Source organism: Streptomyces sp. cmx-18-6 (assembly GCF_046548915.1).
Lineage (GTDB): Bacteria > Actinomycetota > Actinomycetes > Streptomycetales > Streptomycetaceae > Streptomyces.
Genome location: NZ_JAEBEP010000002.1, coordinates 569384 through 679598 on the forward strand (window position 1 = coordinate 569384; position 110215 = coordinate 679598).

110 protein-coding genes and 4 pseudogenes (2 of these 114 cut by a window edge) are annotated in these 110215 nt (G+C 71.9%); 64 read left to right on the top strand and 50 right to left on the bottom strand.

Annotation, left to right across the window (positions count from 1 at the left end; genetic code table 11):
- Together ACLJPL_RS07540 and ACLJPL_RS07545 are read left to right on the top strand one after the other, a co-directional pair.
- Positions 1-1285: the 3' portion of a sensor histidine kinase gene (locus ACLJPL_RS07540; protein ID WP_411079903.1), read on the top strand. 41 nt of this gene lie to the left of the window's left edge; the window shows 1285 of its 1326 coding nt (coding positions 42-1326); its start codon lies off the left edge, out of view; it ends in the stop codon at positions 1283-1285.
- Between the two features lie 232 nt (positions 1286-1517).
- Positions 1518-2156: pseudogene (locus tag ACLJPL_RS07545) on the top strand (response regulator transcription factor); the annotation flags it as partial.
- Positions 2157-2356: 200 nt separating this feature from the next.
- Here ACLJPL_RS07545 and ACLJPL_RS07550 read toward each other — a convergent pair.
- Entirely contained in the window at positions 2357-3553 is a 1197-nt protein-coding gene (locus ACLJPL_RS07550) for a flavin-containing monooxygenase (RefSeq protein ID WP_411079904.1), read from the bottom strand.
- A gap of 266 nt (positions 3554-3819) precedes the next feature.
- Here ACLJPL_RS07550 and fepB point away from each other — a divergent pair, with 266 nt between their 5' ends.
- From fepB to ACLJPL_RS07590, 8 genes are all read left to right on the top strand, one after another.
- A complete protein-coding gene (fepB, locus tag ACLJPL_RS07555) occupies positions 3820-4875 on the top strand; it encodes a Fe2+-enterobactin ABC transporter substrate-binding protein (RefSeq protein WP_411079905.1) in 1056 nt (351 codons plus the stop codon).
- A gap of 2 nt (positions 4876-4877) precedes the next feature.
- On the top strand, positions 4878-5927 hold the full coding sequence (locus ACLJPL_RS07560; protein ID WP_411079906.1) for a FecCD family ABC transporter permease: 1050 nt from the start codon (positions 4878-4880) through the stop codon (positions 5925-5927).
- Positions 5924-7141 (top strand): FecCD family ABC transporter permease, encoded by a 1218-nt coding sequence (locus ACLJPL_RS07565; protein ID WP_411079907.1) that lies wholly within the window; start codon positions 5924-5926, stop codon positions 7139-7141. The genes ACLJPL_RS07560 and ACLJPL_RS07565 overlap by 4 nt, the downstream gene beginning before the upstream one ends.
- 295 nt (positions 7142-7436) lie before the next feature.
- The gene (locus ACLJPL_RS07570; protein ID WP_411079908.1) at positions 7437-7727 is read left to right on the top strand and encodes a hypothetical protein; all 291 of its coding nucleotides are present in this window, start codon (positions 7437-7439) and stop codon (positions 7725-7727) included.
- Positions 7727-8767 carry a zeta toxin family protein gene (locus ACLJPL_RS07575; protein ID WP_411079909.1) on the top strand — a complete coding sequence of 347 codons (1041 nt, stop codon included), beginning with the start codon at positions 7727-7729 and terminating at the stop codon, positions 8765-8767. Before ACLJPL_RS07570 ends, ACLJPL_RS07575 begins: the two co-directional genes overlap by 1 nt.
- An 85-nt stretch (positions 8768-8852) precedes the next feature.
- Entirely contained in the window at positions 8853-9314 is a 462-nt protein-coding gene (locus ACLJPL_RS07580) for a hypothetical protein (protein WP_411079910.1), read from the top strand.
- Between the two features lie 152 nt (positions 9315-9466).
- On the top strand, positions 9467-9919 hold the full coding sequence (locus ACLJPL_RS07585) for a DoxX family protein (RefSeq protein WP_411079911.1): 453 nt from the start codon (positions 9467-9469) through the stop codon (positions 9917-9919).
- Positions 9916-10359 (top strand): Zn-ribbon domain-containing OB-fold protein, encoded by a 444-nt coding sequence (locus ACLJPL_RS07590; protein WP_411079912.1) that lies wholly within the window; start codon positions 9916-9918, stop codon positions 10357-10359. The genes ACLJPL_RS07585 and ACLJPL_RS07590 overlap by 4 nt, the downstream gene beginning before the upstream one ends.
- Before the next feature lie 57 nt (positions 10360-10416).
- Here ACLJPL_RS07590 and ACLJPL_RS07595 read toward each other — a convergent pair whose 3' ends face one another.
- From ACLJPL_RS07595 to ACLJPL_RS07610, 4 genes are all read right to left on the bottom strand, one after another.
- On the bottom strand, positions 10417-10959 hold the full coding sequence (locus ACLJPL_RS07595) for a hypothetical protein (RefSeq protein ID WP_411079913.1): 543 nt from the start codon (positions 10957-10959) through the stop codon (positions 10417-10419).
- A 100-nt stretch (positions 10960-11059) separates the two neighbouring features.
- Positions 11060-11653 carry a PspA-associated protein PspAB gene (pspAB, locus tag ACLJPL_RS07600; RefSeq protein ID WP_411079914.1) on the bottom strand — a complete coding sequence of 198 codons (594 nt, stop codon included), beginning with the start codon at positions 11651-11653 and terminating at the stop codon, positions 11060-11062.
- Positions 11654-11684: 31 nt separating this feature from the next.
- A complete protein-coding gene (gene htpX, locus ACLJPL_RS07605) occupies positions 11685-12593 on the bottom strand; it encodes a zinc metalloprotease HtpX (RefSeq protein ID WP_411079915.1) in 909 nt (302 codons plus the stop codon).
- Between the two features lie 79 nt (positions 12594-12672).
- Complete coding sequence (locus tag ACLJPL_RS07610) at positions 12673-13368, bottom strand: pyridoxal 5'-phosphate synthase (protein ID WP_411079916.1); 696 nt, start codon at positions 13366-13368, stop codon at positions 12673-12675.
- A 69-nt stretch (positions 13369-13437) separates the two neighbouring features.
- On the opposite strand from ACLJPL_RS07610, the gene ACLJPL_RS07615 reads away from it, so the two are divergent.
- Positions 13438-13686: a PhdYeFM domain-containing protein gene (locus ACLJPL_RS07615; protein ID WP_411079917.1), complete on the top strand. Its 249-nt coding sequence runs from the start codon at positions 13438-13440 to the stop codon at positions 13684-13686.
- A 7-nt stretch (positions 13687-13693) separates the two neighbouring features.
- On the opposite strand, the gene ACLJPL_RS07620 is transcribed toward ACLJPL_RS07615, so the two are convergent.
- A complete protein-coding gene (locus ACLJPL_RS07620) occupies positions 13694-14869 on the bottom strand; it encodes a thiolase C-terminal domain-containing protein (protein ID WP_411079918.1) in 1176 nt (391 codons plus the stop codon).
- Positions 14870-15033: 164 nt separating this feature from the next.
- Between ACLJPL_RS07620 and ACLJPL_RS07625 the strand changes: the two genes are divergently transcribed.
- Positions 15034-16245, top strand: a complete 1212-nt coding sequence (locus ACLJPL_RS07625) for an acyl-CoA dehydrogenase family protein (protein ID WP_411079919.1) — start codon at positions 15034-15036, stop codon at positions 16243-16245.
- Positions 16245-16763, top strand: a complete 519-nt coding sequence (locus tag ACLJPL_RS07630) for a nitroreductase family deazaflavin-dependent oxidoreductase (protein WP_411079920.1) — start codon at positions 16245-16247, stop codon at positions 16761-16763. Before ACLJPL_RS07625 ends, ACLJPL_RS07630 begins: the two co-directional genes overlap by 1 nt.
- A 212-nt stretch (positions 16764-16975) precedes the next feature.
- On the opposite strand, the gene ACLJPL_RS07635 is transcribed toward ACLJPL_RS07630, so the two are convergent.
- Positions 16976-17623, bottom strand: a complete 648-nt coding sequence (locus ACLJPL_RS07635; RefSeq protein ID WP_411079921.1) for a TetR family transcriptional regulator — start codon at positions 17621-17623, stop codon at positions 16976-16978.
- 422 nt (positions 17624-18045) lie between these two features.
- Here ACLJPL_RS07635 and ACLJPL_RS07640 point away from each other — a divergent pair, with 422 nt between their 5' ends.
- The gene (locus tag ACLJPL_RS07640) at positions 18046-18855 is read left to right on the top strand and encodes a VOC family protein (protein WP_411079922.1); all 810 of its coding nucleotides are present in this window, start codon (positions 18046-18048) and stop codon (positions 18853-18855) included.
- A 241-nt stretch (positions 18856-19096) separates the two neighbouring features.
- Positions 19097-21508, top strand: coding sequence for a PQQ-binding-like beta-propeller repeat protein (locus ACLJPL_RS07645; RefSeq protein WP_411079923.1), 2412 nt, complete (start codon positions 19097-19099; stop codon positions 21506-21508).
- A 330-nt stretch (positions 21509-21838) separates the two neighbouring features.
- On the opposite strand, the gene ACLJPL_RS07650 is transcribed toward ACLJPL_RS07645, so the two are convergent.
- A complete protein-coding gene (locus ACLJPL_RS07650; RefSeq protein WP_411079924.1) occupies positions 21839-22534 on the bottom strand; it encodes a hypothetical protein in 696 nt (231 codons plus the stop codon).
- 241 nt (positions 22535-22775) lie between these two features.
- On the opposite strand from ACLJPL_RS07650, the gene ACLJPL_RS07655 reads away from it, so the two are divergent.
- Positions 22776-23303, top strand: a complete 528-nt coding sequence (locus tag ACLJPL_RS07655; RefSeq protein WP_411079925.1) for a hypothetical protein — start codon at positions 22776-22778, stop codon at positions 23301-23303.
- Positions 23304-23511: 208 nt separating this feature from the next.
- Here ACLJPL_RS07655 and ACLJPL_RS07660 read toward each other — a convergent pair whose 3' ends face one another.
- The 3 genes from ACLJPL_RS07660 to ACLJPL_RS07670 are packed head-to-tail and all read right to left on the bottom strand — an operon-like array spanning position 23512 to position 25906.
- The gene (locus tag ACLJPL_RS07660; RefSeq protein ID WP_411079926.1) at positions 23512-24291 is read right to left on the bottom strand and encodes an enoyl-CoA hydratase/isomerase family protein; all 780 of its coding nucleotides are present in this window, start codon (positions 24289-24291) and stop codon (positions 23512-23514) included.
- Positions 24292-24294: 3 nt separating this feature from the next.
- Positions 24295-24750 (bottom strand): Zn-ribbon domain-containing OB-fold protein, encoded by a 456-nt coding sequence (locus tag ACLJPL_RS07665; RefSeq protein WP_411079927.1) that lies wholly within the window; start codon positions 24748-24750, stop codon positions 24295-24297.
- A gap of 7 nt (positions 24751-24757) precedes the next feature.
- Complete coding sequence (locus ACLJPL_RS07670) at positions 24758-25906, bottom strand: lipid-transfer protein (RefSeq protein WP_411079928.1); 1149 nt, start codon at positions 25904-25906, stop codon at positions 24758-24760.
- Positions 25907-26085: 179 nt separating this feature from the next.
- Between ACLJPL_RS07670 and ACLJPL_RS07675 the strand changes: the two genes are divergently transcribed.
- From ACLJPL_RS07675 to ACLJPL_RS07685, 3 genes are all read left to right on the top strand, one after another.
- Positions 26086-27642, top strand: coding sequence for a FadD3 family acyl-CoA ligase (locus ACLJPL_RS07675; RefSeq protein WP_411079929.1), 1557 nt, complete (start codon positions 26086-26088; stop codon positions 27640-27642).
- 77 nt (positions 27643-27719) lie between these two features.
- Positions 27720-28013: a hypothetical protein gene (locus ACLJPL_RS07680; protein WP_411079930.1), complete on the top strand. Its 294-nt coding sequence runs from the start codon at positions 27720-27722 to the stop codon at positions 28011-28013.
- Positions 28013-28408 carry a PIN domain-containing protein gene (locus ACLJPL_RS07685; protein ID WP_411079931.1) on the top strand — a complete coding sequence of 132 codons (396 nt, stop codon included), beginning with the start codon at positions 28013-28015 and terminating at the stop codon, positions 28406-28408. The genes ACLJPL_RS07680 and ACLJPL_RS07685 overlap by 1 nt, the downstream gene beginning before the upstream one ends.
- Positions 28409-28582: 174 nt before the next feature.
- Here the strand turns inward: ACLJPL_RS07685 and ACLJPL_RS07690 are convergent, their stop codons facing one another.
- Positions 28583-28759, bottom strand: coding sequence for a hypothetical protein (locus ACLJPL_RS07690; RefSeq protein WP_411079932.1), 177 nt, complete (start codon positions 28757-28759; stop codon positions 28583-28585).
- Between the two features lie 205 nt (positions 28760-28964).
- A complete protein-coding gene (locus ACLJPL_RS07695; protein WP_411079933.1) occupies positions 28965-31922 on the bottom strand; it encodes a BTAD domain-containing putative transcriptional regulator in 2958 nt (985 codons plus the stop codon).
- A gap of 423 nt (positions 31923-32345) precedes the next feature.
- On the opposite strand from ACLJPL_RS07695, the gene ACLJPL_RS07700 reads away from it, so the two are divergent.
- Positions 32346-33566 (top strand): amidohydrolase family protein, encoded by a 1221-nt coding sequence (locus ACLJPL_RS07700; protein WP_411079934.1) that lies wholly within the window; start codon positions 32346-32348, stop codon positions 33564-33566.
- Between the two features lie 235 nt (positions 33567-33801).
- On the opposite strand, the gene ACLJPL_RS07705 is transcribed toward ACLJPL_RS07700, so the two are convergent.
- Together ACLJPL_RS07705 and ACLJPL_RS07710 are read right to left on the bottom strand one after the other, a co-directional pair.
- Entirely contained in the window at positions 33802-34629 is an 828-nt protein-coding gene (locus tag ACLJPL_RS07705) for a MerR family transcriptional regulator (RefSeq protein WP_411079935.1), read from the bottom strand.
- A gap of 159 nt (positions 34630-34788) precedes the next feature.
- Entirely contained in the window at positions 34789-34992 is a 204-nt protein-coding gene (locus ACLJPL_RS07710) for a cold-shock protein (RefSeq protein ID WP_015610594.1), read from the bottom strand.
- Between the two features lie 416 nt (positions 34993-35408).
- On the opposite strand from ACLJPL_RS07710, the gene ACLJPL_RS07715 reads away from it, so the two are divergent.
- The 4 genes from ACLJPL_RS07715 (at position 35409) to ACLJPL_RS07730 (ending at position 40460) form a co-directional block, all read left to right on the top strand.
- Positions 35409-36314 (top strand): menaquinone biosynthetic enzyme MqnA/MqnD family protein, encoded by a 906-nt coding sequence (locus ACLJPL_RS07715; RefSeq protein ID WP_411080045.1) that lies wholly within the window; start codon positions 35409-35411, stop codon positions 36312-36314.
- A 249-nt stretch (positions 36315-36563) separates the two neighbouring features.
- Entirely contained in the window at positions 36564-38528 is a 1965-nt protein-coding gene (locus tag ACLJPL_RS07720; protein ID WP_411079936.1) for a protein kinase domain-containing protein, read from the top strand.
- Between the two features lie 71 nt (positions 38529-38599).
- The gene (gene mqnC / locus ACLJPL_RS07725; protein WP_411079937.1) at positions 38600-39799 is read left to right on the top strand and encodes a cyclic dehypoxanthinyl futalosine synthase; all 1200 of its coding nucleotides are present in this window, start codon (positions 38600-38602) and stop codon (positions 39797-39799) included.
- A gap of 7 nt (positions 39800-39806) precedes the next feature.
- The gene (locus ACLJPL_RS07730) at positions 39807-40460 is read left to right on the top strand and encodes an imidazolonepropionase-like domain-containing protein (protein ID WP_411079938.1); all 654 of its coding nucleotides are present in this window, start codon (positions 39807-39809) and stop codon (positions 40458-40460) included.
- Between the two features lie 270 nt (positions 40461-40730).
- On the opposite strand, the gene ACLJPL_RS07735 is transcribed toward ACLJPL_RS07730, so the two are convergent.
- Positions 40731-40853 (bottom strand): hypothetical protein, encoded by a 123-nt coding sequence (locus tag ACLJPL_RS07735; RefSeq protein ID WP_411079939.1) that lies wholly within the window; start codon positions 40851-40853, stop codon positions 40731-40733.
- A 624-nt stretch (positions 40854-41477) separates the two neighbouring features.
- Between ACLJPL_RS07735 and ACLJPL_RS07740 the strand changes: the two genes are divergently transcribed.
- The 5 genes from ACLJPL_RS07740 (at position 41478) to ACLJPL_RS07760 (ending at position 46068) form a co-directional block, all read left to right on the top strand.
- Positions 41478-42365, top strand: a complete 888-nt coding sequence (locus ACLJPL_RS07740; protein ID WP_411079940.1) for an ABC transporter permease — start codon at positions 41478-41480, stop codon at positions 42363-42365.
- 96 nt (positions 42366-42461) lie between these two features.
- On the top strand, positions 42462-43511 hold the full coding sequence (locus ACLJPL_RS07745) for an ABC transporter substrate-binding protein (protein ID WP_411079941.1): 1050 nt from the start codon (positions 42462-42464) through the stop codon (positions 43509-43511).
- Positions 43495-44322 (top strand): ABC transporter ATP-binding protein, encoded by an 828-nt coding sequence (locus ACLJPL_RS07750; protein WP_411079942.1) that lies wholly within the window; start codon positions 43495-43497, stop codon positions 44320-44322. The genes ACLJPL_RS07745 and ACLJPL_RS07750 overlap by 17 nt, the downstream gene beginning before the upstream one ends.
- Before the next feature lie 36 nt (positions 44323-44358).
- A complete protein-coding gene (locus ACLJPL_RS07755; protein WP_411079943.1) occupies positions 44359-45294 on the top strand; it encodes a TauD/TfdA dioxygenase family protein in 936 nt (311 codons plus the stop codon).
- A 72-nt stretch (positions 45295-45366) separates the two neighbouring features.
- Positions 45367-46068 carry a demethylmenaquinone methyltransferase gene (locus tag ACLJPL_RS07760; protein ID WP_411079944.1) on the top strand — a complete coding sequence of 234 codons (702 nt, stop codon included), beginning with the start codon at positions 45367-45369 and terminating at the stop codon, positions 46066-46068.
- A 64-nt stretch (positions 46069-46132) separates the two neighbouring features.
- On the opposite strand, the gene ACLJPL_RS07765 is transcribed toward ACLJPL_RS07760, so the two are convergent.
- A complete protein-coding gene (locus ACLJPL_RS07765) occupies positions 46133-46663 on the bottom strand; it encodes a GNAT family N-acetyltransferase (RefSeq protein ID WP_411079945.1) in 531 nt (176 codons plus the stop codon).
- A gap of 96 nt (positions 46664-46759) precedes the next feature.
- On the opposite strand from ACLJPL_RS07765, the gene ACLJPL_RS07770 reads away from it, so the two are divergent.
- Positions 46760-48043, top strand: coding sequence for a geranylgeranyl reductase family protein (locus ACLJPL_RS07770; protein WP_411079946.1), 1284 nt, complete (start codon positions 46760-46762; stop codon positions 48041-48043).
- On the opposite strand, the gene ACLJPL_RS07775 is transcribed toward ACLJPL_RS07770, so the two are convergent.
- A complete protein-coding gene (locus ACLJPL_RS07775; RefSeq protein ID WP_411079947.1) occupies positions 48009-49289 on the bottom strand; it encodes an MFS transporter in 1281 nt (426 codons plus the stop codon). The two genes, ACLJPL_RS07770 and ACLJPL_RS07775, sit on opposite strands and share 35 nt — an antisense overlap.
- Before the next feature lie 263 nt (positions 49290-49552).
- Here ACLJPL_RS07775 and ACLJPL_RS07780 point away from each other — a divergent pair, with 263 nt between their 5' ends.
- Entirely contained in the window at positions 49553-50443 is an 891-nt protein-coding gene (locus tag ACLJPL_RS07780) for a GNAT family N-acetyltransferase (RefSeq protein WP_411079948.1), read from the top strand.
- Between the two features lie 17 nt (positions 50444-50460).
- On the opposite strand, the gene ACLJPL_RS07785 is transcribed toward ACLJPL_RS07780, so the two are convergent.
- Positions 50461-51084 carry a CGNR zinc finger domain-containing protein gene (locus ACLJPL_RS07785; RefSeq protein WP_411079949.1) on the bottom strand — a complete coding sequence of 208 codons (624 nt, stop codon included), beginning with the start codon at positions 51082-51084 and terminating at the stop codon, positions 50461-50463.
- A gap of 124 nt (positions 51085-51208) precedes the next feature.
- Between ACLJPL_RS07785 and ACLJPL_RS07790 the strand changes: the two genes are divergently transcribed.
- The 3 genes from ACLJPL_RS07790 (at position 51209) to ACLJPL_RS07800 (ending at position 54239) form a co-directional block, all read left to right on the top strand.
- Positions 51209-52036: a metallophosphoesterase gene (locus tag ACLJPL_RS07790; RefSeq protein WP_411079950.1), complete on the top strand. Its 828-nt coding sequence runs from the start codon at positions 51209-51211 to the stop codon at positions 52034-52036.
- Positions 52037-52286: 250 nt separating this feature from the next.
- Positions 52287-52511, top strand: a complete 225-nt coding sequence (locus ACLJPL_RS07795; protein WP_411079951.1) for a hypothetical protein — start codon at positions 52287-52289, stop codon at positions 52509-52511.
- Positions 52512-52973: 462 nt separating this feature from the next.
- A complete protein-coding gene (locus tag ACLJPL_RS07800; RefSeq protein ID WP_411079952.1) occupies positions 52974-54239 on the top strand; it encodes an MFS transporter in 1266 nt (421 codons plus the stop codon).
- Here ACLJPL_RS07800 and ACLJPL_RS07805 read toward each other — a convergent pair.
- From ACLJPL_RS07805 to ACLJPL_RS07815, 3 genes are all read right to left on the bottom strand, one after another.
- The gene (locus ACLJPL_RS07805; RefSeq protein ID WP_411079953.1) at positions 54172-54588 is read right to left on the bottom strand and encodes a hypothetical protein; all 417 of its coding nucleotides are present in this window, start codon (positions 54586-54588) and stop codon (positions 54172-54174) included. The two genes, ACLJPL_RS07800 and ACLJPL_RS07805, sit on opposite strands and share 68 nt — an antisense overlap.
- A gap of 212 nt (positions 54589-54800) precedes the next feature.
- Positions 54801-55001 carry a DUF397 domain-containing protein gene (locus tag ACLJPL_RS07810; RefSeq protein ID WP_411079954.1) on the bottom strand — a complete coding sequence of 67 codons (201 nt, stop codon included), beginning with the start codon at positions 54999-55001 and terminating at the stop codon, positions 54801-54803.
- A gap of 10 nt (positions 55002-55011) precedes the next feature.
- A complete protein-coding gene (locus ACLJPL_RS07815) occupies positions 55012-55860 on the bottom strand; it encodes a helix-turn-helix domain-containing protein (protein ID WP_411079955.1) in 849 nt (282 codons plus the stop codon).
- A 245-nt stretch (positions 55861-56105) separates the two neighbouring features.
- Here ACLJPL_RS07815 and ACLJPL_RS07820 point away from each other — a divergent pair, with 245 nt between their 5' ends.
- Both ACLJPL_RS07820 and ACLJPL_RS07825 read left to right on the top strand, forming a co-directional pair.
- On the top strand, positions 56106-56585 hold the full coding sequence (locus tag ACLJPL_RS07820) for an ATP-binding protein (RefSeq protein WP_411079956.1): 480 nt from the start codon (positions 56106-56108) through the stop codon (positions 56583-56585).
- Between the two features lie 55 nt (positions 56586-56640).
- Positions 56641-56973, top strand: coding sequence for a hypothetical protein (locus ACLJPL_RS07825; RefSeq protein ID WP_411079957.1), 333 nt, complete (start codon positions 56641-56643; stop codon positions 56971-56973).
- 114 nt (positions 56974-57087) lie between these two features.
- Here the strand turns inward: ACLJPL_RS07825 and ACLJPL_RS07830 are convergent, their stop codons facing one another.
- Positions 57088-57510 (bottom strand): hypothetical protein, encoded by a 423-nt coding sequence (locus ACLJPL_RS07830; protein WP_411079958.1) that lies wholly within the window; start codon positions 57508-57510, stop codon positions 57088-57090.
- Positions 57511-57752: 242 nt separating this feature from the next.
- Entirely contained in the window at positions 57753-58640 is an 888-nt protein-coding gene (locus tag ACLJPL_RS07835) for a C40 family peptidase (protein WP_411079959.1), read from the bottom strand.
- 859 nt (positions 58641-59499) lie between these two features.
- Here ACLJPL_RS07835 and ACLJPL_RS07840 point away from each other — a divergent pair.
- The 15 genes from ACLJPL_RS07840 to recQ all read left to right on the top strand — a co-directional run bounded on the left by ACLJPL_RS07840 (position 59500) and on the right by recQ (position 77913).
- Positions 59500-59859, top strand: coding sequence for an NADH-quinone oxidoreductase subunit A (locus tag ACLJPL_RS07840; RefSeq protein ID WP_003967084.1), 360 nt, complete (start codon positions 59500-59502; stop codon positions 59857-59859).
- Between the two features lie 17 nt (positions 59860-59876).
- The gene (locus ACLJPL_RS07845; RefSeq protein ID WP_018490715.1) at positions 59877-60431 is read left to right on the top strand and encodes a NuoB/complex I 20 kDa subunit family protein; all 555 of its coding nucleotides are present in this window, start codon (positions 59877-59879) and stop codon (positions 60429-60431) included.
- Positions 60428-61165, top strand: coding sequence for an NADH-quinone oxidoreductase subunit C (locus ACLJPL_RS07850; RefSeq protein WP_411079960.1), 738 nt, complete (start codon positions 60428-60430; stop codon positions 61163-61165). The genes ACLJPL_RS07845 and ACLJPL_RS07850 overlap by 4 nt, the downstream gene beginning before the upstream one ends.
- Positions 61165-62487 carry an NADH-quinone oxidoreductase subunit D gene (locus ACLJPL_RS07855; RefSeq protein ID WP_411079961.1) on the top strand — a complete coding sequence of 441 codons (1323 nt, stop codon included), beginning with the start codon at positions 61165-61167 and terminating at the stop codon, positions 62485-62487. Before ACLJPL_RS07850 ends, ACLJPL_RS07855 begins: the two co-directional genes overlap by 1 nt.
- A gap of 29 nt (positions 62488-62516) precedes the next feature.
- Entirely contained in the window at positions 62517-63371 is an 855-nt protein-coding gene (gene nuoE, locus ACLJPL_RS07860; protein ID WP_411080046.1) for an NADH-quinone oxidoreductase subunit NuoE, read from the top strand.
- Complete coding sequence (nuoF, locus tag ACLJPL_RS07865; protein ID WP_326704139.1) at positions 63368-64750, top strand: NADH-quinone oxidoreductase subunit NuoF; 1383 nt, start codon at positions 63368-63370, stop codon at positions 64748-64750. The genes nuoE and nuoF overlap by 4 nt, the downstream gene beginning before the upstream one ends.
- Entirely contained in the window at positions 64747-67257 is a 2511-nt protein-coding gene (locus ACLJPL_RS07870; RefSeq protein ID WP_411079962.1) for an NADH-quinone oxidoreductase subunit G, read from the top strand. Before nuoF ends, ACLJPL_RS07870 begins: the two co-directional genes overlap by 4 nt.
- Positions 67254-68657, top strand: coding sequence for an NADH-quinone oxidoreductase subunit NuoH (gene nuoH, locus ACLJPL_RS07875; protein ID WP_411079963.1), 1404 nt, complete (start codon positions 67254-67256; stop codon positions 68655-68657). The genes ACLJPL_RS07870 and nuoH overlap by 4 nt, the downstream gene beginning before the upstream one ends.
- A complete protein-coding gene (nuoI, locus tag ACLJPL_RS07880; protein WP_411079964.1) occupies positions 68650-69333 on the top strand; it encodes an NADH-quinone oxidoreductase subunit NuoI in 684 nt (227 codons plus the stop codon). Before nuoH ends, nuoI begins: the two co-directional genes overlap by 8 nt.
- Positions 69330-70199, top strand: coding sequence for an NADH-quinone oxidoreductase subunit J (locus ACLJPL_RS07885; protein WP_411079965.1), 870 nt, complete (start codon positions 69330-69332; stop codon positions 70197-70199). Before nuoI ends, ACLJPL_RS07885 begins: the two co-directional genes overlap by 4 nt.
- Positions 70196-70495: an NADH-quinone oxidoreductase subunit NuoK gene (gene nuoK, locus ACLJPL_RS07890; protein WP_015610624.1), complete on the top strand. Its 300-nt coding sequence runs from the start codon at positions 70196-70198 to the stop codon at positions 70493-70495. Before ACLJPL_RS07885 ends, nuoK begins: the two co-directional genes overlap by 4 nt.
- 13 nt (positions 70496-70508) lie before the next feature.
- On the top strand, positions 70509-72404 hold the full coding sequence (gene nuoL / locus ACLJPL_RS07895; protein WP_411079966.1) for an NADH-quinone oxidoreductase subunit L: 1896 nt from the start codon (positions 70509-70511) through the stop codon (positions 72402-72404).
- A gap of 4 nt (positions 72405-72408) precedes the next feature.
- On the top strand, positions 72409-73980 hold the full coding sequence (locus ACLJPL_RS07900; RefSeq protein ID WP_411079967.1) for an NADH-quinone oxidoreductase subunit M: 1572 nt from the start codon (positions 72409-72411) through the stop codon (positions 73978-73980).
- Entirely contained in the window at positions 73977-75641 is a 1665-nt protein-coding gene (gene nuoN, locus ACLJPL_RS07905) for an NADH-quinone oxidoreductase subunit NuoN (RefSeq protein ID WP_411079968.1), read from the top strand. Before ACLJPL_RS07900 ends, nuoN begins: the two co-directional genes overlap by 4 nt.
- Positions 75642-75849: 208 nt before the next feature.
- Positions 75850-77913 carry a DNA helicase RecQ gene (gene recQ, locus ACLJPL_RS07910; RefSeq protein WP_411080047.1) on the top strand — a complete coding sequence of 688 codons (2064 nt, stop codon included), beginning with the start codon at positions 75850-75852 and terminating at the stop codon, positions 77911-77913.
- 175 nt (positions 77914-78088) lie between these two features.
- Here recQ and ACLJPL_RS07915 read toward each other — a convergent pair whose 3' ends face one another.
- From ACLJPL_RS07915 to ACLJPL_RS07930, 4 genes are all read right to left on the bottom strand, one after another.
- Positions 78089-78787 (bottom strand): GOLPH3/VPS74 family protein, encoded by a 699-nt coding sequence (locus tag ACLJPL_RS07915; protein ID WP_411079969.1) that lies wholly within the window; start codon positions 78785-78787, stop codon positions 78089-78091.
- A complete protein-coding gene (gene fahA, locus ACLJPL_RS07920) occupies positions 78784-80013 on the bottom strand; it encodes a fumarylacetoacetase (RefSeq protein WP_411079970.1) in 1230 nt (409 codons plus the stop codon). Before fahA ends, ACLJPL_RS07915 begins: the two co-directional genes overlap by 4 nt.
- Before the next feature lie 216 nt (positions 80014-80229).
- Positions 80230-82224: a CocE/NonD family hydrolase gene (locus tag ACLJPL_RS07925; RefSeq protein WP_411079971.1), complete on the bottom strand. Its 1995-nt coding sequence runs from the start codon at positions 82222-82224 to the stop codon at positions 80230-80232.
- Positions 82225-82265: 41 nt separating this feature from the next.
- Complete coding sequence (locus ACLJPL_RS07930) at positions 82266-83765, bottom strand: peptide MFS transporter (protein ID WP_411079972.1); 1500 nt, start codon at positions 83763-83765, stop codon at positions 82266-82268.
- Between the two features lie 156 nt (positions 83766-83921).
- Between ACLJPL_RS07930 and ACLJPL_RS07935 the strand changes: the two genes are divergently transcribed.
- The 4 genes from ACLJPL_RS07935 (at position 83922) to ACLJPL_RS07950 (ending at position 90365) form a co-directional block, all read left to right on the top strand.
- On the top strand, positions 83922-84932 hold the full coding sequence (locus tag ACLJPL_RS07935; protein ID WP_411079973.1) for a polyprenyl synthetase family protein: 1011 nt from the start codon (positions 83922-83924) through the stop codon (positions 84930-84932).
- Between the two features lie 276 nt (positions 84933-85208).
- Positions 85209-86480 (top strand): LolA family protein, encoded by a 1272-nt coding sequence (locus ACLJPL_RS07940; protein WP_411079974.1) that lies wholly within the window; start codon positions 85209-85211, stop codon positions 86478-86480.
- A gap of 490 nt (positions 86481-86970) precedes the next feature.
- Entirely contained in the window at positions 86971-87561 is a 591-nt protein-coding gene (locus tag ACLJPL_RS07945; RefSeq protein WP_411079975.1) for a TetR/AcrR family transcriptional regulator, read from the top strand.
- A 509-nt stretch (positions 87562-88070) separates the two neighbouring features.
- The gene (locus ACLJPL_RS07950; protein WP_411080048.1) at positions 88071-90365 is read left to right on the top strand and encodes a SpoIIE family protein phosphatase; all 2295 of its coding nucleotides are present in this window, start codon (positions 88071-88073) and stop codon (positions 90363-90365) included.
- Positions 90366-90369: 4 nt separating this feature from the next.
- Here ACLJPL_RS07950 and ACLJPL_RS07955 read toward each other — a convergent pair whose 3' ends face one another.
- From ACLJPL_RS07955 to ACLJPL_RS07995, 9 genes are all read right to left on the bottom strand, one after another.
- Positions 90370-91176: an HAD family hydrolase gene (locus ACLJPL_RS07955; RefSeq protein ID WP_411079976.1), complete on the bottom strand. Its 807-nt coding sequence runs from the start codon at positions 91174-91176 to the stop codon at positions 90370-90372.
- Between the two features lie 72 nt (positions 91177-91248).
- The gene (locus ACLJPL_RS07960; protein ID WP_411079977.1) at positions 91249-91725 is read right to left on the bottom strand and encodes a hypothetical protein; all 477 of its coding nucleotides are present in this window, start codon (positions 91723-91725) and stop codon (positions 91249-91251) included.
- 89 nt (positions 91726-91814) lie between these two features.
- Positions 91815-92039, bottom strand: coding sequence for a DUF397 domain-containing protein (locus ACLJPL_RS07965; RefSeq protein WP_411079978.1), 225 nt, complete (start codon positions 92037-92039; stop codon positions 91815-91817).
- A gap of 73 nt (positions 92040-92112) precedes the next feature.
- The gene (locus ACLJPL_RS07970; RefSeq protein ID WP_411079979.1) at positions 92113-92946 is read right to left on the bottom strand and encodes a helix-turn-helix domain-containing protein; all 834 of its coding nucleotides are present in this window, start codon (positions 92944-92946) and stop codon (positions 92113-92115) included.
- A complete protein-coding gene (locus ACLJPL_RS07975) occupies positions 92943-93437 on the bottom strand; it encodes a DUF6879 family protein (protein WP_411079980.1) in 495 nt (164 codons plus the stop codon). The genes ACLJPL_RS07970 and ACLJPL_RS07975 overlap by 4 nt, the downstream gene beginning before the upstream one ends.
- Positions 93438-93450: 13 nt before the next feature.
- A complete protein-coding gene (locus tag ACLJPL_RS07980) occupies positions 93451-93645 on the bottom strand; it encodes a hypothetical protein (RefSeq protein ID WP_411079981.1) in 195 nt (64 codons plus the stop codon).
- Between the two features lie 224 nt (positions 93646-93869).
- The gene (locus tag ACLJPL_RS07985; RefSeq protein WP_411079982.1) at positions 93870-94109 is read right to left on the bottom strand and encodes a DUF397 domain-containing protein; all 240 of its coding nucleotides are present in this window, start codon (positions 94107-94109) and stop codon (positions 93870-93872) included.
- A gap of 120 nt (positions 94110-94229) precedes the next feature.
- Entirely contained in the window at positions 94230-94757 is a 528-nt protein-coding gene (locus ACLJPL_RS07990) for a DUF6879 family protein (RefSeq protein ID WP_411079983.1), read from the bottom strand.
- Positions 94758-95053: 296 nt separating this feature from the next.
- Positions 95054-96373 carry an MFS transporter gene (locus ACLJPL_RS07995; protein ID WP_411079984.1) on the bottom strand — a complete coding sequence of 440 codons (1320 nt, stop codon included), beginning with the start codon at positions 96371-96373 and terminating at the stop codon, positions 95054-95056.
- Between the two features lie 56 nt (positions 96374-96429).
- Between ACLJPL_RS07995 and ACLJPL_RS08000 the strand changes: the two genes are divergently transcribed.
- Entirely contained in the window at positions 96430-97008 is a 579-nt protein-coding gene (locus ACLJPL_RS08000; protein WP_411079985.1) for a CGNR zinc finger domain-containing protein, read from the top strand.
- A 191-nt stretch (positions 97009-97199) separates the two neighbouring features.
- Here ACLJPL_RS08000 and ACLJPL_RS08005 read toward each other — a convergent pair.
- Positions 97200-97532: pseudogene (locus tag ACLJPL_RS08005) on the bottom strand (IS5 family transposase); the annotation flags it as partial.
- A gap of 189 nt (positions 97533-97721) precedes the next feature.
- Between ACLJPL_RS08005 and ACLJPL_RS08010 the strand changes: the two are divergent.
- Positions 97722-98036 (top strand): DUF1330 domain-containing protein, encoded by a 315-nt coding sequence (locus ACLJPL_RS08010; protein WP_411079986.1) that lies wholly within the window; start codon positions 97722-97724, stop codon positions 98034-98036.
- A 464-nt stretch (positions 98037-98500) separates the two neighbouring features.
- Here the strand turns inward: ACLJPL_RS08010 and ACLJPL_RS08015 are convergent, their stop codons facing one another.
- The 3 genes from ACLJPL_RS08015 to ACLJPL_RS08025 are packed head-to-tail and all read right to left on the bottom strand — an operon-like array spanning position 98501 to position 99796.
- Positions 98501-98722, bottom strand: coding sequence for a DUF397 domain-containing protein (locus tag ACLJPL_RS08015; protein ID WP_411079987.1), 222 nt, complete (start codon positions 98720-98722; stop codon positions 98501-98503).
- Between the two features lie 40 nt (positions 98723-98762).
- Complete coding sequence (locus tag ACLJPL_RS08020) at positions 98763-98963, bottom strand: DUF397 domain-containing protein (RefSeq protein WP_411079988.1); 201 nt, start codon at positions 98961-98963, stop codon at positions 98763-98765.
- Positions 98960-99796 carry a helix-turn-helix domain-containing protein gene (locus ACLJPL_RS08025; RefSeq protein ID WP_411079989.1) on the bottom strand — a complete coding sequence of 279 codons (837 nt, stop codon included), beginning with the start codon at positions 99794-99796 and terminating at the stop codon, positions 98960-98962. The genes ACLJPL_RS08020 and ACLJPL_RS08025 overlap by 4 nt, the downstream gene beginning before the upstream one ends.
- A 106-nt stretch (positions 99797-99902) precedes the next feature.
- On the opposite strand from ACLJPL_RS08025, the gene ACLJPL_RS08030 reads away from it, so the two are divergent.
- From ACLJPL_RS08030 to ACLJPL_RS08045, 4 genes and pseudogenes are all read left to right on the top strand, one after another.
- Positions 99903-100178, top strand: coding sequence for a hypothetical protein (locus ACLJPL_RS08030; protein WP_411079990.1), 276 nt, complete (start codon positions 99903-99905; stop codon positions 100176-100178).
- A complete protein-coding gene (locus ACLJPL_RS08035) occupies positions 100175-100513 on the top strand; it encodes a hypothetical protein (protein ID WP_411079991.1) in 339 nt (112 codons plus the stop codon). The genes ACLJPL_RS08030 and ACLJPL_RS08035 overlap by 4 nt, the downstream gene beginning before the upstream one ends.
- Before the next feature lie 8 nt (positions 100514-100521).
- Positions 100522-100902, top strand: a pseudogene (locus tag ACLJPL_RS08040) (hypothetical protein); the annotation flags it as partial.
- A gap of 126 nt (positions 100903-101028) precedes the next feature.
- On the top strand, positions 101029-101562 hold the full coding sequence (locus ACLJPL_RS08045; RefSeq protein ID WP_411079992.1) for a hypothetical protein: 534 nt from the start codon (positions 101029-101031) through the stop codon (positions 101560-101562).
- An 89-nt stretch (positions 101563-101651) separates the two neighbouring features.
- Here ACLJPL_RS08045 and ACLJPL_RS08050 read toward each other — a convergent pair whose 3' ends face one another.
- The 3 genes from ACLJPL_RS08050 to ACLJPL_RS08060 all read right to left on the bottom strand — a co-directional run bounded on the left by ACLJPL_RS08050 (position 101652) and on the right by ACLJPL_RS08060 (position 103815).
- Positions 101652-102197 carry a hypothetical protein gene (locus ACLJPL_RS08050; protein WP_411079993.1) on the bottom strand — a complete coding sequence of 182 codons (546 nt, stop codon included), beginning with the start codon at positions 102195-102197 and terminating at the stop codon, positions 101652-101654.
- Between the two features lie 170 nt (positions 102198-102367).
- Positions 102368-102715: a VOC family protein gene (locus ACLJPL_RS08055; protein ID WP_411079994.1), complete on the bottom strand. Its 348-nt coding sequence runs from the start codon at positions 102713-102715 to the stop codon at positions 102368-102370.
- A 302-nt stretch (positions 102716-103017) separates the two neighbouring features.
- Entirely contained in the window at positions 103018-103815 is a 798-nt protein-coding gene (locus tag ACLJPL_RS08060; RefSeq protein WP_411079995.1) for an SDR family oxidoreductase, read from the bottom strand.
- A gap of 59 nt (positions 103816-103874) precedes the next feature.
- On the opposite strand from ACLJPL_RS08060, the gene ACLJPL_RS08065 reads away from it, so the two are divergent.
- Entirely contained in the window at positions 103875-104255 is a 381-nt protein-coding gene (locus ACLJPL_RS08065; protein ID WP_411079996.1) for a MerR family transcriptional regulator, read from the top strand.
- 56 nt (positions 104256-104311) lie between these two features.
- On the opposite strand, the gene ACLJPL_RS08070 is transcribed toward ACLJPL_RS08065, so the two are convergent.
- The 5 genes and pseudogenes from ACLJPL_RS08070 to ACLJPL_RS08090 all read right to left on the bottom strand — a co-directional run.
- Positions 104312-105091 carry a class I SAM-dependent methyltransferase gene (locus tag ACLJPL_RS08070; protein ID WP_411079997.1) on the bottom strand — a complete coding sequence of 260 codons (780 nt, stop codon included), beginning with the start codon at positions 105089-105091 and terminating at the stop codon, positions 104312-104314.
- Positions 105092-105156: 65 nt separating this feature from the next.
- Positions 105157-105807: a M15 family metallopeptidase gene (locus tag ACLJPL_RS08075; protein WP_411079998.1), complete on the bottom strand. Its 651-nt coding sequence runs from the start codon at positions 105805-105807 to the stop codon at positions 105157-105159.
- 152 nt (positions 105808-105959) lie between these two features.
- Positions 105960-106679: an SGNH/GDSL hydrolase family protein gene (locus ACLJPL_RS08080; RefSeq protein ID WP_411079999.1), complete on the bottom strand. Its 720-nt coding sequence runs from the start codon at positions 106677-106679 to the stop codon at positions 105960-105962.
- On the bottom strand, positions 106676-107197 hold the full coding sequence (locus ACLJPL_RS08085; RefSeq protein ID WP_411080000.1) for a cupin domain-containing protein: 522 nt from the start codon (positions 107195-107197) through the stop codon (positions 106676-106678). Before ACLJPL_RS08085 ends, ACLJPL_RS08080 begins: the two co-directional genes overlap by 4 nt.
- 185 nt (positions 107198-107382) lie before the next feature.
- Positions 107383-108216, bottom strand: a pseudogene (locus ACLJPL_RS08090) (helix-turn-helix domain-containing protein); the annotation flags it as partial.
- A 192-nt stretch (positions 108217-108408) separates the two neighbouring features.
- On the opposite strand from ACLJPL_RS08090, the gene ACLJPL_RS08095 reads away from it, so the two are divergent.
- Positions 108409-109407, top strand: a complete 999-nt coding sequence (locus ACLJPL_RS08095; RefSeq protein WP_411080001.1) for a hypothetical protein — start codon at positions 108409-108411, stop codon at positions 109405-109407.
- Positions 109408-109424: 17 nt separating this feature from the next.
- Here the strand turns inward: ACLJPL_RS08095 and ACLJPL_RS08100 are convergent, their stop codons facing one another.
- Entirely contained in the window at positions 109425-109880 is a 456-nt protein-coding gene (locus ACLJPL_RS08100) for a VOC family protein (protein ID WP_411080002.1), read from the bottom strand.
- 121 nt (positions 109881-110001) lie between these two features.
- On the opposite strand from ACLJPL_RS08100, the gene ACLJPL_RS08105 reads away from it, so the two are divergent.
- Positions 110002-110215, top strand: partial view of a CGNR zinc finger domain-containing protein gene (locus tag ACLJPL_RS08105; protein WP_411080049.1) — the 5' end (the start) only. Its footprint extends 365 nt past the window's final position; the window shows 214 of its 579 coding nt (coding positions 1-214); its start codon is at positions 110002-110004; its stop codon lies beyond the right edge, outside the window.

Sequence of the window (110215 nt, forward strand, 5' to 3'; positions counted from 1 at the left end):
GTCCGACAGGTCCGACAGGACTGATAGGCCCGACACGGCCGACAGGCCCCCCGAACCCGCCGCGTCCCCCGACCCCGCTGAGGCCCTCGCCCCCGCCCCCACCCCCGCGCTCCCGCCCACCCCCCGAATCGCCCGTGTCCTCGACGCCTTCGGCCTCCCCGCCTCACGCCAGGCCCGCCGCTCCCTGGCGTACGCCGTACTCGACCTGGTACCGGCCGTGCTGGGCCTCCTGGTCGTCCCGCTCCTGGCCGTCGCCCTCCTCCTCTCCGCCAGCTTCATCGGGCTGCGCGGCGTCTCCGCGATGCTCGTCGTCCCCCGGGGCCTGGCCGCCGTACACCGGTTCCTGCTCCGGACGCTGCTCGGCGAGGACATCCCCGCGCCGCACCCGGGAGACGGCTCGCGAGGCGGCTCGCGGCGCGGCTCGCTCGGCGGATCACGCGGCGGTCCGCGCGGCGCGTCCGACCCCGGCGGATGGCGCGCCGCCGCGCACGCCGTACTGGTCGCGCCCCTGGCCGTCGTGTCGGTCGTCGTGCAGCTCGCCCTGCGCTCCTACGGTCTCGTCGGCGTCTGTTACGTGCTGTGGTACCGGGAGTTGGAGGAGCGGGGCGACGGCCGCAGGGGGCTCGTGCTCCCGGGCTCGGACGCCCCGCTGGACACCTGGCCCGGGATTCTCGCCGTCACCGTCGCCGGGCTCCTGCTGCTCGCCGTGTCGGGCTGGCTCGGGCGTCGCCTCGACGGCCTGACCCGGTTCGCGGGCCGCGCGCTGCTCGGGCCGAGCGCCCTGGCCGAACGGGTCAGCACCCTGGAGGAGACCAGGGCCCTGGCGCTGCGGGACTCGGCGGCGACGCTGCGCCGTATCGAACGCGATCTGCACGACGGGGCCCAGGCCCGTCTGGTCGCCGTCGCCATGACGCTCACCCGGGCCCACGCGGCGCTGTCCCGCACCCACCGCACCGAGGCCGACGCCGATAGGGCGCGCGACCTCGTCGGCCAGGCCCTCGGCAACTCCCGCAGTGCCATAGAGGAGTTGCGCGACCTGGTACGGGGCATCCACCCGCCGGTCCTCGACACCGGCCTCGACGCGGCCCTCGCATCGCTCGCGGGCGACGTGGAGGCGTCCGGGACCCCGGTACGCGTCCACGCCGACCTCCCGGCCCGGCTGCCCGAGAGCGTCGAGACCATCGCCTACTTCTGCGCCGCCGAACTGCTCGCCAACGTCACGCGGCACGCCGCGGCCGCCTCCGCCGAGGTCCGCGCCGAGGTACGGGGCGGCGCCCTGGTCTGACGGTCCGGGACGACGGCCGGGGCGGCGCGCGGCTCACCCCGTCCGTACGCGCCGGATCCGGCACCGGTCTGGCCGGCCTCGCCGCACGCGTCAGCACCGTCGACGGCACACTGGACCTGGTCAGTCCGCCCGGCGGCCCCACCCTCGCCACGGTCCGGCTGCCCCTGACCGAAGCCCACATCCCCGCCGCCGAAACCGAACCCGCCCCCGCCCGATCCCGTGAGGTTCCCCCATGCGCATCGTGATCGCCGAGGACGCCGCCATCGTCCGTGAGGGGCTCGTCCAACTCCTCGGCGACCGCGACGATCGCGGCCTCGAAGTCGTCGCCGCCGTGGCCGACGCGACGGCTCTCGTCGAGGCCGTGGACGAGCACCGCCCCGACGTCGTCATCACCGACGTCCGGATGCCGCCCACCCACCGTGACGAGGGCCTGCGCGCCGCCGTCGAGCTGCGCCGACGCCACCCCGGGCTCGGGGTGCTGCTCTTCTCCCAGTACGTCGAGACGCGGTACACCGACGCCCTGCTCGCCCAGGGGCCCGCGGGCATCGGCTATCTGCTCAAGGAACGCGTGCTGGACGTCGACGAGTTCGTGGACGCCCTCGAACGCGTCGCCTCCGGCGGCACCGCGCTCGACCCGGCCGTCGTCGCCCGGCTGCTCGGCGCACGCGGCGGACTGGACGCCCTCAGCCCCCGCGAGCGGCTGACCCTGGAGCACATGGCCGAGGGGCTGACCAACGCCGCCGTCGCCCGACGTATGACGATCACGACCCGGGCGGTCGAGAAACACGTCGCCGCCATCTTCGACAAACTGGGCCTGGAGCGCGGCGAGGACGAACACCGGCGCGTCCTCGCGGTCCTGCGCTACCTGGACCGCACGGACGGCCACGAGCACGGCCGCGACCGCGAGCACGGACAAGGCCGCGACCACCGTCCCGACCACGGCTGCGACCACCGTCCCGACCACGGCCGCGAGTACGGACACAACCGCGACCACGGCCGACGCTGAACTCCCTCCAGCCCGCCAGCCCGCCCGCCCGTCCGCCCACCGCCGACGACGCGAGCGCCCCGCCCTCAGCGCACCCGCGCCACCCGCTTGGCGATCTTCCCGGCGTCCCGGGCCAGTTCGCGGAGCATCCCGCTGATCGGGTTGGTGAAGCCGGTGAAGTAGAGCCCCGGGGCCTGTCGCGGGGTGCGGCGGCCGTGGACGACCGGACGGCCCCGCGCGTCCAGCACGTCCAGGTGCCCGAGCAGCGGCTCCAGGGCGCGGTCGTAGCCGGTGGCCGCGATGACGGCGTCCGGGGTGAGGCGGGTGCCGTCGACCAGGACCACCGCGTCCTGGTCGAAGGAGGCGACGGCCGCCACCGGGGTCACCCTGCCGGTCTTCACCGCGTCGATCAGGCCCACGTCCTGCACCGGGATCGCGCCCTGCCGGACCCGCGAGTACAGGCCCGTGTCCGGACGCGGCAACCCGTGCGCGGCCAGGTCCGGTACGGCGATCCGGGCCATGACGGCCCCCGCCCGGTCGACGAGCCACACCGGCAGACGGCGTACCAGGATGCCGGTCGCCTGCGCGGGCCAGCCCGCCGTGGACCGGCGCACGATGTGCGGGGCGGTGCGCACCGCGATCCGCACCCGCGAGGCCCCGCCCTCCGCCAGGTCCGCCGCGATCTCCGCCCCCGTGTTGCCGATGCCCACCACCAGGACGTCCTTGCCCGCGTACGGGGCCGGGTCGCGGTACTCCGCCGCGTGCAGCAGCTCGCCCGTGAACGTGTCGCGGCCCGGCCAGTCGGGGACGCGCGGGGTGTGGTTGAAGCCGGTGGCGACGACGACCGCGCGGCCCCGCAGGATCCGGCCGCCGGTGGCCGTGAGCTGCCAGTCGCCGGAACCGTCCGGGGCCCGGTCGACGCGGTTCACCTCGACGCCCGTCACCACTTCCAGCTCATGGTGCTCGGTGTACGCCTCCAGATACCGGACGAGGTCGTCCCGGCCCACCCACCGCCCGAACGCGCGCGGAATCCTCAGCCCCGGCAGCGCCGACCAACGGCGCGTGGTGTGCAGGTGCAGCCGGTCGTAGTGGCCGCGCCAGGACGAGCCGACCGAGCCCGACTTCTCCAGGACCACCGCCCGTACGCCCCGGGCGCGGAGGGCCGCGGCGGCGGCGAGCCCTCCGGGGCCGCCGCCGATGACGTAGACGGGCCGGTCGTCCGTACGGTCGGTGAGGGCGACGGCGTCAGGGGTACTGCCGTTGGGGGACGGGCTGTTGGGCATGGTTCGGAGCGTAATCGCCCGCTCTGTTGATGGGTCTCGGTCAAGGGGGGAATCGATTGCGAATTGATCACGGCGGGCGTGATGCGGTGGTTGCGTGTCATTCGCGCCGCTCCTCGCATCTAAGGTGAGGCTAACCTTGCTTCGCTGCGGCGGTACGTGACGTGCAAGCGCGGCGACAGGTGAGATGCGAGTTGCGTAATGGCCATCGGGGGCAGCCGCGCGGTGCAGTGCCGCGCCCACTCGGGGGCCGAAGGGGTGGGACGCACATGAACGGCAGACAGTCGGCTTCGGCGGCCGGCACGGCGACCGGTCGCGGCGAATCCGTGAGCCTGCGGGCCCGGTTCAGGGGTGTGGCGGTCCTCGCCGCCGGACTCCTCGCGCTCACCGCGTGCGGCGGTGGCGGCGGGAGTGACGCGAGCGACAAGGGCGACAAGGGCGGCGACAAGACGGCTGCCGCCACCCGCTCCGTGAAGCACGACGCCGGGACCGCCGAGAAGGTGCCCGCCAAGCCGAAGCGGATCGTCTCCGTCAGCGTCACCATGACGGGCCACCTCCTGGCCCTCGACGCCCCGGTCATCGCCTCCCAGGCCACCCCGCCCTCGGTCATCACCGACAAGCAGGGCTTCTTCACCCAGTGGTCCGACGCGGCGGCCGAGAACAGCGTCAAGGTCGCCTACCAGGGCTTCGAGCCCGACGTGGAGAAGGTCCTCGCGCTGAAGCCCGACCTGATCGTGGGCGCTTCCTCCGGCGCGGAGAACGCCGAGAAGTTCTACGACAAGCTCTCCGTCGTCGCCCCGACCCTCCTCTACCGCCACGACGACGTCTCCTGGCAGGACCTGACCGCCCGTCTCGGCAAGGACCTCGGCCTGGAGAAGCGCGCCACCGAGGTCGTCGCCGCCCACGACAAGCGGGTCGGCGAGGTCAAGGCCGCCATCACCGCGCCGAAGCAGTCCGCCGCCCTGGTCCGCGACAACCAGTCCGCGATGACCGTCTTCACGCCCGAGTCCGCCCAGGGCCGGCTGCTGACCTCGCTCGGCTTCACCGTCCTGGAGCCGCCGGCCGGCAAGGGCCAGACGCAGGGCGGGCGTTCGGACTTCGCGGAGTTCAGCCAGGAGAAGGTCGCGGACACCGCGAAGGACAGCTCGCTCCTCTTCGTCAGCCACACCCCCGAGGAGATCACCGCCGCCACCGCGCGCCCGGTCTGGAAGGACCTGCCCGCCGTCAAGGACAAGCGGGTGTACGACCTCGGCCTGGACACCTTCCGGCTGGACTACTACAGCGCGGGCAACCTGATCGACAAGATCGAGAAGGCTTTCGGCTGACGGTGAGCCGCAGCGACACGACGCGCGGCGCCTCCGCGCGGTACGCCGCCGGGTTCACGGCGGGGCTGGTCCTCCTGGCCCTCGCCGTGGCCGGCGGCCTCGCCGTGGGCGCGCAGCCGGTGCCCCCGGCCGAGGTGCTGGCCGCGCTGTTCGACCCCGACGCCCCGCACGCCTCCCTGGTGCGCGAGGTCCGGGTGCCGCGCACGCTCCTCGCCGTCACCGCCGGGGCGGCCCTCGGCCTCGCGGGGGCGGTGATGCAGGGGATGAGCCGCAACCCCCTGGCCGACCCCGGCATCCTCGGCGTCAACACCGGGGCCGCGTGCGCGGTGGTCGCCGCGACCGTGCTGCTCGGTACGCGCTCGCTCCAGGCCGTCGTCTGGTGGGCGCTGCTCGGGGCGGCCGTCGCGGTGGTGGTCGTGTACCTGCTGGGCGGCCGGGGCGCGGGGCGCGGCACCCCCGAAGGGCTCGTGCTGGCGGGGGTGGCCGTCACCGCCGTGCTGGGCGCGGTGGTCAGCGGGCTCGGGGTGCTGGACGCGGACGCGTACGGGACCCTGCGCATCTGGTCGGTCGGCACCTTGTCCGGACGCGAACTCCCCGTCCTCTTCAACGTGTTGCCGTTCCTCCTGGTCGGTGCGGTGCTGGCGCTCACCGTCGCGCCCGCCCTCAACGCGTTCGCCCTCGGCGACGAGGCGGGCCGGGCGCTGGGCGTCGCCCCCGGGCGCGTACGCCTGCTCGGAACGCTCGCCACGGTGCTGCTGAGCGGAGCCGCCACCGCCGCCATCGGCCCGGTCGGCTTCATCGGCCTGGTCGCCCCGCACGTGGCCCGCCTGCTCACCGGCCCCGACCACCGCCGCCTGATGCCGTACGCGATCCTCATCGGCGCGGGCCTGCTGCTCGTCGCGGACATCGTGGGCCGGGTGGTCGCGCGCCCCGCCGAGATCCAGGTGGGCATCGTCACGGCGTTCGTGGGCGCGCCCGTACTGATCTGGCTCATCGGCCGCACCCGCAGGAACCGCCGCACCGCCTCCCGGAAGGCGGCGGCGACGGCATGAGCACGGTGAGCAGGCTCCCGGAAGGCGGCGACGGCATGGGCGCTGCGGACAAGCTCCCGGAAGGCGGCGGCGACGGCATGAGCACGGTGAGCAGGCTCCCCGAGGGCGGCGACGGCACGAGCGCTGCGAGCAAGCCCGTGGCCCGTACGCCGGTGGCCAAGCACCCCGGCCACCGCACCCTCCGCCTCGCCCCCGGCCCCCGCACCCTCCGCCTCACCCCCGGCCGCCTCTCCTTCCGCGTACGCCCCCGCCCCCTCGCCGTAACGCTTCTCCTGGCCCTCCTCGCGGCGGGCAGCGGGGCGCTCGCGCTGACCCGGGACGGTCTCGTACCGCCCGCCGAGGTGCTGGGCGCGCTGTTCGGCGCGGGCTCGGAGCAGGCCGCGTTCGTGGTCCTGGAGCTACGGCTGCCCCGGGTGGCCCTCGGGCTCGTCGTCGGCGCGGCGCTCGGCGCGGCCGGGGCGCTGTTCCAACAGCTCTCCCGCAACCCGCTCGGCAGCCCCGACATCGTGGGCTTCAACTCCGGTGCGGCGACAGGTGCGTTGCTGGTCCTGCTGCACGGCGACCCGGCATATGTGGCGGCCGGAGCGGCGGGTGGCGGCCTGGCCACGGCGGTGATCGTCCAACTCCTGGCCCGGCGCGGCTCGTTCCGGGGCAACCGGCTGATCCTCGCCGGGATCGCGGTGGGCTCGCTGCTGGCCTCGGTCAACGCGTACCTGCTCACCCGGGCCGCCCTCGACCACGCCCAGTCGGCCCAGCTCTGGCTGATCGGCAGCCTCGGCTCCACCGAACGCCACCAGATCCTCCCCGCCGCCCTCGCCCTGGCGGCCCTGCTGCTGGCCGCCCTGCCCACGGTCCGCCGCCTGGACCTGCTGGAGATGGGCGACGAGGCGGCCGGGGGCCTCGGCGTCGCGGCCGGCCGCACCCGCGTCCTCGTCCTCCTGATCGCGGTCGGGCTGAGCGCGGTGGCGGTGTCGGTGGCCGGACCGATCGTGTTCGTGGCGCTGTGCGCGCCCCAACTGGCCCGCCGCCTCAGCCGAGGTACGGGAACGGGGCTGCTGCCCGCCGCCGCCATGGGTGCCCTGCTGCTCTCCGCCTCCGACCTGGTGGCCGTCACCCTGCCCACGGCGGGCCCGCTCCCCGTGGGCGTGGTGACGGGCGCGCTCGGCGGGGTGTACCTGGCGTGGCTGCTGGGCCGCAGGCAGCGTCGCCGGTAAGTGCCTCTGTCCAAAGTCCTGGTTGGTGTTCGCCCGGTCCAGAATTCCCATGCGTCTGAGGAACGGCTCCGGGTGGAGATCGGCGGACTCGACCTCGAAGAGCGTGCGCGATGCCCATCCGGCTCATCGGATACGGCCCCGTGTCCGAGGTGGGACGCACCGGCCCATCGGATCCCCCGGCTGTGTAGAGAATTCTGGCCGGATTCTGCGGGATCTATACGGTCAAGGATCCACTCCGGCACACTTGCTATGGAGAGCGAGAAGAATCAGGCAAGAAGTCGCCGGAGGGAACAAGATGACCGACCCTGTGATCGGCAGTCTTCGTCCGTACACCTGGGACTCGGAGCAGTCCGTCGCCTACGAGGCGGCGATCGAGGCGATCGGCGCCGTGGTCGGCGCCTACAGCGCCCTGATCGCCGAGGCCGGGAACCTCCCGGCCTCGCAGGACGAGATCGCCGAGTACCGGCGGCTGCGCACCGCGTGCCAGGAGGAGCGCAAGGCGCTGCGGGCCGAGGACACCGAGAACGTCGCCCGCGTGCGGGCCGCCTACGCCGCCCGGCTGCGCGAGCTGACGCAGACCGGCTGATGAGCGAGGGGGACGCCACCCGCTATCAGCTGCCGGTGGAGGAGAACCGACGCATCTTCGTCTCCGACATCGTGCGAGACCATTTGACCGGCCCCATCCCCCAGGACCCGGCCACCGCCGTCTTCCTGCTCGGCCAGCCGGGGGCGGGCAAGACGCGCGTGGCCCAGCTCATCGCTGAGCAGCTGAACACCCGGGGCGGGTTCGTGGACGTCGACAGTGACCTCTACAAGCCCTACCACCCGCTCTACGCCCGCCTCATGGCCGAGGACGACCGGCTCATGGCGCTCTACACCGGACCCGACGGACGGGCCTGGATGAAGCAGGCACAGCAGTTCGTGCGCGGCGAAGACCCGCTCTCCGGCGGCCAGAAGCTCAACGCCCTGGTCCAGGAGATCGCCATGGACCCGCAGTTCCTGGCCGAGACCATGCGCAGCTACCGGGACGTGGGCATCCGCATCGACACCTTCGTCCTGGCTGTCTCCCAGGCACTGAGCGAGCAGGGCGTCCTCAACCGCTACCACGAGCAGGTGCTCGACCGAGGGCAAGGCCGCCTGACCGTCCCGGAGAAGGCGCTGGCCTCATACACCGGCATCGCCGACTCGTGCGAGGTCATCGTGCGCGAGAGGCTCTCGGACTTCGCCGCCGTCTACCGCCGCGGTGAGTTCACGCCCCGGTTCGCGGCCGACGCCGCCGAGCTCTCCCGCGATCCGCTGGCGCTGCGCCGGAGCGTGGAGCGGGAGCGCAACCGGCCCTGGACGCCGGAGGAGTCCCAGGACTTCCTCGCGGTCCAACGCAAGCTGCGTGAGGGCCTCCCTGCGGACTTCGGCCCTCAGCTCGACCGCATCGACCAACTGGCCGCCCCGCTTCTGGCAAGGATGAGTCCCGGCACCCCCCGTATGACGAGCGCGGCCGCCCGCTCGCGCAGCACCACCACCCCCAAACGCCCGCCGGTTCCCGGGAAGGGCCCGGCGCAGACGGGCCGGACCGCACCGCCGCCCGGCCCCGAGGGGCCCGAGCAGCGTAGGGGACGCGGCAAGTAGCCATCCCGTGGGGAGCGGAGCCGGGCGTCTGCTCCCCACCACCACCCGGGGGCCCGTACGGACGAGATCGCATCCGGAGAGGTTCATGAAGATCACCATTGAGGGCGTCACCGAGGCATTCGCCGAGAAGGTGCTCGCCCTCGCCGCGCAGCAGGGCGGGGAGTTGACCGTCACCGCCATCCACACCGGTTGGACCCCCGAACGCGCGCAGCAGTATCTCTCCTCCCTGCCGGCCAATGCCCTGCGCTTCGCCCAGCTCGTCGTGGACGCGGACGGCGACAAGCCCGCCGAGGAGCTGCGCGGGGCCTTCCACGGCGAACTGCGCGGCCCGACCATCGCCCTGTCCCGTGCGGTGCCGCGCGGCGTGCGCCGCAAGTGGTGGCCTTCCGGCACCGAGGCGCCCATCACGCCCCGCTACGACCCCGATCACCCCAGCTGGCAGAAGGCCATCGCCTACACGATGACCAGGAAGAACGTCACAGCCTTCCGCGCCGCCTTCGCCCGGATGGGCATGGATTCGGCGGCCGCGGTGGACAGCGGCGAGTGACCGGACCGAAGCAGGCGGCGGAGACTGGGGCCGCTCATAAGGGCGCTGGGCCCCGCACGCCCTTGCGGGCCCCGTGCACGCCCCTTGCGCGGGGCGGTCCGCATCCGGTGAACTGACGTACCGTCAGATGCGAGGTGACCGGAGGCTGCCCGATGCGGACGATCTGGCTCAGCGGTGCGGAATGGCTCGCCGTCCTGCGTATAGGTCTTGGCCTGTGGTGGCTGGAGAGCTGGCGGCACAAGGACAGGAAGGGCTGGTTCGAGCGCGGCACGGGCATCGCCTGGGCGGCCGACGTGGCGAGCAAGCACCGCTGGGGCGTGGTCCGCACCGGCTTCCGGCGGATCGTCGAACCGCGCCCGAAGCTGATGGCGTACGTCATCGTCTACGCCGAACTGGCCCTGGGGCTCGGACTGGTGACGGGCTTCCTCACCCCTATTGCCCTGCTCGCCGGCCTCCTCCTCAACCTCCTCTACCTCACCCTGATGGTCCACGACTGGGCCGAGCAGGGGCAGAACGCGATGATGGCCCTGATCTCGCTGGTGGCCCTGTTCGCGATGGCCTGGCAGACGTGGTCGCTGGACGCGGCGTTCGGGCTGTTCCTGTGAACGCGGGCCCGGGGGCGGCCCCGCGCTTCGACCGTCCCGAGCCGGACGCCTTCACCCGCCCGTACTGGGACGCGGCCGGGGAGGGGCGGCTGCTGATCCGGCGGTGCGCCGGGTGCGGCCGGGCGCATCACTACCCGCGCGAGTTCTGCCCGTACTGCTGGAGCGAGGACGTCGGGTGGGAGCGCGCGAGCGGGCACGCGACCCTCTACACCTGGTCCGTCGTCCACCGCAACGACCTGCCGCCCTTCGGCGGGCGCGTCCCGTACGTCGCCGCCGTCGTCGACCTGGCCGAGGGGCCCCGGATGATGACGGAGGTCGTGGAGTGCGCGCACGCCGACCTGCGCGTCGGGATGCGGCTGACGGTCACGTTCAAAGTCGGGGAGGGCGAGGAGGACGGGGAGGGCGAGGAGGCTCTACCGGTCTTCCGGCCTCGGGGGTGAGCCCCCTGCCGCCCGCGCGTTCTCCAGCGCGAGCCCGGGGCCCGAGGCCCCAGGACCTCAGCCCGCGGACAGCCAGGCGTCCAGCAGGATCTCCCGCTTCCGCGAGCCCAGCACCTCCGTGGGCTGCGCCTCCTCCAGCCAATCGGACAGGACGGCGGGCGAGGAAGAGCCCTGGACGAAGCGGGTGAGCAGCGCGTGCGACAGGTCGACCTCCCGACGCGTGTACGCGGACGAGGCCGCCGAGAAGACCGGTGTCCTGATCTCGTCGCTCCCGGCCGCGACCACCACGGTCATCTCCGTCGGGCTGCCGGGAGTCCAGACGTTCAGGGCCGCTGCCGCGAAGGCCGCCGCCCGGGACGCCCACCGGGTGGCGGTCGAGCGCACGGGCGCTTCGCTCACGCGCACGTCCGAGAGGTCGGACCACGTCCACCGCAGAGGGGCGGGCCCGGTGATGCGCAGGCCCTCCGGAGTGATGATCACCCCCGGGGCCGGTGCGAGGGGCGGCATGCCCAGGTGCACCGCCTCCGCCCCGATCCAGAAGAGGCCGACCATGGCGCCCGCCCGCTGCTGCGGGTGGACCTGGGGGGATATCGGTTCCAACGTCTCTCTCCTCGGCTCCGCGCCGCCCCTGACGTGGGCCGACGTTGCCGAAGATAGACGGGCGCCGGGACCGCCCTGCCGTTTTGAGCCACGCCGGGGCTCACAGCCCGGGCGCGCCCCAGACCGGGAACCACCGCGACAGGTCCTTCTCCACCCGGAGGTCGTCGCCGAGCGCGCCCCGCACCTGGAGCTCCAGTTGGTTGTCCCGCTTCTCCGCGTCGCCGGGGAGCGGGGCGAAGGGGTAGAACGTGCCGCGCTTGTAGAGGTACACGAGCGCCAGCGACCGGGTCTCGGGGCCCTCACCGGACCGGAAGCCGATCAGCGAGCAGAGCAGATGCGGGCCGAAGCCGCCGTCCTGGAGCAGGGTGTTCACCGCGTGCAGGTCGTTGACCAGGGAGGCCGTGTCGTCGGCCGGGTGGCTGGCCAGGAGCCAGGTGTAGCCGTACGCGTCCCGGCTGAACTCCACCGGGACGCCCCCGCGCCCGGTGTCCGCGTCCAGCAGCTCCCGTACGTCCTCCTGGAGGCGGGCGAAGCCGCCGCCCTCCACCCCCGCGAAGCACACCGACCCCAGGCCGGTCGGGGTCAGGCCGGTGGCGGCCTGGAGGGTGAGGGCTGCCGAGGGGACGGCGAAGAGCTGGTCGAGGTCGGGGCGGACCGGTTTGCTGCGGCCGAGGATGACGTCGAGCAGGCCCACGTACGTAACTCCTTAGAACGCCTGAGAACACTCAGCGGGACAGATCGGTGGAGATGCGGGACAGCTGGTCCAGGCGCTGTTCCAGCGTCGGGTGCGAGGAGAACAGCCGGCCCAGGCTCTCCTTGGAGGAGAACGCAGGCATGAAGTAGAACGCGTTGTACGGCTCCGCCTTGCGCAGGTCCTCGGTCGGGATGCGGGCCATCTGCCCGCTGACCTTCGTCAGGGCCGAGGCGAGGGCGGAGGGCCTGCCGGTGAGCAGGGCGGCGGCGCGGTCGGCGGAGAGCTCGCGGTAGCGGGAGAGCAGCCGGGTCAGCAGGAAGCTGATCGCGTACACGACGGCGCTGATCAGCGGGATCAGCAGGAGCAGGATGCCCGCCGGGTCGTTGCCCGGCCGGCTGCGGGCGAAACCGCCCCACAGGGCGATCCGGGTGATGATGCCCGCCAGCACGCCGAGGAACGAGGCGATCGTCATGACGGCGACGTCCTTGTGCGCGACGTGCGACATCTCGTGCGCGAGGACGCCCTCCAGCTCCTCCGGTTCCAGCCGGCGCAGCAGGCCCGTCGTCGCGCAGACCAGGGCCGTCTTCTGGCTCCGGCCGGTGGCGAACGCGTTCGGTACGTCGCTCTCGGCGATGGCCACCTTCGGCTTCGGCATGTCCGCCAGCGCGCAGATCCGGTCGATGGCGCCGTGCAGCTCGGGGGCCTGCTCGGGGGTGACCTCCCGGGCTCCCATGCCGTACGCCGCGATGCGGTCGCTGAACCAGAACTGGGTGATGAACAGGCCGCCCGTGATGATCAGGATGATCGGCCAGGAGCCGCGCAGGGCCGCGAGGAGCACGCCCACGAAGACGACGTACAGCAGCCCGATCAGGAACATGGTGGTGACCATGCGACCGGTCAGGCCCCGGTCGGGGGCGTAACGGGAACGGGCTCGTGGCATCGGTGCCTCCCAGCGGTCGGCTCTTCTCCCATAGTGCCCCCTTCCCGTTGAAACCGGGTTGAGGTGCTGTGCGAGCGCTTCAGGGCCAGAGCAGCTCCCGGGTCCAGGCCCCCGCCCCCGCCTCCGCCCTCTCCGCACGGCGGTAGCGCAGCCGGATGTGCCGTCGCCGGGCGTCGCCCTGGAAGAACTCGACCTCGGCCGGCTCGACCACGTACCGGGTCCAGGTCGGAGCCTCGGCGTCCGGTTCCGCCTCGGCCCGCTCCCAGGCCGCGTCCGCCGCCCGGTGCAGCGCGGCCACGGAGTCCAAGACCTCGCTCTGCGACCCGGTCAGGGCGGCGGCCAGGGCCCCGGTGGAGCGGGCGTGCAGGTCGGCGCTGCTCTCGGCCGGGGTGCAGCGCAGGACGGGCCCCCGGACCCGCACCTGGCGTCCTTGCGCGGGCCAGTAGAAGCCGAGGGCCGCGTGCGGGCGGGCGGCGAGCTGGTGGCCCTTGGCGCTGGTGGCGTGGGTGGCGAAGTGGAAGCCGCGCTCGTCGGCGTCGTGCAGCATCAGCGTGCGTACGTCGGGGAAGCCCTCGGCGTCCGCGGTGGCCAGCGTCATCGCGTGCGGCTCCGGCTGCCCGGCGGCCACGGCTGCGGCGAACCAGCCGTGGAAGAGGGGGACGGGGGCGGGCGGGGCGGTCGCCGGGTCGAAGGACGGCAGCTCGGTGTCCCAGACGCGCTGGGTGTGCAGGAGGTCGCGGAAGGGGTGCGGGGTGGGGATGCTCATGGCAGCCATTGGACCGTACGGGCCGGCCGGGCTCCCCGTAGCCGCGTACCGCGCGGCTACGTCGAGTGCGTGAAGAGCATGACGGAGCACGAGTCGCCCGACAGGTCCGCCGAAGTCATGGACGCGGTGGCGGCCGGCGAGTCCTCCCCCATCACCCGGCACGGCGTCGAGATCGCGGAGCTGCGTCCCCTCGGTCGCCGGGGTCGGCTGAGCGCCGAGGAGCCGGTGACCCGGCACGGGCGGCCGCCCCGGGTGGACGGAGCCCTGCCGCGCAGCGAGGCGGACGAGTTCTTCGGGACGGAGGACCGAGTGGGCGACGCCCCGTGAGGCCCCCTCACCCCCGCCCCAGCACCACCGTCCCCGACGAGCAGAACCAGCCGCCCGTCCCTGACGCCACCGCCAGCTCCGGGAGGCGGCCGCCCGCCTTGCGGACCTGGCGCTCGCCGGCTTCCCCGCGCAACTGCCGGACCGCCTCGACCAGCAGGAACAGGCCGCGCATCCCGGGGTGGCAGGCGGACAGGCCGCCGCCGTCCGTGTTCACCGGGAGCTCGCCGCGCAGGCCCGTGCGGCCCTTCTCCACGAACGCGCCGCCCTCCCCCTTCGCGCAGAACCCCAGGTCCTCCAGCGTCACCAGCGTCATGTACGTGAACGCGTCATAGATCTCCGCCAGGTCGATGTCGGCGGGGCGCACCCCGGCGCGTTCGAAGGCCAGGCGGCCCGAGACGGCGGCGGGGGAGACCGTGAAGTCCTCCCACTCGGACATCGCGGAGTGCGACACGTGCTCGCCGGTCCCCAGGATCCACACCGGGGCCTTCGCCGTGTCCGGTACGCACTCCTCGGCGGCCAGCAGCACCGCGCATCCCCCGTCGCTCCGGACGCAGCAGTGCAGCTTGGTGAACGGGTCCGCGATCATCGGGCCGGAGAGGACCTCGTCGACCGTGATCGGGGTGCGGAACATCGCCTCCGGGTTCGCCGCCGCGTTCGCCCGGGCCGTCACCGCCACCTCGGCGAGCTGCTCCAGGGTCGTGCCGTACTCGTGCATGTGGCGGCGCGCGGCCATCGCGTACTTGGCGATCAGCGTGTGCCCGTACGGCGCCTCGAACTGCGAGGGCCCCCGCGCCCCGAACGACAGGTTCGACGTCCGGCGGCCCGCCTTGACGTCGGCGCGGGCCGTCGACCCGTACACCAGGAGCACGGCCCGGGCGCGGCCCGCCGCGATGGCGTCCGCCGCGTGGGCGGCCATCACCTCCCAGGTCGCGCCGCCCACCGCCGTGGAGTCGACCCAGGTGGGCCGCAGCCCCAGATACTCCGCGACCTCCACCGGGGCCAGGGTCCCGAGCCCGGCGGAGGCGAAGCCGTCGACCAGCGAGCGGTCCAGGCCGCAGTCCGCGAGCGCCCGCCGGGCCGCCTGGGCGTGGAGGGCGTACGGCGTCGCGTCGTCGACCCGCCCGCAGTCCGCGAGGGAGACGCCGACGACAGCGACCTTGCGGGGGCGGCGGGAGGCGGGCATGAATCTGACGGTACATCAGATAAGGGAGCGCGCAACCGTGCGTGCGCGCGGCTTCCGCGTTCCCGGGTGGGTGCGGGACTCTGGGAATCGGCGTACTCCACGCCTAATATGACGGCCCGTCAGCTAGGGAGCCGCTCCGGTTCCTGAGGGGAAGGAGCCTGACGATGGACGCCGCCTTCACCGCGGAACAGGACGAGATCCGCCGCACCCTGCGCGAACTGCTCGCCCGGCACAGCGGACCCGGCGAGGTCCGCGCCGCCGTACGGACCGCCGAGGGGTACGACCCGGCCCTGTGGCGCCGGCTCGCCCGGGAGCTCGGGCTGCCGGGCCTCGCGCTGGCGGAGGAGTACGGCGGGGCCGGCTGCACCCCCACCGAGCTGGCCCTCGCCTGCGAGGAGAGCGGCCGCGCCCTGCTGCCCTCCCCGCTGCTCGCCACCGCCGTGCTCGCCGCCCCCCTGATCACCGCCCTGGGCGCCCCGGCCCAGCGCGCCGAGCTGCTGCCCCGGATCGCGGACGGCGCCCTGACCGCCGCCCTCGCCGTACCCGGAGGGTCGATGGCCGCCGCCCTCGGCCTCACCGCCGACAACCGGGCCGTCGCCTGGGCGGGCGGGGGCCGGGCCGGGGGCGTCCAGGCCCGCCGGGACGCCGCCCGAGGCGGGTGGCGGCTGTACGGGGAGGCCGACCGGGTGCTCGACGGGCACAGCGCCGGGCTCCTCCTGGTCGCCGCCCACACCGGCGGCTACCCGCGCAGCCGCACGCTCCTCTTCCTGGTGTCCGCCGACGCCGAAGGGCTGGCGCGCACCCGGCTGACCTCGATGGACGAGACCCGGACCCTCGCCCGCGTGGAGCTGCGCGACACCGCGGCCGAACTCCTCGGCCCCGATGAGGCCGCCGATGTGTGCGGCGCGCTCGCCGCCACCGGGCGCACCGCCGCCGCCGTACTGGCCGCCGAGGCGGTCGGGGCGGCGGCGGGCGCGCTGGAAAGGACCGTGGCGTACGTGAAGGAGCGCGAGCAGTTCGGCCGGGCCATCGGGTCGTTCCAGGCCGTCAAACACCGCCTCGCCGACCTGTACGTACGGGTGGAGGCGGCCCGGTCCGCCGCGTACTACGCCGCCTGGGACCCGGCGGCGGGCCCGCTCGCCCTGGCCCAGGCGCTGGAGGCGGCCCGGATCGTCGCCGGCGAGGCCGTACAGCTGCACGGCGGCATCGGCTTCACCTGGGAGCACGAGGCGCACCTCTACGTGAAGCGGGCGGCGGCGGACGAGCTGCTCTTCGGGCCCGTCCACCGGCTGCGCGACCACGCGGCGGGGCTCGCCGGGCTGTTCGCAGGCGTGCCGGCGTACGGGACCGGTGTCGCGGACGGGGCGGCCGTCTGATGGCCGGCGGCGGCGACCGCGGCGACCGCGCCCGGGCCGGATCCCGTGGGGCCCGGCTGATCCAGAAGGTCTCCTCGACCCGTGCCTTCGCGCGGATCGCCCCGCATGTGGTCCCCCTCCTGGACCGGACCGTGCACCGGCTCACCCGGGGCAAGGTGCTGCCCAGCGCCCGGATGCTGCCGGGGCTCGTCCTGCGGGTGCCGGGGGCGCGCAGCGGGCGGCCGAGGGTGACCCCGCTGGCCTGCATGCCGGAGGGGGAGTCGGAGAGCACCTGGATCCTCGTCGGCAGCAACTTCGGCCGTACGGGGCATCCGGCGTGGACCGCGAACCTGCTGGCCCGCCCGGAGGAGGCCGTCATCAGCTGGCGGGGCCGGGACATCCGGGTGCGGGCGCGACTGCTGGAGGGTGCGGAGCGGGAGGAGGTGTGGCGGGCGGCGCTGAGGTTCTGGCCGCCGTACGCGGCGTACCAGGCGCGGGTGGAGCGGCAGATCCGGCTGTTCCGGCTGGAGCGGCGGTAGTCGCCGCGCCCTGGATCCGTACGGGAAGTCCCCCGGCGTCCCGGGGTCCCGAAGCGGTCCAGGAACACCGGCGGCGGACCACTGGGCAGGGGTGCGTGGTGGTCCGCCGCCGGTGAGACAGGACGTGCCGGTGGGGCGTGTGGCTGGGACGTACGGGTGGGGCGTGCGGGTCGGGGTGTGGGAGGGGCGTGCGGGCGGGGCGTGCCGGCGGGCTACTTCGTGGGCTTCTTGCCGGTGATGCCGAGGTGGACCAACAGCGCCAGGTTCGGGCGCAGTTCGGCCTGCTTCACACCCCAGGTGGTGAAGCCCTTCTGGTGCGAGGCGACCGCGGCCAGCATCGCGACCAGGGAGCCCGCCATCGCCGCGGGGCTGACGTCCTTGTCGACCTTGCCCTTGGCCTGGAGCTCCTTCACCGAATCGGTGAGGGAGTTGGTGACCGAGTTGAGGATCTTCATACGGATCTTGTAGAACCGTTTGTCCCCCTCGGCGGCCCCGAGGTCGATCACGCGGAGGATCGCGTCGTTGCGCCGCCAGAAGTCGAGGAAGCCTTCGACGAGTTCCTCGGCCGTGTGCCAGCCGGCCTTGCCGATCCAGGGGCGTCCGGCGACCAGTTCGGTCAGTTGGGCCCCCTCCTTGGCGACTTCCTCGGCGATTTCGAGGACGGCGCCCTCCACGTCGGGGAAGTACTGGTAGAAAGTCGCGGGTGAAGTCCCGGCCTTCCGGGCGACGTCGATGACTTTGACGTCCCGGTACGGCGAGGAGCTGAGCATCTCGCTGAGGCAGTCGAGCAGCTTCTGCCGCGTCGCCTGACCGCGTCGCCCGGCCACGCGGCCGTCGACGGTACGTACTTGTCCTGTCATGCCGTCAGCTTACCGAGGGGCGATGGGAGCGCGATTCGGCCGACTGCAAATGGGGAATGCCGCAGGACCGGAGGGGTGTGAGGGCGCAAGCGCCGAATGTTTCCGGCCATTGCCTTCGAGGTGCTCACGGAGCACGCCGACCGAAGCGGCGAGCGATTCCAGCCACCCGCGGGGTGGTCGGCGCTCGGGAATCCACCCGGACGATGATGTTATCAACAGTCTGTGGATAACTTCGGTGGACAACTTTCGTCCAAGCGGTGCCCACGCCTTCACCATCCGGGCGAATGTTCCCTGGAGGGGGCGTTCGGTGTGCGTCGCGGCAGGCGTTCGGCGTGCGTCGGGGCGCGCGCGGCCGGGTGCGACGTTACGTTGACTGTGACGGGCGTCACTGAGACGGAACCGCGACGGAAGGACCGGGCCCCATGGCCGCATTCGCGCACTCGGCGCCGTGCTGGGCGGACGTGCAGCTCTCCGACCTCGAAGCGGGCAAGCGCTTCTACGGCGGGCTCTTCGGCTGGACCTTCCGCGCGGGCGACGGCATGCCCTTCGCGGACGCCCTGAGCGGGGGCAGGCTCGTCGCGGGGCTTGCCGCCAAGAAGGACGGGCGGATGCCGACCGCGTGGGGCGTCTACTTCGCCACCGACGACATCCGGGCCACCGTCGCCGCGATCCGCGAGCACGGCGGCCAGATCATCACCGACCCGGTACGGGCCGGGCGGGCCGGGGTCGTGGCGCAGGCGGCCGACCCCGGGGGCGCGGTCTTCGGCCTCTGGCAGCCCGGCGAGCGCGAGGGCTTCGAGAAGCAGAACGACCCCGGCTCCTTCTGCTGGACCGAGGTCCACACCCGGCAGCCGGAGAGGGTGGATCCCTTCTACGAGAAGGTCTTCGGCTTCCGGGGCACCGACCTGGACGAGGCGGGCGACGACGTCTCCGGCGACGCCGAGGCGCTGGTCGACTTCCGCATGTGGTCGCCCGAGGACAGCGAACCGGGCCCCGACTCCGCCGTGGGCGGCCGCAGCGTCATCACGGACGCGTTCCCCGCCGAGATGCCGAGCTACTTCCTCACCTACTTCGCCGTCGCCGACTGCGAGGCCGCCGCCGAACTCGCCGTACAGCTCGGTGGCCGGATCTCCGCGCCGCCCTTCGACATCCCGTACGGGCGGATGGCGGTCCTCCACGACGACCAGGGCGCGCTCTTCGCCGTGCTCCAGCCGAGCGAGCTGCTTCCGTAACCCGCCGCACCCTCCCCGTGGCGTACCGGTGTGGGCGGATACCGGCCGAAGTGACATGAGACACCCCCATCCGCCCCCGGGTTCGCAACCGACGCCCGGGCCAGGAAGAATCAGGGTGCGCACCGCCAGGTGGTGCCCAGTGGTGAGACGCTGCGCAGGCCGGAAATCGCACCGGGCGGTGACGGGCGGTAATTCGCGGGCTTCGTTCCTGAGGCCCGTACGGGGAGGTGGCAGGCACGTGATGGAGCAGCTGACGCAGCACGACCCGAGACGGATCGGCCCGTTCGAGGTGCTGGGACGGCTCGGGGCCGGCGGCATGGGGCTGGTCTATCTCGCCCGGTCGGCGTCCGGCCGGCGAGTGGCGATCAAGACGGTGCGGACCGAGCTCGCCGAGGACCAGCTCTTCCGGGTCCGCTTCACGCGCGAGGTGGAGGCCGCCCGCGCGGTCAGCGGGTTCTACACCGCCGCCGTGGTCGACGCCGACCCGCGCGCCGCCGTGCCGTGGCTGGCCACCGCCTACGTGCCCGCGCCCTCGCTCGAGGAAATAGTGAACGAGTGCGGCCCCATGCCCACCCAGGCCGTGCGCTGGCTGGCCGCAGGGATCGCCGAGGCCCTCCAGTCCATCCACGGCGCGGGGCTCGTCCACCGCGACCTGAAGCCCTCCAACGTGCTCGTCGTCGAGGACGGCCCCCGGGTCATCGACTTCGGCATCGCCTCCGGCGTCTCCAACACCCGCCTGACCATGACGAACGTCGCCGTGGGCACCCCCGCCTACATGTCGCCCGAGCAGGCCCGCGACTCGCGCAGCGTCACCGGGGCCAGCGACATCTTCTCGCTGGGCTCCACCCTCGTCTTCGCCGCCACCGGGCACGCCCCCTTCCACGGGGCCAACCCGGTCGAGACGGTGTTCATGCTGCTGCGGGAGGGGCCCGACCTGGAGGGGCTGCCGGACGACCTGCGGCCGCTGATCGACTCGTGCATGCAGACGGACGCCACCCAGCGGCCCAGCCCCGCCGACCTCCAGGCCCAGCTGGCCCCGCACCTCTTCGCCTCCGGCAGCGACGACAGCGGTACGGCGTCGGCCTGGCTGCCGACCTCGGCCACCGCGATGATCGAACGGCGCAGAGGCGGCGGCCGGACCGCCCCGCCCGCCCCCGCCGCGCTCCCGCCGCGCCCCCCGCAGCCGCCGCGCGCCCCGGAGCGGGACACCGGCTGGCGCGGCGGCGACGACCTGCGCTCGCCCGCTCCGCTCTCCTCGCCCGCGCCCGTCTCGGCCCCGCCGTCCGCCCCGGCCCCCGACAGCGGCCCCGTCCTCCTGCCCGGCGCGAAGGCCCCGATCGGCCCCGGGCCGCGCGCGGGGGAGGGGCGGGGGGCCGCCGCCGCGCACCCGGCCGCCGCGACCGGCTGGGTCCGCCCGCCCGCCGGGCTGAACGGCTCGGGCCCGGCGTCCACCGCGCCCACCGCCCCCGTACCGGCTCCGGGCCCCGCCCCCGACGCCGCGCCGCCCGCCGCCCCCGACCGCTGGCGGCCCTGGCGCTTCCGCATGTCCAACGACGTGTGGGGGACGCCCGTCGTCTCCGGCGATCTGCTGTACGTGACGTCCTTCGAGGTCCACGCCCTGGACGTGGGCAACGGGCGACGCCAGTTCAAGACCCGGGACGTGGCCTGGGCGATGGCCGTCGAGGGCGGCCGCATCCACGCCTCGGACGGCCCGTCCCTGTACGCCCTGGACGCGACGACCGGGGCCGAGCGGTGGCGGCTCCAGACCGACGCCTGGGTGTACGCGCTCAAGGCCGACCGGGGCACGGTGCTGACCGCGACCCGGGGCGGCGGCGTCCAGGGGTGGGAGGCGGCCAACGGCGACAAGCTGTGGGAGATCACCGGGGCCCAGAGCGACTTCGAGACGGCGGAGGCCGCGCCGGTCATCCACGACGGCACGGTCTACGTCTGGCAGGACGCCCGGCTCCGCGCGCTCGACGCCCGTACGGGACTGGAGCGCTGGTCGTACCCGATCGGCGACGCGGCCTCCTGCGGCGGCGTCCCGGTCCGGGTGACCCCGGCCCCCGACGGCTATGTGTACGTCGCGGCGGGCACCCGGGTGCTGGCCGTGGACACGGTCTCGGGCCGGGTGCGCTGGCACTTCGAGTCCCCTGCGGTCTTCCTCTCCCCGCCCGCGTTCGCACCGGGCCCGGCGGTGACCGGGGGCGGGGTCTACCTCGCGGACTACCTCGGCACGGTGTACGCGCTGGACGCGACGACCGGCAAGGACCGCTGGCGCATCGCCACGGAGGCCCGGGCCTCCATCGAACCGGTGCTGGTCGCGATGGGCAACGTCCACGTGGGCAGCGGCAGCGCGCTCTACACCCTGGACGCGGTCACCGGCACCCCGAAGTGGCGCTTCGCGGCGGGCGGCGACGTGGTGGGCTCCCCGGTGGTGGCGGACGGCCGCGTCCACTTCGGCTCGGCCGACCACGTGCTCTACACCCTGGACGCGGCGGGCGGCCAACTCCGCTGGAAGCTGGCGACGGGCGGCGAGATCACGGGCTCCCCGGTGGCAAGGGCAGGCGTGGTCTACGCATGCAGCAAGGACCGCTGCGTCTACGCACTGGACGCCCTGAAGGGCACAGGAACAGGCAACAGATCCCGAACCTGACCCCCGCCCCCGTCCTCAATCACCGCACCCCCCCCAGCCCGTCCGGCGACCCCCCAGCCCGTCCGGCGTTTGAGGACGGAACCGTCGATGGGGTGGCCGATCAGCCCGATGGGGCTCGCACCCCGAACCCCGAGCCCGTCCGGCGTTTGAGGACGGAACCCTCGACCGGGCAGCCGATCAGCCCGATGGGGCTCGCACCCCGAACCCCGAGCCCGTCCGGCGTTTGAGGACGGAACCCTCGACCGGGCAGCCGGTCAGCCCGGGTGGGGCCGCGCCCCGAACCCCCAGCCCGTCCGGCGCTTGAGGACGGAACCCTCGACGAGGAGACCGTCACCCCCACGGCGGAGACGACGGCGGCGAAGGCGGCTGCACCGGATCCCGAGGATCCCCCGACTCCCCAGGACCCCTGTCCGGACGAGACGCCCGAGGATACGACCGCGTACGGGGATCACGGGGATCCGGCCCCGTGTACGGATCCACCTCCGGCTCCGGCCAAGGCGACGTATGCGTGGACATCCCCGGCTCCTGCGTCGGCGGCCACGTATCCACCTGATCCGGCCCAGGCGCAGCATACGGCTCCGGCGCATACGGCTCCCGCCCCGCCCGCCCCCTCCGCACCCGCCCCGCCATCAGCAACGCCCCGATCAGCATCAACAGCCCGCCCCCCAGCGCATAGGCCACCCCCGCCTGCAACCCCACCCCGTCCCCGCCCACCGCGAGCGACCCCGCCGCCTGCCCCTGCCGGACCATCCACAGGATCGTGAAGCCGAGCACCACGAGACCCGCGACGGCGACCACGAGCCGCGACCGGAGCACCACTCCCAGCACCACCAGCACCGCCGCGACCAGGAACGGCAGCAGGATCGAGAGCAGCACCCCCGACCCCGTGCCGGTGATGCCGGTGAAGAGGTCCCGCAACCGGTAGTCGCGCCCGGCGCGGCCGTCGTACCAGTCGCGGAAGGGGCTCAGCACGGCGGCGGCCGCCCCGGCGAGGGCGACGAGGGAGCCGAGGATGTTGCGGATCATCGTCAGCCTCCAACGGCGTACGGCGAACACCCCCACACCGCCCGACGCTACGCCGCCACCCGCGCCCCCGCCATGCGGACGCCGTCGCCCGCCGCCCGGATGCCCCGGTCCGCAGACCATGACCGGACCGTGACAGGGTCATGACCTACACCCCGCCCGCGCCCGGCATGCTGAGGAACGACAGCACAGGGAACGACGGCAAGACCGACGACAAGACCGACAACCAAGGGGGGCTGCGTCCATGATGCGGCGACAGATGAAACTAGCGGCGGTCCTGGTCGTGGTGGTGCTCGCGCTCACCGGATTCACGACCTCCACCAGCGGCGGCAAGGGCAGCAAGAGCAAGGGCGGCAGTTCGGGCGGCGGCTGCTCCAACTCCAAGAAGAGCAACAGCGGTTACCGCCACACCGACTATGACGACGACGACTACGGCGACACCTCCACCGGCTCGTCCGGCTCCTCCTACGGAACCCCGACGCCCACCGCGTCCGACGCCCCCGCCGTCCGGGTGATCCGCTGCGCCCAGCCCCGCAAGGGCAAGCGCAAGGCGGTCACCGCGTCCGTGATCGAGCTGCGGTCCAAGGAGTCCGGCCCGCAGACGTACGAGGTCGACGTGACGTTCCTCGACGCCCGAGGGAACACCGTCGACACCGCCGAGACCACGACGACGCTCGACTACGGCGACGTACGCAACCTCACCGTGCGGATGGACCGCCCCGGCAAGGTCTCCAAGGTCAAGCGGTGCGAGGTCACGGCCCAACTGCTCTGACCCGAGCCCAGCTGCTCCGCCCCGAGCCCGACGGCCCCGCCCCGAGCCCGACGGCCCCGCCCCGAGCCCGACGGCCCCGCCCCGAGCCCGACGGCCCCGCCCCGAGCCCGACGGCCCCGCCCCGAGCCCGACGGCCCCGCCCCGAGCCTGACGGCTCCGACGACCCGGTCCCGGCCGTACGGGGCAGGGGGCACGCCCCGCCGAGTCCTCACCGCACCCTCGGCGACCCGCCCCCGCCCCGCCGCCCCGCGAACAGCTCCGCCTGCCGCTCCGGGGGCAGGTTCCCGAGCGCGATCAGCGCGGGCGCCTGGGCCATCGCCTGCGTACGGACGGCCTCCTTCGCCGCCCACACCGCCCGTACCGTGCCCTGCACCGCCCCGGTCGGGTACCCGGCGATCACGGCCGCCGCCCGCAGCGCGGCCGCCACCGCGTCCCCGGGCTCCGTCACCTCGCTGACCAGCCCGACCGCGTACGCCCGCTCGGCGCCGATCCGCTCCGCGGTGCCCATCAGGGCCATCCGGGCCACCTCCCCGAACGGCATCCGCTGGGCCATCGCGATCGACTCGTACGCCGAGACCATCCCGTACGACGTGTGCGGGTCGAAGAAGGTGGCCTCGCGCGAGGCGACGACGAACTCCGCCTCCCCCAGCAGGTAGAACGCCCCGCCGCACGCCATCCCCTCCACGGCGGCGACGACCGGCTTCCACAGGTCGTTGGCCTTGGGCCCGATCCGGAGCAGCGGGTCGTCGACGGCGTACGGGGACGGGGGCTGCGGGACCACCACGTCCCGGTCGATCCCGGTGCAGAACGCCCGTGTGCCGGCCCCGGTGAGGACGACGGCCCGCACGGACTCGTCGAACCGCAACTCACCCCACAAGGAAGCCAGTTCGCCCGCCGTCTCCAGGCCGATCGCGTTGAGCTTCTCCGGCCGGTCCAGCGTGACGAGCGCGACCCCGGCAGCCGCCTCCCGCTCGATGCGCAGGGCCACCGCTCACCGCTCCAGCAGCCAACGCACCAGCGTGGCACCGCCACGTGGCCCCGCCGGGCAGAACACGGCCCGCACCGGAGCCCCGATCCGCAGCCACGCCGGGTCCACCGAGTTCAGCGGCGCGTCGGGACAGGCGACGACGTTCCCGGCCAGCCGGATGTGCGGGGCCTCCACCAGCTCCACCAACACCGCGTTGTACGGGGCCTGTTCGGCGTACGCGGGAAGCAGTGGCGGATGCGGGATCACATACGACCAGAGCCGCCCCCGCCCGCTCATCGCCCGCCACTCGCTGTCGAAGGAGCCGCAGTGCGGGCAGCAGGGCCGGGGCGGGAAGCGGAGCTCCCCGCAGGCGGGGGAGGCGCAGGACTGGACGCGCAGTTCGCCCCGGGCGGCGTACTCCCAGAAGGGCGCACCGTCCTCGTCCGCGACGGGCGGCAGCAGGGAATCGTTCACACCCATCTTCTTCTCAACTCCTCAGTAGTACGGCCGATGTCGGTACGCCCTCACCGGCGGTGACCAGGCAGGTCGCCGCGTCCGGCACCTGGGCGGTGGAGGTGCCGCGCAGTTGCTTCACGCCCTCGGTGATGAGGTTGAAGCCATGGACGTACGCCTCGCTCAGCCCGCCGCCCCCGGTGTTGAGCGGCAGCCGCCCGCCGCTCTCCAGCGCCCCGCCCTCGGTGAACGCGCCGCCCTCGCCGCGCCCGCAGAAGCCGTACCCCTCCAGGGAGAGCGGGACGAGCGGGGTGAACGCGTCGTATATCTGGGCCACATCCACGTCGTCCGGCCCGAAGTCGGCCTGTTTCCAGAGCTGTCGGGCGGCCGTCCAGGCGGGCCCGGTGAGCGGGTCGTCGTTCCAGTAGTTGACCATCCCGTGATGCTGGGCGGGCAGCCCCTGGGCGACGGAGTGCAGGTAGACGGGTCGCTGCCGGCAGTCGCGGGCGCGCTCGGCGGAGACGACGACACAGGCCAACGCCCCGTCCGTCTCCAGGCAGTTGTCGAAGAGGCAGAGCGGTTCGCTGATCCAGCGGGAGGTCATGTACATCTCGCGGGTCAGCGGGCGGTCGTACATGATCGCGGCCGGATTCTGGTTGGCCCGGTTGCGGCAGGCGAGGGCGACGTTGAAGAGGTGGTCGCGGGTGGCCCCGTACTCGTGCATGTACCGCCGGGCCAGCATCCCGATCTCGTCGGCGGGGCGCAGCAGGCCGTAGGGGCGGGTCCACTGGGCGGGGGTGGGGAGTTGGACGGCGGTGTTCTTCCACGGCCGGGGGCCCGAGCCGCGCTTGCGCGAGCGCCAGGCGACGCCCACGCTCGCCTGGCCGGTGGCGACGGCGGCGGCCAGGTGGGCCAGCGTGGCGCACGAACCCCCGCCCCCGTAGCCGACCTTGGAGAAGAAGGTGACGTCCCCGGCCCCGATCGCCTTGGCGACCTCGACCTCGTCGGTCTCCTCCATGGTGTACGAGGCGAAGGCGTCGACCTCCGCCGGTGCGATGCCCGCGTCGTCGAGGGCGGCCAGGATCGCCCGGCAGGCGAGGGTCTTCTCCGATTCGGGGAGCCGTTTCGCGAAGGCCGTCTGCCCGATCCCGGCTATCGCTGTCGCGTCCTTGAGCGTCGCCATCCGCTGACCTCCCGCACTGTCGCGCCTGCTGACAGCGGCAGAGGCTACCGCTAATCTGACGGATAGTCAGCTAGTGCGACGACAGGCGGCGGAGAGCACCTGGCAGCCGCCGCACGGCGGGCCACGGGGGACAGGCGACAGAGGACGGGCGGCAGGCGGCGGCGACGGGAGGGGCGCACATGCGGGGCGACGAGGAGTGGGGCAGCATCCCGGGGCTGGTACGGGAGGCGGCGCGGCGGTACGGACCGGCGGAGGCGGTGGTCGAGGGCCGCACCCGCCTCACGTACGCCGAACTCGGCGACCGGGTGGAGCGCGCCGCCGCCGGGTGCATGGCCGCCGGGGTGGAGCCGGGCGACCGGGTCGCGATCTGGGCCCCGAACACCCTGGACTGGATCGTCTCCGCGCTCGGGGCGGTGACGGCCGGCGCGGTGCTGGTGCCCCTCAACACCCGCTTCAAGGGCACGGAGGCGGCGCACATCCTGCGCAGGAGCCGGGCCAGGCTGCTCTTCGTCACCGGCACGTTCCTGGGTACGTCGTACGTGGCGTCCCTGCGCCGGGCGGAGGTCGAACTGCCGGACCTGGAAAGGGTGGTGGTGCTGGCGGAGACCGCGCCCGAGGACTACGCGAGCCGGGCGGACTTCCTGGCGGCGGGCGAGGGCGTGACGGCCGCCGCCGTACGGGAGCGGGCCGACGCCATCCGCCCCTCGGACCCCTCCGACATCATCTACACCTCGGGCACCACGGGCAGCCCCAAGGGTGCGGTCATCACCCACGCGCAGACGCTGCGCGCGTACGGGATCTGGAGCGACCTGGCGGGCCTGCGCGAGGGCGACCGCTACCTCATCGTGAACCCCTTCTTTCACACCTTCGGCTACAAGGCGGGGATCATCGCCTGCCTGATGCGGGGCGCGACGATGGTGCCGCAGCCGGTGTTCAGCGTGGACACGGTCCTGGCGAACATCGCGGCCGAACGCATCTCCGTCCTGCCCGGCCCGCCCACCCTCCACCAGTCCCTCCTGGACCACCCGGCCCGCGACGCCCACGACCTGTCCGCCCTGCGCCTGGTGGTCACCGGGGCGGCAGTGGTCCCCCTGCGCCTGGTGGAACGCCTGCGCGGCGAACTCCGCATCGCCACCGTCCTGACGGCGTACGGCCTCTCCGAGGCGAGCGGCATCGTCACGATGTGCCGCCGGGGCGACGCGGCGGACACGGTCGCCACCACCTCGGGCCGCGCGATCCCCGGCACCGAGGTCCGCGTGCTGGCCGCCCCCGGCAGCCCCGGTGAGATCCAGGTCCGCGGCTTCAACGTGATGACCGGCTACTTCGAGGACCCGGACACCACCGCCGCCGCCATCACCCCGGACGGCTGGCTGCGCACCGGCGACGTGGGCGTCCTGGACGAGGCGGGCAACCTGAGGATCACGGACCGGATCAAGGACATGTTCATCGTGGGCGGCTTCAACGCCTACCCGGCCGAGATCGAGCAGCTCATCGGCCTCCACCCGGACATCGCCGACGTGGCGGTCGTCGGCGTCCCGGACCCGCGCCTCGGCGAGGTCGGCAAGGCGTACGCGGTCCGCCGCCGGGGAGCCACGGTCACGGCGGACGACCTGATCGCGTGGTCCCGCCGCGAGATGGCGAACTTCAAGGTCCCGAGGGCGGTGGAGTTCGTCCCGGAGCTCCCGCGCAACGCGAGCGGGAAGGTGGTGAAGGGGGAGCTGCGGGGGCGGAGGTAGGGCACGTCTGTTCGGTTTCACCGGATGGAGTGAAACGGGCGGGGCCGTCGCCGCGACCCGGCGGTATGGTCGTAAGTATGGCAACCAAGAAATACACGGTCACCCTGCCGGAGGAGCTGGCGGAGGAGATCCGGGCGGAGGTCGGCCCGGGCGCCTTCAGCGCGTATGTCACGCGGGCCATAGAGCGCCAGCGCGAGCACGACCGGCTGGGGGAGCTCGTGGAGCGGCTTGAGGGGGAGTACGGGCCCGTCACCGACGCGGACCTGGCCGCCGCCGAGGCCGAGCGCCGGGAGATCGAGCAGTGGTTCGCCGACCGGGCGGCGGACGAGGGGCCGGCCGGGCCGGAGCGCCAGAACGCGGCGGCCGCCTGATGCCGGACATTACGTACGTACTGGACTGCGAGGCCGTCTCTCGGGCGGCCCTCGGCAACGCGGAGATGAAGCGCCGCCTGAAGGACGCCCACCGGGCGAGCGTCCGCGTGGTGACCAGCTCGATGACCCTGATCGAGGCTTACCACAGCAAGATCCGGCGTCCGGTGTGGGATTGGGCCATGTCCGGCATCGTCGTCGAGCCCGTCACCAAGGAGATCGCGGACGACGCGATCCGGCTGCTGCGGAACGCCGGCCTGCACGGCCACAAGTACGCCATCGACGCCGCCCTCGCGGCGGTCGCGAACCGGCAGCGCGGTCCCGCCGTCGTCTTCACCTCCGACGTCGACGACCTGAGCAAACTGTGCGCGGCACGGGTCCAGGTCCGGCCCCTGTAGTCCCGCCCGCACCGCACCTGTAGTCCCGCACCGCACCGCCCGCACCGCGCACGCGCGAGGGGCCCGAGCCCATCCCCAGGCTCGGGCCCCTCGCACATTCCCCCGTACCGCGACCGCGACGGCTCCCCCTCGGCGTCGCCGCGGACGCTTCCCCCCGTCTTCCCTGCGGAAGAGCTAGGCGGGCTCGCCGGTGGCGTGGTTGTCCAGCGGCTTGGCCGCGCCGCCCGTGGCGTGGTTGTCCAGGGGCTTCAGCCCGCCACCGGTCGCGTGGTTGTCCTGCGGCTTGGCCTCCCCGCCGGTGGCGTGGTTGTCGAGCGGCTTGACGACCGGCTTGTTCTTCGCATCGCTCATGGTGTTCTCCAGCTTCCTGAATCGCTGTACTCGGATTCGACGGGCCCGCCCGGCGACTCCCCCGTTGGGTCGCCGGACGGGTGTCATCTGGCCGTTCAACGTACCTCCACGGCCAGGGCCGGCCCGTCTGCCCCCCGACGCGACGGAACGACTGGGATCACAGTGTCGGAGCGCGATAAACGAATGATGAACGCTCACCACAGCCTCACGCGGGCAGAGTCGGCGCCAGCATCTTCCGTACGGCCTCGGTCTCCGCCGAGCCGAGCGTCTCGTATATGTCGAGCGCCTCGCGCCAGCACGCCTGGGCCCGGCCCGGCTGCCCGATCTCGTTCAGCGCCCGGCCCAGGACGGTGAGGACGTTCCCGCGACGCCACTCCCCGCCGATGCCGCGCAGGATGGCGAGCGCCTGCTCGGCCTTCGTGGCCGCCTGGGCCGGAAGGCCGGCGGCCAGGTCCACCTCTGCCAGCCGGAACGTCGCCATGCCCTCCCAGAGGCGCTGGCGGCTGTCGCGGAACACCGCCAGCGCCTCGTGCAGCTGCTCCGTCGCGTCGGTGAGCCGCCCGCTCTGGGTGAGGGCCAGCCCCAGGGCGTACCGGCCGTTGGCGCCGCGCAGTGCGTGACCCAGCTCGTCGTAGATGTCGATGCCCTGCTGGGCGAGGGCCACCGCGCTCGTGGTGTTCCCCATCGCGAGATGGATGCGGGAGAGGTTGCACAGGGCGCTCGCCTCACCCGGACGGTTGCCGTCGGCCTGGAAGTTGGCGATGGCCTGTTCGAGGTACGCCTCGCCCTCCGCGTGGCGGTTCTGGTACAGCGCGATGATGCCGAGGTCGTTGGGGGCCCAGCAGCTCGGCAGCGGGTCGTTCACCGCGCGGGCGAGCCGCATGGCGTCCTGCGCGTCCCGCTTTGCCTGGTCGAACCGGCCCGCGACGAGACGGGCGTTGGTGAGGGTGATCAGCGCCCGCCCCTCGGCCCGTGCGTCGCCGCTCGACCGGGCCAGGTCGCGCATGGTGATCGCCACCGCCTCGTACTGCTTGGAGTTCGCCCCCGACTCCGCGAGGTCCTTGGTGGCCCACAGCAGATCGACCGCGCGGCGCACCGCCTTCGCCCCTGACGTCTGACGTACGCAGGCGAGAAGGGAGTTGGCCTCCGTGTAGAGCCAGTCCTGCGCACTGTGCCGGTCGGCGAACGTCAGGCCGCTGTACTGCGTGGGCTCCCGGTGATCGGCCAGCCGGTCCCCCGGCCGCTCCAGCGCGTACACCCCCGCCGCCGTGGCCAGGTAGAAGTCCAGCAGCCGCGACAGCGCCGACTCCCGCTCCAGCGGCGCCTGTTCGTCGCGCTCCGCGCAGGAGCGCGCGTACAGCCGCACCAGGTCGTGGAAGCGGTAGCGGCCCGGGGCCGCCGACTCCAGGAGCGAGGTGTCGACCAGGGCTTCGAGGAGGTCCTCCGCCGTGTGCGGCTCCAGGTCCAGCAGGGCCGCCGCGGCCGCCAGGGAGATGTCCGGGCCGTCCGCGAGGCCCAGCAGCCGGAAGGCGCGGGCCTGGGCCGGTTCCAGCTGGCCGTAGCCGAGTTCGAAGGTGGCCTTCACCGCGAGGTCGCCCGCCTGGAGCTCGTCCAGGCGGCGGCGCTCGTCGGCGAGCTTGGCGGCGAGGACGGAGACCGTCCAGGTGCGGCGGGCGGCCAGCCGGGACGCGGCGATGCGGATGGCCAGGGGGAGGAAGCCGCACGCGGCCACCACGTCCAGCGCGGCTTCCCGTTCCGCGCCGACCCGTTCCGCGCCCACGATCTTCGTGAAGAGCTGGAGCGCCTCCTCCGGCGACATCACGTCCAGGTCCACCAGATGCGCCCCGGCCAGGTCGACCATCCGCACCCGGCTCGTCACCAGGGCCGCGCACCCCGGCGTACCGGGCAGCAGCGGGCGGATCTGGGCCGCGTCGTGGGCGTTGTCCAGCAGCACCAGGATGCGGCGGCCGTCCAGCGTGGAGCGGTAGAGCGCGGCCCGCTCGTCCAGGGTGTCGGGGATCGCCGAGTCCGCGGTGCCCAGCGCCCGCAGGAACGCGCCGAGGACCGTCTCCGGCTCGGCCGCCCGGGCCCCCGCGCCCTGGAGGTCGACATAGAGCTGGCCGTCCGGGAAGTGCGGGCGGGCCTGGTGGGCGACATGGACGGCCAGGGTCGTCTTGCCGACGCCGCCGATCCCGGCCAGCGCGGAGACCGCCATCACCGAGCCCTCGGGGGCGACCAGTTGGGCGCTCAGGTCCCGGACGAAGGAGGCCCGGCCGGTGAAGTCGGGCACGGTCGCGGGAAGTTGCGCCGGGCGCAGCGGGGTCGGAGCGGACGCGGGCTCGTCCGCCGGGCGGGCCAGCTCCTCGTCGGCCCGCAGGATGCGCTGCTGGAGCTGGGCCAGTTCGGGCCGCGGGTCCACGCCCAGCTCCTCGGCGAGGAGCCGCCGGGTGTCCGCGTACACGGCCAGCGCCTCCGCCTGCCGGCCGCTGCGGTACAGCGCCACCATCAGCAGCTCGCGCAGCCTCTCGCGCAACGGGTGCGCGGCGGTCAGCGCGGTCAGCTCGGAGACCGCCTCCGCGTGGCAGCCGACCTCCAGATCCAGGTCGAGCCGGTTCTCGGTCAGGCCGAGCCGCCACTCCTCCAGCCGGGTGCGCTGGTACTCCGCGTACGGCCCCGGCACCGACGCCAGCGCCTCGCCGTCCCACAGGTCCAGCACCTCGTTGATCAGGGCACGCGCCTGGCGGCGGTCGCCGTCCGCCCGGATCTTCTCCGCCTGGGCCGTCAGGTCCTGCGCCCGGGTCAGGTCGAGCGCGCCGCGGCTGATCCGGATCGCGTACCCGCCCGCCTCGCTCACCAGGGTGTCCTGCCCCACCGCCTTGCGCAGCCGGGAGGCGTACGTACGGATCGTGGCCAGCGCCTGCGAGGGCGGCTCCTCGCCCCAGAAGGCGTCGATCAGCTCGCCCGCCGTGGCCGTCCGGCCCTCGCGCAGGAGCAGCGCGGCCAGCAGCGCGCGCTGCTGGGGAGAGCCGGAGGGGAGCGGCTCCGCGCCGCGCCACGCCCGTACGGGACCCAGCACGGTGAACCTGAGGGAGTCGTCGGCCCCCGGTTCGGCCGGGGCGCGCTGCTCCGGTACGCGCACGCGAGGCCCGCGATCACGGTCCATTGATGCCCCCCTGTCCTGCTCGCCTGCCGGCCCCGCTCGATAGCGGGTCCTGCCGGTGGTCCGGTCCTGCCGGTGGTGCGGGTGGTGCCGACCCTGCCGGTGGTGACGGCAATGCCGGTGTGCTGCCGGTATCCGAACGTTCGCCCGGGTGCCCGGATGCCCCTCCGCTCCTTCGGCCCGCCCGTGCGTCATGCCCGGCCGTGCGTCGAAGCGCGGTGTGCGTCCGGATTGCTCGGTACCGCTGGTATCGCGCTCAACAGTCTGCCTTGTCGCGGGCGGACTCGTCAGCAGTGGGTGACGCTCTGCACAAGCCCTCGACAACGATCGGGGAACCGTGCGGAGAGCAGCGCGCGGACCCGTACCCCCGTCCCGATGCGCGCACGCTAGCTGACGGTTCGTCAGATCGACGCTACCGTGGAGGACATGGAGACCTTCCCGAAGATCATCTCGGTGGACGACCACACGGTGGAGCCCGCTCATGTCTGGCGGGACCGGCTCCCGTCCCGATACGCGGACTCCGGGCCGCGCGTCGTCCGCGCACCGCTGAAGGAAATGACCTTCCTGGGCGGCAAGTTCGCGCCCGTGATGGGCGCGCCGGGCGACGAGGGCCCGGTGGGCGACTGGTGGGTGTACGAGGACCTGCACCGGCCGCTCACCCGCCTGGACACCGCGGTCGGCTACGACAGGGACGAGATCAAGCTGGAGATCATCACCTACGAGCAGATGCGGCCGGGCTCCTTCTCGGTCCCCGACCGGCTCGCCGACATGGACGTCAACCACGTGCAGTCCGCCCTCTGCTTCCCCACCTTCCCGCGCTTCTGCGGCCAGACGTTCACCGAGGCGAAGGACCGCGAGCTGGGGCTCCTCGGGGTGCGCGCCTACAACGACTGGATGGTGGAGGAATGGTGCGGCCCCGAGGCGCACGGCCGCCTCATCCCGCTCACCCTCGTCCCGCTCTGGGACGCGGAGCTCGCCGCGGCGGAGGTCCGGCGCAACGCCGCGCGGGGCGTGCGCGCGGTCGCGTTCTCCGAGATACCTCCCCATCTCGGGCTTCCGTCCATACATGCGGACGACTGGGATCCGTTCCTCGCCGCCTGCGACGAGACCGGCACCGTCATCGCCATGCACATCGGCTCCTCGTCGAGGATGCCGTCCACCTCCGCCGACGCCCCGCCGGCGGTCGGCTCCACCATCACCTTCGCCAACTGCTGCTTCTCGATGGTCGACTGGCTGATGAGCGGCAAGTTCGAGCGCTTCCCGGGGCTGAGGATCATGTACGCGGAGGGCCAGATCGGCTGGATCCCGTACATCCTGGAACGCGCCGACGTCGTCTGGGAGGAGAACCGGGCCTGGGGCGGGGTCGCGGACAAGGTCCACCGCCCGCCCTCCGAGCTGTTCGCGGACCACGTCTACGGCTGCTTCTTCGACGACGCCTTCGGGCTGAGGAACCTGGACGCGATCGGCGTCGGGAACGTCCTGTACGAGACGGACTACCCGCACTCCGACTCCACCTGGCCCAAGTCCCGCGAGGTCGGCGAGCAGCAGATGGGCCACCTCGCCCCGGACGTCGTGGACCGGATCGTGCGCGGCAACGCGATCGAGCTGCTGGGGCTGACGGAGGACGGGCTCTGGGCGGGGGCGTAGGGGAGGGGCACGCCTGTACGGGGAGGGGGCCGCCGCCCCCTCCCCGTACGCCTTCGTGCGTCAGGCGTAGGTCAGGCCCGCCCGTACGTCACGTGCACGTCAGGCCGGTCCCGTACGCCTTCGTGCGTCAGGCCGCCCGTACGTCAGGCCCGTCGTCCCGGACGTCTCCGTGCGTCAGGCCGCCCGTACGTCAGGCCGTCAGGCCGGTCCCGTACGGCCTTCGTGCGTCAGGCCGTCAGACCTTCGCCACCGGCTCCTGGAGCTCCGTCACCCACGCGGACCGGTCCGGCGGGCACTCCAGGTTGACCTCCCGGGTGTACCCCGTGGAGCGGTAGCCGCCGGCGTCCAGCCCGCGGGCCAGGCTCTGCACGGTCGGCAATACGTCGTCCATCGCGCCCCGGTGCACGATCGTCGCCGCCTCGAACGCCGGCAGCTCCACCACGCTCACCCCGGTGTCGCCGACCGGCCCCACCGGGGCCGACACCGTCACCCCCGCGTGCACGACGATCGCGCCGCCGCCCTCGGGAGCGTCCTCGTACCGGGCGATCCCGGGACCGGCGGGCCGCACGCCCGCGCCGTCGAGCAGCGGGAAGAGCCGGTCGTACAGGGGGCCGATCACCGGCCCGATGTCCTGCGGCCGGTAGCTCGCGGCCGTCCCGGTCAGCTCGGCCACCCGGACCGCGGGAACGGTCTTGATCACAACGTCGTCAGCGGGCATGTGCCCCTCGCTCTCGATGGACCGGAGCCTCGCCTCGACCTGGGCCAGCCGCAGCGTCGCGGCCGACACCGCCTCGGCCAGCTCCGCCCGGCGCAGCCGCAGCATCCCGCGCAGCTCATCCGGGCCCACCTGCTCGTCCAGGACGGCCCGCACCTGCTGGAGCGTGAAGCCGAGGTCCTTGAGCGCGATGATCCGGTTGAGGCGGGCGAGCTGGGCGGCGCGGTAGAAGCGGTAGCCGGTGGCGGGGTCGGTGCGGTCGGGGTGCAGCAGCCCGATGGCGTCGTAATGGCGCAGCATCCGGCGCGACACCCGCCCGTACCTGGCGAAGTCTCCGATGGTGAACATGATGGCTCCCACTGCACGGCTTCACACGGGGTGAAGGTCAAGCGCCGGGCACGGACTGCGGACCGGACGACAGGCAGGAGCCCCGTTCCCCCGCCGAGGCGGGGGAACGGGGCTCCTTGGGTACTGCTCTGTGCGGCCGCGATCGGCCGACCCGGGCAACTAGGCCGGGATGACGTTCTCAGCCTGCGGACCCTTGGGTCCCTGAGTGACGTCGAAGGTCACCTGCTGGTTCTCCTCGAGGGAGCGGAACCCGGAGGCGTTGATCGCGGAGTAGTGAACGAAGACATCCGGGCCGCCGCCGTCCTGGGCGATGAAGCCGAAGCCCTTTTCAGCGTTGAACCACTTGACGGTTCCGGTAGCCATAAAGCCCTCCTTGGGCCAAAGGGTTGCCCTGCTCCAGAACCTGCAAACAAGTCTGAAAACTACAAAAGCCTGCGGGTTACATGCTCCGCAGGCTCTGTACTGCAAGGGAAACCAAACTGCAACTTGCGGGCGAGCCTAGCACGCGGTCTCTGGAGAGCGGTAGAGGGAAAGATCACTTCACTCGAAGGTTTGATCGCCCCGCCAGGGGGAGCCCGGGGGAGCTTCGAGGGGGGTGCGGGGAGGCACGGGAAGAGCGCCCCGGTGGTGCTCGCGGCCGTACGCGGGTCTAGCCTCGCGATGTGGACAATTCAACCGTCTCAGTCAGTGAGTCAGTCAGTGAGTCAGCCGGCGAACCAACCCGTGAGCCGACCAGTGAGCCGACCCATGAGCCGATCAGCGAGCCGGCCCATGAGCCGATCAGTGAGTCGGCCCGCGAGTCCGCCGGTGACCCGGCCCGCGAGTCCGCCGGTGAGGGCGACCACCGTCGCAGCCGCCCGCGCGTCGGCCACATCCAGTTCCTGAACTGCCTCCCCCTCTACTGGGGTCTGGCGCGGACCGGGACCCTGCTCGACCTGGAGCTCTCGAAGGACACCCCGGAGAGGCTCAGCGAGCAGCTGATCAGGGGCGATCTGGACATCGGCCCCGTCACGCTCGTGGAGTACCTGCGCAACGCCGACGACCTGGTGGCCTTCCCGGACATCGCGGTCGGCTGCGACGGGCCCGTGATGTCCTGCGTGATCGTCTCCCAGCTGCCGCTGGAGCAGCTCGACCGGGCCCGGGTGGCGCTCGGCTCCACCTCGCGCACCTCCGTACGCCTGGCGCAGCTGCTCCTCTCCGAGCGCTACGGGGTCCGGCCCGACTACTACACCTGCCCGCCCGACCTCGGGCTGATGATGCAGGAGGCGGACGCGGCCGTGCTGATCGGCGACGCCGCGCTCCGGGCCAACCTGCACGACGCCCCCCGCCTCGGGCTCCAGGTCCACGACCTGGGCCAGATGTGGAAGGAGTGGACGGGGCTGCCGTTCGTCTTCGCCGTCTGGGCGGCCCGCAAGGACTTCCTGGCCGCGCACCCCGAGACGGCGGCCAAGGTGCACGAGGCGTTCCTCGCCTCCCGGGACCTCTCCCTGGAGGAGGTCGCCAAGGTCGCGGAGCAGGCGGCCCGCTGGGAGGCGTTCGACGCGACGGTGCTGGAGCAGTACTTCACGACCCTGGACTTCCGCTTCGGCCCGGAGCAGCTGGCCGGCGTCCGCGAGTTCGCCCGCAGGACCGGGCCGGACACCGGATACCCGGCGGATGTGAACGTGGAGTTGCTCGGCGGCTGAGCCGGGAAGGAATGGAGCGAATTCGCTTTCCTGTTCCCGGACGGGGAATTGGCGGCGGGCAGAACAGCGCATTCGCGCCTTTCCCCAGGGGGAAAACATCCCCTCCCGCCCCGAGAAGGGGGAATGGTCCGGCCGTTTCCCGGTGACCGCGCCGGTGGCGCCCCCTAGGCTTCGGTCCGAGTCCGGACCGACCACAGGGTTCGCCGTCCGCGAGGCGCACCGTCCACAGGGTTCACAGGGGGAGTCCATATGCAGCCGCTGGAAGCGGGCGAACCGCGCACCATCGGTGCCTACCGGCTGCTCGGCAGGCTCGGAGCGGGCGGCATGGGCCGGGTCTATCTGGGCCGCAGCGCCGGCGGCCGTACGGTCGCGGTCAAGGTCGTCCACCCGCACTTCGCCCTCGACGAGCAGTTCCGCGCCCGGTTCCGGCGCGAGGTGGAGTCCGCGCGGCGCATCGGCGCGCAGTGGACCGCCCCGGTGCTGGACGCCGACCCGGACGCGCCGGTGCCGTGGGTCGCCACCGGTTACGTCGCCGGGCCGCCGCTCTCCCAGGCGATCACCGAGCACGGCCCGCTGCCCGAGCACGCGGTACGCACCCTGGGCGCCGGGCTCGCCGAGGCCCTCCACGTCGTCCACGAACAGGGCATCGTCCACCGCGACGTGAAGCCCTCCAATGTGCTGCTCGCCCTCGACGGCCCCCGGCTCATCGACTTCGGCATCGCCCGGGCCCTCGGGGCGACCGTCTCCCTCACCTCCACCGGCGTCTCGGTCGGCTCGCCCGGCTACATGGCGCCCGAGCAGATCCGGGGCCGGGACGTCTCCGGCGCGGCCGACGTCTTCTCGCTGGGCGCGGTCCTGGCGTACGCGGCGACCGGCGCGGCCCCCTTCTCCGGCGACTCCTCCGCCGTACTCCTCTACAAGGTGGTGCACGAGGAACCCGAACTGGGCGACCTGGAGGGCGAGCTGCGCGAGGTGGTCGCCGGGTGCCTGGCCAAGGACCCGGACGCGCGGCCCGCCCCGGCCGACCTCGCCCGCACGCTGGCTCCGGGCGGGGCGGCGGCGATGGTGGCGGCGGGGTGGCTGCCGGGCCGGCTGGTGGGCGAGGTCAGCCGGTCGGCGGTGGCGCTGCTGGACCTGGAACCGCAGGACGCGCCGACCGGGTCGGGCCCGGTGCCGTTCAGCAGCGCGTCCCTGGGCGCGGGTTCCGGGACGCGGACGGGGGCCGACCCGCACGAGGACACGGCCCGCGACTCCGGTTCGGGCTCCGACTCCCGCACCGGTCGCGACGCGTCCGCCGGCTCCTCCTCCGATTCCCGTACGGGCTCCGACTCCCGCACCGGCTCCGATTCCCGTATGGGCTCCGCCGCGTCCACCGGCGCCGATGCCGACGCGGCCACCGGGGCCGGCCTGCTCGGAGTCTTCGGCCCGCCCCTCATCCACGTACCGGACGCCCCTCCCGGCACCCCGCCCCCGCCCACCGCGCCCCCGGCCCACGGCGGGTTCCCCGAGCAGCGGGCTCGCGACCCCCGGTTCTCCGTCACCGTCAGCGCCGATTCGCAGCCGGGCGCGGGCGCGGACACGGACGGGGGCGCGAGCGCCCGGGCGCGCCGGAGCCGCCGGGTGAGCTGCACGGTCGCGCTGGCCGTGGCGGGCTCGTTCGCGGTCGTCGCCATCGGCTCGGGCCTGCTCGACGGCATCCTCCCGGGCGGCGACGCCGACCGGCGCAAGGGGAACGACACGGCGGCCACTCCGCCGTCCGCCACGCCCACCGCGTCCGGGGAACCGTCCCCCGGCCCGTCCGGCTCCGGGTCCACGGGCGCGGACGGGAGCCAGGTGAGCGAGCTGCCGAAGGCGTTCGTCGGCACCTGGGAGGGCCCGCTCACCGAGAAGACGAACGGGCGGGCGCACGGCACCCTCACCGCCGTCTTCACCGAGGGGCGGAAGGGCGCCCAGGTGGTCAGGATGTCCAACACCATCTCCCAGCTCGGGATCACCGTCACCTGCAACAGCGTCGGGGCCCTCACCTCCGGCACCGCCAAGGAGATCGAGGTCCGCGAGCGCACCGACCCGGACCGCCCCAGCACCCCGGGCCTCTGCACCACCACCGAGGCCGACCTCGTCTTCCGCCTCGCCGACGACGGCACGCTCGACTACCGGTCCGAGGAGCGCGGCGCGGGCCTCCCGTACGGGAACCTCACCCGGTCCGGCGGCTGACGGCGCACGGGGCTGGCGTACGCTGGATCGGTCCGAGGATCCTCAAAAAACCGCCGAAAGGTGACAGCCCGGTGACCGAGAAGGCCGACCTTCAGCCCGTCCTCGACCGAGCCGCCGAGGGCGGTCGGATCACCCCTGAGGAGGCGCTCGACCTCTACCGCTCGGCGCCGCTGCACGCGCTGGGGGCGGCCGCCGACGCCGTACGCCGCCGCCGTTACGCCGGTACGGAGCACATCGCGACGTACATCATCGAGCGCAACATCAACTACACCAACGTGTGCGTGACGGCCTGCAAGTTCTGCGCCTTCTACGCGCCCCCCAAGGACAAGGCCAAGGGCTGGACCCGGGACATCGAGGACATCCTCCGCCGCTGCGCGGAGACCGTCGAGCTCGGCGGCACCCAGATCATGTTCCAGGGCGGCCACCACCCGGACTTCGGCGTCGAGTACTACGAAGAGCACTTCTCCGCGATCAAGAAGGCGTTCCCGCAGCTGGTCATCCACTCGCTGGGCGCGTCCGAGATCGAGCACATGGCCCGGATCTCCAAGGTCTCCGCCGAGGAGGCCATCAGCCGCATCCACACCGCCGGCCTCGACTCCTTCGCCGGTGCGGGCGCCGAGCTGCTGCCCGCCCGGCCGCGCACCGCCATCGCGCCGCTCAAGGAGTCCGGTGAGCGGTGGCTGGAGATCATGGAGATCGCGCACGGCCTGGGGGTGGAGTCCACCTCCACCATGCTGATGGGCACCGGCGAGACCAACGCCGAGCGCATCGAACACCTGCGGATGATCCGGGACGTCCAGGACCGCACGGGCGGCTTCCGCGCCTTCATCCCGTACACCTACCAGCCGGAGAACAACAAGCTGAAGGGCCGTACGCAGGCCACGCTCTTCGAGTACCTGCGGATGATCTCCATCGCCCGGCTCTTCCTCGACAACGTGGCCCACATCCAGGGCTCCTGGCTGACCACCGGCAAGGAGGTCGGCCAGCTGTCGCTGCACTACGGCGCGGACGACCTCGGCTCGATCATGCTGGAGGAGAACGTGGTCTCCTCGGCCGGGGCCAAGCACCGCTCCAACCGGCTGGAGATCATCGACCTGATCCGCAAGGCCGACCGGGTCCCGGCGCAGCGCGCCACGACGTACGAGCACCTCGTCGTGCACGACGACCCGGCGATGGACCCGGTCGACGAGCGCGTGGTCTCGCACATCTCGTCCACCGCGATCGCGGGCGGCACGGCCCACCCGGAGCTCAAGCTCCTCAACGCCAACTAGTGCGCCTGTGCTGACGATTCACGCCGCGCCGCTGGTCCTGCCGGTCGGCGCGGCGGCCGTGGCCGAGGGTGCGGTGGCCGTGGACGGCGACCGGATCGCCGCCATCGGGCCGTACGAGGAGGTCGTCGCCGCGCACCCTTGTGCCCGGGTCCGCCGCTGGCCCGGCCTCCTCACGCCCGGACTGCGCCAGGACCGGGCCCGGGAACTGCTCACCCGCTGCTACCACCCCGACCCGCGCGAGGCGGGCGAGCTGGGTGAACTGCCGCTGTGGGGCGAGGAGTTCGAGCGACTCGCGGTGGTCATGGGCCCGGCCCGGCGGGCGGGCAGCGTACGCCGGGGGCTCCAGCGGATGCTGCGGCACGGGACCACGCAGGTGGTGGGCCCCTTCGACGCGGGCGATCCGGCGCTGCGGACGGCCGTGTCCCGGTCCGGGCTGACGGAAGTGTCGTCCCCGCATCCGCCGGGGCCCGGCCCCGCCGACCTGGACCCCTTCGCGGCGGGCGGCGATCTGGCCGCCACCGTGCACGGGCCGCTGACCGTGGGCGGCCGTGCGGACCTCGCCGTCTTCGACGTGCCCGGCGAGGACGCCTTGCGCGCGGGCGGGGCGAGGCACTGCGTGGCGACGGTGCTCGCGGGACGGCTCGTGCACCGCGCCCGCTGAGGCCGTTGCCCGTCCGGCCCGTCCGGCCCATCCGGCCCGCCCGGCAGTTCGCGGGATCACGGCACCGAAGGCCCTTTCGCCGCTCCTGGGCACGGGAGCGCCTCCGGGACCGGGAACGCGACCGGCTCGCGGACCGTCCCCGCGACGCGCGCCCGCCGGCCGCCGGAGCACCGGTTCCCGCGCGGGAACCCGGGTGGGCGCGCGGCCGGAACGTCCCGGTGTCGCAGGCGGGTTCGTCGCGCGGCAGCGTACCCGGGCCGCGGCGGCCCGTCATGGCGTCGCCCCGGGGTACGGCACCGCTTCGGTGTACGGCACCGGGTTCGCGTCGGCGTACTCGATCAGCCGCCGGAACTGCTCGCCGCGGACGACGCGCGCCAGCTCGTTTGCGGTCACGGGGGCGGTGGCGGGGCCGTCCGCCGGAGAGGAGACGGAGAGCTCCACGGAGCTGTCGCCGAACCGGTGGACGAGGCGGACCGCGGTCCCCTCCGTGCCCCCCCCGCGGGCTCCCGGAGTTCGCGTGCGTCGAAAAGGTTGAAAGCGCGTGGCGATCAGTTCGCGCGCCCGACCAGCGGGACGATCCGTCTCACTCCTCGGTACGAATCTGGTGCCCCGCGAAGCGCCTGTGCTAGAACAACTGCCGTGACAGTCGATCGTTTTCTGGTGGAGTGCCTCCACATCGATCTCTGCCGTGTTTCCAGCGCTTCCTGTTGTTGAAGCCCTGCCGCGGCACCCTCGGTGCTGCCCTGATGCCCACGCGTCGACGCCGGTCCTGATGGCCTCTTGATGCTTCCGCGCGCAGTCGGTAGCTGACTCCCGCAGTCGGCAGCTGACTCCCGCACGTCATCCGCACCGTCATGCGTACGTCGTCGGGTTCCGGTTCGTCGTGGGCGACGGCGTTCTCGCGGCGGTCCGCGGTCCCTCTCTTCTCCCTCTCGCTTCCTCTGCCTCTTTCCTCGCGGTTGTCCGCTCCCGGCTTGTCCGTAAGCCCGGTGGCCTGCCCCGTCCCCGGAGCCCTTCATGACCACGCCCCCTTCAGTGCAGGAGCGGCCCGCCGACGTGCCCGCGTCCGGCGGACGTCCCCCGGCCGAGCGCCCCGCCGCCGGACGCCGGCCGGAACGCACCGCCCGTTGGCGTCGCGTCGGGCTCCGGCTCGTCGCCCTCGCCACCCTCCTCGCCGTCTGGCAACTGGTGGTCGTGCTCCAGCTCTGGTCACCGGTGCTGGTCCCCTCGCCCGCCGCCGTGTGGCGTGCGCTGCTGGAGACCTCCGGTACGCACGACGGGGTGCGGGGCTACCAGGGCCACACCCTCATCGAGCACCTCGGCATCAGCCTGCGCCGCATCTTCATCGGCGCCGGTGCGGGCGTCGTCGCGGGGCTGGTCGTCGGCGTCCTGATGGGGACGCTGCCGTGGGTCCGGGTGGTGCTGGAGCCCGCGGTCGCGTTCCTGCGCACCCTGCCGCCGCTCGCCTACTTCAGCCTGCTGATCATCTGGTTCGGCATCGACGAGGCCCCCAAGCTCTGGCTGCTCGCCATCGCCGCGATGCCTCCGGTCGCCGTGGCCACCGCATCGGCCGTGGCGTCCGCGCCGACCGCCCTGGTCGAGGCGGCCCGCGCGATCGGGGCGCGGCGCGGGCAGGTCGTGACCTCGGTCGTGCTGCCGTCCGCGCTGCCCGAGATCCTCGTCGGCGTCCGCCTCGCCTTCGGCATCGCGTACTCCTCCGTGGTCGCCGCCGAGACGGTCAACGGACTGCCGGGCATCGGCGGCCTGATCCGGGACGCCCAGCGCTACAACCAGTCGGACACCGTCATCCTCGGCCTCTTCGCCATCGGCGTCTCCGGTCTGCTCATCGACGCCGGTCTGCGACTGCTGGCGGACCGCCTGGCCCCGTGGCGAAGCCACGCGTAACCCCCGTCTCCCGTCCCCTCCCCCCCGTTCCCTCTGTTCCCTCTGTTCTCACCCCTCTCCATTCACCCCATTCACCCCTGTACGAAGGACACGCACATGGCCGGAACACGCGGTTGGCTCCGCCTCTCCTCGATCGCCGCGACCCTCGGAGCCCTGCTGGCGGTGACGGCCTGCGGTCAGGGCGGTTCCGGCGACGGCAAGGACGGCGACAAGACGATACGCATCGCCTACCAGGCGTTTCCCAGCGGCGATCTGATCGTCAAGGAGAAGGGCTGGCTGGAGAAAGCGCTCCCCGGCTACAAGGTGAAGTGGACCAAGTTCGACTCGGGGGCCAGCATCAACACCGCCTTCGTGGCCGGTTCCGTGGACCTCGCGGCCATCGGCTCCAGCCCGGTCGCCCGGGGTCTGTCGAAGCCGCTGAACATTCCGTACCAGGTCACCTGGGTGCTCGACGTGGCCGGCGAGAACGAGGCGCTGGTCGCCCGCAACGGCTCGAAGATCTCCTCCGTCAAGGACCTGGAGGGCAAGAAGGTCGCGACCCCGTTCAGCTCCACCTCCCACTACAGCCTGCTCGCGGCGCTGGACCAGGCCGGGGTGGACGCCTCGAAGGTGCAGCTGCTCGACCTGGAGCCGCAGGACATCCTGGCCGCCTGGACGCGGGGCGACATCGACGCCACGTACGTCTGGCTGCCCACCCTGGAGGAGCTGAAGAAGACCGGCAAGGTCCTCGTCTCCAGCCGCGAACTCGCCGCCGCCGGCAAGCCGACCCTCGACCTGGGCGTCGCCTCCACCAGCTTCATCAAGGCCCACCCCGACGTGCTGCCCGCCTGGCGCAAGGCGCAGGCCCAGGCGCTCGACCTGATCCACGACGACCCCGACGCGGCCTCCGCCGCCGTGGGCAAGCAGCTCGGCATCAGCCCGGCCGAGGCCGGCGCCCAGATCAAGCAGGGCATCTTCCTCAAGCCGGCCGACCAGGCCGACGCGAAGTGGCTGGGGACGCCCGGCAAGGTCGGCGGTCTGGCCGACAACCTGCACAGCGCGGCGCAGTTCCTGGTGGACCAGAAGCAGATCGACGCCGCGCCCGAGCTCGACGCGCTGCGGAAGTCCATCTACGTGGAAGGGCTCACCGATGCCGTCTCTCCCTGACACGGACACCGAGAAGACCGCGGTTCCAGCGCCACGCGAAGCCGGGCCCGTCGTCTCCGTGCGCGACGTCCGGCACACCTACGGCGGCCGGGGCGCGGAGAGCGTGACCGCACTCGGCCCGGTGTCCCTGGAGATCCCGGCCGGGGAGTTCCTGGTGCTTGTCGGTCCCTCCGGCTGCGGCAAGAGCACCCTGCTCCGCCTCATCGCGGGCTTCGAGCGGGCGACGGAGGGCCAGGTCGAGGTGTTCGGGGAGCGCCCCGACCCCGGCAGCCAGGCGGGCATCGTCTTCCAGCAGCCCCGCCTCTTCCCGTGGCGCACGGTCGGCGACAACATCGGCCTCGCGCTGAGGTACGCGGGCGTCCCCCGGGCCGAACGGGCGGAGCGGACGGCCGAGTTGCTGGAGCGTGTCGGCCTCGCGGACACGGCGGGCCGCCGCATCTGGCAGATCTCGGGCGGCCAGCAGCAGCGGGTGGCCATCGCCCGCGCCCTGGCGGGCGGCAAGCGGCTGCTCCTGCTGGACGAACCGTTCGCCGCGCTCGACGCGCTCACCCGGGAACGGCTCCAGGAGGACCTGCGGACGGTCAGCGCCGAGACCGGGACCACCTCGGTCTTCGTCACGCACAGCGTGGACGAGGCGGTCTTCCTCGGCACCCGCACGGTGGTCCTCACCAACCGGCCCGGCACCGTCGCCCTGGACATCCCGATCGACCTGCCCCGCACCGGCGTCGACCCCGACGAGCTGCGCGGACTGCCCGAGTACGCCGCCCTGCGCGCCGAGATCGGCACGGCGGTGCGCAACGCGGCCCGCTGACGCCCGACGTACGCCCACGACCGACCGAGGAGAACCATGACCCTCACGACCACCCCCGTCCCCGCACCCGTCCTGCGCGACCACCGCATCCCCGCAGACGGTCTGTACGAGGGCCCGCGCACGCTGCACCGGGTGCCTCAGGGGTGGGCCGAGCGACCCTACGAGCTGTTCGAGCTGGTGCCGCGCGGCCCGGTGATCGGCGCGGAGATCCACGGCGTCGACCTCTCCCGCCCGCTCGCCCCGGCCCTGCGCGCGGAGCTGGACCGGGCGCTGCTGGAGTGGAAGGTGCTGTTCTTCCGGGAGCAGCACCTCACCTCGCACCAGCAGCGGGCGTTCGCCGGGCACTGGGGCGAGCTGGAGACCAACCCGCTGCTGGCGACCGGCGACGACCCGGAGGTGGCCCGGCTCGACCGCACCGCCGTGCCCACCTTCGAGAACGTCTGGCACGCGGACGTCACCTTCCGCGAGCGCCCGGCCCTCGGCGCGGTCCTCCAGCTGCGGGAGGTCCCGCCGGTGGGCGGGGACACGCTGTGGGCGGACATGGCGGCCGCGTACGACAACCTCCCCCAGGAGGTGAAAGAGCGCATCGAGGGGGCGCGGGCGGTGCACGACTTCATCCCCGGGTTCTCCCGCTTCTACCCGGCCGAGCGGCTGGCCCCGCACCAGGAGCGGTTCCCGCCCGTCGAGCACCCGGTCGTGCGGCGGCACCCGGTGACCGGCCGCCGCACGATCTTCGTCAACGCCTCCTTCACGACGCGGATCGTGGGGTTCGCGCGGGAGGAGAGCGACCGGCTGCTGCGGCTGCTGTTCCAGCAGGCGCACGCGCCGGAGTTCCAGGTGCGGTACACCTGGCGCGCGGGCGACGTCGCGTTCTGGGACAACCGGGCCACCCAGCACTACGCCGTCAACGACTACGCCCCGCACCGCCGGGTCGCCGAACGCGTCGCCATCGCGGGGGACCGCCCCCACTGAGCCGGAGGCCGTCCCACCGAGCCGGGGGACCGCCCCCACTGACGTACAGGGGTGGGCTGCTTGAATGGAAGGGTGACCCGAGCCTCCCTGGAAAAGCAGCCGCACGAAGTCGCCTCGATGTTCGACGGTGTGGCGGCCAACTACGACCTGACCAACGACGTGATCTCGCTGGGCCAGGCCCGGCTGTGGCGCAAGGCGGTCGCGGCGGCGGTCGACGCCCGCCCCGCGCAGAGGATCCTGGACCTGGCCGCGGGCACCGCGACCTCCTCGCAGCCCTTCGCGCGGGCCGGGGCCTACGTCGTACCGTGCGACTTCTCGCTCGGCATGCTCAAGGTCGGCAAGGGCCGCCACCCGTGGATGCCGTTCACGGCGGGCGACGGGATGAAGCTCCCGTTCAAGGACGAGGTCTTCGACACCGTCACGATCTCCTTCGGGCTGCGCAACATCCAGGACACCGAGACCGCGCTCCGCGAGCTGTACCGGGTGACGAAGCCGGGCGGACAGGTCGTGATCTGCGAGTTCTCGCAGCCGACCTGGGCCCCGTTCCGCACGGTCTACACCGAGTACCTGATGCGCGCGCTCCCGCCCACGGCCCGCGCGGTCTCCTCCAACCCGGAGGCGTACGTGTACCTCGCCGAGTCCATCCGCGCCTGGCCCGACCAGCCCGGCCTCGCCGCACTCCTCCAGAAGGCGGGCTGGTCGAAGGTGGCGTGGCGCAACCTCACCGGCGGCGTGGTGGCCTTGCACCGGGCCACCCGCGCTCAGCTTCCGTAAGGCTCCGGCCCGGGTGAGCCCAGCACCGGGCCACCCGCGCCCGAGGTCCCGCGAAAGTCCCGGCTCAGAGCTCCAGCCGGAAGCAGTACGCCTCCTGCCCCGGGCGCGGGGTGGTGAACGACTCGCCCCGCAGCATCCCGAGCCGCTCCGCCACCGCGATCGACCGCGCGTTGCGCGAGTCGACCATCGCGACGACCTCCGGCACCCCCGCCGCCCGCAGCCGCTCCAGCGTGGTGCGGGCGGCGGCGGTGGCGTAGCCGCGCCCCCAGGCGGAGCGCCCGAGCCGCCAGCCGATCTCGATCGCGCCGACCGGGCCGAAGTGCGTGTGCGGCCAGGGCTGCGCACCGGTGAAGCCGAGCACGGTGTCGTCCGCGTCGGTGAGGGTCCACAGGCAGTAGCCGAGCTCGGCGTCATGCCGCCGTTGCCGTGCGGTCAACTCCTCGTAGACGGAGAACTCGGCGCTCCGGCCGCCGTGGAACTCCATCACCTCGGGGTCGTCGAAGACCCGGTGCCAGGTCAGGGCGTCCTCATCGGTCGGGACGCGCAGTCTCACTGCGGGGGCCGGGGCGGTGGGCGGTACGGACGCTATCGACATGGGGAGCCCTTCGGAGGGTTGTTTCGCAGGCCCCCATAGACTGCACGGGACATGTGCCGCGCGGCACGCGAATTCGAGTCTTCGGGAGATCCGACCGTGACCGAGCCCCTCTCCGAGCACAGCGCGGACGTGATCGTCGTCGGAGCGGGCCCAGCCGGCTCCACGACCGCGTACTACCTCGCCAAGGCCGGACTCGACGTCCTGCTCCTGGAAAAGACGGCCTTCCCCCGGGAGAAGGTCTGCGGCGACGGGCTCACGCCCCGCGCCACGAAACAGCTCGTCTCCATGGGGATCGACATCTCCGAGGAAGCCGGCTGGCTGCGCAACAAGGGCCTGCGCATCATCGGCGGCGGCGTCCGGCTCCAGCTGGACTGGCCGGATCTCGCCTCCTACCCGGACTACGGGCTGGTCCGCAAGCGCGACGACTTCGACGAGCAGCTGGCCCGGCAGGCGCAGAAGGCCGGCGCCCGGCTGTACGAGCGCTGCAACGTGGGCGCGCCCATCCGCGACGAGCGCACCGGCCGCATCACCGGCGTCGAGGCGAGGATCGGCGAGGAGAAGACCCCGGTCACCTTCCACGCCCCGCTCGTCGTCGCGGCGGACGGCAACTCCACCCGGCTGTCCCTCGCGATGGGCCTGCACCGCCGCGAGGACCGCCCGATGGGCGTCGCCGTGCGTACGTACTTCACCTCGCCCCGCCACGACGACGACTACCTGGAATCCTGGCTGGAGCTGTGGGACAAACGCGGCTCCGAGGACCGGCTCCTGCCCGGCTACGGCTGGATCTTCGGCATGGGCGACGGCACCTCGAACGTGGGCCTCGGCATCCTCAACTCCTCCTCCGCCTTCAAGGAGCTGGACTGGCGCGAGGTGCTGAAGGCGTGGTGCGCCTCGATGCCCGAGGAGTGGGGCTACACCCCGGAGAACATGACGATCCCGATCCGGGGCGCGGCCCTCCCGATGGCCTTCAACCGCCAGCCGCACTACACCAAGGGCCTCCTGCTCGTCGGCGACGCGGGCGGCATGGTCAACCCGTTCAACGGCGAGGGCATCGCGTACGCCATGGAGTCGGGCCAGATCGCGGCCGACGTCATCGTCCAGGCCCACGCCCGCGCTACCCCCGCCCAGGGCGAACTGGCCCTGAACAACTACCCGAAGGTGCTCAAGGAGACCTACGGCGGCTACTACACGATGGGCCGCGCCTTCGTGAAGCTGATCGGCAACCCGAAGGTCATGAAGGTCGCCACCCAGCGCGGCCTGACCCACCCGCTGCTGATGAAGTTCACGCTGAAGATGCTGGCCAACCTGACCGACCCCACGGGCGGCGACGCGATGGACCGCATCATCAACGGGCTCTCGAAGGTGGCCCCGAAGGCTTGACGGACGCCACGGCCGGTGCGGTCGGGCGGCTGCGCCCCGCCCACCGCACCGCCGGTCCCATGGCGACCCCCGCGACGAGGAACAGCGCACCGAGCACCAGCCAGCCGGGCGGCCCCCAGGTCACGATCAGCGCGGTCAGCAGCAGCGGCCCCAGCATCCTGGCCACCGGGACCCCGGTCCCGAAGAACCCCTGGTACTGGCCCTGACGCCCGTCCGGGGCCAGATCGAAGCTGATCTGCCAGGCCCCCGCCGACTGCCGCATCTCGCCCCACACCTGGAGCCCGGCGGCGAGCAGCAGCACCCCCAACAGCGCCCACAGCGGTGCGTCGAGCGCGGTACCGGCGAAGACCGCGCAGGAGACCAGCATCAGGACCCCGCCGCCCCGGACCGTGCGCACGGCACTGGGCAAATCCCTCACGGCGGAGGCCGTACGGACCTGGAAGAGCATCACGGCCCCGGTGTTGAGCACCAGGAGCGCCGAGACGGTCCAGCCCGGTGCGTCGGTGTGCTCGACGATCCAGAGCGGCACGGCCACGCTGATGAGGGGCATCCGGAGCAGCATGACCATGTTGAGCAGGGTGACGAGGGCGTAGGGCGCGTCCCGCAGCACGGACGGGGCCGGGGGAGCGACCGGGTCCGGGAGTACGGCGCGGCCCGGCTTCGCGTCCAGCCCCGGTTCCGGCAGCCGCGCGAGCAGCAGCGCGCACCCCGCGAACGCGACGGCGTCCAGCACCAGGACCGCCAGATAGGCGCGTCCCGTACCCACGTGCAGGGCCAGGCCCCCGAGCGCGGCCCCCAGCGCCAGGCCCGCGTTGAGGGCCGACTGAAGGTGCGCGAGTACGTGGGTCCGCCCGCCCCGGTCCACCAGCCCGGCCAGCAGCGACTGCCGGGCGGCGGCCAGCCCGCACTGCGCGGTCGCGTAGGCGCAGGCGGCGAGGACGAACGGGAGGAACGACCGTACGGCCAGGAAGGCCGCCACACTGGCGGCCGTGGCGAGGGCCAGGACGACGGCGGTCGTACGCGGCCCCCGGCGGTCGGCGAGCCGGCCGAGCGGCACCCCGGCGACCGCCCCCACCCCCCAGGCGACCGTCAGCCCGAGCCCGATCTGCGTGGCGGAGAGGCCGACGACCTGCGAGAAGTACAGCGCGGAGCAGACGTAATAGGCCCCGTCGCCCAAGGAGTTGACCAGCTGGGCCACGGCGAGACCTCGCGCCGGACCGGCGGCGGGAATCCATCGTGCGGACATGACCGTCCCGGACGCGTGGCATGGACAGCCACCTGCGCCGTCACCGAATCTAGGGGAGCGAGTGGCCCGGAACACGGGCCACTTGGCGGCGGTGCGGGTGGGCCACTGACGGCATCCGGGCCCGACCCTCGCCGGGGGCCGGGCGTTCAGGGGCGGAGAACGGGCTGTGCTGGAATGGACAGAGCGGAGGATCATTGACCACGCTGGAGCCGTGCCCGCCTCCAGACTGGACAGCGCAGAGGATCCTTGACCAGGCTGGAGCCGTGCCCGCCTCCACCTCACACCCCACGCACCCCGCCCGCCCCACCCTCCGCCCCTGCGGCCCCGCCGACCTCCCGGAGGTCCTGGCCCTGGTCGACGCGGACCGCCTCCCCGGTCAGCCCCGGGCCACGCCGGAACTGCTCGCGGAGGCGTCGAGGGGCCGCACGGAGGCGGACGGCCACTGGTGGGGCGCGTACGACGAACCGGAGGTCCAGGTGGCGGTGGACTCCGGCGGCGCGATCGTCGGGGCCGTCGCCTGTGCCCGGCGTACGAAGGACGGGACGGGGCTGATCCCGTGGCTGCACTGCGGAGAGGAGCCGGTGGTCGCGGACGCACTGCTCGCCCGCGCCGCGGCGCTCCTGCCGGCCGTCCCGGTCGACGCGTTCCCGTTCGCCACCGCGCTCACCCAGGGCCTCGAAGGGCTGCCGGCCGGCCACCGGCCCGCGACCCACGCCGCGTTGGAGCGTGCGGGCTACACCGGGGAACGCCTCTGGCGCTATATGCGCGCCGACCTGCCCCGCCCCCGACTGCCCCGCGCGGAGGGCGTACGGGTCGGCCCCGCGCGGGACCGAGGGGCCTCGCAGCGGCTGGAGGTCGTGCGGGACGGGCGGACCGTGGCCGAGGCCGTGATCGGGCACCCGGTGCAGGGGATCGGCGTCCTGTGGTGGATCGAGGTCGACGCGGCGGCCCGGGGGCGCGGGACCGGCCGCGCCCTGCTCGGCTCGGCCCTCCACGCGCTCGGCGGACTCGGCGCCACCCAGGCGGTCCTGTACGTGGACGACGACGAGCCCCCGGGCGGTGAGCGCGACCGGACCGCGGCCAACCGGCTGTACGAGTCGGCCGGGTTCGCGGAGATCGACCGCCTGTGGTCCTATGCGCTGCCGGGGGCCTGACCCTCCGAGCGCGGGCGTCACCGTACGGCGGGCCCCTCGCCCGTCGCCGCGCCCCGCGTGCGCTCGTAGTGGCGGGCCACCCGCGCCCGGTTGCCGCAGGACGGCTTGCACCACTCCTGCCGCCCGTGGTTCTTGATGAAGTACCGCACACAGCGCGGCGCTTGGCAGGCCCGCAACTGCTCGCGCTCCGGCCCGCCGAGGAAGTCCACGGCGTCGCGCGCCAGGGCCGCGATCAGCCGGACGTACGGGTCGTCCTCGGCCGACAACAGCCGTACCGCCGGGGCTTCTTCGGCCGGCCAGTCCAGTTGCGGGGCGACCAACTCCCGGGCGACGGCGGCATTGAGGCAGGCCAGCGCCTGATCGGCGGGCATCAGCCGGTGGGCGTCGGCCGGACTGGGCGGGTCCGGGCTGACGACCCGCGCGAACAGCGCCCGCACCGCTCGCCGGACGCCGACGATCCCCTCCCTCAACTCCGCATCCGCGACGAGGGGCCCGGAGGCCGGGCCCAGGGCGGCCAGCAGCTCCCCTTGCCCCTGGAGCCACCGCACCGTCCCCCCGACCGTGTCCAGGTCGTCGGCGACACCGCCGTCCCCGTCGTGGCGGATGGTGCTCGCCAGTTCCAGTACCAGCCGTTGCGCCACCTCGTTCGCTCCCCTCGCGGCCCAAGTCCGTCCACGGGCCACCCCCTTGCTCCATGCGTGCGCCCCATTCTAGGGTGCCTAATGGAAGAAGGATAATTAACATTAGCCAGAGAGCAGGGCCGACATGTTGCTTGCCCAGATCAGTGACCTGCACCTGGACGGCAGTGAGCGCGCGACGCGCAGGGCGACCCGCGTCATGGAGTACCTGCGGGCCCTGCCCCGTCCGGTCGACGCGCTGCTGGTCACCGGAGACATCGCGGATCACGCGGCGGAGGCCGAGTACGAGGAGGCGGCCCGCATCCTGGACGCCCCCTTCCCCGTACTGCCGTGCCCCGGCAACCACGACGCGCGCCCCGCCTACCGCAAGGCGTTCCTCGGCGAGGAGCCCGGGAGCGGCGAGGCGTACGGGAGCGGGGACGAGCCCGGGACCGGCGTAGCTCCCGAGGACGGCGAGGCGTACGGAAGCGGGGACGAGCCCGCGGACAGCCCCATCAACCGGGTCCACCGCATCGCCGGAACCGCCATCCTGATGTGCGACTCCACCATCCCCGGCCATGACGAGGGGCGTCTCGACGCTCGGACGCTCGCCTGGATCGACGCCACGATCGCCGCGCTGCCGGACGGCGTCCCCACGCTGATCGCCTTCCACCAGCCGCCCGTCGAGCTCCACCACCCGTTGCCGGACGCCGGGATGCTCCAGGAGCCGGAACACCTCGCGCGCCTCTTGGCGGCGCACCCGCAGGTCGTCGCCGTACTGACCGGGCACGCCCACACGGCGGCCGCGTCGACCTTCGCGGGCCGCCCGCTCATCGTCGGACCCGCCGTCACCTGGACCCTGCGGATGCCCTGGGAGGGGGACCGGCCGGCCGACCGCGACCAGCCCCCGGGTCTCGCGTTCCACGTCCTGGGCGAGGACCGGCGTCTGACCACGCACTTCCGCGTCGTCCTCTGACTCACCCGCCAGGCCCCGGCACGGCCTTCACCGGGCCGTAATCCCCAGCCGCCCACGTCATCGTGTGCGATGATTTGCGCGCCACCCCCGGTCGTCGGCAGTCCCGGACCGGCTGGTGCCCGCCCTCGACCCGAGCTGCGGCACGCGGCGCGTACGACGCTCTTCTCCGCCCCACCGCATACATCGAACGCAGATCAGCGGGGTACGGGACAAGCCGATACAGCGCTGCTCGACCCAAGGACAGACAGCCATGACGACCGCCTCCCTGCCCCGGAAGTCCTCACGCCCGGAACCGGGCGCCGAAGACACCGCGCCGCTCCAGCACCACGGCCTCTTCCTGGAGCCCCGCTTCGCCGCCGGGCTGACCTCCCCGGACGACGACGAGGACTTCGACGGCCCGTACGACGAGCCGCCCGCGCCCACCACGTCCGCGCGCGAGCCGGACCGCGCGAACCGCCGCCAGCGCCGCCGCTGACCGGCCGTTCCGGGGCCCTCCGCCCCGGAAACCGGTGGAGGCGTCACCGCCCCACCCGCTAGCCTCACTGCCATGTCCAGCCCCGAGTCCGACAGACTCCGGCCACCGGTGCGCCGGTGGCCAAGTTCCTGCTGAGCGCAGCCGATCGCCCTCGGGCCACCGGCTTCTCTCCGTACGGTTCCGACGCCGCCGGATCACCGCGGGTACGGGCCGTTCCCACCCCGCGTACGCGCTGAGGCGCCGCCGCCGACATCGCGGTGGACACCGCCGTACGCCGGGTTCGTGCCCCGGTCCGTCGCCGCATGCCGGGTTCGTGCCCGGTCCGCCGACGACGTGCCGGCCGGGCACTTCTTCCGCGCAGCCCTTTGCCCCCTCGTGGGCGGGGCTGTCGCGCGGCCCCCATCCCCGCACCTCGGTCTGTCTGTCCATCCACGACGGTTCCGTCCAAGGGGCTTCTCACCCATGCCATTCGCTGTCTACGTCCTCGGGCTCGCGGTCTTCGCCCAGGGCACCTCGGAGTTCATGCTGTCCGGGCTCGTCTCGGGCATCGCCGCCGACCTGAACGTCTCCCTCTCCGCCGCCGGCCTCCTCACCTCCGCCTTCGCTGTCGGCATGGTCGTCGGCGCACCCCTGATGGCCCTCTTCAGCCGCGGGTGGCCCCGCCGCCGGGCGCTGTCGCTGTTCCTGGCGGTCTTCGTCGCCGTCCATGTGATCGGCGCTCTCACCCCGAGTTACGGAGTCCTCCTCGCCACCCGCTTCGTCGGGGCCCTCGCCAACGCGGGCTTCTGGGCGGTGGCGTTGACGGCCGCGGTGTCGATGGTCCCGGACCGGCTGAAGGGCCGGGCCACGGCCGTGGTGGTCGGCGGGGTGACGATCGCCTGCGTGGTGGGCGTACCGGCCGGAGCGGTGCTGGGGGAGCGGTGGGGATGGCGGTCGGCGTTCTGGGCGGTCGCGGTGGTGTCGCTGCCCGCGTTCCTGGCGATCCTGCGCACGATTCCGGCGAGGCTTCCGGCGGGTCGGGGCCCGGGCGGGGTCCGGGCGGGTCGGGGTCCGGGCGGGGCCCCGGCGGGCCGAGAGCGGGTCGCGGCCCCCTCCGCCGCCGCGCCCTCCTCCCCCGTACGGGAGGAACTGCGCACCCTCACCGGCCCCCGGCTCCGCCCGACCCTGCTCACGATGGCGCTGGTCCAGGGGGCCACCTTCTGCACCTTCTCCTACCTGGAACCGCTCCTCACCCGCGAGTCGGGCCTCGGCGCGGCCTGGGTGCCGGCGGCTCTCGCGCTGTTCGGGGCGGGCGCGTTCCTCGGCGTCACCGTGGCGGGGCGGTGGGCGGACCGGCGGCCCACGGCCTTCATCGCGTACGGCATGACCGCCCTGGCCCTCGGCTGGGGCGCCCTGGCCCTGACGGCGGGCGGCGGCCCGGTGGCGGCCCTCGCCCTGATCCCGCTCCTGGGCATGCTCGCCTTCGGTACGGGCACGGCCCTGATCACCCGGGTCCTCGCCCTCGCCCCGGACGCCCCGACGCTCAGCGGGGCCTTCACCACGAGCGCGTTCAACCTGGGTGCGACGGTGGGCCCGTGGGCGGGCGGCCTGGCCCTGGACGCGGGGTTCGGCTACCGGGCCCCGGTCTGGGTGAGCGCCCTGCTGATGGGCCTGGCGCTGCTCACTGCGGGGGCGCGCCGGACGCGGCGGGCACGACAGGCGCGTGCGGGTGCGGGGACGGGACGCTGAGGGCCAGGTACGTGAGGGGGCGCACGCTCCACTCGATGTGCCGCCCCTTGCGGAGCATCAGGGTGAACCCACAGGGCTCCCCCCGGTGGAGGGCCCCGAGCGCCTGCACCCACCCGCCCTGCTCGGCCCAGTAGAGGGCCCGCCCCGCCTCGCGCGGGGCGAGCCCGAGGACATGGCTCGCGCGGAGCTGGACGCGGATGACGCGGATGGCGTCGCGGGGGTTGGGGAGCACACGGAGGTCGACCGGCTCGGGAACGAAGCCGGTGGCCGGCCCGTACCGCAGCACTTCGAACCGGAAGCCGCGCTCCCGTTGGGCCTGTACGGGGGTGGGGCGGGGAGAGGTGCGCATGGTCGACCGTCCGATCGCAGCGTCTGTGTACCGGGAGCCTCGGTGGGCAGGGGAGTGATGCCTCAAAGTAGAGGCATCAGCAACACAACGTGACCGTAGCCTCATGGTGACCATAGGCGCAATGGTGGTACGTCCCAAGAGTGTGCCGAACATGCGAACGCCCTTCACCGCCCGCTGGAATGTCGGGCAGCGAAGGACGTTGCGGAGCGGCCTCAGATGAGGTGGTCGAACTCTCCTGCCTTCACGCCCAGAAGGAAGGCCCGTAGTTTCGTCGTGCTGGTCGTGACGATCACGTGGGGGTCGTCGCTCTCGCGCAGTTTGATCAGGCCGTCGACTGGGGCCAGTTCGATGCAGCTCTGATTGTCGTCCGGCCCCGAGAAGGACGACTTCTGCCAGTTGATTGCCTCGGTCATGCCGGTTGACTCACATTTCCTGTGCGATGCGCTGGATGAAATCGTTCGACTCCGCCTCATCGAGTGAGATCGAGTCGACGGAGCCGAGTAGCTCCCGGTACTTGGCGAGTTGTGCCTCCGCATCGAGGAACCCCGAATCGAAGGCGCTGTCGATCTGGACCGTGTCAAGCGCCGGGATCGTGGCCCCGGCGTACGCCATCGAGTGCACAGAGCTGGTGATCTGGGCGGCAAACGGAATGACCCGGATGGTGACGGAAGGCCACTCGGAGAGATCGCGCAGGTAGTCCAGCTGCTGGCTCATCGTCTTGGCGTCGCAGTACCTCATGCGCAGGGCGGCTTCGTGGATGAACGCCTCGTACGGAGTGGGCTGGGGCCGGTCGAAGATCTCGCGACGCCTCATTCGGTGCTCGACGCGGGCATCCAGTTCCGTGGTCGGCGGGTCGGTGACGCCGCCACGCAGGAGCGACTTGGCGTATGCCTCGGTCTGGAAGATGCCCGGGATGTACAGCATTTCGATGGCTCGGATGGAGAGCGCCCAGTGCTCCAGTTCCGCCAGATCGAGGAAGCCGGGCGAAAGAACTCCCCGGTACTCGTCCCACCAGCCCTTGGTGCGCTCCTCGGCCATGGCCGCTAGGGCGTCCACCAAGTGTTTGTCGTTGGCCGAGTAGTGGGCGGCCAGTCGGCGCACCCGCTGATCACTCACCCCGTACCGGCCGGACTCGATGTGGCTGATCTGCGCGCGCTCGCCACCGAGAAACGCGGCTGCCTCGCCGCCGGACATGCCCGCCCGTTCGCGCAGCTTGCGCAGCTCCGCGCCCAACCGCTTCTGCCTCGCGGTCGGATAGCTCCTTGGCGGCATCGGTTCCTCTCTTTCATGCGGGTATGAGTGTGCCGCTCCATCCTGCCTCAGGTCCACTCGAATGGGTGCTACAGCCGTCCCACTGTTGTGCCGTACCATTGTTGTGCCCTACCTTCGGGGGTGTCGCGCAGTGCGTCGGACAATGCCGAAGTGCAGTTGCTTCGGGGCCAGTTGGTGACCTCGAAGGTGACCGAAGTCACGGCGGACGGCCGCGCATCAGACACCGGCCCATGTAGGGAGACCCCATGCCCCCCGTCATCGCCCCGCCCACCCCGTTTCCGTACTTCCCCCAACGCGGCGAGGGCTACCGGCTCGCCATGCCCAACTCCGCCGCCGCTTCGAAGATCGTGCGGGACTTCGTCGGGGCGCTGCTCCGGACCGGCGCGCACCCCGGACTCGCGGACGACGCCCGGCTCTGTGTGAGCGAGTTGGTGTCCAACGTGTACTGCCATACGAGTTCGGAGCTGGTCCGGGTCGAGGTCATGGTGGACCGGGACCAGGTCGCGGTCCACGTGACCGACGACGGCCCCGGCCCGCTGCCGAATCCGGCGGCTCGCCCCGCCGGTGAAGGCGGACGCGGATTCCTTGTCGTCGACGGCCTGGCCACCAGTTGGGGGAGCAGCACGCGACAGGAGGACGCCCGGCGGACCAGGACGGTCTGGTTCGTCCTCACCGAGCCCGGCCGCGACGCAACATCGCCGCCTTCCGGGTCACGGGCCACCTAGGCTGGAAGGGCCGCGACGACGAGAGGCTCGACCGACCCGAAGAGGGGGGCAGGTCGTGGGACGGGACAAGGGCTGGAAGCCGCGCTGGAAGGCGGGGGACATCGTCACGCCGACCGGTGAGAACGACCACCCGGAAGACCCTGTCGGCGAAGTCCTCGAAGAAAGCCGCGATTCGGGCGTCCTGGTCCTGTTCCCCCGGGCCGGGCACGAGTTCCACCACCCGGACGAACTCGCCCCGGCAGCCCCGGCAGACCTGTCCGCTCAGCACGGGGCAAAGGAGCCCGGCGACGACGGGGCGGACACCGAGCCGTCCAGCGGCGATTCACGGCGCACACGGAGCGCGCGAGCCCATGCGCGCCGCCGAGCGGCACGACGCGGACGGCGCTAGCTCAGGTCAGTTGATCGCCTCGGTCCTCTCCCCTCGGGACGCCGCTCAATCCTTGTCGCTGCTGTCGACGAGCAGTCGCGATGCACGGCGTCAACAGTGGCGGCGTCATCGCCATCAGGCGAGAGTGCTGCGCGCGACGGCGAGGAAGTCCGCCTTGAACGGTTCCAGGCGCTCGGCCACACTCGTCTCGGCGTGCTCCTCCCAGACCGCCTGGTTCAGGGCGCGGGCGTAGGCCGTCGTCGGCGTGTGCAGGTCGGGAGCGCACAGCAACTGGACGCCGTTCTCGGCTATGCGCAGGCCGTCCACCGCCGGCCTGGCCGTCCGGTACCACTCATCGCCCACCTCCCACCGGGCCGGCCGTGCGTGAGCCACGCCCTCCGCCTCCAGCGCGAACCGGACGTACTCCAGCACGGTCCTGATCCGCTCGGCGCGACGCTCCTCCGCCAGTGTCGCGGCCCTTCTTCGCTCCTCGGCCCGCTCGGCTGCCCGCTGGGTCGTGCGTTGAGTCAGATACGTCAACGCGCCTCCCACCGTCACACCGACCATCGAAAGCACGGATGTCCACAGAGCACTTGTCATGCCTGACTACTACCAACGTCTGATCACCGCCACTGGCGGTTCCTGGCGGCTGCCCCCAGGGCCCTAAGCAGTTCCACGAACGCCGAGGGCCGCCACCCCGAGCAGGGGGTGGCGGCCCTCAGCCGTGTTCCGGTGCGCCCGGAGGCGCTGCGGTTGCCCGGGCCCGCCCCCGAGGCGCGCCCAGCCAACCCGCTTGTGAATCAGAGAACGCGGACCGCGCCGGTCGGCCGGTCGTAGTCCATGGAGCGCTGAACCGTACCGGTGCTGGAGTTCTGCGCACCGACGAACTCGCCGCCGCCCACATAGATCGCGACGTGGTACGCGCTGCCCGCGCCGCCCCAGTACAGGATGTCGCCGGGCTGGAGGGCGTCCAGGGAGACCTGGGTGCCGGCGGTCGACTGGGCCTGCGAGACGCGGGGGAGGTCGATGCCCACCGAGCGGTACGCGGCCTGGACCAGGCCGGAGCAGTCCCACGCGTTGGGGCCGGTGCCGCCGGCCACGTACGCGTCGCCGACCTGGGCCTTGGCGAACGCGACGATGGAGGCGGCGGAGCCCGTGGCGTTCGACGAGGAGGACGGGGCGGACGAGGGGGCGGACGCGGAGGCCGAGTTGCCCGAGGAGGAGCCCGAGGAGCTGGAGGGGGCGCTGAGCGTGGTGCGCTCGGAGGTGCGGGAGGCGCGCTCGGCGGCCCGCGCCTTCGCCTCGGCCTCGGCCTTCGCGGCGGCTTCGGCCTTCTTCTTGGCCTCGGCCTCGCGGACGGCCTCGTCCTTGGCCTTCTTGGCCTTCTTCGCAGCGCTCTTGGCTGCGGCGTCCTCGTCGGCCTGCGTCTCCAGCTCGTGGGCCTGCGCCTCCAGGTGGAGGGCGACCTGCTGCGTGGCCTGCGCGGATGCGGCGACGGTGGTGGAGAGCCCGGACGTGATGGTGGGCATCTCGATCGTCTGGGTCACCGGTTCGGCCTGGGCGGGGCCGGCGGCACTCGCGACCGCGATGGTGCTGAGGACGCCACCGGCAACTCCGGCCCGCAGCGCCGACTTCGTGGCGCGCTGGCGGGGCTTCCGGTGGCTGGGTATGTGAGCGGTGTGGGACATGGGTACTAGCGCTATCAGGGCTGTAGGGGTCCCATCAAGAAACGTGTGTTGCGACACAGTTACGTTCGGAATCTGTGAATCCGCTTTCTGTGGGCCTTTATTGACGCCGTAACGGGCAAAACGGGCACAGTCGATCAGGGCCGTGATCTCTGCCTTTCGGCAATACGCCCGAATTGCCCGCCGCTTACCATCCGTTCACACCGATGGCCAAGCCCGGTTTCCTGGTGACGCGTCACCGGTGACGCAGGTCACAGCGCGGGTCTGCGGCGGCAGGCAACCTTCGCGCCCGCGAGCGGCGTGGACCGGGACGCCATCGACCGCGTGGACCGGGACGCCATCGACCGCGCGGTCCGGGTCTCGATTCCGGCCCGTGCGGTGGGGTGTCGACGCCCTCGTCCGGATGTCCGTCCATTCCGTCCGGCCGCCCCATCCGGTAGTTCGTGAATGCGCGCACATGTCCCCTTCGGTCCCCGTCACCCCTCGTCCGGGTGAGTGCGGTGGGCGGCCGCCGCCCTTATCACCCCGCCTCCGTCCATCGCCAATTTGCTTGTAGTGGCCGCCTATTGATAGCGCCGCACGCCTTTGACCAGCGGTAACACCGATGAATGTCACGTCTCGTGATCACTCGGCCGCTTCGCGTACGAAGATCACCGCTCATACGACTTCATGATCCTTCGTCAGGTGGTGGAGATCACAAAGACGGTGACGTACCCCGTGTCGCAGATCACAGGGCGGCGGGCATAGGATGCGGTGCAGTCGGGCTTGTGAACTGCCTCACATGTGCACGATCTTGGTGAGGTGGCGAGCCGGTCGCCCGATGCGGTCCAACGGTCAAGGACGACTGGAAGGAGCGAGGAGCGTGAATGCCTACGCGCCCATCCTCGTGCTCGGCGCCCTCGGGGCAGGGTTTGCGATCTTCTCCGTGGTCATGGCCACGCTTATCGGCCCCAAGCGCTACAACCGGGCAAAGCTCGAAGCGTACGAGTGCGGTATCGAACCCACACCGACCCCGGCCGGAGGCGGCCGCTTCCCGATCAAGTACTACCTGACGGCGATGCTTTTCATCGTCTTCGACATCGAGATCGTCTTCCTCTATCCCTGGGCGGTCTCCTTCGACGCCCTGGGGATCTTCGGGCTCGTGGAGATGCTGCTCTTCGTGCTCACCGTCTTCGTCGCCTATGCGTATGTCTGGCGTCGCGGCGGCCTGGAATGGGACTGAGGGGCTGAGGGGCACACATGGGACTCGAAGAGAAGCTGCCTAGCGGCTTCGTTCTGACCACGGTCGAACAGGCCGCCGGCTGGGTGCGGAAGTCCTCCGTCTTCCCGGCCACGTTCGGCCTCGCCTGCTGCGCCATCGAGATGATGACGACCGGCGCGGGCCGCTACGACCTGGCCCGGTTCGGGATGGAGGTCTTCCGCGGATCTCCGCGCCAGGCGGACCTGATGATCGTCGCGGGACGGGTCAGCCAGAAGATGGCGCCGGTCCTGCGGCAGGTCTACGACCAGATGCCGAACCCCAAGTGGGTCATCTCCATGGGTGTTTGCGCATCATCGGGCGGGATGTTCAACAATTACGCCATTGTGCAGGGTGTTGATCATATTGTTCCGGTCGATATCTATTTGCCGGGATGCCCGCCGCGTCCCGAAATGCTGCTGGACGCGATCCTCAAGCTCCACCAGAAGATCCAGGACGGCAAGCTCGGGGTCAACGCGGAGGAGGCCGCCCGCGAGGCGGAGGAAGCCGCCCTCAAGGCACTGCCCCTGATCGAGATGAAGGGGCTCCTGCGGTGACCGCGAACAAGAACGGCGACAACCACGGCGAGGGGCAGAACGGCGGCGCCGTCCCCGCCCCGCGCGACACCGGCGGCGAGGTCATCCGCGTACGCCGGGGCATGTTCGGCGCCAACAACGGCGGCGACACCTCCGGTTACGGCGGCCTCATCCGCACCATCACGTTCCCGGGCGCCTCCTCCCGTCCCTACGGGGGCTGGTTCGACGAAGTGGCCGACGAGCTCGAAGGGGCCCTGGAGGAGCAGGACCTGCTCCCCGAGAACGCCATCGAGCACACCGTCGTCGACCGCGACGAGCTCACCTTCCACATCGCCCGCGAGCACCTGGTCCAGGTCGCCCGCACCCTGCGCGACGACCCCGCCCTGCGCTTCGAGCTCTGTACGGGCGTGAGCGGCGTCCACTTCCTCGGTGACAAGGGCCGCGAACTGCACGCCGTCTACCACCTGCGGTCCCTCACCCACGGCCGGGTCATCCGGCTGGAGGTCTCCGCCCCGGACAGCGACCCGCACATCCCGTCCCTCGTCGAGGTCTACCCGACCAACGACTGGCACGAGCGCGAGGCGTACGACTTCTTCGGGCTCGTCTTCGACGGGCACCCGGCCCTGACCCGGATCATGATGCCGGACGACTGGCAGGGCTTCCCGCAGCGCAAGGACTACCCGCTCGGCGGCATCGCCGTCGAGTACAAGGGCGCCCAGATCCCGGCTCCGGACCAGCGGAGGTCGTACTCCTGATGACCACTCCCCACGCAACGCCCCGTGCCACGACCGAGGGGACTGTATATACAGTCACCGGCGGCGACTGGGACGAGGTCGTCGAATCCGCCGCCAAGTCCGACGACGAACGCATCATCGTCAACATGGGTCCCCAGCACCCGTCCACGCACGGCGTGCTGCGGCTGATCCTGGAGATCGACGGCGAGACCGTCACCGAGGCCCGCTGCGGCATCGGCTACCTCCACACCGGCATCGAGAAGAACCTCGAATTCCGCAACTGGACCCAGGGCACCACGTTCGTCACGCGGATGGACTACCTGACGCCGTTCTTCAACGAGACGGCGTACTGCCTGGGCGTCGAGAAGCTCCTCGGCATCGAGGACCAGATCCCCGACCGGGCCACGATCATCCGCGTCCTCCTGATGGAGCTCAACCGGATCTCCTCCCACCTGGTGTGCATCGCCACCGGCGGTATGGAGCTGGGCGCGACCACGATCATGATCTACGGCTTCCGCGATCGTGAACTGGTTCTCGACCTCTTCGAGCTGATCACCGGCCTCCGGATGAACCACGCGTTCGTCCGCCCCGGCGGCCTCGCCCAGGACCTGCCGCCGGGCGCGGTCGACGCGCTGCGCGAGTTCATCAGGACCATGAAGAAGAACCTGCCGGAGTACGACAAGCTCGCCACCGGCAACCCCATCTTCAAGGCCCGTATGAAGGACGTCGGCTACCTCGACCTCACCGGCTGCATGGCCCTCGGCGCCACCGGCCCGGTGCTGCGCTCGGCCGGGCTCCCGCACGACCTGCGCAAGAGCGACCCCTACTGCGGCTACGACACCTACGACTTCGAGGTGCCGATCGCGGACACCTGCGACTCCTACGGACGCTTCCTGATCCGCATGGACGAGATGCGCGAGTCGCTGCGGATCATCGAACAGTGCCTGGAGCGCCTGGAGCCGGGCCCGGTCATGGTCGCGGACAAGAAGATCGCCTGGCCCGCCCAGCTCGCCCTCGGCCCGGACGGCCTCGGCAACTCCCTCGACCACATCAGGAACATCATGGGCACCTCCATGGAGGCCCTGATCCACCACTTCAAGCTGGTGACCGAGGGCTTCCGGGTCCCGGCCGGGCAGACGTACACCGCCGTCGAGTCCCCCAAGGGCGAACTCGGCGTCCATGTCGTCTCCGACGGGGGCACCCGCCCCTACCGGGTCCACTTCCGCGACCCGTCCTTCACCAATCTGCAAGCCATGGCGGCGATGTGCGAGGGCGGCCAGGTCGCCGACGTGATCGTCGCCGTCGCGTCCATCGACCCCGTGATGGGAGGCGTCGACCGGTGACCGCAGCAAATCAAGAGGTCAGTCTGGGGATGCCGCAGCTCCCCGCCCCCGCCTACCCGGCCGACGTGCGCGCCCGGCTCGACGCGGACGCGAAGGAGGTGATCGCCCGCTACCCGGGCAGCCGCTCCGCGCTGCTGCCGCTGCTCCACCTCGTCCAGTCCGAGGAGGGGTACGTCTCCCGTACGGGCATGGCCTTCTGTGCCGAGACGCTCGACCTCACCACCGCCGAGGTCACGGCCGTCGCGACCTTCTACTCCATGTACCGGCGCAGGCCCAGCGGCGACTACCAGGTCGGGGTCTGCACCAACACCCTGTGCGCGGTCATGGGCGGCGACGCCATCTTCGACACGCTCAAGGAACACCTCGGCGTCGGCAACAACGAGACGACCGACGACGGCAAGGTCACCCTGGAGCACATCGAGTGCAACGCGGCCTGTGACTTCGCACCCGTCGTGATGGTGAACTGGGAGTTCTTCGACAACCAGACGCCCGAGAGCGCCACGCAGCTCGTCGACGACCTGATCGCCGGACGGACCGTGGAGCCCACCCGTGGCGCGCCGCTCTGCTCGTACAAGGAGACCGCCCGCATCCTGGCCGGCTTCCCCGACGAGCGCCCCGGCGCCGTCGAGGCCACCGGCGGAGCGGGCCCCGCCTCCCTGATCGGGCTGAAGCTCGCCAAGGGCGAGGGCCTGCCCAAGGCCCGCGTCGTCGCCCCGCGCGACGGGCAGCCCAAGGACGGGCAGTCGCGGGACGACCGGCCGCACGACGCACAGGTCCACGATCCGTCGCCGGCCGAGCGCCTCAGCTCGCACGACGCACCGCAGCAGACCTCGGCCTCCGACCCGGAGCACCCGGCCGGGCCCGCAGCCGAGGAGGGGGAGTGATGACCTTGGCCGCCGAGATCGACCACAACGGGACGAGCCCCGAGAAGCTGCTCGCACCCGTCCTCTCCTCCTTCTGGGACCAGCCCGAGTCCTGGACCCTGGAGACCTACCGCCGCCACGAGGGGTACGAGGGGCTGCGCAAGGCGCTCGCCATGTCGCCCGACGACCTCATCGCGTACGTCAAGGACTCCGGTCTGCGCGGACGCGGCGGCGCGGGCTTCCCCACCGGGATGAAGTGGCAGTTCATCCCGCAGGGCGACGGCAAACCGCACTATCTGGTGGTCAACGCCGACGAGTCGGAGCCGGGGACCTGCAAGGACATCCCGCTCCTCTTCGCGAACCCGCACAGCCTCATCGAGGGCATCGTGATCGCCTGTTACGCGATCCGTTCGTCGCACGCGTTCATCTACTTGCGCGGTGAGGTCGTCCCCGTGCTGCGACGACTGCACGAGGCCGTACGAGAGGCGTACGAGGCGGGTTATCTGGGGACGAACGTCCTGGGATCAGGGCTCGATCTGGAACTCACAGTGCACGCGGGCGCCGGTGCGTACATCTGTGGTGAGGAAACCGCGCTGCTCGACTCTCTCGAAGGACGGCGTGGACAGCCCCGGCTGCGACCCCCCTTCCCCGCGGTCGCCGGTCTGTACGCCTGCCCCACTGTGGTGAACAACGTCGAGTCCATCGCCTCGGTTCCCGCGATCCTGAACAGGGGCAAGGACTGGTTCAAGTCGATGGGCAGCGAGAAGTCCCCGGGCTTCACGCTCTACTCGCTCAGCGGCCATGTCACCAGCCCCGGCCAGTACGAGGCCCCGCTCGGCATCACGCTGCGCCAGCTCCTCGACATGAGCGGCGGCATCCGGGCCGGTCACCGCCTGAAGTTCTGGACCCCGGGCGGCTCCTCCACCCCGATGTTCACCGACGAGCACCTCGACGTACCCCTCGACTACGAGGGCGTCGGCGCGGCCGGGTCCATGCTCGGCACCAAGGCGCTCCAGTGCTTCGACGAGACGACCTGCGTGGTGCGGGCCGTCACCCGCTGGACCGAGTTCTACGCCCACGAGTCCTGCGGCAAGTGCACGCCGTGCCGCGAAGGGACGTACTGGCTGGTCCAGTTGCTTCGCGACATCGAGGCCGGCAAGGGCGAGATGGCCGACCTGGACAAGCTCAACGACATCGCCGACAACATCAACGGCAAGTCGTTCTGCGCGCTGGGCGACGGCGCGGCCTCGCCGATCTTCTCCTCGCTCAAGTACTTCCGCGAGGAGTACGAACAGCACATCACGGGCAAGGGCTGCCCCTTCGATCCCGCGAAATCCACGGCCTGGGCCGACGACAAGAACACCGACGGCAAGAACGCTCACCGGGGGGTGAACGCATGACAGTCACCACGAGTGCACCCTCCGGGGGCGGCGAGGCGGCCATCCCGCCCGAGGACCTGGTCACGCTGACCATCGACGGCATCGAGATCAGCGTCCCCAAGGGGACCCTGGTCATCCGGGCCGCCGAACTCCTCGGCATCGAGATCCCCCGCTTCTGCGACCACCCGCTCCTCGACCCGGCCGGCGCGTGCCGCCAGTGCATCGTCGAGGTGGAGGGCCAGCGCAAGCCGATGGCCTCCTGCACCATCACCTGCACGGACGGCATGGTCGTCAAGTCGCAGATCACCTCTCCTGTCGCCGAGAAGGCGCAGAAGGGCGTGATGGAGCTGCTGCTGATCAACCACCCGCTGGACTGCCCCGTCTGCGACAAGGGCGGCGAGTGTCCGCTCCAGAACCAGGCGATGTCGCACGGCGCGGCCGACTCCCGCTTCGAGGGCAAGAAGCGGACCTTCGAGAAGCCCGTCCCGATCTCCGCCCAGGTGCTGCTGGACCGTGAGCGGTGCGTGCTCTGCGCGCGCTGCACCCGGTTCTCCAACCAGGTGGCGGGCGACCCGATGATCGAGCTGATCGAGCGCGGGGCCCTCCAGCAGGTCGGCACCGGCGAGGGCGACCCCTTCGAGTCGTACTTCTCCGGCAACACCATCCAGATCTGCCCGGTCGGGGCGCTGACCTCGGCGGCGTACCGCTTCCGCTCCCGCCCCTTCGACCTGGTCTCCACCCCCTCGGTGTGCGAGCAGTGCTCCGGCGGCTGCGGGATGCGCACCGACCACCGGCGCGGCAAGGTCATGCGGCGGCTCGCGGCCAACGAGCCCGAGGTCAACGAGGAGTGGATCTGCGACAAGGGGAGGTTCGGGTTCCGTTACGCCCAGCAGCGTGACCGGCTCACCACCCCGCTGGTCCGCAACGCCGAAGGCGTCCTGGAGCCGGCGAGCTGGCCCGAGGCGCTGGAGGCGGCGGCGGCCGGACTGCTCGCCGCCCGGGGCCGGGCCGGAGTGCTGACCGGCGGCCGGCTGACGGTGGAGGACTCCTACGCGTACAGCAAGTTCGCCCGGGTCGCCCTCGACACCAACGACATCGACTTCCGCGCCCGGGTCCACAGCGCCGAGGAGGCCGACTTCCTGGCCGCCCGCGTCGCCGGACGGGGCCGGGACCTGGACGGCGAGGGGGTCACGTACTCCGCGCTGGAGAAGGCCGCCGCGGTGCTGCTCGTCGGGTTCGAGTCGGAGGAGGAGGCCCCCGGGGTCTTCCTCCGCTTGCGCAAGGCGTTCCGCAAGAGCGGCCAGCGGACCTTCGCGCTCGCCTCGCACGCCACCCGCGGCCTGATCAAGGCGGGCGGCACGCTGCTGCCCGCCGCCCCCGGCACCGAGACCGAGTGGCTGGACGCGCTCGCGGGCGGCGTCGGCCTGGAAGCCGAAGGGGCCGCCGCGGCCGAGGCGTTGCGCGCGGAGGACTCCCTGATCATCGTCGGTGAGCGGCTCGCGGGTGTGCCCGGCGCGCTGTCCGCCGCGATCCGTACCGCCGCCGCGACCGGCGCACGCCTGGTGTGGATTCCGCGCCGGGCGGGCGACCGGGGCGCGGTGGAGGCGGGCGCGCTCCCCACCCTGCTGCCCGGCGGCCGCCCGGCCACCGACCCGCGGGCCCGGGACGAGGTGGCCGCCGTGTGGCGCGTCGCCGAACTGCCCTCGCGCCAAGGCCGCGACACCGGCCGGATCATCGAGGCCGCGGCCACCGGCGAACTGGGCGCGCTGCTCGTCGCCGGCGTCGGCGTGGAGGACCTGCCCGACCCGGCCCGTGCGCTCCAGGCCCTGGACGAGGTCGGGTTCCTGGTCTCGCTGGAGCTGCGGCCGAGCCAGGTCACCGAACGGGCGGACGTGGTCTTCCCGGTCGCCGCCGTCGCGGAGAAGTCCGGCACCTTCCTCAACTGGGAGGGCCGGGTCCGGATGTTCCAGGCGGCGCTGAAGCCGGAGCAGATGCCCCGGACCCTCGCGCCGGTCGACTCCCGGGTGCTGCACATGCTGGCCGACGCCATGGACGTGCACTTCGCGCTGCCGGACCTGACCGCCGCCCGCCGCGAGCTGGACCGGCTCGGCGGCTGGGAGGGCGGCCACGCGGACGACCCGCGCGAGTCGGCGCGGCCGCTGCCCCGGCCCGGCGACGGCGAGGCGGTCCTCGCGGGCCACCGGATGCTGCTCGACCTCGGCCGGCTCCAGGAGGGCGACACCGCGCTGGCCGGGACCCGGCACGCGGCCGTCGCCCGGCTCTCGGCCGGCACCGCCGCCGAGTCCGGCGTCAAGGACGGCGACCTGCTCGCCGTCGCCGGCCCCACCGGCACCGTCGAACTCCCCCTCCAGGTCACCGACATGCCGGACCGCGTGGTCTGGGTGCCGCTGAACTCGGTGGGACGCGGTATCCCCGCCGACACCGGTGCGAACCCCGGCGGCCTGGTGCGGATCGGCCCCGCCGCCGTCCCGGGTGCTCCCGTCGAACCATCGGAGGTACGAGCGTGACTGGCCTCACCGCATTCACGACGGCGCCCGGGGGCGCCGTCCTCGCCGCCGAGGATCTGTCGATGTTCGGCACCGACCCCTGGTGGCTGGTGCTCGTCAAGGCGGTCTTCTGCTTCGCGTTCCTGATGCTGATCGTGCTCTTCTCCATCGTGTGGGAGCGCAAGGTCGTCGCCTGGATGCAGCTGCGGATCGGCCCCAACCGGCACGGCCCCTGGGGACTGCTCCAGTCGCTCGCGGACGGCATCAAACTGATGCTGAAAGAAGACGTCATCGTCAAGCGCGCGGACAAGGCGGTCTACGTCCTCGCGCCGATCCTCGCGGCGATCCCCGCCTTCATGGCGGTCGCGGTCATCCCCTTCGGCCCGGCGGGCAACGAGGTCTCGATCTTCGGCACCCGTACGACGATGCAGCTCACCGACCTGCCCATCGCCGCGCTCTACATCCTCGCCGTGGGCGCGGTCGGGGTGTACGGATTCGTGCTCGGCGGCTGGTCCTCGGGCTCGACGTACCCGCTGCTCGGCGGAATCCGCTCGTGCGCCCAGATGATCAGCTACGAGATCGCGATGGGCGCGGCGTTCGCCTCGGTCTTCCTCTACTCCGGGTCGATGTCGACCTCGACGATCGTGGAGGCGCAGGGCGACCGGTGGTACATCATCCTGCTGCCGATGTCCTTCCTCATCTACATGGTGACGATGGTCGGGGAGGCCAGCCGGGCCCCGTTCGACATGCCGGAGTCCGAGGGCGACCTCGTCGGCGGCTTCAACACCGAGTACAGCTCCATCAAGTTCGCGATGTTCATGCTCGCCGAGTACATCCACATGGTGACCGTGTCGATGATCGCGGTGACGCTGTTCCTCGGCGGCTGGCGGGCCCCGTACCCGATCTCCGCGTTCTGGGAGGGGGCGAACCACGGCTGGTGGCCGATGCTCTGGTTCTTCCTCAAGCTCCAGGCGCTGATCTTCTTCTTCATCTGGCTGCGCGGCACCCTGCCACGCGTCCGCTACGACCAGCTGATGAAGCTCGGCTGGAAGGTCCTGATCCCGGTCTCGGTGGGCTGGCTGATGCTCGTCGCCACCGTCCGCGCGCTGCGGAACGAGGGCTACGACTTCTCCCGGATCGTGCTGTACGTCGGCGGGGCGGTGCTCGCGATCCTGCTGATCTCCCTGGTCGTCGACATGTTCCGCGACCGCAGGGCCAAGGAACGGGAGGCGGAGGCCGGGGACGAGCCCGCCTTCGACCCGATGGCGGGCGGGTATCCGGTGCCGCCGCTGCCCGGACAGATCCTGCCGCCGGTGCCCAGGCGCAGGCCACGACGGGAGCGGGAGCTCGTTGTCAGTGGTGGGCCCGATACTCAGAGTGACGACAACGCGAGTGACGGAAAGGAGGCCGGCGGTGTCTGAGAAACCAGAGCTCACGGGCTCATCGGGATCCGCTGGGTCCTCGGGCGAATCGGGAGCGGCGGGGGAGAAGTTCCAGAACCCCGTGGCCGGCTTCGGCGTGACCTTCAAGGCCATGTTCAAGAAGCGGCTGACCGAGCAGTACCCGGAGACGCCGAAGGTGACGGCGCCCCGCTTCCACGGCCGCCACCAGCTCAACCGCCACCCGGACGGCCTGGAGAAGTGCGTCGGCTGCGAGCTGTGCGCCTGGGCGTGTCCGGCGGACGCCATCTACGTGGAGGGCGCGGACAACACGGAGGAGGAGCGCTACTCCCCGGGAGAGCGCTACGGCCGCGTCTACCAGATCAACTACGCGCGCTGCATCCTCTGCGGACTGTGCATCGAGGCGTGCCCCACCCGGGCGCTGACGATGACCAATGAGTTCGAGCTTGCCAACACCACCCGCGAGAGCCTCATCTACACCAAGGACGAGCTGCTCGCGGGCCTGGAGGAAGGCATGGTCGACAGCCCGCACGCGATCTTCCCGGGCACGGACGAACAGGACTACTACCGGGGTCTGGTCACCGAGGCCGCCCCCGGCACGGTCCCTCAGCCGGCGCTCTCCAAGGGCGAGGGCGCCAAGCCCGACGAGTCCGCGGGAGCCACCGGCGTACAGCCGGACAAGGGGGTGGACGCATGAGCGCGCTGGCCGCTGCCGCTACCACCACGTCCACCGGTGAGGCCGTCCAGTTCTGGATCCTGGGGACCGTCGCCGTGATCGGCGCGTTCGCCACGATCCTGCTGAAGAAGTCCGTGCACAGCGCCCTGGCGCTCGCCGGGACCATGGTCGTCCTCGCCGTCTTCTACCTCGCCAACGGCGCCTACTTCCTGGGCATCGTCCAGATCATCGTCTACACCGGCGCGATCATGATGCTGTTCCTCTTCGTCGTGATGCTCGTCGGCGTCACCGCGGCGGACTCCCTCAAGGAGACCCTCAAGGGGCAGCGCTGGCTGGCCGTGGGCTGCGGCCTCGGCTTCGGCGTCCTGCTGATCGGCGGCATCGGCAACGCGTCGCTGTCCACCTTCAACGGTCTGGGCGCGGCCAACGCCCTGCACGGCGGAAACGTCGAGGGGCTCGCCAACCTCATCTTCACCAAGTACGTGTTCGCCTTCGAGATCACCGGCGCTCTGCTGATCACCGCGACGGTCGGGGCGATGGTGCTCACGCACCGCGAGCGCACCGAACGGGCCAAGACCCAGCGGGAGATGTCCGAGGAGCGCGTGCGCGGCAAGCACCTCCCGCCGCTGCCCGCCCCCGGTGTCTACGCCCGGCACAACGCGGTGGACATCGCCGGTCTGCTCCCGGACGGCAGCCCGTCCGAGCTCACCGTGATGAGGACGCTGCGGGAGCGGGGCCAGATCCGCGACGTCTCGCAGGAGGCCCTGGCCGACCTCAAGGCGCTGGAACAGCGCTCCGGGGAGCGGCTGGGACGTGAGGACGCCGACGCCGTGGCCCGAGGGGCCGACCCGGCATCCGCGGCGGAGAACTCGGAGGCCGCCAAGTGAACCCGGTCAACTACCTCTACCTCGCGGCCCTGCTGTTCGCGATCGGCGCCTCCGGGGTGCTGATCCGGCGGAACGTGATCGTGCTGTTCATGTGCATCGAGCTGATGCTCAACGCGTGCAACCTGGCGCTCGTCACCTTCTCCCGGATGCACGGAAACCTCGACGGACAGATCGTCGCGTTCTTCACGATGGTCGTCGCCGCCGCGGAAGTCGTCGTCGGGCTCGCGATCATCGTGTCGTTGTTCCGCTCCCGCCACTCGGCCTCGGTCGACGACGCCAGCCTGATGAAGCTGTAAGGGGACCGGAATCGTGGAGAACCTGATCGCGCTGCTCGTCGCGGCGCCCCTGCTCGGAGCGGCGGTCCTGCTCTGCGGCGGACGTCGGCTGGACGGGGTCGGGCACTGGCTCGGCACCGTGCTCGCCGCCGCCTCGTTCGTCGTCGGCGTCGTCCTCTTCGCCGACATGCTGGGGAAGGGGCCCGAGGACCGGGCCCTGCACCAGCACCTGTTCAGCTGGATTCCGGTGGAGGGCTTCCAGGCCGACATCGCCTTCCAGCTCGACCAGCTGTCGATGACGTTCGTCCTGCTCATCACCGGTGTGGGCACGCTGATCCACATCTACTCCATCGGCTACATGGAGCACGACGAGCGCAGGCGCCGCTTCTTCGGCTATCTCAACCTGTTCCTCGCGGCGATGCTGATCCTGGTCATCGCCGACAACTACCTGCTGCTGTACGTCGGGTGGGAGGGCGTCGGTCTGGCGTCGTACCTGCTCATCGGCTTCTGGCAGCACAAGCCCAGCGCGGCCACCGCCGCGAAGAAGGCGTTCCTGGTCAACCGCGTCGGTGACGTGGGCCTGTCGATCGCCATCATGCTGATGTTCACCACCTTCGGGACCTTCGCCTTCGGGCCGGTGCTGGAGGCGACCGGCGAGACGAGCCAGGGGAAGCTGACGGCGATCGGCCTGATGCTGCTGCTGGCCGCCTGCGGCAAGTCGGCCCAGGTGCCGTTGCAGTCCTGGCTGGGCGACGCGATGGAGGGCCCGACCCCGGTCTCCGCCCTCATCCACGCCGCGACCATGGTCACCGCCGGCGTCTATCTGATCGTCCGCTCCGGCGCGATCTTCAACGCCGCCCCGGACGCCCAGCTGGTCGTGGTCATCGTCGGCGCGGTCACGCTGATCTTCGGTGCGATCGTCGGTTGCGCCAAGGACGACATCAAGAAGGCGCTCGCCGGCTCCACGATGTCGCAGATCGGCTACATGATCCTCGCCGCGGGCCTCGGCCCGATCGGCTACATCTTCGCGATCATGCACCTGGTGACGCACGGCTTCTTCAAGGCCGGGCTCTTCCTGGGGGCCGGTTCGGTGATGCACGGCATGAACGACGAGGTCGACATGCGCAAGTACGGCGGCCTGCGGAAGTACATGCCGGTCACCTTCGTCACCTTCGGCCTCGGCTATCTCGCCATCATCGGCTTCCCGGGCCTGTCCGGCTTCTTCTCCAAGGACAAGATCATCGAGGCGGCCTTCGCCAAGGGCGGAGCCGAGGGCTGGATCCTCGGCTCCGTGGCCCTGCTGGGCGCCGCGATCACCGCGTTCTACATGACGCGCGTGATGCTGATGACCTTCTTCGGCGAGAAGCGCTGGCAGCCCGACGCCGAGGGCCACGAGCCCCACCCGCACGAGTCCCCGAAGTCCATGACGATCCCGATGATCGTGCTGGCCGTGGGCTCGGTCTTCGCCGGTGGCTTCTTCTCCATCGGCGACCGCTTCGTCAACTGGCTGGAGCCGGTCACCGGTTACGACCACGGGCACTCCCCGCTGAGCGCGGCCACCGTCACCGGAGCCACCGTGGTGGCCCTGGTCGTCGGAGTCGGCATCGCCTGGACGATGTACGGGCGCAAGCCGGTGCCCGTCCTCGCCCCGCGCGGCTCGCTGCTCACCCGGGCGGCCCGCCGCGACCTGCTCCAGGACGACTTCAACCACGTGGTCCTGGTCCGCGGCGGCGAGCACCTCACCCGCTCGCTCGTCTACGTCGACCACTCCCTGGTCGACGGCGTCGTCAACGGCACGGCCGCGTCGGTCGGCGGGCTCTCCGGCCGGCTGCGCAAGCTGCAGAACGGCTACGCCCGCTCCTACGCGGTCTCGATGTTCGGCGGTGCGGCGGTCGTCATCGCCGCGACCCTGCTGATGAGGGCGGTCTGATCACATGTCCTTTCCCCTCCTGACCGCGACGGCGGCGCTCCCGGCCATCGGAGCCATCGCCACCGCCGCCGTCCCCGCCGCACGGCGCACCGTGGCCAAGTGGCTCGCGCTGTTCTTCTCGCTGGGCACGCTCGTCCTCGCGGGCATCGTCTTCGCCCGCTTCGAACCGGGCGGCGACCGCTACCAACTGACCGAGTCCCGGTCCTGGATCGCGGACTTCGGCGTCCGGTACGAACTGGGCGTCGACGGCATCGGGGTGGCCCTCCTCGGGCTCACCGCGCTGCTGATCCCGTTCGTCATCGCGGCGGGCTGGCACGACGCCGACCCCCTGGAGACCAAGTCCTCGCGCTGGCGGCCCACCCAGGGCTTCTTCGCCCTGATCCTCATGGTCGAGGCCATGGTGATCCTGTCGTTCCTCGCGACCGACGTCTTCCTCTTCTACATCCTGTTCGAAGCCATGCTCATCCCGATGTACTTCCTCATCGGCGGCTTCGGGGACCGGGCCCACGCGGGCAGCGACGAGAACGCCGCGAAGCAACGCTCGTACGCGGCGGTCAAGTTTCTCCTCTACAACCTGGCCGGCGGCCTGATCATGCTGGCCGCCGTCATCGGGCTCTATGTGGTCGCGGGCAGCTTCTCGCTCTCCGAGATCGTGGCCGCCCGGGCCGACGGCACCCTGGAGATGGCGACCAGCACGGAGCGGTGGCTGTTCCTCGGGTTCTTCCTCGCCTTCGCGATCAAGGCCCCGCTCTGGCCGCTGCACACCTGGCTGCCCAACGCGATGGGCGAGGCGACCGCACCGGTCGCCGTCCTCATCACCGCGATCGTCGACAAGGTCGGCACCTTCGCGATGCTCCGCTTCTGCCTCGGGCTCTTCCCCGAGGCCAGCAAGTGGGCGACTCCGGTCGTCATCGCCCTGGCGCTCGTCTCCATCGTCTACGGGGCGCTGCTCGCGGTCGGCCAGCGCGACATCAAGCGGCTCATCGCCTACGCCTCGATCTCGCACTTCGGCTTCATCATCCTGGGCATCTTCGCGATGACCAGCCAGGGCCAGTCGGGCGCCACGCTCTACATGGTCAACCACGGCATCTCCACCGCCGCGCTGCTGCTGGTCGCCGGATTCCTCATCACCCGGCGCGGCTCACGGCTCATCGCGGACTACGGCGGGGTGCAGAAGGTCGCCCCCGTCCTGGCGGGCACCTTCCTCATCGGCGGTCTGGCGACCCTGTCGCTGCCGGGGCTCGCCCCGTTCGTCAGTGAGTTCCTGGTCCTGGTCGGCACGTTCAGCGCCTATCCGGTGGCCGGGATCATCGCCACCTCCGGCATCGTGCTCGCCGCGGTCTACGTCCTGGTGCTCTACCAGCGGACGATGACCGGCCCGGTCAACGAGTCGGTGCGGACCATGCCCGACCTGAAGGTCCGTGAGCTGGCGGTCGCCGTGCCGCTGATCGCCTTCCTGATCTTCCTGGGCGTCTTCCCGAAGCCGCTCACCGAGGTCGTCAACCCGGCGGTCAAGCACACCATGTCCGACGTACAGAAGAAGGACCCCCAGCCCGAGGTGGAGGCCGCCAAGTGAGCGCAACAGCTGTCCACAGCCTGTGGACGACGGCGAGCGGGGTGACATCGGCAGCTCCGGGGGACCGCTTCACGGCGCCCACGATCGAGTACGCCCAGCTGGCGCCCGTCCTGATCATCGTGGTCGCCGCCGTCCTGGGCGTCCTGGCGGAAGCCTTCGTACCGCGCAAGGCCCGCTACCACACCCAGCTCTTCCTGACCGTGGTCGCGCTGGCCGCCGCGTTCGCCGCCGTCGTCGCCCTCGCGGCCGGCGGATACGCCACCACCAAGGCCCAGATCGCCGCCATGGGCGCGATCGCGGTCGACGGTCCCACCCTGTTCCTCCAGGGCACCATCCTCCTGGTCTCCGTGGTGGCCGTCTTCACCTTCGCCGAACGGCGGCTCGACCCCACCGCCCACGGCAACCGGGTCGACTCCTTCGCCGCCCAGGCCGGTACGGTCCCCGGCAGCGAAGCAGAGAAGGCCGCCACCCGCGCGGGCTTCGCCACCACCGAGGTCTTCCCGCTGGTCCTGTTCTCGGTGGCGGGCATGCTCGTCTTCCCCGCCGCCAACGACCTGCTGACCCTCTTCATCGCGCTGGAAGTCTTCTCGCTCCCGCTCTACCTCCTGTGCGCCGTCGCCCGCCGCAAGCGGCTGATGTCACAGGAAGCGGCCGTGAAGTACTTCCTGCTCGGCGCGTTCTCCTCGGCGTTCCTGCTCTTCGGGATCGCCCTCCTCTACGGCTACGCGGGCTCCCTCTCGTACGCCGCCATCGCCAACGTCGTCGACGGCTCGGTGCTGGAGATCGACCCGGCCCTCGCCGGGACGATGGGCAACGACGCGCTGCTGCTCATCGGCGGCGCGATGATCCTGATCGGCCTGCTCTTCAAGGTCGGCGCGGTCCCGTTCCACATGTGGACCCCGGACGTCTACCAGGGCGCGCCGACCCCGGTCACCGGCTTCATGGCCGCCGCCACGAAGGTCGCCGCGTTCGGCGCGCTGCTGCGCCTGCTGTACGTGGTGCTCCCCGGGCTCACCTGGGACCTGCGGCCGGTGCTGTGGTCGGTCGCGATCATCACGATGCTGGGCGGCGCGGTCGTCGCGATCACCCAGACCGACATCAAGCGGCTGCTGGCCTACTCCTCGATCGCGCACGCGGGCTTCATCCTCGCGGGTGTCATCGCGACCAGCCCGGAGGGGGTCTCCTCGGTCCTCTTCTACCTGGGCGCGTACTCCTTCGTGACGGTCGGCGCGTTCGCGGTCGTCACGCTGGTACGGGACGCGGGCGGCGAGGCCACGCACCTGTCGAAGTGGGCCGGGCTCGGCCGCCGCTCGCCGCTGGTCGCGGCGGTCTTCGCGGTGTTCCTGCTGGCCTTCGCCGGGATCCCGCTCACCTCGGGCTTCTCCGGCAAGTTCGCGGTCTTCAAGGCGGCGGCGGAGAGCGGCGCGGGTGCGCTGGTCGTCGTCGGTGTGATCTCGTCGGCGATCGCGGCCTTCTTCTACATCCGGGTGATCGTCCTGATGTTCTTCAGCGAGCCGAAGGCGGACGGCCCCACGGTCGCCGTGCCGTCCCCGCTGACCATGACGACGATCGGGGTCGGCGTGGCGGTCACGCTGGTGCTGGGCCTGGCCCCGCAGTACTTCCTGGACCTCGCGGGCCAGGCGGGGGTCTTCGTGCGGTAGGCGAGCCCTCGCGGAACGCGGTGGGCGAGCCCCCGTGCAACAGTGCCGGACGGTCCTTTATCCACAGGACCGTCCGGCGTTGTCGTAGGAGCCGCCTATCGTGGTCGGGGACGGAGAGCGGACGGACAGGGCCGGGCGTGCGGGCGGGACATTGCGGACCGGAGCCGGACACGGCGGGACCTCGGGGGACAGAGCATTGGGCGTGACCATGGATGAGACCGGGACGGTCACCGGCGACGGGACCGGCGCCGACAAGGGCGGCCGTGCCGAGACCGAGGCGCAGCGGACGCTGCACCGGGTCTTCGGGTACGACGCGTTCCGCGGCGAGCAGGGCGCGGTCATCGAGCATGTGGTGTCCGGCGGCGACGCCGTCGTGCTCATGCCGACCGGCGGCGGAAAGTCCCTCTGCTACCAGATCCCGTCCCTGGTCAGGCGCGGCACCGGGGTCGTCGTCTCCCCGCTGATCGCCCTCATGCAGGACCAGGTCGACGCCCTGCGGGCGCTCGGCGTGCGGGCCGGCTTCATGAACTCCACGCAGGACTTCGACGAGCGCCGCTCGATGGAGGCGCAGTTCCTCGCGGGGGAGCTGGACCTGCTCTACCTGGCCCCCGAGCGGCTGCGGCTGGACTCCACGCTCTCGCTGCTGGCCCGGGGCGAGATCTCCGTCTTCGCGATCGACGAGGCGCACTGCGTCGCCCAGTGGGGCCACGACTTCCGCCCGGACTATCTGGCCCTGTCCGTGCTCGGCGAGCGCTGGCCCGACGTCCCGCGCATCGCCCTGACGGCGACCGCCACGGGAGCCACGCACGAGGAGATCACCCGCCGCCTCGGCATGCCGGACGCGAAGCACTTCGTCGCCAGCTTCGACCGGCCCAACATCCAGTACCGGATCGTGGCGAAGTCCGAGCCCAAGAAGCAGCTCCTGACCTTCCTCAAGGAGGAGCACGCCGGGGACGCGGGCATCGTCTACTGCCTCTCGCGCAACTCCACCGAGAAGATCGCGGAGTATCTGAGTCGCAACGGCGTCGAGGCCGTGCCCTACCACGCGGGTCTCGACGCCTCGACGCGCGCCGCCCACCAGGCGCGGTTCCTCCGCGAGGAGGGCCTCGTCGTCGTCGCGACCATCGCCTTCGGCATGGGCATCGACAAGCCGGACGTCCGCTTCGTCGCCCACCTCGACCTCCCGAAGTCCGTCGAGGGGTACTACCAGGAGACCGGCCGCGCGGGCCGGGACGGCGAGCCGTCGACGGCCTGGATGGCGTACGGGCTCCAGGACGTCGTCCAGCAGCGCAAGCTCATCCAGGGCGGCGAGGGCGACGAGGCGTTCCGCCGCCGGGCCGCCTCCCATCTGGACTCGATGCTGGCGCTGTGCGAGACGGTCCAGTGCCGCCGGGCCCAGCTCCTCACCTACTTCGGCCAGGAGCCCACGGCGGCGAACTGCGGCAACTGCGACACCTGCCTGGTCCCGCCGGAGACCTGGGACGGCACGGTCGTCTCGCAGAAGCTGCTCTCCACGGTGGTCCGCCTCAAGCGCGAGCGGAACCAGAAGTTCGGCGCGGGCCAGATCATCGACATCCTGCTCGGCCGCAAGACCGCCAAGGTCATCCAGTTCGACCACGACCGGCTCTCCGTCTTCGGCATCGGCGAGGAGCTGGCCGAGGCGGAGTGGCGCGGCGTGGTCCGCCAGTTGCTGGCGCAGGGCCTGCTGGCGGTCGAGGGGGAGTACGGCACGCTGGTCCTCACCGACGAGAGCGCCACGGTGCTCGGCCGGGAGCGGGACGTCCTGCTCCGCAAGGAGCCGAAGAAGCCGACGACCCGCTCGTCGTCCTCGGCCGGCGGCGGCCGGGGCGCGAAGGGCAAGGCGGCCGCGGCCGACCTCCCGGAATCGGCGGTCCCGGTCTTCGAGGCGCTGCGCGCCTGGCGCGGCGCGACGGCCAAGGAGCAGGGCGTCCCGGCGTATGTGATCTTCCACGACGCGACGCTGAGGGAGATCGCGACCGTCCACCCGTCCTCGCTCGCGGAGCTGGGCGGCATCAGCGGCCTGGGCGAGAAGAAGCTCACGACGTACGGGGAAGGGGTGCTGGGAGTCCTGGCGGAGACGTCCCCGGGGGCGGCCCCGGCTCCCTCGGCCCCGGCGGCCCCCTCGGCCCCGGTGCCCACGGCACGTCCGGCGACCGCCCCGGCCCGCGCCAAGGCCCCCGCAGCACCGGCCGCCCACCGGGACAGCGACCCCGAGTTCGCCTGGGACGAGGAACCGCCCGAGTACGAGTGAGCACCGGGCGGTGAGAAGGAGGGCGAAGGAGGGCGGCGGACCTGTTCCGGGTCTGCCGCCCGGGCGTGCTTCACGGGCTTCGTCTCCCGGTCGCGGGTCAGCGTCTCAGGGGAGGCCCCCCCGAACGTGTGAACGCCGCGCCCACCGCTGACCGCAGCGCCGTCACCGGCCCCCTTCAGTCCCCGTCCCTGTCCCCGCCCCCGCCGAAGCCGCCGCCGAAGCCCCCGCCGCCGCTCCAGCCGTTGCCGGACTCGTTCTGCTTCACGTTGTGGTGGACGGCCACGGCGGTCCACTCGGAGCGGCGCATGACCTTCATCACCGTGCGGCCCCTGCGGCCGAGGCGGGTCAGTTCGCCGGCGAGGCCGATCGCCGAGGCCAGGGCGGCCAGCACCCGGTCGCGGTGGTCGGGGTATCCCGCCGCCTCGGCCGCCGCGAAACGGTCGAGGACGTCCGGCGCGAGGTCCGGCACGCCCGGGAAGTGGCGGTGGTACGGGAGCACACCGAGGAAGCGGCGGGTCTCCCGGGACAGGACGGCGCGCTCGACCATGGAGTCCAGGTACTCGTCCTGTGCGTACTGGTTGTAGTCATCCACCCAGTGCCGCGCGCGGATCTCCCGGCGGCGGCCCTTGGCCGGCGGGTCCAGGGTCCGGAGCAGGGCGGCGAGCAGCGGGTCGGCCGGGTCCAGCGGGTTCACCACTCGGACCCGGCCGCCCTCCTCCCGTATCCGCCCCTGGATCTCCAGCTCCGCGAGGACGGCCCCGGCGGTCCCGTACGCCAGATCGCGGGCGTTGCACACGGGCTTGCCCCGGTCCGGGTCCAGGGCGAGCAGGATCAGCTCCTCGGGCAGCGTCAGGGCGTGGGAGGGAGAGGTCATGGCGCCGTGACGATCCTGCCGGTCACGTCTCCGAGGCCCACGCGGGTGCCGTGCGGGCCCGGGGCCCAGGCGGTCAGGGTGACCGTGTCGCCGTCCTCCAGGAACGTCCGCTTGCCCTCGGGCAGTTCCAGGGCGTCCCGGCCGTTCCAGGTGAGCTCCAGCAGGGAGCCGCGCTGCGTGGTCTCGGGGCCGCTGACCGTGCCGGAGCCGTACAGGTCGCCGGTGCGCAGCGACGCGCCGTTCACCGTCATGTGGGCGAGCTGCTGGGCGGCCGTCCAGTACATCGAGGCGAACGGCGGCTCGGCCACCACCTGGCCGTTGATCTCGACGGTGATCCGGATGTCGAAGCCGCCGTGCTCCTCCTCCCCGGAGTCGTCCAGGTACGGCAGGAGCGGGACGTCCCGGGCCGGCGGGGCGGTGCGGGCCGCGTCCAGGGCCTCCAGCGGGGTGACCCACGCCGATACGGAGGTGGCGAAGGACTTGCCCAGGAACGGGCCCAGCGGCACGTACTCCCATGCCTGGAGGTCGCGCGCTGACCAGTCGTTGAGGAGCGAGAGCCCGAAGACGTGCTCGCGGAAGTCGGCCAGCGGGACCGGGGCGCCGTGGGCGGAGGGGACGCCGACGACGAAGCCGACCTCGGCCTCGATGTCCAGCTTCACCGAGGGCCCGAAGACGGGCGCCGGGTCGGCGGGGGCCTTGCGCTGGCCGCTGGGGCGCACCACGTCCGTACCGGAGACCACGACGGTGCCGGAGCGGCCGTGGTAACCGATCGGCAGGTGCTTCCAGTTGGGGGTGAGCGCGTCGCCGTCCGGGCGGAAGATCCGCCCGACGTTGGTGGCGTGGTGCTCGCTGGCGTAGAAGTCGACGTAGTCCGCGACCTCGTACGGCAGGTGCAGGGTCACCGCGTCCACCGGGTGCAGCAGCGGCTCCACGTCGGCGCGGTGGCCCGGGACGGTCACCCAGGCGGTGAGCGCGCGGCGCACGTCCCGCCAGGCGGTGCGGCCCGCCGCGAGCAGAGGCGTCAGGCTCGGCTGCGCCAGGAGCCCGGCGTAGGGGGAGCCGAGCGCGTGGGCGGCGGCCCCGGCGTCCAGGACGTGGTCGCCGATGCGGACGCCGACCCGGCGGTCCTCGGGGTGGTCGGGGGTGGAGAACACACCGTAGGGCAGGTTGTGCGGGCCGAAGGGGTCGCCCTCGGGCAGGTCGAGCGGGCTGCTCTGCTCGGGCATGTGTTGCTGCCTCGCTTTCCAGGTCGTGTGGGGGACACGTTACGTCGGAGGTCCTACCCCACGGCAGTGCCCCGACTATCCCCAACTGCACCTATTGCCCGGAAAGTTCGCAGAGCCTCTCGGAAAGGCCCCCGGAAATCCGGGGGCCTGACGGGGGACCCGACGGGACCCGACGACATGACACGCGGACCGGTCGCGACGGAACACCCCCTCCGCTCAGCCCGCCGTGCGCGCGATGCGCTTCTCCCAGGTCCGGTGGAAGACGATCTCGCCGCCGTCCTTGCAGATCACCTCGTTGGAGGTGATGAAGTCGTTGTCGTCGGCGGCGATCTCGGAACGCGTCTCGATCTCCACGTCCCAGGCCATCTCCGGCCGGTGCAGCCGGATCCGCCAGTCGCTGCGGGTGCGCGCGGAGAGCGGGTCGTCCTGCTGGATCGTGTACGTCTCCAGGGCGTCCTCGGTGAATTCGAGGCCGTCCGGGTAGACGCGCGTACCGCCGTAACGGGGGTCGACCTCCATCCGCCACTCGCCCTTGGCGACATCGCGGACGACGAGGCGTTCGGGGCGCGGCTCCTCCAGGGTGACCGGGTACACGACGCCGAGCGGTTCGGACTGTTCCGGGTCGCCGAAGGTGATCGCGGGGTCCTCGGTGTGGCGGCGCACCGGCAGCTCGACGAAGCTGCCGTCCGCGTCGAGGGTGAAGCCCGCCGAACCGGCCTGGGGCCAGATCCAGGGCCAGTACGCGGAGGAGATCGCGATCCGGATGCGGTGGCCGGGCGGGAAGGTGTGGCCGATGCCGTTGAGGTCGAAGGTGACGGATTCGCTCTCGCCGGGGGTCCAGTCGTCGGTGCGGTCGCGGCCGTGCCGGGCGGCGAGGTTGAGGACGCCCCGGGTGACCAGGGTGGAGGAGCCGTCCGGGGCCACGTCGCAGAGGCGGGCGATCGCCTGGCCGCGCGGGACGTCCATCCGGATGCGGAGCTTCACCCGGGGGCGGCCGAGGATCTCGATCGGGGCCTCCTCGACGGGGAATTCGAACGACACCGACTTCGCGTCCTCGTCCCGCTGGTCCGGCGGCAGGTCCGCGTCGTTGCCGAACGGGAAGAAGCGCCCCGCGTCCAGCCCCGTCTGCTGCGGCGAGGCGACGATCCGCTCGCCGCCCTGGAGCGCGTACGCCACCGGGGTGACGTTCTCCGACGGCCAGGAGGCGTCCCCGACCCAGCGGCCGGGCAGCGTCTCGTACACCGTGGCGGGCGGGTGCGAGCCGCTGATCCAGGACCGCAGCAGCGGCTCCCGCATCACCCCGGTGTCCTTGCCCTTGAGGTGCTGGTCCCACCACCGCAGGGTCTCCTGGAGGAAGCCGATCGCCGGTCCCGGCGGCAGCCCCCGGTCCGGGTACTGGTGCGACCACGGGCCGATGATCCCGCGCACCTGCCCCGGGTCCAGGTGCTCGACGAGCCGGAGGACGGTGTCGCGGTACGGGTCGTGCCAGCCGCCCACCGCCAGGACGTTCGCCTTGATCGCCCCGTAGTCCTCGCAGACGCTGCCATGCTTCCAGTAGTCGTCGCGGCTCTGGTGGGCCAGCCAGGTGTGGATGAGGGGGTCGACGGCCTCCAGCCGCTCCAGCCACATCTCCTTCCACTCGTCGCCGACCTGCGCCGGGTCCGGCGGCCGGGAGACGAAGGCGAGCATGGTGGCGGCCCAGGCGTGCATGTCGACGGCGAGGACGGAGCCGCCCATGTAGTGGACGTCGTTGTCGTAACGGTCGTCGGCCGAGCAGACGGTGACGATGGCCTTCAGCGGTTCGGGCGCGAGCTGGGCGATCTGGAGCGAGTTGAAGCCGCCCCAGGAGATGCCGAACATGCCGACCCGGCCCGAGCACCACTCCTGCTGGGCCAGCCAGTGGACGACGGCGACCCCGTCGCTGAGCTCCCGCTCGTCGTACTCGTCGCCCGGCAGGCCCTCGCTGTCACCGTGCCCCCGGACGTCGACCCGTACGGAGGCGTAGCCGTGGCCCGCGTACCAGGGGTGGCGCTGCCAGTCCCGGGGGGCGGTCCAGTCGCTGAGCCGGTAGGGCAGGTACTCCAGCAGGGCGGGGACCGGTTCGTCGGTCAGGGGGCGCCAGATCCGGGCGTAGAGCCGGGTGCCGTCGGGGAGCGGGATGTAGACGTCCTCGCGGGTCGTCTCGTACGGGAACTCGGTCGTGATGTTCATGGGTCACCTCGGTGGGGGACGGGGACGCCTTCTCGGGGCCGCTAGTGGACCGGGTGCATCGTGCGTTTCAGCCACGGCGCGGCGAGGATCATCGCCACCCCCGCCGCCACCGCGATCGCCCCGTTGACGCCGAAGTACGCGGGGTTGGAGACCTCGCCGTACAGCTTCACGATCTGGGCCTGGATGCCGTTGGCGACGGCCAGGGACAGGAACCACAGGGCCATCGTCTGGCTGGCGAACGCCTTCGGGGCGAGCTTGCTGCTGGCGGAGAGGCCGGAGGTCTCCAGCAGTACGTCACCGAGGCCGAGCAGCAGGTAGGAGCCGACGATCCACCAGGCGGCCATCTTGTACGTGTCGTCGGCGTGCCCGGACGTGGGCAGGACCATCAGCAGGAACGACAGGCCGCCCAGGATCACGCCGAAGGCGATCTTGTTGGAGGCGTGCGGCTGGCGGCGGCCCATCCTGACCCAGGTGGCCGCCACCACGGGTGCGAGCGCGACCTCGAACGCGCCGAGCGCGGAGGCGTACCAGCTGGCCGGGAAGGTGAAGCCGAGGACCTCGGTGCGGGCGTTGGTCGAGGCGAGCAGGATCATCGTCGAGTACGCCTGGAACAGGATGAAGTTGAAGACGACGGACCCCAGGAAGAGCACGACGTACGGGCGCAGCCGGCCGCGTTCCTCGGCGGTGACGCGGGGGCTCTTGAACATGACGGCGAAGTACGCGATCGGGGCGATGACCGAGACCACCGTGAGCACGTCCACGAACCGGTCGATCGTGAGCCACCCCGCCAGCGCCAGGGCGGTGGCCACGACGGCGACCGCGATCGCCCCGCCGATGATCAGCCGCACCGCGCGGCGCATCGCGGCGGGGGCGAGCGCGAACTCGGCGGAGTGCTTTCGCCCGGCCAGGTGACGGCGGCCCGCGACGTACTGGATCAGGCCGAGGGTCATGCCGATCGCGGCGGCCGAGAAACCCCAGTGCCAGCCCGCGTGGTCGCCCAGCCAGCCGGTGATCAGCGGACCGGCGAAGGCTCCGATGTTGATGCCCATGTAGTAGAGGGCGAAGCCGGCGTCGCGCCGCTCGTCGTCGGTGCGGTAGAGCTTGCCGACCATGGAGGCCACGTTGGGCTTGAGCAGGCCCGTTCCGGCGCTGATCAGGCCGAGGCCGACCCAGGTCATCGCGTCGGTGGGCACGGCCATGGCGTAGTGGCCGCAGGCGATGAGGATGCCGCCGTACAGCACGGCCCGGTACGAGCCGAGGATGCGGTCCGCCAGCCAGCCGCCCGCGACGGAGACCAGATAGACGAGCGTCCCGTACGCGGCGGACACGGAGGCGGCGGTTCCGGGGTTCATCCCCATGCCGCCGTTCGCCACCGTGTCGGCGAAGAACAGCACCAGGATCGCCTGCATGCCGAGGAACGAGAACCGCTCCCAGACCTCCAGGCCGGACAGGGTCATCAGACCCCGTGGCTGGCCGAAGAAGGCGCGGTCGTCCTCGGGCGGCGGCTGGGCCGGCTCGGTGTCGGCGGTCGTGTTGGACAAAGCAGACACTCCTGATCGTATGAGCTGATCCCGAACATACCGGCGGTGGTGGGAAGCCGCCCACGGTGATCCATAGGAGACCGGATACGCTGAAGTTGATTCGAGAGGTGACACGTCGACATCGCGTGTGATCGTCAGCAGACAGGAGATGCCCTCGTGACCGTCGTCGGGCCGTTCGGACTGCACGTGCGGGACCAGGCTCTTGAGGCCGACGTCCAGACGGGCCTGGCCGCTGTCGAGGCGGGGCTGCTCGAAGCCACCAAGAGTGATGTGCCCTTCATCACCGAGGCCGCCCAGCACCTGGTGCGGGCGGGGGGCAAGCGGTTCCGCCCCCTGCTGGTCATGCTCGCGTCACAGTTCGGTGATCCGGACGCGCCGGGCGTCGTCCCCGCGGCCGTCGTCGTCGAGCTGACCCACCTGGCCACGCTGTACCACGACGACGTGATGGACGAGGCCGACGTGCGCCGGGGCGTGGAGAGCGCCAACACCCGCTGGGGCAACTCGGTGGCCGTCCTCACCGGCGACTTCCTGTTCGCCCGCGCCTCGCACATCCTGGCCGACCTCGGCCCCGAGGCCGTACGCATCCAGGCCGAGGCGTTCGAGCGGCTCGTCACCGGCCAGATCCTGGAGACCGCGGGCCCGCGCGACGGCCGCGACCCGGTCGACCACTACCTGGACGTGCTCAGCGGCAAGACCGGCTCGCTGGTCGCCGTCTCCGGCCGGTTCGGCGCGCTGATGGCCGGGGCCGACGAGCGGACCGTGGACATCCTCACGCAGTACGGGGAGCGGCTCGGCATCGCGTTCCAGCTCGCCGACGACGTACTCGACATCGCGTCCGACACCCACGAGTCCGGCAAGACCCCCGGCACCGACCTGCGCGAGGGCATCCCCACCCTTCCGGTGCTGCGGCTGCGCGCCCAGGCGGCGGCGGACGGCAAGCCCGACGACCTGGAGCTGGTCGAGCTGCTCGACGGCGACCTCAGCGACGACGACAACCTCGCGGAGGCGCTGCGCCGGCTGCGCGCCCACCCGGCGCTGGAGCAGGCCCGCCAGGACACCGTCCGCTACGCCCAGGAGGCGCGCGCCACGCTCGCGCCGCTGCCCGAGGGGTACGCGAAGTCCGCGCTGGAGGAGCTGTGCGACGCGGTGGTGCACCGCGCGGGCTGAGCGGCACGCGCCGCGCGCCGCGGCCGGGCTTCCTTGGTCGACGGTGCGTCATGCGGTGCGCCTTCGGCGGGGCCTACCCCTACTGGATGGCCGACTCACCCCCTCTGGTTGTCATACCGGAGCAGTAGGCGGAGTTGATCCCCGGGGCTGACGCTTCATCCCGCCCGATTTGGTCAGATGGATATCAACCACTCCTGACCACATCGGGTGAGCAGGGCGGCAGGGAGTGGTCGAGCGAACCGGACGGAAGCCGCCGACCACGGAGGTAGGGCACACATGGCACCGAACGACAGCGCAGAGACCACCGGCGAGGCCACGGGCACTGTCAGGGGCCGCCGGAAGGCGACGCGCTACATCGTCCCCGTCGCGGTCGCGGGAGTGGCGGCCGCGACCATCGGGCTCGTCCCGGCGCTCGCGAACTCGGGCGACCCGGACCTGCCGAAGATCAGCGCACAGGAGCTCATCGAGAAGATCGCCGCTTCCGACGAGCAGCAGCTCTCGGGAACTTTCAAGATCAGCACCGACCTCGGCCTGCCCCTCGACGGCCTCGCGGGTTCCTTCCTGCCGGACGGCGGCAAGGGCGGGGACGGCGGCGCGACCGCACCGCAGGACAAGCTCATGGAGCTGACGTCCGGCACGCACACGCTGCGGGTGGCCGCGGACGGCCCGGACAAGCAGCGCCTGTCCATCGTCGGGGGCGCGTCCGAGTACAGCGTCGTCCACAACAAGGGCGAGGTCTGGGCGTACGACTCCGAGTCCGACGAGGTCTACCACGCCAAGGCCCCCGAGGCGTCCGGCGAGACCGAGGGCCGGGACGCCCCGAGGAAGGGCCCCAAGCCCACCGAGGACCTGCCGGCGTCCCCCAAGGCGTTCGCCGAGCAGGCGCTCGCGGCGGTCGGCGACACCACCTCGGTCACCGTGGACGGCACCGCGCAGGTGGCGGGCCGGGACGCGTACCAGCTGGTCATCAAGCCCAAGCAGTCCGGCTCGACGGTCGGTTCGGTGCGGATCGCGGTGGACGCGGAGAACGGCGTGCCGCTGAAGTTCACGCTGGCCGCGGCGAGCGGCGGCAAGGCCGTGGTCGACGCGGGCTTCACCAAGGTCGACTTCTCCCAGCCCGCCGCCTCCACGTTCGACTTCACCCCGCCCAAGGGCGCGAAGGTGACGGAGGCCGACGAGCTGGAGACCGGCAAGGACGAGCACGGGGCGCCGCAGAAGGCCCTCCCGGAGCAGTTCTCCGGGCAGCTCCCCGGCCTGGAAGGGCTGACGGGCTCCGAGGGCGTCAACGTCATCGGCGAGGGCTGGACGTCCGTCGCCGCCATCGAGATCCCCGGCGGCAAGGGCCTGCCCACGGGGGACTCGGGCGACGTGCCGGCCGGGGCCCAGGGCTTCCTGGACGCGCTGGGCGACAAGGTCAGCGGGAAGTTCGGCTCGGGCACGGTCTTCAAGACCCGCCTGGTCAACGCCCTGGTGACGGACGACGGCAAGGTGTACGTGGGAGCCGTGACGAAGGACACGCTGGTCCGGACGGCCAACGACGCCAAGTAGCGCCTTCCGGGACGCCTGGTCGTCCCGCTCCGCCGGACTCTTTCCCGCCTCGTCCCTCCGCGCGTACGCCGGTGGGGCGGGGCGGTTCGGCTGTCACGGTCCGAGGACGGTGGCGAGAGGCCGTGAGGTCGTGAGGTCGTGTGGCCGCGAGGTCGCCAGGCTGTGAGGTGGCGAGGCTGCGTGGCCGCGAGGCTGTGGGGTCGCGAAGCTGCGTGGCCGCGAGGCTGTGAGGCGGATGGAAAGGGCCGGGCAGGGGCCTGGCGCGGTGCCGAGGGTCGTCCCATGGCCGGATCGGATCGGTGAGCGGGCGTCCGTGCCGTCGGCCGGGCGAGCCGTCCCCCGATCGGCTCGTCGCGGCACGAACGGCACGAACGGTGCGGAGAACGAGAGCGACACGACACGGTACGTTCCGTTTCCGCTTCGGTATTGTTCGGCCTGTGACGACTATCTGTCAATAAGGAATGGCTGGAACCGCCCCTATGCTCACCGGATGATCACACCGCCGAGTGGCCTGCGACGCAACGAGCGATCCCACCGAGCGATCCTCCAGGCCGCGCTCGACCTCTGCACGGAGAAGGGGTACGGGCGCGTCACGGTCGAGGCGATCGCGGCCCGCGCCGGGGTCAGCAAGAAGACGATCTACCGCTGGTGGCCGTCGAAAGGGGCCGTCCTGCTGGAGGCGTTCACCGACGCCCTGGTCGACGCCAGCCCGTTCGTGGACACCGGTGACATCGGGGCCGACCTGCGCACGCACGTCGCGGCAGCGGTGAAGCTGCTCTCGGTGCCGCCCTTCGGCCCGGCCTACGCGGGCATCCTCTCCGAGCTCCACCACGACGACGTCCTCGCCCAGGCCCTGAAGGACCAACTGGTCGACCCGCGCGTCGAGGAGGCGGTGGGCCGGCTGCGCAGCGCCCAGGACCAGGGGCAGATCCCCCCGGGCGCGGACCTCCCGCTGGCCGTGGAGATGCTGTACGGCCCCGTCTACTACCGCCACGTCCTGCGCAAACCGGTCCAGGACGAGCCGACGATCGCCACCCTCGTGGCGCACGTACTGCGGTCGCTGGGTGCGCCGGGCTACTGAGAGGCGCGGAGCGACGCCGTACGGGCCGGGGAACGGCATCGAGGAGCGGGCGACCGCGTACCCCCGCATGGCCGGGGCTCGGGCCTCGTCGTCGCCGGCCACCGCCGATATCGATCGGCCGCCCCTCCCGGGGCCCTGAGGCACACCCCCCGGACCGGGCCTCACACGGCTGCCGCCCACCGGTGGCCGGTCCCGGTACGCCGGGTGATGCTGGTCCGGCACGTGCCGGTGCACCGGTGCGCCGGAGCCTGAGGGTGGGTGGAGCCGTGTCGTACGCCGATACCCCGGCCGGATCCGGAAGGGCCGGCCCGGTCCGGCCCGAGCCCGACCGGGCCAGACCTGGAACGCCCGCCGGGGAGGCTCGCACCGGGGAGGCCCCCACTCCGACCCCCACCCCCGGGGCTCCCGCCCCCACCCCCGGGGCTCCCGCCCCCACCCCCGGGGCTCCCGCCCCCACCCCCGGGGCTCCCGCCCCCACCCCCGGGGCCCCCGCCCTCGACCGTGCCCTCCTGGAGACGCTCTTCGCCCAGTCCTCCGTGGGCCTGGTCGTCCTCGACCCGCAGTTGAGGCTGGTCCGCGCCAACGCCCTCGTCGAAGGCGTGGACACCGAGGGGCAGATCGGGCTCCGGTTCAGCGAGGTCTTCCGGCTCGACGACCCGGGCGGCTCCGAGCAGTTGCTCAACCGGGTGCTCGCCGGCGAGGGGCCCGTACGCGACCATCTCGTACGCGGCCGGCTCCGCCAGATCCCCGGGGACCGCATCTTCCTGGTCTCCGCCTACCGCCTGGACGGCCTGCCGGATGGCTTCCCGGACGGCCCCCGGGACGATCCTCCGCACGGCCGCCCGGACACCACCCCGCACGGCCCCCCGACCAGCCCCGAGCCCGAGCCCGACCCCGAGCCCAATCCCGAGCCCGGCCCCCACGACACCGCCGCCCTGGGGCTGGTGACCGCGATCGTCGACGTCACCGAGTCCGAGCGGGCCCGCTCCCGGGAGGCCACGCTCGCCGCCGTGCGCGACGCGGTCGGCGGCTCCCTGGACGTGGCGACCACCTGCCGCGCCTTCGTCGACGCGCTGGTACCGGGGTTCGCCGACCTCGCCGTCATCGAGGTGGTGGACGAGGTCCTGCGCGGGGCCGACCCGCCCGTGGGGTCGCTGCCGCCGGACACCCCGCTGCGCCGCGCGGCGAGCGGCCGGTGCGACAGCGTGCCGGGCGGTGAGGAGGTCGGGAAGCGGATCCAGGGCCGCCGCCCGGTCGGCGGGACCCGCCGCCTCCCCCTCCGTACGCCGTACGCGCTCGCCGTCGCCGACCTGGAACCCCGGCTCGTCCCCCTCGGCCCCGACACCGAGTGGCTGGGCGCCGACCCGGAGGGAGCGCGCACCATCGAGGAGACCGGCGCGCACTCCCTGATCGTGATGCCCCTGACCCTGCGGGGCGCGGTGCTCGGGCTGGTGAGCCTCTACCGCTGCGGGTCCGCCGAGCCCTTCGACCGGGACGACGTGACCCTGGCCGGTTCGGCGGCCACCCGGGCCGCCCTGAGCATCGACAACGCCCGCCGCTTCGAGCGGGAGCACGTGATCGCCTCCACCGTCCAGCGGCGGCTGCTGCCCCAGACCGAGCGCCGGCAGGCCGCCGTGGAGACCGCCCACGTGCTGCTGCCCGGCCGGGACAGCGGCTGCTGGTTCGACACGATCCCGCTGTCCGGAGCGCGTACGGCACTCGTCGTGGGCGGCGTCGAGGGGGAGGGGCTCCAGACGGCCATCGCGATGGGCCAGTTGCGTACGGTCATCCAGGCGCTCGCCACCCTCGACCTGGAGCCGGAGGAGGTGCTGGTCCGGCTCAAGGAGACCGCCGACCGCCTGGCCCGCGAACGCGCCGCCCTGCCGCCGAGCGACTCCCTCCAGGGCGAACCGCTGCGGGCGGGATGCGTGTACGGGGTCTACGACCCGTTCACCCGGACCTGCACGGTCGCCCGGGCCGGACACCCCGCGCCCCTGGTCGTCGGGCCGGACGGGCGGGCGCTCGCCCTCGACGTACCGGAAGGGCCCGGCCTCTTCGACGCGGACAGCGACCTGTTCGCCCCCGCCGCCATCACCCTGGAGGAGGGCAGCATCCTGGCGTTCTGCACGGCCGAGCTGCTCAGCGACGAGCGCGCCGAGGACCGCATCACGCGGGCCCTCGCGCGCCCCGGCCGCAGCCTCCAGCAACTGGGCGACGACATCGTGTACGGGCTGCCGGACGACGCCCGCACCACGGGGGCGGCGCTGCTCCTGGCCCGTACCGGTACGGTCTCCGACCACCTGGTGGCCACCTGGGACCTGCCCCAGGACCCCACGGCGCCCGGCAACGCCCGCGTCCTCGTACGCGACCGGCTCCAGAGCTGGGGGCTCGACGAGGACACCGTCGACTCGACCGAGCTCATCGTCAGCGAACTGGTCACCAACGCCGTCCGTTACGGCACCCCGCCGCTGCGCCTGCGCCTGCTGCTGGACTCCACGCTGACCTGCGAGGTCCACGACGGCAGCGCGGCGGCCCCGCACCTGCGGCACGCCCGCACGGTCGACGAGGGCGGCCGGGGCCTGTTCATCGTCTCCCGCCTCGCCGCCCACTGGGGAGCCCGCCACGGCCCGGACGGCAAGGTTCTGTGGACGGAACAGGACCTTCCGGCCGGCGGAACCGTCCGGGATCCCTCGGGCGATGGCGGAACCGTCCGGGATCCCTCGGGCGGCGACGGAACCGTCCAGAGCCTCTCGGGCGGCGGCGGAACCGTCCAGCCCCCCTCGGGCGGCGGCGACAAGGACTGAGCCCTCAGCCGAACAGTCGCTCCAGGACCGCCGCCACCCCGTCCTCCGCGTTCGAGAGCGTCACCTCGTCGGCCGCCGCCCGCAGCTCCGGGTGCGCGTTGCCCATCGCCACCCGGTGGCCCGAGCGGCGGAACATCGGCAGGTCGTTGGGCATGTCCCCGAACGCCACCGTCCGCTCGGCCCCGATCCCCAGCAACTCGGCCGCCGACGCGATCCCGGTGCCCTTGTCCACCCCGTGCGGAGCGAGCTCGACCGTGCCGGGCCCCGCCATCGTGACGCTCGCCAGACCGCCGACGGCAGCGCGGGCGACGGCGGTCAGCGCGTCGTCGCCCAGCTCCGGGTGGCGGACGAGCACCTTGATCACGGGCCGCTCCCAGAGGGCGTCACGGGAGGACACGCATACGGCGGGGAGCGTCGGGTTCGGCATCCGGTACCCGTTCTCGATCAGCGTCACACCGTCCACGCCGTCCTGGTCCACGGCCGCGAACACCGCCCCCACCTCCGCCTCGATCTTGCCGAGCGCGGTGTCGGCGGCCTCCCGGTCCAGGGTGACGGACCGCAGCAGGCGCGCGCTGTCGGCGTCGTACAACTGCGTGCCCTGGCCGCACACGACGAGCCCGGCGTACGCCAGGTCCGCGAGCAGCGCCCGTATGCCCGGGACCGGCCGCCCGGTGACGATCAGGTGCCGGGCCCCGGCGGAGACGGCGAGGGCGAGCGCGGCGCGGGAGCGGTCGCTCACGGTGTCGTCCGGGCGCAGCAGGGTGCCGTCCAGGTCGGTGGCGACGAGGGCATATGCGGGTGGCGTGGGCATGGGCCACAGCCTAGAAGAGCCCGGACAGCCGCTTGCGCGCGAGGGGAAGATCCGGTAGAGGGGCCACCGCCGTTACGCGCGGTCCTGTCGAGCCGGGCAGGGCAGGTCGGGCGCGGCGCGGTTGGGGGAGCACGTCACCAGGGCGACGGAATGGAAGACCGTGCCGGTGAGGTAGTGGCCGAGGGATACGTCTCCGCCCCACGCAAGCCGCTCGATCGCGGCCTTGACCAAGAGCAGCAGCCTAGTCGATTCCCGGTCCTGGGCAGAGGCGAACCGGGGTGCGAACTCGGTGAGTTGGAGGCCCAGCCAGGCGCCGGCCTCTTTGGGCTCCTGCCAGGTTCCCCGGATCGTCGAGGGCGGTTTCATGAGCCAGTGCGCCGTCTGGATCGGGGGCGCCTCGGATACCGGGAACACGGCGACGGCTTCCCGGTGCCGGTCGTGGACTTCCTTGTCGCTGGTGGCCGTTGGGGCCTGGCCGGGGGGTCTGCGGATGCTCTCCTTGTCGAACGTCTTCTTCTCGCCGAGCCAGGCATAACCGTGGTGGTGCACTGCCGCTCCGTTCCAGCGGGCGAAGGCGGCCCCGGCCCGTGGCCGGTCGGTGAGGGCGGGGCCGCCGGTTCAGTGGTGCGCGGGATGGGTCAGGCGGAGAGCTCGAAGCGGGCCGGGTCGATGCCCGCCGCGTCCAGCTCCGCCGTGGTGAACCGCAGCGGCTCGGCGTCCGGGCGCTTGCTGTCGCCCATGGCCCAGGCGTCCGGCCCGATCCGCGCCAGCGTCACGCACGCCTCGCCGTCAGGGTGGGTGTTGCCGCCGCACGCTCTCGAGAACTCGGCTCCCTCGATGGGGAGCCCGTACAGATCGGTCATTGGTCGTGCCCTTCCTGATCTGCTGACGTTTGTGTGTGACGGCAGCAATGGTGTCCAGGAAGGGGTGGAAATTCTAGGCAGTTTCCTGTTCGCGCAAGAACTCGTCCCGGATGCCTTCGATCAGGGCCCGCATGTCGTCACCGGAAACAGCGGTTTCGCTGAAACCCTCGAACTTGGATACGTAGAGAGAAACGTCCCGAGGGTCGGTCACCACCATTTCCGCGTGAACCGTTTCGACAGTCACGGCACGGTCGTCCCGGATCACGAACGCGTGGTTCGCAATGTCGTGCTTCCGGCCTCCGAGAGGCACGACGCGTATGTCTACGTTCGGCAGGCGCGAAGCCGACACCAACCGGTCGAGCTGGCCCACCATGACCGTGGGCGGCACGATCAGCCACCGAAGCACCGGTTCAGTGATGACGAACTGGAACGTCTTCGTCTCGTCGTACAGGACCTCTTGTCGGTCGATGCGCGCACCGGCCGTGCGACGGACCGTCTCCTCGCTGAGATCGTCGTAACGAGAAAGGATCGCCTTCATGTACTCCGGGGTCTGGAGCAAGCCGGGTACCAGAGCGGGCTGGAACAGCCGCAGAAGGTTCATCCGGGCTTCCAATTCCCGCAGACGCCGCTGAGCTTTATGGAGTCCAGCGCGCTGAATCAGACGCCACGCGGTGGCCTCTGTCGCCGCGGCGCGGGCGGCGTCCAGATACTCTGCTTTTACGGACTCCGAGACGCCGATAGCCGTCAGTACGCGGTCGACGTCGTCCGCACTCGGGGAAATCTTCCCGGTCTCAATCCTGCTGAGCTTGCTCGGCGACATGACAGCGCTGCGGGCGACCGCTTTGGCCTCCATCCCGGAAGCGTTCCGCAGCACCCGCAGCGCGACGCCGAGCTCTGAACGGTTCACGCGCCGTGTTCGGCCCACCAGTCAGCGAACGGCACAGCGTGAGCAAGCGCCGTGTCCCGGTATGCCGCGTACTCGGCGGCCCGATCACCGGAGAGCACGTCGGCACCGACGAACTCGCCGTCCTCGGTGTAGTGCATGGGCGCTGCGGTGGTTGAGTCGAACAGCCAGAAGTCGCCCACGTCGACGAGCGGGTCCGGTTGCTCGGTCACGTCGAGGATGAAGAACTCCTCACCGGCCGTGCTGTTCGTGATGTAGCCCCAACCGAGTTCGTACCGCAGATAGGGCGTGAGCGGGCGCGTGACCACATGTACGCGGTACATCCTCCGTCCGGCGCTGACATGCTTGCGCACCTCGTCGAGCCAGTCAGTGTTGTAACCCTCCGGCTTCGGCTCGCCGTCGAGAAACAGCCGGTACGCGTCCACGTTGCCGGAGTGACCGTAATCGTCGCGGGTTTCCAGCCGGAACGCCTCCTGCTTGAAGTCGTCGAACATGTCTCCCAGGTTCTTAGACACCGAGCCGGCCTCCGAACGCTTCGATGATCAGATCCATGGGGATCTCGACGAGACCTTCGTGTGCCGGAATCTTGAGCCCGTGGCCCGTCGGCGTCTCACCCTGGACGAGGACGGTGCCCCGGTCGGTCTTGTAGATCGTGGGGCAGTTCGTCTTCTCGCACGTTGTCGCAAGCATGGTCACCTTCACAGGCGTTCCCCTCTGCCGTCAGTGCCGTCAGCGCCGTCTTTTCCGATCCTTCCGGTCCGCAGTGGCGCAGGGCAAGGGCCTCTGGTTTCCAGAACGGGAAACCGGGGCCGGCTCCTTCGGGGCTTTCGACTGAGCCTCGCTCCGCGTGTGCCTGCGGGGCAGCAAGCAGCCCCACCGTGCGTGCACGGTGGGGCTGTTGGGTGGGGCGGTCCGATCCGGGCCGGTCAGATGGTGCCGAGCTCACCGGACCGGATGCCCGCGACGAAGGTGGTGAACGCGTCGGCGGGGAGGGTGAGGGCCGGGCCGGTGGTGTTCTTGGAGTCGCGGACGGGGATCACGCCGTGTGGCGTGGCGAGGTTGGTGGCTACCTCGACGCACTGGCCGCCGTTGTTGCTGTACGAGGACGTGAACCAGTGCGGGGTCGGCGTCGGGGTCTCGGTCTCGGTGTCGGTGTCGATCGTCATGATGTCCCCTCTCGTAACTGCTCGGTCGTGGCCGCGGACGCCCGCCCCACCCGGGAAGGGGCCTCGGCTTGCAGTCGATGGTAGGTGCTCGACAGGCGGTCGACCCGGGGTCGGAGACGCTCAATCGCCGTACTTCGCCCACCATTCGGGGAACGGCACGGCCTGAGCCATGGCCGTGTCCCGGTAGGCCAGGAACCTGGTGAGCTGGTCCTCTTCGAGGAAGTCGGACCCCAGGTATGCGCCGTGTCCGTCGTACTTCATGGCGCTGACGACCCGCTCGTCGAAGAGCCAGAAGTCCGGGGCGTCCGGGATCGGGTTCTCCTGTTCGGTCGTGTCCAGGATGAAGAACTCCTCCCCGGCTGCCATGTTCCGGTGGTAGCCCCAGGCGAGTTCGAACCGCAGGTAGTCCGTCAGCGGGCGGGCGAGGATATGGACGCGGTAGATGCGCTTTCCCGACCGGACCGCGTTCCCGACCGTGGTGACCCAGCCGGCGGTTCCGTAGCCCTCGGGCTGCGGTTCGCCGGCAAGGAACGCGCGGTAGGCGTCGACACCCCCGGACTTGCTGTAGTCGTCCAGAGTCTCCAGCCGGAACGCCTCCCGGTCGAAGTCGTCGAACCAGTCGCTCAGCGTCTTGGGCGAGGTCGTCACTGACAGCCTTTCCGTTGAGTGGAGGGTTGGGACGGGCGGGGCGGGTGCCGGGCACTCGTCCCTGCTCGGTCGTGGCCGTGGAACACCGCCTGGGACGGGGTCTTGGCTTGCCGTCGATGGTAGGCGCTCGACACCTCAGCCGGAGCTGCCGGAAGTGGATGAAGCCACGAGCCAGGGGGCCGGAGCCAGGCGGCAGTTGCCCTTCGCGAGGAGCCTTTCGTGCCTGGCCGCTTCGCCGTTCCGTGCGGGCGCACACGGTGGCAGGAGTGCGTTCAGCGGGCCTTCACGGAGAGCGCTCAGGCCGACATCGTGCTGTCCTGGGGCGAGTCGGCGGTTGTCGACGGGACTACGAAGAAGACCAGTGCCGCGAGGGCGGCCACGCTCGCCGCGAGTGTCAACGTGACGGGGAGAGACCAGGTCGCGACGGGGCCGGCAACCGCTGCCCCCAGGGCGAATCCGGTGATCTTCAGGCTGGCCCCGGTGGTGAAGATCTGACCTCGCAGGTGGTCCGGGGCCTCCCGGTGGCGGACGGCGAACAAGGCGGCCAGTCGGGGGCCTTCACCTGTTCCCGCTATGAGCACGGCCACGATGAGCACGACTGGTTGACCCCACGCGGCCAACGCCAGCGCCACAGCCTGGACGAGCGCGCCGGCCCAGACGATCGTGTCGGGGGCGACCGAACGCGGAAACCGAGCGAGTACGGCGTTGGCCGCCAAAGCTGAGATCGCCACGCAGGAGAGCAGCACCGCGCCGCGGCCGGCCCCACCCAGAACACGTTCGCCGAGGAGCGGTATGCACGCCATCAGCATTCCCTGGGCGACGCAGGAGACGGTCGAGCTCAGCGTGGCCCGGGCCAGGGACGGTCGGGCGACGATGACCCGAAATCCGGCGGCAAGGTCGCTGGTCACCGACGCCGCCCGCACTCCCGGTACTCCCCGCGCCCTTGGTGTCCTTGGTGCCTCTGGCACCCTCGGAGCCCCCGGCACTCCTGGCACCCCCGGATCGCCTGGTGCCCCCGGCACTCCTGGCACCCCCGGTGCCCCCGGCGCCCGACCGGGACCGGCGGGCAGCATCCACGCGGCGGGCAGCGCCAGGGCGATGAGCACCACAGCGACCACCACGGCCATCGGGGCGCCCAGCGCCTCCGCCACGCCGCCCGCGAGAGCCGGACCGGCCAGACTCGCCATGCTGAACGTCATGGCATCGAGCGCGTTCGCCCGGGGCAGGCGGTCGCCCGCCACCACACGCGGAAGTTGCGCCGTCCAGCCGCCCGACAGAGCCGGCCCCAGCAGCCCGGTCACCGCTGCGATCAGGATCGTGACGGCGAACGGCCACCGCCCCAGCCCTCCGAGGATCACCCCCAGTCCCACCGCATAGGCGACAAGAGCCCCGGCCAGCAGGCGTCCCGGCCGGGCTGCCCGGTCGAGCAGCGTCCCGAGCAGCGGGCCCCCTAACGCGGCAGAGACCGTGATGCCCGCCAGCAGCGACGACGCGGCGACGGTCGATCCGGTCAGAGCGAAGGCCGCCAGCATCAGCGCCGGTCCTGACATCTCGTCCCCGGCACGGGCTGCCACGGCTCCTACGAGATAGATGCGGAGTGAGTAACGCTTTCTCATCGCCAGGACGTTACGGAGGTAACTCAAAACTGCGCAAGATGCGTTACATTCACTAGGTGTCATCCCACAGCGACGATTGGTCCACCCGACACTCCGTGCTGGCCACGGCCCGGCGCACCGCCGCCCTGATCAGCGTCCTGGCCGGCGACCGCCCCGACCCGGCTGAGGTCGCCGACGTGCTCCGCGCCTACGGTGAGCCCGACCCCGTCGACCTCACCACCCGCGATGTCGCGAAGATGCGGGCAGCCGCCTCCCTGCTGCGGCGCGTCTTCGCCGCCGGGCACGCCGACGACGCCGCGGCCATCCTCAACCAGCTCCTGAGGGACCACACCGGACCGCTCCGCCTGACCTCGCACGGCGGCAGCACCCCCTGGCACCCTCACCTCGACCGCGAGGACGACGCCCCCTGGGACGAGTGGCTCCTCGCCTCGTCCTGCATGGCCCTGGCCGTCCTCGTCTGGGACCGCCAACGTCCACCCGGCAGGATCTGCGCATCCCCCACCTGCCAGAACGCCTTCATCACCCAGGGCAGCGGCCCCGAGCGGCGCTACTGCTCCCGCCGATGCGCGACCCGCGAACGAGTCGCGGCCCATCGACGCTCCCGCTCCGCCGAACAGCCGGGCGAAGCCACCTAGGACATGTCCGGGCGATCATGATGCTGGTTAGGGTACGAGCGTGGCCAGGACGAGCGTGACAACGAGACCAGCAGCGTGGTCTGCCTGTGGGTTGAGCCGTGGGGAACTGATCACTGGATGGAGCCGGGCGAAGAGTTCACCGTCGTGACCGAGACGGACCCGGAGCACTCGCCGTTCAACGTGGTTGTGCATGATCCCGCCGCGTGCTGATGCGCCCGCACGATGGTGGAGTCGACTGAGATGTCCCAGTCGATCTCACCCGCGGCGTCGGCCGCTGCCTGGACCTGCTGGAGAAGGTGCTCCCAGGTTCCGTCGGCCGACCACAGACGGTGGCGTTCGTAGACGGTCTTCCACGGCCCGAACCGTTCGGGCAGGTCACGCCAGTGAACACCGGTCCGAACCCGGTACAGAATCCCGTCGATCACCTGCCGATGATCCCTCCACCTGCCACAACGCCTGTTGCTGACCGGCAGGAACGGCCGCAGCCGTTCCCACTCGGCATCACTCAGATCACCCCGCCCCATGACCACGTCAACGACCCGGTCAGGGAGTAGTCACATGATCGGCCGGGCAAGTCCCAAACGCTTCACGGCAGGGGGCGGACACTCCTCTTCTGCCCGGCGGCGGCGCCCTCGCTGCCGAGCAGGGCAGCGAGGGCCAATAGTCTCTACCGTGACGTCAGTACACGCCGTGCCCAACGAACGGGGAATCCCATGCCCGCTTATGTCATTGTCAACGTCGATGTGCTCGACGAGGAGGTTGGACTGGCCTACGCACCTGTGGCTCAGATGTCCATCCTCGCCTACGGCGGCCGTTACCTGGTCGCGGGCTCCACGCCCAAGCCCGTCGAAGGCACCTGGGACTCCTCCCGGTTCATGGTCATCGAGTTTCCCGACATGGACCGGATCCGGGAGTGGTACGACTCTCCCGAGTACCGGCAGGCCCGTGAGATACGAGAGGGCAAGGCTCAGGTGGGGATGCTGTTCGTGGATGGTGTGCCGCCTGAGGGCTTCTCCCTCCCGGCCTAGCTAGCTGTGCTGTTGGTGCGGTGACCAAAGAAGGTTGCCGGGAAAAGCTCGCGGCGTCCGACGCGTCGCACCGGACGCCCAGGGTTGATTCGCCAAGATCGACCGGACAGGGCCTAGGGCGCCGAGGGCCAGGGCGACTCTGGCGTCAGTGCGCCCAAGGCAGACGAACCGCCTCGATTCCGGAGTCGTTCAGCAACGCGTCGATGAGGGCCGGGGGTCCGGCGACCTCGGTGGCCCACAGGTCGTAGTCGGCCCGCACGCGCACGGAGGCCGTCGAAGTCGATCGCGCCGAGCACCAGTGGAGTTCCGCCGCCGGAAGCCGGAAGCCGGAAGCCGGAAGCCGGAAGCCGGAAGCCGGAAGCGGGCAGCCGGAAGCGGGCAGCCAGAAACCGGACGCGGGTCGCCGAAGCCCCACCGTGCGTGCACGGTGGGGCTGTTGGGTGGGGCGGTCCGATCCGGGCCGGTCAGATGGTGCCGAGCTCACCGGACCGGATGCCCGCGACGAAGGTGGTGAACGCGTCGGCGGGGAGGGTGAGGGCCGGGCCGCTCGTGTTCTTGGAGTCGCGGACGGGGACCACACCGTGCGGGGCGGCGAGGTTGGTGGCGACCTCGACGCACTGGCCGCCGTTGTCGCTGTACGAGGACGTGAACCAGTGCGGGGTCTCGAACTCGGTCTCGGTCGTCACGGGGTTCCCTCTCGTGGCTCGCCGGTTGTCGCTGCGGGTGTTACAGCTCCCCGGCCTTGATACCCATCACGAACGAGGAGAACGCGTCGGCCGCGACGTTGAGGGCCGGGTCGCTCGTGTTCTTGGAGTCGCGGACGGGGACCACGCCGTGCGGGGCGGCCAGGTTGGTGGCGACCTCGACGCACGCGCCGCCGTTTTCGCTGTACGAGGACGTGAACCAGCGGGGAGTCTCGGTTGTCACAGGGTGCCCTTTCGCAACTGCCAGATGATGTCCACGGAAGCCGCCTGGGAAGGGGCCGCCGCCTGCATCTGATGGTAGGCCGTCAGCAGCGGTAGGACGACGGTACTTTCCCGTTCGAGATAGCCCTGTTGTGCCGACTCGGCGTACGACATCACCGCGCGGTCGGGCATGGTCAGGATGTAGAGCGGGAGGCTGAACGGGCGGTGCTCGCCCATGGTGAACGGGATCACCTGGAGCACCGTGTTGGGCTGGTCGGCGAACTCGAGGAGGCGGTCGAACTGCGCCCTCATGAGGGCGGGGCTGCCGACCGGCCGCCGGAGGCAGCTCTCGTCCAGCAGCGCGAAGACCAACGGCGGGTTGCTCCGGATGAGCGCTGCCTGCCGCTCCGCGACGACAGTGATCAGCTCCTGTGCCTGTTCCGGGGTGATTCCCGTGCGCTTGGCACGGCTCTCCGCCAGCACCGTCGCGTACTCCGGCGTCTGGAGCAGTCCCGGGATGACACCGACTTCGTACAGCCGGATTTCCGAGGCCCGCTTTTCGAGGCCGAGGAACTCCGGGAAGCCCTCCAGTAGATTCCCGTTCCTGATCTCGCCCCACTCGCGCTCGAACGATTCAGTGCTCCCGACCAAGTTGAAGGCCCGATCCGCCCTGCGCGAGAATCGAAGAGTCGGCATCTTGCGACCAGTTTCCACGGCGGAGACGTGCGTACCGGAGTACCTCATCCGTACGCCCAGCTCTTCCTGCTTCCAGCCCCTGGCCTCCCGTAGTTCGCGGATGCGTGCCCCATAGGCCGCACTGGGACTGCTTTCGGGGTTCAGTTCCTTGACGTTCAACGGCCTTCCACCGACCTTCCGTTCGCGTCCAACAGGTTGAGGACGTGCCAACGGTAGGACACTCTGAATCGCCCCGGTAGTCGTTTGGCTACAGAGAGGAGCGAAAGTGTTCGGTGAGAATGTCAGTCCGAATTCCCCTTCCCCTGAACCTCCGGATCCCCGGCGCACTCCGGACCCCGGCACCCTCGTGGTGGACACCAGTCGCGGTGACCGCGTAGGGGAGTTCCGTGGGGTCGCCGGCTTCTACTGGTCGCTCCGCCCCGTGGGCGGCGGGATCGAGTGGGAGGTCGAACCCCGTTACGTACGCCTTGCGTTGCCCATAGAGCAGCTTCGGGCCCGGATGGCGCGGATGAACCGGCGCAGCCGGGGGGAAGTGCTGTGAGGACCCGCACGGCGTCGAATCCCTGGACCGGCCTGCCGTTTCGGGTCGCCTTCGCTCTCGCTCTGGGGGCCGTGGAGGTCTGGCTGCGGCTGTGGTTCCCCCGGCTCATGCAGGCCCTCACCCCGCGTGCCGCTGCCGAACGCGACGTGCCCTGCGCCGAGTTGCAGCGTATCGAGTCGGACCCCGCCTACCGGGCCTTGTTCTTCGCGGAGTTGGGCGCGGCGATCACGGACCGGGACGCGGAGCGCGAGGCGATGGTGCACGCCGTCGAGGCGGCGGCGGCCCGGCTGCGGAGCCTGGTCGTCCCGCCGGACAGCGGCGGGCGCGGCGCGTGAGGGGCGTGATGAGGGGCGTGGGTTACGTCGCCGAGAGCCACGGCGGCGACGGGCTGAGGTCGATCCGGCTCGGCGGCGCCACCGTGCCGTCCCGCCGGCTCGCGCTCCGTTGGCTCCGGCGGCAGGCCCGGCGGCTGGCGGACGCGCTGGACCCGGACCCGTACGACTCCTGCATACCGCCCCTCGCGCTGCGGCCCGTCCCGGCGTCCGGCAGCCGCCACGACGCACCGACCGAACTCCGGGTGTGGGCCGACAGCGTGCGTGAACACGACTACCTGCTGGGGCGGCTCGCGGACGGGCTGCCGTACGAGTTCGTGGCCCGCGACGCGACCGCCTGGTACGGGCTCGTCGCCCGGCCCCTGGTCGTCCCGGGACGCGTGACCGGGCCGGTCGGTCCGCCCGGTCCGCCCCGGCCGCCCGGGCCGACCTCTGCTTTTCCTTCCACCACCCGACGCCACCACCACCGAGGATGAATCGACGTGTTGCAGTGCACCGCTTACGTGACAGTTCCCGAGATGGCCATGCACGTCGTGCTGACGGCCATGAACGCCGAACCCGGCGATGCGTCCGGCCTGCCCGAACTGGACCACTTCCTGTTGTGCGAGCTCGGTGAGCACGACGAGCGGACCGGGAAGCCGGGGCAGACCGGGCAGAGCGAACCGACCGAGCACGCCGCGCAGCTCTGGGCGGCCGAGATGCCCGCCGCGCGGGACCTGTGGATGTTCTGGACCGACACCGGCACGCACCACAAGTTCCGGTTCGCCGAGCTGGCCCCGTGCCCCGCCGTCATTCACCGGCTGACCGTGGGGGAGAGGGAGGCGTGCGTCCTGTTCGACCGGCACCCCGCCGCCCACTCCTGGGACGTGACGGACCCGCTCGCGGACCTGATGGCGGAGCGGGTCAGGCAGGAGGTGCGGCGCGACCGGGGGCCGGACGACCCGGGGGGCGACCAGGACGACCCGGGCGGCGGCCCGGATGAGCCGGACGGGGGTCCGGATGGCCCGGGCGGCGGTCCGGATGACTCGGGCGGGCGGGTCGGCGCGGGCTGAGTGACGTACCGGCAGGATCTGGGAGGCGGCGGGCCGACCGGCTCTACGCACCCCGTGCGTCGAACGCCCGGACCGCCCTCAGGCGACCCTCAGGAGAGGAAGCCGTACGTGGCGTGAGCAGCCCCGAAGCCGGCGAGCGCGCCGACGACGTTGCCCGCGAGGAACAGGGCGTTCTGGGGGAACGACAGGCTGCGCGAGGCCGGATCGGAGCCCGCCGCCGAGATGCGGTCGGCGCGCATGAGCCAGAACGCTCCCCGTATGCCGATCGTGCGCACGGTCCACAGCACTACGGCCCCGGCGGCGGTCACGCACAGGGCGGCTCCGGCCACCTTCCAGAGGCCGGGGCTGTCACCTCGCAGTAGCTGGGAGAGCGCGACGAGCGGCACGCTCAGCATCACGACTCTGTACAACTCGTGCCCGCGCCGTTCGGGGCCGTAGACATCGTTGTTGCAGAGGCTCAACGCGAGCGTCAGGAGCGGGGTGAGAAAGACCAGGACGGCGATCCTCCAGCCCGTTCCGGCTGAACACTGCGGACCGCCGTACCTGGTGCCGCACGTGCCGCCTTCGAAGAGACCGGCGAGTGAGTACCACCAGAAGAAGGCCAGGCAGGCGATGGCGGCGGTGATCAACGCCATCGTGAGGTAGGAGAAGGCGGTCGGGCCGGTTCTCTCGGATGGTGCGGGCGAGCTCGACGGCATCGTGCGGTATCCCCCCGGAAGGCGGTGTGGAGGGCTGACGCTAGCGGCGCTCCCTGTCGGCTGTCGCGTCGGCCCCCTCCCCGCAACACCCTGTGCGGGAAGGGCCGTCAGCGGTGGCCCAGTACGTTGACCACCTGGCCGTTCGGGTCGCGGACGAAGAACCGCCGTACGCCCCACTCCTCGTCCTGCAAGGGGTGGACGATCTCCGCTCCGCTCTCCCGCACGGCCGCGTAGGCGGCGTCCACGTCCTCCACCTCGATGCTCAGGTCGGGGGTGACGGGCGCGGTCTTGTCGCTGCTCATGACGCTGATCTGCGCCGCCGGAGCGGTGGGGGAGGCGAGCGTCATGATCCAGCCGTGGTTCATGACCTCCTCGAAGCCCAGCAGCCCGTAGAACTCCCGGCTCTCCTCGGCGGCTTCGGACTGGATGTTGGGCACGACACGACGTACGGCCATCGACGACTCCAAGAAGGACGAGCTTGTCTCTGTGGTCTCCCCAGCAGTACTACGTCACGTCCGGCCGTCGTCGCACGCGCTTTCGCGAGTCGGCCAATGGGTGTCCCGTAAGTGATCTCAGGGTGCTCACGGGGCAGTTTCGCGCGCCAGTGCGTGGCTGGAACCCGTCCTTTCGGCTCTTCGGCTCTTGGGCTCCTGGGCTCTTCGGCTCGGCGGCGGCGGCCGTGGCGGGGCGGTCACCCCGTTCCCCTGCGAGCGGCTCGGCCGGTCGCAGGGGAACGCCGCCTACCGGGCGGAGGCGGTCATGCGCCGAGGCCCTGGCCGAACCCGCCGTCCACGGTCAGCTCCACGCCGGTGGTGAAGGTGGCCTCGGCGGCCAGGTACAGGGCGGCGGCGGCCACCTCCTCCACGGTGCCCCCTCGGCCCATCGGCGTGGAGGCGTTGCCCTGTTCGATGAACTCGACGCGCTGCTCGTCGGTCAGTTCGGCGACGCCCATGGTGGGGGTGAGGATGAAGCCCGGGGCGATCGCATTGACGCGGATCTTGCGGGGCAGCAGCTCGGCGGCGAGCACCTTGCTGAAGGCGGTGACGGCCTCCTTGGCCGCGGAGTAGGCGCTGAGACCGGGGAAGATCTGGTCGTTGGAGACGGTGGTGAACACGATCGAACCGCCCTCGGACACCAGCGGGGCCAGTCGCTGGACGGTGAAGAAGGCGCCCTTGGTGTTCACGTCGAAGATGCGGTCCCACGATTCCTCGGTGACCTCTTCGAGCGTCTGGAACTCGGCGATGCCCTGGTTGACGAACAGGTAGTCGATGCCGCCGATCCGGTCCGCGACCTGATCGTGCAGGGCGGCGATGGCGTCGGCGTCAGTGGCGTCGGAGCGCACCGGGTGGGCCAGCGGGGTGTTGAGCGCCGCCTGGGCCTCGGCGAGTCGCTGGTCGCTGCGCCCGGTGTACACCACTTCGGCGCCGCGGTCGGTCAGGGCCTGGACGATGGCCCGGCCCATGCCGATGGTGCCGCCGGTGACGACGGCCCGCTTGCCTGCCAGGGCCTTCGGATCGATGGTCGAGCGCTGCTGGGTGCTGTGATTCGTTGTCATGACGGTTAAGCTAAAGCTTCACGTTGACGTCAGAGTCAAACTTCTGTGTCGGGAGTCACATGTTCATCGGTGAGCTGTCGAGGCGGAGCGGAGTCAGCACCAGGGGCCTGCGGTACTACGAGGAGCAGGGGTTGCTGCGACCGCAGCGGCGGGCCAGCGGCTACCGCGAGTTCGAGGAGGCCGATGTGGCCGCCGTGCGCCGGATCCGGATTCTGCTCGCGGCCGGGCTGAACACCGAGCTGATCCGGGAAGTGCTGCCCTGCATGGCTGACGAGGGAGCCATCCTCGCGCCGACCTGCGAGGAAATGGCCCAGGACCTCAAGCGTGAACGCGAGCGCATGGGCCACTCCATCGAACAGCTCCAGGCCGCCCACGCCATGCTCGGCTCGATCATCCACGCGGGCGAAGTGGCCACCGCCGGTGCCGGGCACGTCCGATAGGGGACGGGGCCCGGGCCCGGTCCGCATCCAGGGCGGCCGGCGTCCGAGGTGCGGTGCTACTCCTCGGAGCTCCGACGCGCGAGATGCACGGTGACGTCGGCGAAGAGCCCGACCCGCTCGGGCAGGACGCGCGTGATCCGGTCGAACACCTGCTCCTGCTCCCGGTCCGGCAGGAGGAGATAGGCGGACACGGTCGAGAGATGACCGACGTAATCGTCGGCGCTCATCGTCAAGCGCCGCTCGATCACCGATTGCTGGACGTCGGTGAACCACGTGGATCGTTGAAGCTCCGTACCCGGCCATTGCATGTGCTGCTCCGGCGGAGTTCCATCCGGCGACGGCACCTCATCGCTGTCCAGGAACGGCGCCCGGGCCGCGCGCACCGCTTCCTCGACGGCCGGGTCGGCGAGCCGGATCGGCCCGCCGAAGGAGGCGAACACGCCACCGGGCTCCAGCAGCGCGGCCACCCGTGGCCACCTGCCCTCCGGGTTCGTCCAGTGCAGCGCCGCCGCCGCGTAGACCAGCCCGTACGTCGTCCCGCCGGGCCGCAGGTCCTCGAACGCGGCCTGGACTGTGCTGACGGTCCCGGCGTTCGCCGGCAGGTGTCTGCGCAACTCGACGAGCATGGCCGCGTCGGGCTCGGTCGCGGTGACGCTGACTCCCTGCCGGGCGAAGAGGCGGGTCGCCTTGCCCGTCCCCGCGCCGATCTCCAGGGCGGTGCGGACCGGCCGCCCCGCGTACGCCGTCACTCTGTCGTAGAGCTCCGTGGAGTAGCCGGGGCGGAAGCGTTCGTACGCTGCGGCTCTTGCTCCGAAACTGAGTGCGCGATCGGACATGGCGACCATGCTGACACGATCGGTGCCCGCGGTTACCCGCCAGAGGGCGGGGTCAGGTGGCGCGGTCAGACCTCCTTCGGGCCGTAGAGGGCCGTGGCCTTCCCCGTGACCAGCGCCCAGTACCGGTCGCCGTAGGACCAGTGCCACCATTCGGTCGGGTAGTTCACGAGGCCCGCGGCGGTGAGTACGGAGCCCAGCAGCTCCCGGTTGGCGCGGGCCTCCTCGCTGATGTCGAGAGCGTGGGTGTAGCAGGCGCCCGCGCTCTCCTCCGGGTCCGCGTTCATCCGTGTGCCCAGGTCCAGTTCGCGCCCGTCGGCGTTAGCCAGGGTGAGGTCGACGGCCGCGCCGGCGCTGTGCGGGGCGATGTCGGGCGGCGACACATAGCGGCTCGCCGCCGAGTGGACCTGGTCGGCGTGCCACTCGGGGTGGTCGGCGCGGAGCTGACCGGCGTACTCCTCGAAGTACGTCCGCTGGAGCGAGGGCGGCCGGTACCCCTCGACGTACAGCAGGCGCAGGCCGCGCGGAAGCATCGCCTGCGCCTCCAGCAGCCGGTCCAGCACGCCGACCCGCAGATACGCGAAGGCGTCCGCCGGGTCCTGTTTGCGTACGTCGACCAGCAACGAACCACCGTGCCGGACGTCCACGAGCTCTTCGCCGCATTCGGTGACGGGTATCGCGGCGACCTCGGGGGCCGACATCAGAACGATCTCATCCATGAGGCGATCCTCTCGCAGCCCCGACCCGGCGGAGAAGCGGTGCCCGGCGGCCCCCGCACGGCGGAGGTGCCGTGCAGGGACCCCGCACAGCACCGGCTACGCGCAGGGCCCCGCACAGCACCGGCTACGCGCAGGGCCCCGCACGGCACCGGCTACGTGCTCCGGACCGGCAGGCAGGTGTCGATGACCTCGGCGACGAGCGCGGCGCCGCGGCTGTTCTGGTGGATGTGGTCGGTCGTGAGCACGAGCCCTCGCCGCCGCGAGACCGTATCGAGGCTGCGGCGCAGCACGGCGTGCCGGACGAAGGCGCCGATGCCCGCCGCGAGTGTCGGCTCCCGGTACGGGATCGGCGGCGCGTCCGCTTGGCGTAGTACCTCCAACTGGCGTTCGTGGAGCGGGAGGTAGGCCGCCCCGTGGGTGGTGGCGACCTCGGAGATCAGGCTGCTGTACGTCTGCGACGCCCGCGCCGCCGCTCCGTCGAGCTGCTGGCCGAGGACCGGGAGCGACAGCAGATTGATCGGTGCGTCGGTCTTCGTCCGCAACCGTTCGACGACGGCTCCCAGGCACTGCTGGAACCAGCCGGCCGATGGGCGCTGGGGGAGTCGTTTGCGCTTCATGGCCTGCTCGACGGGATAGCCGGCGAGGCTCGCCCGGGCGTCGTTGGTCCCGATCAGTACGGTGATCACATCGGGCGGATCCGCGACGACGGCATCGAGGCGTCCCAGGAGGTTGTGGGCGAAGTCGCCGTTCGCGCAGAAGCGGGCGAGCCGCAGGTCGCCGGGAGGGTGGCGGCGTTCGAGAAGGTCCAGGTAGTCGACGCTGAGCTGCGCGCGGGTGAGGCTGTCGCCGAGGCACGCGACGTGCGTCGTCACGGCGCTTGCCGACCGGGCGTGCCGGCGTGCTCGGACGTGTCGCCATGCTCGGGCGAACCGCCTTGCCCGGTCGGGTGGGCGTGCCCGGTCGGGCTGTCGTCGGTCCGGGGGCGGTGGTCGGTGCCGAGGCCGGGGGTGACGGTCAGGATGGACGCCGGCCCCGCCATGTCGACCGCGTGCCATGCCCCGGCCGGGTTGACGGTGGCCTCGCCCGGCCCGAGCACGACGCGATCGGTCGTCCCGTCCACGTCGCGGGTGACCGTCACCGAACCGCTGAGGCAGACGACCAGTTCGTCGCCGGCGGGGTGGCGCTCCCAGTGGTCGCCCGGGCCGTCGCCGTCCAAGATCGCCACCAGCCGGCCCTCGGCGCCGTCCGCCGCGACCGCGGCGCTGTACGCCTGAAGCACCTCCGGGTCCCAGGCGAAGCCCTCGACGGGCTTGGCTCTCGACTCCAGCCCGAGGTGCACGGGGGTCGTCCGCAGGTCGATGGGGTTGCGTTCGTTGTTGACGAGTCTCATGCCGACGATCGTCACAGGACGGCGGCCGGGCGGTCTTGAAGGAAAGGGAACGGAAGGCGAGGTCGGGAGCGGGGGCGGGGGCGGCAGGTCGGTGACTACCTGGCCCCGGCCCCGGCCCTGGCCCCGGCCCTGGCTTCGGTCTCGGCCGCGATCTCGGTCCCGGCCGCCCCCGCCCCCGCCCCGGCCCCGACCCCGAGGAGGACTTCGCCGCGACGCCAGACGGTCGGCGTCCGGCCCGTGAACTCGCGCCAGTCCCGGACAAGATGGGCCTGGTCGGCGTAGCCGGAGACGGTCGCCACATCGGTCCACGGGAGCGGGTCGTGCGCCGCCGCCAGTTCGTGCGCGTGCTCGAAGCGCAGCACCCGGGCGAAGGTCTTCGGCGACAGGCCCACCTCACCGCGAAACCGCTCGGTGAGGTACCGGCGACTCCAGCCCAGCTCTGCGGCGACCGCCCCGACCTGGACGCGGCCCCGCGCGGCGACGAGGCGACGCCATGCCTCGGCCACCTCGGGGCGCACCCGGGGCTCGCGGTCGCCGCCCGCGCCGCGGCCGACCGCTCGCAGGAGCAGCTCATCCAGCGCGGCGAACCGCGCGGCCCAGGTCGTCGCCGCACGGAGCCGGTCGACCAGCTCGACGCCGAGCGCTCCGAGGAGTTCGTCGAGCGGGACCAGTCGGTGGGCGAGCGCGGCGGCGGGCATGCCGTAGACGGCCCGAGCCCCGAGCGGTGTCAGCGAGACCAGCACGCCCTGTTGGCGTCCGTCGTGGTGGATCGCGACGGACCGGCACATCGGACCGCCGGCCACGCTGCCGAATCGGGTGACCGGCGACCCGTCGTCGACGCCCGCCGCCACCTCCAGAGGGTCGGACAGGCTGATCACCGCGGTGAGCAGGCGGCCGGGCGGGCCGCAGTGCACCCCGGCCGGGAACGCACGCAGGTCGAAACCGACGTACGAGCCGACGTACCGCCGCAGGGCGGGTGCCGGACGTGCCTCGATCCCGGTAGCCGTACGGTTCTCCACCCTCGTCAGTGTACGAACCGGCGAGGATGGAGAACCGGACGGCCCGGGCCGGGGCCGGCCGTCACCGCCTGCGGGCTCGGGCCGGGGCTGTGTGACGGGCGCTGTGGGAGAGTTGGGGGAAGGGCGGGGCTTCGGCCTCGGGGGTGTGAACGCCTGCGAGCGGGCGGGTTGTTCGGCCGAAGGGGGGCCTTCATGAGCAGGGAAGTCGAGCGGAAGCAGGGGGACGGCGGGCGCGGCGGGATCTTCGCGTGGTCCGGCAAGGTCCCGGCGCGGATGGCGATCGGCTACGGTGCGGCCGCGGGCACCTGCACGGTGGGCGTCCTGACACTTTCGCTCTGGGTCGCGGGCGGGATGTCCCTGGGGCTGGTCCTCTTCTGGGTACTGCTCATGGGGGTCGGGCCCGGGCTGGCGGGGCTGCTCTTCAGCATGCCGGTGGAGAAGCGCCGGGCGGGGCGGGCCATCGGTATGGGCCTGGCGTCGGTGGCGGGGCAGTTGCTGTGGGCGGCCCCGTTCACGGTGCTCATCGGCCTCGTGGTGTCGAAGTCGGCGTACGGCGTGCCGCTCCTCGTCTGGCTGCTCAACAGCGGGTACAGCGCTTTCTGGGCGTCGTACGTCAGCGGGGAGCCGCACACGCGTGCCGCTGCCCGGCGCGGCCGGCCCGCCGCGCGTCCGACCGGAGCCGCCGCTCCGGCCCCCGCCTCCGAACCTGCCCGACGGGACGGGCTCCCGGCCGCGTCCCGGCCGGCCCGGTCACCTCGATCGGCGGAGGAAGAAGAGGCCATCACGGAGTTCGGCGAACTGCTCCAGGCGCACCCCTTCGACGCGACCCTGCCGGGCGTGGACTACGTACAGAGGGCGGACTACTCGCAGGCGCTGAACGCGTACAACCGTGCCAAGGCGGCCCACCGGGGTGACGTGCTGGACGTGCTCGCCGAAGGACGGACGGCGCTCGGCCGACTGGACGCCCGGATGGGGCTGGACACCGTGCAGTCCGGGGCCGGTTGCTTCTTCGACCCCCGCCACGGCCCGGCGGTCACCAGCGTCGAGTACACGCCGAGCGGAGGCGCCTCGCGGCGCGTCGAGGTGTGCCGCGCCGATGCCGTACGACTGGCCGACGAACGGGGTGGACGGGGTGGACGGGGTGGACAGCGGAGGGGCGGCGGGAACATCCGCCGCGCCTCCGGCTGGTAAGTGCAGCTCTACGTCGTCTAGTTGACGCAGAACTCGTTGCCCTCGGGGTCTTCGAGCACAAGCCAGCTCCCGCCCTGTTCGTCGACCGCGTGGAGCACGCGCGCGCCCAGGCCCACCAGGCGTTCCGCCTCCGTGTCGCGCTGCCCCGGCCCCGTATGCACATCGATGTGGAGGCGGTTTTTCCCCGTCTTCGGCTCCGGCACCCGCTGGAACAGCAGCCGCCGCCCCAGTCCCGTGCCGCTGGTCTCGTCGTACGGATCCTCCGGATGCCGCGCCGCCGCGAGATCGCGCCAGGCCCGGCGGCCGTGGGCCTCGGTGGTGATGGCCTCGGGTACGGCTCCGGCGGCGAGCAACTGCTCGACCAGGGTGCTGTTGTCCTCCACGAGGTATCCCAGGGCTTCTGCCCAGAATCCGGCCTGGGCGTGCGGGTCGGCGCTGTCGATCACGAGCTTCCAGGAGAGTGTGCGTGTCATGGAAACCGTTTATAGTGGTTACATGAGTGGACGTGCAAGAGACGCGCCGGAAGCGCGGACGCGGGCGCGGGCGGAGCTGCGGGCGCGGTCGGAGTCGGAGTCGCGGGCGGGGTCGCAGGGGATGGTTCTGCGCCACCCGGACGGCAGTTCGTTCCGGTTCGATCCGGGCGCGCTCTGCCTGGAGTTGCTGCCGACCGGCGGGCCGGGCCCGCTCGCGTACTTCGAGGTGCTGCACGGGCCGGAGGACCTGGTGCGCTGGGCGGGTGAGAGCCGCCTGCCCGCCGGACTCGTACCGACCGTGAGCCCGGCCGAGGTGGCGGACGCCCGGGCGCTGC

What these genes read in the sequence shown, in the direction of transcription:
- ACLJPL_RS07550 (WP_411079904.1), bottom strand. Translation starts at nt 3,553, where the DNA reads ATGCCCAACAGCCCGTCCCCCAACGGCAGTACCCCTGACGCCGTCGCC.
- fepB (WP_411079905.1), top strand. Translation starts at nt 3,820, where the DNA reads ATGAACGGCAGACAGTCGGCTTCGGCGGCCGGCACGGCGACCGGTCGC.
- ACLJPL_RS07565 (WP_411079907.1), top strand. Translation starts at nt 5,924, where the DNA reads ATGAGCACGGTGAGCAGGCTCCCGGAAGGCGGCGACGGCATGGGCGCT.
- ACLJPL_RS07570 (WP_411079908.1), top strand. Translation starts at nt 7,437, where the DNA reads ATGACCGACCCTGTGATCGGCAGTCTTCGTCCGTACACCTGGGACTCG.
- ACLJPL_RS07575 (WP_411079909.1), top strand. Translation starts at nt 7,727, where the DNA reads ATGAGCGAGGGGGACGCCACCCGCTATCAGCTGCCGGTGGAGGAGAAC.
- ACLJPL_RS07580 (WP_411079910.1), top strand. Translation starts at nt 8,853, where the DNA reads ATGAAGATCACCATTGAGGGCGTCACCGAGGCATTCGCCGAGAAGGTG.
- ACLJPL_RS07585 (WP_411079911.1), top strand. Translation starts at nt 9,467, where the DNA reads ATGCGGACGATCTGGCTCAGCGGTGCGGAATGGCTCGCCGTCCTGCGT.
- htpX (WP_411079915.1), bottom strand. Translation starts at nt 12,593, where the DNA reads ATGCCACGAGCCCGTTCCCGTTACGCCCCCGACCGGGGCCTGACCGGT.
- ACLJPL_RS07610 (WP_411079916.1), bottom strand. Translation starts at nt 13,368, where the DNA reads ATGGCTGCCATGAGCATCCCCACCCCGCACCCCTTCCGCGACCTCCTG.
- ACLJPL_RS07615 (WP_411079917.1), top strand. Translation starts at nt 13,438, where the DNA reads ATGACGGAGCACGAGTCGCCCGACAGGTCCGCCGAAGTCATGGACGCG.
- ACLJPL_RS07620 (WP_411079918.1), bottom strand. Translation starts at nt 14,869, where the DNA reads ATGCCCGCCTCCCGCCGCCCCCGCAAGGTCGCTGTCGTCGGCGTCTCC.
- ACLJPL_RS07625 (WP_411079919.1), top strand. Translation starts at nt 15,034, where the DNA reads ATGGACGCCGCCTTCACCGCGGAACAGGACGAGATCCGCCGCACCCTG.
- ACLJPL_RS07630 (WP_411079920.1), top strand. Translation starts at nt 16,245, where the DNA reads ATGGCCGGCGGCGGCGACCGCGGCGACCGCGCCCGGGCCGGATCCCGT.
- ACLJPL_RS07635 (WP_411079921.1), bottom strand. Translation starts at nt 17,623, where the DNA reads ATGACAGGACAAGTACGTACCGTCGACGGCCGCGTGGCCGGGCGACGC.
- ACLJPL_RS07640 (WP_411079922.1), top strand. Translation starts at nt 18,046, where the DNA reads ATGGCCGCATTCGCGCACTCGGCGCCGTGCTGGGCGGACGTGCAGCTC.
- ACLJPL_RS07645 (WP_411079923.1), top strand. Translation starts at nt 19,097, where the DNA reads ATGGAGCAGCTGACGCAGCACGACCCGAGACGGATCGGCCCGTTCGAG.
- ACLJPL_RS07650 (WP_411079924.1), bottom strand. Translation starts at nt 22,534, where the DNA reads ATGATCCGCAACATCCTCGGCTCCCTCGTCGCCCTCGCCGGGGCGGCC.
- ACLJPL_RS07655 (WP_411079925.1), top strand. Translation starts at nt 22,776, where the DNA reads ATGATGCGGCGACAGATGAAACTAGCGGCGGTCCTGGTCGTGGTGGTG.
- ACLJPL_RS07665 (WP_411079927.1), bottom strand. Translation starts at nt 24,750, where the DNA reads ATGGGTGTGAACGATTCCCTGCTGCCGCCCGTCGCGGACGAGGACGGT.
- ACLJPL_RS07670 (WP_411079928.1), bottom strand. Translation starts at nt 25,906, where the DNA reads ATGGCGACGCTCAAGGACGCGACAGCGATAGCCGGGATCGGGCAGACG.
- ACLJPL_RS07675 (WP_411079929.1), top strand. Translation starts at nt 26,086, where the DNA reads ATGCGGGGCGACGAGGAGTGGGGCAGCATCCCGGGGCTGGTACGGGAG.
- ACLJPL_RS07680 (WP_411079930.1), top strand. Translation starts at nt 27,720, where the DNA reads ATGGCAACCAAGAAATACACGGTCACCCTGCCGGAGGAGCTGGCGGAG.
- ACLJPL_RS07685 (WP_411079931.1), top strand. Translation starts at nt 28,013, where the DNA reads ATGCCGGACATTACGTACGTACTGGACTGCGAGGCCGTCTCTCGGGCG.
- ACLJPL_RS07690 (WP_411079932.1), bottom strand. Translation starts at nt 28,759, where the DNA reads ATGAGCGATGCGAAGAACAAGCCGGTCGTCAAGCCGCTCGACAACCAC.
- ACLJPL_RS07695 (WP_411079933.1), bottom strand. Translation starts at nt 31,922, where the DNA reads ATGGACCGTGATCGCGGGCCTCGCGTGCGCGTACCGGAGCAGCGCGCC.
- ACLJPL_RS07700 (WP_411079934.1), top strand. Translation starts at nt 32,346, where the DNA reads ATGGAGACCTTCCCGAAGATCATCTCGGTGGACGACCACACGGTGGAG.
- ACLJPL_RS07705 (WP_411079935.1), bottom strand. Translation starts at nt 34,629, where the DNA reads ATGTTCACCATCGGAGACTTCGCCAGGTACGGGCGGGTGTCGCGCCGG.
- ACLJPL_RS07710 (WP_015610594.1), bottom strand. Translation starts at nt 34,992, where the DNA reads ATGGCTACCGGAACCGTCAAGTGGTTCAACGCTGAAAAGGGCTTCGGC.
- ACLJPL_RS07720 (WP_411079936.1), top strand. Translation starts at nt 36,564, where the DNA reads ATGCAGCCGCTGGAAGCGGGCGAACCGCGCACCATCGGTGCCTACCGG.
- ACLJPL_RS07740 (WP_411079940.1), top strand. Translation starts at nt 41,478, where the DNA reads ATGACCACGCCCCCTTCAGTGCAGGAGCGGCCCGCCGACGTGCCCGCG.
- ACLJPL_RS07745 (WP_411079941.1), top strand. Translation starts at nt 42,462, where the DNA reads ATGGCCGGAACACGCGGTTGGCTCCGCCTCTCCTCGATCGCCGCGACC.
- ACLJPL_RS07750 (WP_411079942.1), top strand. Translation starts at nt 43,495, where the DNA reads ATGCCGTCTCTCCCTGACACGGACACCGAGAAGACCGCGGTTCCAGCG.
- ACLJPL_RS07755 (WP_411079943.1), top strand. Translation starts at nt 44,359, where the DNA reads ATGACCCTCACGACCACCCCCGTCCCCGCACCCGTCCTGCGCGACCAC.
- ACLJPL_RS07765 (WP_411079945.1), bottom strand. Translation starts at nt 46,663, where the DNA reads ATGTCGATAGCGTCCGTACCGCCCACCGCCCCGGCCCCCGCAGTGAGA.
- ACLJPL_RS07775 (WP_411079947.1), bottom strand. Translation starts at nt 49,289, where the DNA reads ATGTCCGCACGATGGATTCCCGCCGCCGGTCCGGCGCGAGGTCTCGCC.
- ACLJPL_RS07790 (WP_411079950.1), top strand. Translation starts at nt 51,209, where the DNA reads ATGTTGCTTGCCCAGATCAGTGACCTGCACCTGGACGGCAGTGAGCGC.
- ACLJPL_RS07795 (WP_411079951.1), top strand. Translation starts at nt 52,287, where the DNA reads ATGACGACCGCCTCCCTGCCCCGGAAGTCCTCACGCCCGGAACCGGGC.
- ACLJPL_RS07800 (WP_411079952.1), top strand. Translation starts at nt 52,974, where the DNA reads ATGCCATTCGCTGTCTACGTCCTCGGGCTCGCGGTCTTCGCCCAGGGC.
- ACLJPL_RS07805 (WP_411079953.1), bottom strand. Translation starts at nt 54,588, where the DNA reads ATGCGCACCTCTCCCCGCCCCACCCCCGTACAGGCCCAACGGGAGCGC.
- ACLJPL_RS07810 (WP_411079954.1), bottom strand. Translation starts at nt 55,001, where the DNA reads ATGACCGAGGCAATCAACTGGCAGAAGTCGTCCTTCTCGGGGCCGGAC.
- ACLJPL_RS07815 (WP_411079955.1), bottom strand. Translation starts at nt 55,860, where the DNA reads ATGCCGCCAAGGAGCTATCCGACCGCGAGGCAGAAGCGGTTGGGCGCG.
- ACLJPL_RS07820 (WP_411079956.1), top strand. Translation starts at nt 56,106, where the DNA reads ATGCCCCCCGTCATCGCCCCGCCCACCCCGTTTCCGTACTTCCCCCAA.
- ACLJPL_RS07835 (WP_411079959.1), bottom strand. Translation starts at nt 58,640, where the DNA reads ATGTCCCACACCGCTCACATACCCAGCCACCGGAAGCCCCGCCAGCGC.
- ACLJPL_RS07845 (WP_018490715.1), top strand. Translation starts at nt 59,877, where the DNA reads ATGGGACTCGAAGAGAAGCTGCCTAGCGGCTTCGTTCTGACCACGGTC.
- ACLJPL_RS07855 (WP_411079961.1), top strand. Translation starts at nt 61,165, where the DNA reads ATGACCACTCCCCACGCAACGCCCCGTGCCACGACCGAGGGGACTGTA.
- nuoE (WP_411080046.1), top strand. Translation starts at nt 62,517, where the DNA reads ATGCCGCAGCTCCCCGCCCCCGCCTACCCGGCCGACGTGCGCGCCCGG.
- ACLJPL_RS07870 (WP_411079962.1), top strand. Translation starts at nt 64,747, where the DNA reads ATGACAGTCACCACGAGTGCACCCTCCGGGGGCGGCGAGGCGGCCATC.
- ACLJPL_RS07885 (WP_411079965.1), top strand. Translation starts at nt 69,330, where the DNA reads ATGAGCGCGCTGGCCGCTGCCGCTACCACCACGTCCACCGGTGAGGCC.
- ACLJPL_RS07900 (WP_411079967.1), top strand. Translation starts at nt 72,409, where the DNA reads ATGTCCTTTCCCCTCCTGACCGCGACGGCGGCGCTCCCGGCCATCGGA.
- recQ (WP_411080047.1), top strand. Translation starts at nt 75,850, where the DNA reads ATGGATGAGACCGGGACGGTCACCGGCGACGGGACCGGCGCCGACAAG.
- ACLJPL_RS07915 (WP_411079969.1), bottom strand. Translation starts at nt 78,787, where the DNA reads ATGACCTCTCCCTCCCACGCCCTGACGCTGCCCGAGGAGCTGATCCTG.
- fahA (WP_411079970.1), bottom strand. Translation starts at nt 80,013, where the DNA reads ATGCCCGAGCAGAGCAGCCCGCTCGACCTGCCCGAGGGCGACCCCTTC.
- ACLJPL_RS07925 (WP_411079971.1), bottom strand. Translation starts at nt 82,224, where the DNA reads ATGAACATCACGACCGAGTTCCCGTACGAGACGACCCGCGAGGACGTC.
- ACLJPL_RS07940 (WP_411079974.1), top strand. Translation starts at nt 85,209, where the DNA reads ATGGCACCGAACGACAGCGCAGAGACCACCGGCGAGGCCACGGGCACT.
- ACLJPL_RS07945 (WP_411079975.1), top strand. Translation starts at nt 86,971, where the DNA reads ATGATCACACCGCCGAGTGGCCTGCGACGCAACGAGCGATCCCACCGA.
- ACLJPL_RS07955 (WP_411079976.1), bottom strand. Translation starts at nt 91,176, where the DNA reads ATGCCCACGCCACCCGCATATGCCCTCGTCGCCACCGACCTGGACGGC.
- ACLJPL_RS07965 (WP_411079978.1), bottom strand. Translation starts at nt 92,039, where the DNA reads ATGACCGATCTGTACGGGCTCCCCATCGAGGGAGCCGAGTTCTCGAGA.
- ACLJPL_RS07975 (WP_411079980.1), bottom strand. Translation starts at nt 93,437, where the DNA reads ATGTTCGACGACTTCAAGCAGGAGGCGTTCCGGCTGGAAACCCGCGAC.
- ACLJPL_RS07985 (WP_411079982.1), bottom strand. Translation starts at nt 94,109, where the DNA reads ATGACGATCGACACCGACACCGAGACCGAGACCCCGACGCCGACCCCG.
- ACLJPL_RS07995 (WP_411079984.1), bottom strand. Translation starts at nt 96,373, where the DNA reads ATGAGAAAGCGTTACTCACTCCGCATCTATCTCGTAGGAGCCGTGGCA.
- ACLJPL_RS08010 (WP_411079986.1), top strand. Translation starts at nt 97,722, where the DNA reads ATGCCCGCTTATGTCATTGTCAACGTCGATGTGCTCGACGAGGAGGTT.
- ACLJPL_RS08045 (WP_411079992.1), top strand. Translation starts at nt 101,029, where the DNA reads ATGGCCATGCACGTCGTGCTGACGGCCATGAACGCCGAACCCGGCGAT.
- ACLJPL_RS08050 (WP_411079993.1), bottom strand. Translation starts at nt 102,197, where the DNA reads ATGGCGTTGATCACCGCCGCCATCGCCTGCCTGGCCTTCTTCTGGTGG.
- ACLJPL_RS08055 (WP_411079994.1), bottom strand. Translation starts at nt 102,715, where the DNA reads ATGGCCGTACGTCGTGTCGTGCCCAACATCCAGTCCGAAGCCGCCGAG.
- ACLJPL_RS08060 (WP_411079995.1), bottom strand. Translation starts at nt 103,815, where the DNA reads ATGACAACGAATCACAGCACCCAGCAGCGCTCGACCATCGATCCGAAG.
- ACLJPL_RS08065 (WP_411079996.1), top strand. Translation starts at nt 103,875, where the DNA reads ATGTTCATCGGTGAGCTGTCGAGGCGGAGCGGAGTCAGCACCAGGGGC.
- ACLJPL_RS08070 (WP_411079997.1), bottom strand. Translation starts at nt 105,091, where the DNA reads ATGTCCGATCGCGCACTCAGTTTCGGAGCAAGAGCCGCAGCGTACGAA.
- ACLJPL_RS08075 (WP_411079998.1), bottom strand. Translation starts at nt 105,807, where the DNA reads ATGGATGAGATCGTTCTGATGTCGGCCCCCGAGGTCGCCGCGATACCC.
- ACLJPL_RS08085 (WP_411080000.1), bottom strand. Translation starts at nt 107,197, where the DNA reads ATGAGACTCGTCAACAACGAACGCAACCCCATCGACCTGCGGACGACC.
- ACLJPL_RS08095 (WP_411080001.1), top strand. Translation starts at nt 108,409, where the DNA reads ATGAGCAGGGAAGTCGAGCGGAAGCAGGGGGACGGCGGGCGCGGCGGG.
- ACLJPL_RS08100 (WP_411080002.1), bottom strand. Translation starts at nt 109,880, where the DNA reads ATGACACGCACACTCTCCTGGAAGCTCGTGATCGACAGCGCCGACCCG.